Raw genomic sequence first — 115,343 nt, 5'->3', positions numbered from 1 at the left:
TAAAAAGTTGAAAAACTCATCCATCCGGCATAATAATCATTCAGGATAACCAGCCAAATTGGGCGGAATTCTGTATTATGGCTTTCAAACCAGCCTAACTTACTTTCAACCGAAACGGGTTCTGTATCTGCAGTAGCCATTCTGCCCGGAATAGATTCATTGTAAGTTTCAACTATGCGTTCTAAATCTTGTAATTCGGCATATTTAAATTCAACTTTCATTAATACAATAAATTATTATAGGGATATCGTTTAATGTGCATGGCTTTTACCGTTTCATATATTTTTTTCCGGAACTCTTCCAGGCCTTCTTTTTTAGCAGCGCTGATAAACATAACGGTATCCGACATGTTTTTCATCCATGTTTTTTTAATATCCTCCAGCGATAAATTTTCACGGGTTTCAGGAGTTAAATCATCGGCCTCTTTTGGAACGTAGGTGAATAAATCGGTTTTATTAAAAATCAAAATGCAAGGCTTGTCACCGGCTCCGATATCCAATAAAGTTTGTTTCACCACATGAATATGTTCTTCAAAATTTTTGTGTGAAATATCAACTACGTGAATAAGTAAATCTGCTTCTCTCACTTCATCTAAAGTAGATTTAAAACTTTCAACCAGTTGAGTAGGAAGCTTACGAATAAAGCCTACTGTATCACTCAATAAAAAAGGCAAATTTTCTATGGTCACTTTTCTAACCGTGGTATCTAAGGTGGCAAATAATTTATTTTCGGCAAAAACATTGCTTTTGCTTAATAAATTCATGATGGTGCTTTTACCCACGTTCGTGTAACCAACAAGGGCAACGCGAATAAGCTCGCCCCTATTCTTGCGTTGCGTGGCCATTTGCTTATCAATTTCACGAAGTTTTTCCTTTAATACCGAAATTTTATCGCGCACAATTCGTCTATCCGTTTCAATTTCCTTTTCGCCGGCTCCTCCCCGCGTTCCGGTGCCTCCACGTTGTCTTTCCAAGTGTGTCCACATGCCCGTTAAGCGCGGCAACAAATATTGATATTGTGCTAACTGAACTTGTGTTTTAGCATGTGCAGTTTGAGCCCGCTGTTCAAATATTTCTAATATTAGCGTGGTACGATCAAGTATTTTTTTGCCTAAAACTTTTTCTAAATTTCTTTGTTGCGAGGGAGATAACTCGTCATCAAAAATAACCACATCGGTATTATTGGTTTTTACAAAATCAGTTACTTCCGCTAACTTTCCTTTACCAATAAAAGTGGCCTTATCCGGCTTTTCCAGTTTTTGTGTAAATATTTTTTTGGTAATCAAACCATAAGTTTGCGCCAGAAATTCCAATTCCTCCAGGTATTCACGTGAAGCCGTTTCATCCTGAAATTTTGAAATCATTCCTATTAGTACACAGCTGTGCTGAGGAATTGAAGTGGAAATCGATTTATCTTTCATTCATCCAACAAAGAACTTATCCAAACCTAATGGCCTTTTATTTCGGTTTCAACGTAAGCAGCAATAGCATTGGCTTGCTCTATACTCACCGGAACAGGATTCATGGATTTTTCTCCTTTTAGAATCACATTTACAATCTGTTGCTCATTCATAGTGCTCAAACTAATATCTTTGGCCCCCATTACCCCTAATTTCCCGTTATCACCATGGCACATGCTGCAGTTATTTACATATAATGCTTTGCCATCTGAACTACTGATGCCTTCATTATCTGCTTTCATTTTTTTCTTCGCAGCTACTTCGGCTAATCCAAAACTGGCGGTAAGCAATAATAAGCTCACCGAAGCTAAAATTTTATTCGATTTTTTAAATCCTATAACTGCTAATGGTATTGAAAGCAATATCATGGCTATTTTTATCCACATAAGATAATGTATAGTGGCCAATTGAGTCATTAAATAAATTCCTGTTGCCAAAAACAAAGTGCTGATTATCATTTCCGGAACTTTTATCTTTTTAGAGAAAGATGTTAAAAGCTCTGATTTATTACTCAATAACAATACCGTTTTAATTACATAAATCAACAAAAATAAAACAACTACTAAATAATGTGTGTGTGCAATTCCTTTTACCATAATTTAAATTTACTCCAAAATTAACAATATGCATTAAAATAAAGTACTTTGAATGCTGTATAATCTTATTAAATTTACTGCTTTATGTTAAAAAGGATTTTTCTACTGATTTTTAGTGTTTTGACATGCAGTATTTCTGATGCTCAAGTAACTTTTCCAACAAACGGAGCGCCTTTTAAGGTTCACACCTTATACGCCTTTACCAACGCCAACATTTATACCGATCACGAAAATTTGATTAAAAACGCCACACTTTTATTTAAAGATGGAAAAATAATACAAGTTGGTACTAATATTTCCATTCCAACAGAAGCGGTCATAACAGATTTAAAAGGCAAATACATTTACCCCTCTTTCATTGATATTTACAGTGAATACGGCGTTCCGGATAATAAATATCCTCCTAAAACAGCACCTGGACCACAAATGCAAAGTAATATCAAAGGAGCTTACGGTTGGAATATGGCCATAAAAGCCGATTATGATGCATTCAAAACATTTAAGCATAATCCTAAACAAGCACAAGAATTAAAAACTAACGGATTTGGCGTAGTTTCTGCTTGTCCTAAAGACGGTATAGTAAGAGGTAGTGGTGTATTGGCAAATTTAAATGTATCCTCAAAAGAGAATAACAGTATAATTAAAGATAAGATTGCGGGTTATTATGGACTTTTCAAAGGCTCTTCTCCTCAGGATTATCCAAATTCTTTAACCGGGGGTATTGCTCTTTTGCGACAAACCTATTATGATGCGGATTGGTATAAAAATAGTGATAAGGAAGAATTTAATATTTCGTTGGAAGCATTTAATCAACTGAGGAGTTTACCGGCTATTATGGAAGCCAATGATAAATACAACGCTTTAAGAATTTCTAAAATCGGGAAAGAATTTGGAGTAAAGTTTATCGTAAAGGCTGGCGGCAACGAATATCAACGAATTAATGAGATTAAAGAAACCGGATTAAATTACATACTACCCTTAAATTTTCCGCTTGCCTTGGATGTAGAAGATCCTTATGAGGCGGAAAATATTCCTTTAGCAACTTTATTACATTGGGAAATGGCCGCCTGCAATCCCGCCGCATTTGAAAAAAATGATATTCCATTTTGTTTTACATTATCCGATCTTCAAAATAAAAAAGATTTTCTCCCTAATCTTCGTAAAGCAATTAAGTATGGCTTGAGCGAAAAAACAGCTTTAAAAGCTTTATTCACCAACCCGGCTCAATTTATTCAAATGTCGGGTAAAATTGGCGCTTTAAAGCCGGGTTATTACTCTAACTTTTTCATTGCTAACAAATCCATTTTTGAAGAAGATTGCAGTATTTTATTGCATGCCGTGAATGGAGAAATAGAACTTTATCACGAATTGGATCCGGCTGACATTCGCGGTGATTATCAGTTAAAATTATCAGACAAAACTTTCAATTTCCGATTTACCGGCGACCCTATAAAACCATCGGCAAGTTTTAAAGTAGATACAGCAAATAAAAAAATCAATTACCAATTCCTGAATAACATATTAACCTTCTCATTGCAAGAAGACAGCTCAAGTAATAAACGATTAAGCGGAACTTATAACGCTTCACTCAAAAAATTTACAGGAAGAGGCCAGGATGAAAAGGGCAATTGGTTCGACTTCGAACTTAGCTTTACAAGTAACGATACTTCCAAAGTAAAATCTAAAAATAAAGTCGAAAAAATAAATATAGGAAAAGTGTTATATCCGTTTAATGCATTTGGATTAACTGAAGAAGAAAGAAAAGAAAGTGTTCAAACAGTTCTTTTCAAATCGGCAACCGTTTGGACTAACGTGCATGATTCTGCTCTTCAAACAACCGATGTATTAGTTGATGGCGGAAAAATTGTTGAGATAGGTAAAAATTTAGATGTAAGTAAATACAAAAACATTAAAATTATTGACGCCAACGGAAAACATTTAACTCCCGGTATAATTGACGAACACAGTCATATCGCATTAAGTAACGGAGTAAATGAAGGTACCGAAGCTAGCAGCGCTGAAGTTAGAATGGGCAATGTAATTAATGCCGATGATATAAATATTTACCGTCAATTATCCGGAGGGGTAACTACCGCGCAATTGCTTCACGGCTCAGCAAATCCAATAGGCGGTCAAAGCGGAATTATAAAATTAAGATGGGGTGCTTCACCGGAAGAAATGAAATTTGAAGGGGCCGATGAATTTATAAAATTTGCTTTGGGCGAAAATGTAAAACAAAGCAATTGGGGTGATTTCAGTTCAGTTCGCTTTCCGCAAACCAGAATGGGTGTTGAGCAGGTTTATATGGATTTTTTCACCCGCGCCAAAGCCTACGATTTAGAATGGAAAAATTACACACCTAATACAAAAGGAAAAAATAATATTGTAGCACCGAGACGTGATTTAGAATTGGAAGCACTTGCCCAAATTATCAATAAGAAAAGATTCATTACCTGCCATAGTTATGTGCAAAGCGAAATAAACATGTTGATGCACGTAGCCGATTCCTTCGGATTTAAAGTCAATACGTTTACCCATATACTCGAAGGATATAAAGTAGCCGATAAAATGAAAGCGCACGGTGTGCATGCATCTACTTTCTCCGATTGGTGGGCCTATAAAAATGAGGTGATGGAAGCAATTCCCTACAACGCAGCTATTCTTACTAAAATGGGTGTTGTGACTGCAATAAATAGCGATGACGCTGAAATGGGAAGAAGATTAAACCAGGAAGCAGCTAAAGCCATTAAATACGGAGGATTAACTGAGGTTGAAGCATTAAAACTAGTTACTTTAAATCCTGCCATTATGTTACATCTCGATTCCAAAGTTGGAAGTATACAAATTGGAAAAACAGCTGACCTGGTATTATGGACCAACAACCCTTTAAGTATATACGCCAAGGTGGATAAAACATTAATTGACGGTAAAATTTATTTTGACCGAGAAACAGATTTAAAACAACAGGAAAAAGTAAAGCAGGAACGTGCCAGAATAATTTCTTTGTTATTGAAAGAAAAACAAGGCGGCGCTAAAACGGTTAAACCAAGAATGAGAAGACCTCGACTTTACCATTGCAATACCATTGAAGGAATTTCAGAAGAAGAAACCGGACACCGTTAAAATAAAAATATGAAATACCCATGCACCAAAGCGCACAAACACCAATGAAGATAACATGGGTATTCCATATTGCCATTAAAAAAACAATTATCTACATATGAAATTGAAAAATATATATTATCTCTTCCTTTTTGTTTTTATAGGAGGATATGCCCAAAATAAAAAATCTCATTTTCTGATATTCGGGTCCACTACGCATATCGGTAACGGACAAATTATTGAAAATTCAGTTGTAGCCGTAAATAACGGAACTATAGAAATGGTGGGTTCAGCCAAAGGTTTAAAAATTAACCCAAAAGCATACGATACCGTTTATTATTTTGAAGGAAAACACCTTTACCCTGCACTCCTTAACGCAAATAATATTTTAGGATTACATGATGCTGAAGCTGTACGCGCTACTAAAGATTTTGAAGAAATAGGTATTTTAAATCCGCACATCAGAGCTTTGATAGCCTATAATACCGACAACAAAATTATACCCACCGTAAAAACAAATGGCGTATTGTATACACAATGTACACCCAGAAATGGATTAATAAGCGGCTCTTCTTCCATCATGGCATTAGAAGGATGGAATTGGGAAGATGCGGTACTAAAAGCTGACGATGGTATTCACGTAAATTTTCCACAATTCAGAAGTGAATCAACCGAAAAAGAAGGAGAACAAGCCAAAGAACCTTCCAAATACACCGAAACATTACAGATGCTGGATAAGTTTTTTACCGACGCACATGCATACGTAAAAAATGGAAATATAACGGAAAAGAATATCCGCTTCGAGGCCATGCGTAATGTACTGAATGGAAAAAGTAATCTTTACTTACATGCCAATAAGGCAAAGGATATACTTACCGCTATTCATTTTGCACAAAAGCATCAAGTGAAAAAACCCGTAATAGTTGGCGGAAATGAAGCTTACAAAATTGTAAAAGAATTAAAAGAAAAAAATATTCCGGTTATGCTTAATCGTGTACATGATTTACCGGATAGAAGTGATGAAGCGGTTGACTTAATGTATACACTCCCGTTTCTATTACAAAAAGAATCCGTTCTATTTTGTTTACAATTAGCCGGTGATATGGAAGCCGCACAAAGCAGAAATCTTCCCTTTAATGCAGGAACGGCAGTTACCTATGGACTCAGCAAAGAAGAAGCCTTACAAAGTATTAGTTTAAACACGGCGAAAATTTTGGGTGTTGACGAATGGATTGGAAGTATAGAAGAAAAAAAATTAGCCAGTATCGTTATTAGTGATGGTGATATTTTGGATATGAAATCAAATCATATAACGCATGCTTGGATTGCAGGAAAAGAAGTTCGGTTAACCAATCAACAAACTGAACTTTATGAACGATACAAAACAAAATACGGAATTAAATAATACTTATGGAAGAGAAAATAATTGTTGGCATATCGCAAGGAGATGTAAACGGAATAGGATTAGAAGTTGTTTTAAAAACTTTAATGGAACCCGGAATTAATGAAATTTGTACCCCCGTTTTATTCAGTTCCCAAAAAACAGTTTCATACTATAGAAAAGTTTTAGGTTTGGAAGAATTTAATTTTCATCCGACTAAAGATTTATCGCAATTAAATACCAAGAAAGTGAATGTTTTTCCTTGTTACGATGAAGAAGTAAATATTGAAATGGGGAAGTCAACTCCCGTTGGTGGAAAATATGCATTTATTTCTCTTGACCATGCCGTAAATGCGCTGAGTGAAGGTAAAATCAATGTATTGGTAACTGCTCCAATTAACAAGAATAATATTCAAAGTCAGGAATTTGGCGCAATCGGTCATACCGAATTTTTAGCGAAAAAATTAAATGGTGACCCGTTAATGTTAATGTGTTCAGATAAAGGTTTACGTATTGCTGTTGTAAGCGGACATGTATCATTAAAGGATGTTGTTTCTAAAATTACAATTGATGCAGTATCTAATAAGATTACGCAACTACACGATTCGTTAATGAAAGATTTTGGAGTTCGTAAACCGAAAATTGCAGTTTTAGGTTTAAATCCACACGCCGGTGATAATGGCACCATTGGTTCTGAAGAACAAGAAATCATCATTCCCGCTATTCAAAAAACCAAAGTAAGCGGAATTGTTTACGGTCCTTACGGCGCCGATGGTTTTTTTGGAAATGGCAATTACAAAAATTTTGATGGCATACTGGCCATGTACCACGACCAAGGGTTAGTTCCCTTTAAAACATTAGAGTTTGAGGACGGAATTAATTACACGGCCGGATTAAGCGCTGTAAGAACCAGTCCTGATCACGGAACCGGATACGATATTGCCGGTAAAAATATAGCCAATGAACAGTCATTTAAAAAAGCACTTTATATGGGCATTGATATTTTTAAGAAAAGAAAGCTTTATCAGGAGTTAACCGAAAATCCATTGGCTTTTGGTACACTGAAAAAAGAGCGTTAATTTTTTTTGAAAACCAGCATGGCCCATTCGCCATCCGTTTCTTGCTTATGGAATTTAAATTTTTGTTGTTCCGCGGCCTGAATTAATTCCGGAATATCAGTTTTAAAAAAACCACTTATCAAAAGAAAACCATTAGCTTTTAAACAGGGCTGATATGTTTTGATTTGTCTTTTTAGAATGTTCTTATTGATATTGGCTAAAATCACATCAAACATTTGGTTTGTTGGAATAGATTGATCGTCTCCCTTAATAATTTTTATTTCCTCACATGCATTTACTTTGCAGTTTTCAATCGCATTTTCAACACTCCAATCATCAATATCAATACCTAATATGGATTGAGCCCCCAGTTGGCGAGCTAAAATAGCAAGTATTCCGGTGCCACACCCCATATCTAAAACGGATTTATCTTTAAAATCCATTCCTAACATCTCCGCACATACGAGCTTAGTAGTTTGATGATGACCGGTGCCAAAACTCATTTTCGGCATGATTATAATTTCACGCTTCACGGCATTATTTACAGCATGAAATGGTGCGCGAATGAGTAATTCATTTTCAATCAAAACCGGATTAAAATTTTTTTCCCAAACCTCATTCCAGTTTTCTTTTTCAATTTTTGATTTGGAGTAAGTAAATTTAAAATCATCAAATGCTATTTCAGAAAGTTGAAGCGATTCTGCCAATTCTTCGGGAATATATCCTACAAAACCATTTTCGTTATTTTCGAAACTTTCAAAACCTGCTTCAGCTAATACTGCAATTAAAATATCAGAGCCCGGATCAACAGGCTCTACTACAAATTGAAAAGCAAAATAGCTCATGAAAAAGATTGAATAATTTGACTGAAATCGTAGGCCTTTAAGCTCGCGCCTCCGATTAATCCCCCATCCACATCCGGACAAGCAAATAATTCGCGGGCATTCGTCGCATTGCAACTGCCACCATATAAAATAGAAATTTGTAAAGCCGCTTCTATACCAAACATTTCTTTAATAGTTCTCCGAATAAAAGCATGCATTTCTTGTGCTTGTAATGGACTTGCGGTTTCACCCGTACCAATAGCCCAAACCGGTTCGTATGCCAAAACAATTTTATTTAAATCAGTTGCGTCAAAATTTTGTAATACCTCATGCAATTGAATGCCTACGCTATCAAAATGTTTTTCGGATTTTCTATCCAATAAAGATTCGCCCACACAAAAAACAACATGCAAATTATTTTCAAGAGCCGATTTAATTTTTTGAGTTAATTGACCATTATTTTCGTTGAAAAACTGACGTCTTTCACTATGTCCAATAAGCACGTAAGTACATCCGCTTTCACTTACCATTTTGGCAGAAACCTCTCCGGTATATGCTCCTGAAACTTGTTCGTGACAATTTTGGGCACCCATAAAATAATCTGAATTATTTACCAAACCGGAAACAATAGGGATAGTGAGAAAAGGCGGGAAGAATATTTTGGTGACTTGATTTTTATTTTTGGGGTTGGCAATTATTTCCTGAATCAGGTTTTTGGCTTCAGGTAAAGAAAGGTTCATTTTCCAATTACCGGCAATTATTTTTTTTCTGTTGCTCATATTATCGTACGCGCACTCTTGGATCAAGAATTCCGTAAACAATATCCACGATGATATTTATAAAAACAAATATTGTAGCAAAAACTAGTGTTGCACCCATCACTACCGGCAAATCATTTTTACTTAATGCTTCCACCACTTCATAGCCTATACCTTTCCAACTGAAAATCTTCTCTACAAATACTGCACCTGCCATTAAACCGGCAAACCAGCCGGATATAGCCGTAACAACAGGATTTAATGCGTTTTTTAAAGCGTGTTTTACTATAATGGCTTTATAGCTTAATCCTTTTGCTTTTGCTGTTCTGATATAATCTTGCGAAAGCACATCAAGCAAAGAACTTCTTGTTAACTGAATTACAATACTGAGTGGACGCATACCTAAAGTAATAGCCGGTAAAATTAAATTTTTCAATTTTAATACTTCTCCTTGCCAAACGTCAATGTCATATAAACTACCGGAAGGATCCAAGCCCGTATAATCGGATAATACATATCCGAACAACCAGGCCATAATTAAGCCCACTAAAAAAGAAGGCGCACTCATACCAAAAACGGTAGCCATTACAAAAATTCCATGATCGAGATAAGAGTTTTTTCTGGTGGCTGTAATAATTCCCAAAAATATTCCTACAAAAGATGCAATGACAATTGAAGCAAATGCAAGCACTGCGGTTTCAGGCAAAGTATCGGCAATAATTTCAGAAACATTTCTATTGGTAATATAACTTCGCCTTAAGTAAGGCACTTTTAAAACCACAACCTTATCTTTTCCTATTTGAAATAAAGGTGTCCAATCGTACTTCTCGGGATTTAAAAATATTAAACTTTTGTTGTTTCTTTCATTGTGCAAAGAAATGGGCGATAAATCATTCAGGTAATGTGCATACTGAATGGGTATGGGCTTATCCGTTCCCAGATTTCTGTGAACAGCCTCAACCGCTTCTGCGCTTGCTCTTTGTCCTAACATAACAGTAGCCGGATCACCGGGTAATACGTTAAACAAAAAGAATATTGTAGTGATTACCCCAAAAAGAACCACTACACCATAAAAGACTTTTTTTAATACGAACTTTATCACAATTTCTTAGTGCAGCGCTAAGATAATTATTTATATTTATCTTGTGAAACCTCATTTTTATTTAAAAAAATCGTATTTGGCTTGCAATAGCATGGGAAATGCACTTTTCATCGTTTTTTAGAAGAAAATTAACCAAAGAGATTTAGATAAAATGTAATATTGTAGGTATTAATGCACCGAATTCTGAAACAAAAACGACTTTTTTATCTGCTTTTGTTGTTGCTTTTCAGCAATAAGTTGGTTTTTGCACAAAAAATAGGCCTTGTTCTCAGCGGAGGTGGAGCCAGTGGACTAAGCCACATTGGCGTTTTAAAAGCCTTGGAAGAGCATAATATACCCGTTGATTATATAAGCGGAACCTCTATTGGGGCTTTAATTGGGGCCTATTATTCCGTTGGTTTTACCTCCGAACAAATTGAACAAATTGTACGCGACAATTTCTTTTTGAGTGTTACTAAAGGCGACCTGCCGGTTAAATACAGCTATATGCTCAATCAACGCGAAGATTTTGCATCCTGGATTACATTTAAATTTAAACCCAATGATAATTACCTGAAAAATCTACCCACCAACGTAATAAATTCCGTGCCTATTGATTATTATTTAATGGAAGTTTTTTCGGGTGTTTCCAATCAGGTGAATCATAATTTCGATAGTTTGATGATTCCGTTTCGTTGTGTGGCGTCGGATGTTTCAGATAAAAAATCAGTGGTGTTTCGTTCAGGCGACCTTCCCCTGGCCATTCGAGCAAGTATGAGTTATCCATTTTACCTCCGCCCTATCGCTGTTGACCACAAATTATTATTTGATGGAGGACTCTATAATAATTTTCCGATTGATGTGATGAAAACTGAATTTGCACCCGATGTAATAATTGGTTCTAATGTAGCGGAAGAAAATGGCAATCCGGATGATGATGATCTTTATATGCAATTGCGCAATTTAATGATGAAACAATCAAAAATTGACTCCTTAGGAAAAAATAGTTATTTAATAGAGCCCTGGAGTAATGTGAATACATTTAATTTTAATAATGCAAAACGATTAATTGATAGTGGCTACGCGGCCACATTACGCATTATTCCTAAATTAAAAGAACAAGTTAAAAGCGAGTTGAATAAAGAAAAGCTAAAAGAAAGAAGACAGGCTTTTGCATCATATAGAAATCCGGATAAAATTGTAATAGACCGAATAGAAATTCATGGTTTTACCAAAAGTCAAGAACGATTCATTCGGAAAAATTTACAATTCGGAGACAATTCATTTAACTTGAAACAACTTAAGAAAAGATATTTTCGTTTAATGAGTGATCAGAAAATAAAAAACATTTTTCCAACAATTGAAAAAGATAGTTTAGGAAATAGTTATTCCTTAGTCCTTAACGGAAAAAAAGAAAAACCATTTTATATTGATGTAGGCGCCGTTTTGTCAAACCGCCCAATTAGTGAAGCTTTTTTAGGCTTACAATACAATCATTTAGGTCGTATTGGTTTTAGCATGTATGCCAACGGTTATATCGGTAAATTATATTCAGGAAGTTTTTCTAAAATGAGATTTGATTTTCCGGGTAAAGTTCCGTTTTATATCGAACCATCATTTACCTATTCACGTTGGGATTATTACAGCAGCAGTTCTTTATTTTTCATTTTTGAAAAACCCGCCTACTTAGTGCAGGAGGATAAGTTTGCTGAATTAAAATTTGGTGTTCCCATTGGCAATATTTCGCAATTTAATATTTCGGGCGGTTATACCGAATGGAGTAATTATTATTATCAAACAGATATTTTTAAACAAACGGATACTACTGATAGAACTTATTTTGATTACGGCTTTGCCCAAGCTAATTATAAATTAAATACGCAAAACCGAAAAATGTATGCTACCGAAGGTACTTTGTTGAATGCACGTGCCCGGGTGTTGGAAGGAAGAGAAAGTTATGTTCCGGGAAATACCAGCACTGATACTATTTCATACAAAAATCAATTACGTCCGGCCTGGTTGCAATTAAAAATATCAGTGGATAGTTATGTAAAAACATTTAAAGGATTTAATATTGGTTTTTTTGGAGAAGCAGTTTATTCAACGCAAAGTTTCTTCCATAACTACGAATCAACTATTCTTTCTGCACCGGCTTTTAATCCTATTCCCGAAAGTCAAACTTATTTTATTGATGCTTTTAGAGCGCATAATTATTTTGCCGGCGGCATGAAATTAATCACAACTCCGGTAAAAGGTTTTGATATTCGTTTGGAAGCTTATGTTTTTCAACCTGTACAATCTATTCTGCGGGATAAAAACGGAAAAGCTACTTACAGCACTCCCTTTTTATATCAACCTATTATAGGCATGGCTAGTTTGGTGTATAATACAGCTGTGGGGCCCTTGAGCATTGGATTAAATTATTATGATAAATTTGAAAATCCGGTAACCTTCTTCTTTCATTTTGGATATATTCTTTTTAATCGCAAGTCCATCGATTAACAATAATAAAAAACCCCGAAATTTTTCGGGGCTCTCCGCTTTGCGGATTAAAATTCGTCTTCATTAAAAAAGAAATCATCTTTGGTGGGATAGTCCGGCCAAATCTCTTCAATATTTTCATAACTCTCCCCTTCGTCTTCCATCTCCTGCAAATTTTCAATCACCTCCATCGGCGCCCCGCTTCTCATCGCGAAATCAATCAACTCATCCTTCGTTGCCGGCCAGGGAGCATCTTCTAACCAACTCGCCAATTCTAATGTCCAATACATAGTTTACTTCTAATTAATTTTCTGCAAATGAAAAAAAATTTTAGGGAATAAAAAAGAATAATTTAAAATATTCTGATAACTAAAATTTCTCTAAACACTTGTTATTCAGCACTATAACATAAACCTGAAATTTATTCTATTTATTTGACAAGTTTATAATAGTAGAACTGCCCATTCTGCTCTATTCGAATGAAATAAACACCTGAAGATAACTGACCTGTTTCTGCATAATAATTACCCGTATTTAAAACTCCGGCATTTTCTTTTTTACGGAATGTAATTGGTATTACTCTCCCTAAAGCGTCAGTTAAAACTAAACTTTGAAAAGCATTAACATCTTTTACGTTTATGATTTCATTAAATGGATTTGGATAAACTAAAATAGAGTTAGAAATTTTATTTTTTTCTTTTATTCCTATTACCGCTCCAACAGTATCTACTTTTATTCCATCGGAAGAGGTAATACTACTCCATAAATCAGCTCCATTTACAGCTCTTACATTAAAGTAATAGATGTTATTGTGCACTAAATTTAAATTTCCGGCTGTTACCGTATTGTTATTATTACTGCTGGTCCAATTTAATATATCCGTTAAACCGGGAGCGGTTCCTATACTATAAAAATAATCCGCAACATTTGAATGCTGATCTGTTGAAACCTGCCAGCTGGCACTTAAAGCATTGATTGTTTTTACGGAATCAATGTCAGCCAATAATCCATCATTTACAAAGGGAATGTTCGTCGGCGCAGTCCAATCTACGTTTACGTTTTCAAAACTTACGGAAGATAAATTCTGTGCTGAATCCTGACATATAGAGCTGATTTTTCCTGCAGGTGTAAATGAATTTGGATTTTGATAACGCATTTCATCTCCCGGATTTGTTCCAATCGGCACATTGACATTAGCATTTCTTGATCGGAATACTTTTATTTCATCAATACTGAATTTGCAATTCCCGCTTCTGAAAGAAATATAATTTCCATTGGCAATTGGAGAAGGATCGGTCCAACTCGCTACCGGACTATTGTTCCAATAAACAGTAATCTTACCCGTTATTCTATCGTATATTGTTCTGATATCATACCACTGACCTACGCTAAACGTTAGTGGTATATCAACCTTTGGCGCTCCAAATACATTATTCACCACTTTATAAATCTGTAATTTCTGGTCATCTAATCGAAACCAAACGAAATAAGAATTGTTTCGGTTGCTGCTATCGGGCTGATCCACAAAAAAATGAAAACCCGCTCGACGAGATACCCCGCTTCCTTCAAACTTGGCCAGAAATTGATATAAATACCTATTGCTTAAGGATTGGGTTAGTGGTGCGTAAATGTTTGTGTTGTTCGCAGCAGTACTCACCTCATCGGTTTGCACTAAAGCATTTGCACTTACATTCCATGTTCCGGTTTTAACTGTCCATTCGGGATGAATGGCATTATCAAAATGATCGGTAAAAAATCCTTTCGTATTATTCGCCCTCCACTCTACTCCATTAAAATCGCTGACTTGATAATATCCTTTTTGCACGCCACTTCCTCCCATATTGTCAACATCTGTAATGGTGGCAGTGAATGGTGCCGTTTTCCAATTACTCGGACTTGCAATATTGGTAAGCGGTGCAATATTATCGCTTGGTGTTGGCACAATGGTTCCATTCATCACATAAGTGGATGCCCATCCCGAGGCCGTTGTACCACAATCACTTCTGAACTCAACCAATAAACTATCATTTACGGAAGTAATGGGACCGGGATTTACGGTATTGGTGTAAACTCCAATTAATGGCGCGTTATTGGTTCCTCCATTGTAAATAAATAATTTATCGTAATTATTTTCTACATTAAAAGAAGTAAAGCTTAAGGTGATGTTATTAATATTGGGCGCGGAAAATCTCCAGAATTTACGTTCATCATTTGAATAATTTGCACCGGGTCCACCGGTATCATAAAAATTCCCATTCGCTGCGGTATAAGTTGCCGTAATGCTATAGGTATTATTTACAATCTTATAAAATTTTTCCCAATTCCAATTCGGACCCGGATCAGTGTGCGTTTGATTGGGAAACATTTGATGACCTTTAACTTTGGTACATGCACCCAGTAAACATTGAGAAGAACTTCCACTACAGCTCGGGCCATAATAAGTGCGCAGTTTATTAATGTTATTGCTATTGCAAATATCACGCGTTAAATCACCCGAAGAATTATACATAGCATTGGTAAACCAGGAAATATTATTGACATAACCTTCATGCTCTATACCCACCGTGTATGGATTTTCAGAACCCACATGCCAGGCCTTTAAACTTTCTAATACCATTTGCGTAACCTGACCATCACTGCTTCTAATTACATAATGAGCCGAGGCATTGGCATTGCAATTTTTAAACCAGGATATACATCCGGCATAAGAGCCTTGCACAAAGTGAATAGTAACTGCGCTGATGCCAACTCCATTTCTGCTGCTGTAATTGCACGAAGTTGGATCGTAAATGGCGGAAGGATAATCGGGTGACTGTAGCAATAAATTATTTTGCGATAATTTATAAGCTGTGCCGTTACCCATTACTTTGTTTTCCGATATGTTGATGTTTTTAGCTTGTAATACCTGAAGATTATCACCAAATATTTCTTTTAAATCAATTTCATAGTGTGGAAATTCATAAGATTCCTGAAATTGTGTATTATTTAAAAACCAACATAACTGATAAAGATGGGCGTTCATAGCAAAATCATTTTGCAAATCGTTACTTACCGGTAATTCACTTAAGGCGATCAGAATCGGTAAATAATCTTTGAGCTTGGTTGAGTTAATGTTATTTTCGCGCTGTAAAGCAGAAAAAGCAACGGCGTAAGCTAAAATAGACTTTTCGGGAGATTGTTTGATTTCCGTTTCACGTATACCGGAAAGTTGGGCCACTTTTATTAAATTGTTTCTGAAATAATTTTTACCGTTTTGTACCAGTCCCATTACTCCATAAGTAGTTGGGTAGCCAATACAAGACTCATTCACCTCGGGATTTAAATGTTCAAAGCGGGTTTGCGTATAGGCCACCGCTTCTAATATACCTTTTGGAATGGAAGGATTTAAAACGTAGGCATTTTTAAATATTTGTTGATACGGATTTTCGATAAGGATATCCTGTGCAAAAATAATTTTGCTGAACAAAACGAAAAGAATAAAAGCTAATTTTTTCATTGAATTTTACGGTATGTGAAATTATGAAAAAATGAATGATAAAATTTCACTATTCTTTTAAGAATTGATTAAACTTATGGTGCTAAAACGTTTTTAAACAAAAAAACCTCCCTTGCAGCAGAGAGGTTTTATTTCAATCAAATCAATCAACAACTAAAAGGGTACAATTCTGATTCCGGCTGTAAAGGGAAGTAATTTGGGTCCCTCGCCACTATCAAATAGCTCGGTTAAATTATATTCTCCAAAAACCGTGAAGCCTGAGTAACCAATGGAGGCATGTGCTTTTACACTGAGTGGCGACATATTATAAGTGTCTTTTCGCACCTTGGTATATTCATCTCCCTTAGTTTCTAAAATTTGTTTGGTTTTACTGTTCACCATAAACTGCCCGATGGCACCCACCGCAATGTGAAATGAACGATTAGCTTTTTTGCTGGTATTGAATTCGAGTAACAAAGGAACCTGCAACATGGTTGATTTAAATAAGTTTTTATTGTAAGAGAAATTATTGGTGCTATCAATTATGCCATACGTGAAAGATGAATCGGGATTTAAAGTGGTTTTATTATCTAACATATATCTCCTCCACTCTATTCCGAATCCGGTTACCAGATTCACATAATTTTTATACAAGTGAAAATTATGCTGAAAAAAATTCAATTGAATATTAATGCTTCTGGAATAATTCAAATCCATATATTTAAAAGCTTTGTCCATGGAGGTGCTTCCACCCGGAGTTAATAAACCATTTACACCCAATGAAAAACCTGCCCAATGATCCCAAGAACCATCCATTCCGATTTTCATCTTTTTCTTATCCTTATCGCCTTCAACAATAATCACTTTTTTTCCTTTCCAACGAATGGTAGTAGAATCTGAACCGGCTTTAGAATCTCCATTATTTACAATGCGTGTAATGCTTGCCGCTGAAGTTGATTCGGCACTGATGTCTTTTGCATCGCCTTTTATTTTTATGGTACTGGCTCCGCTTGCTTTTGCATTCAATGAATTATTTACAAATATTTTAGCCGTAGAAGCGCCTGATGCATCAATATTAACTTTATTACAAATAAAATCGTAAGCTCTAAGCGTAGAGGCCCCAGCAACAACTGCATCAAATAATTCTGCCTTACCTTCAATAGATGTGTTTCCAGCACCGCTCATATTGCAATTAACATAATTCGCATCTAAATTAATCTTAACATGTCCGGCTCCTGCGGCTTGTATATAAAAGGTATCTGCTTTAACAGCGCCTAATGATTTAAAATTGGCAGCACCGCTAAAAGAAACAGATTTTAAAACAGGTCCGCTTACGCGTACCATTACATTCTCATCTTGCTTTCCTTTTAAATCGATGATTAAAATTCCGTTCTCTACTTTAGTTTCTACATTCGTAGCATCTTTGTCTTCTCCGTTTATTTTCAGACTCAACGTGTCTGATTGGCGATAAGTAACTTTAACCGGACCCGAAGCTTCAATTTTTTCAAAAGAAGTTATCGATCTTTCCTTGCCATCTTGAGACCAACTTAAAAATGATCCGAAGCAAAGCGTGAGTATTAAAATTTTTGTTTTCATAATTTCTTGTTTTTAAGAATAAGACGCAGGGCGTGATTAAAAAGTTACAACTTATTCAAAAAATATTCTTTATTTTTTTTCTATGCTTAGGGAATTAAAGGATAATAAAAATCCATCACCTTCACTTTCTTTTCCATTCACCGCTTTCATTCCTAATTTATTTACATTGGAGGCCAAACGTGCAGCACTTTTCCAAAATCCTTTTTTCTCCGGGGCAATCGCTTCAATTTCCTCATCGTCCGTTTCATAAGCTAACAAAGTAGTTTTTACTTTTTTATCCGGTTCAATTTGATTCACCAGTGTTTCCTTCACTTTCAAAGTATCCTCAGCATCAGGTATAATGTTCTTATTTTCTTTTGTATAATTAATATCAGCGATTAACTTATTTTCTATTACTTCATTCTTATTATTTAAAGAATCTTTTTGTATAAATAAGTCTTTCTTTTTATGTTCACTTTTAATTTGTTTATTCTGCAGAATATGAGAAGCCTGTAATTTTTTTTGCGAATTCTTTGAATTGTTTATCTCATGGCCTGACTCGGTATAACTTTCAATTACTTTGTGTTTTTCAATTTCATTCACCTGATCGTTCACCTTACTTTTATTCAGACTTGAAAGTTCTGTATGTTGAACAGCCGGAGTAGTAAAATAAAAATTAAAAAGCCATACGAATCCAATAAGAAAAATAACAGCTGCTGCCACGGCGATTATTTTTTTGCGTGAATACAAAACAATTAATTGAGTTTCCTTCTTTATTTCCTTTTTGAAAGGGAAAACAATAGAATGATCAGCATGCAATTTGGTTTTGGCATAGGACTTAATTTCTGATTGAACTTCTGAATTAAATGAAGTAGGAATTAATATATTACTATTCAAAATATTTTCTTCCACAAAATTTAAAGCCGGATTAGCCAGTAATACCCTATCCGATTTTTCCAAAAGGGTTTCTTTGCCTTCAAAAACCTCACTAAAATCTTGTTTTAATATTGTGTTTGAATAGAGATTCAAAAGCGCTTGTAATTCAGGATTGTTATTCAATTCATTTTCAAACTGTAACTTTTCCTGTTTACTCATCAAGCCTTCTAAATAGGTCAGCACTTTTTCCTCCTGATATTGATTGACTGTTTTTAATAAATCCGTTTTTGACTCAATTTCATTTTCTTCTTTTTCCAACACCGGCAAATCCAAATTTGTGAGGTCAATATTTAATTCGGGATGCAATAAAATAAATGTTTTTAATTCGTGAATTGTATCTTCACTCAAATTACCTTCAAAATAATCCAACAAAAACGCCTCGTAATTATCTAAACTAATTCTGCTCATAACAACACCTCCATCTTTCCGATATAGTTTTTTAAAAATGTTCTTGCTCTGAAGATATATACCTTAACCTGACTTTCGTTTAGTCCGGTTATTTCACCGATTTCCGCATAATCATAACCCTCATAATCGCGTAACATTAAAACCGATTTCTGAATTTCAGGCAATAATTCCAAACCTTTATTTAAAATTTCTTTCAGGTCATTATATTGTTCGGTATGCGAATGCTCATTAAAATTCACTTCGCTAAAATCGCCGCTTTTCTTTTGCTTACGCGTAAAATCAATTAGGGTGTGATAAGCGGCAGTGAATAGGTAAGTTTTTGCTTTAGTTCCATCTATGGTATCAATCTTTCTCCACATTTTCTCAAAAGCATCTTGCACAATATCTTTGGCATGATCGCGATCTTTAATATGCTTTAAAATAAAACGGTAAACCCCATCCGAATGGAGTTCAACGCAAGTATTATATTCAGCAATATTCATCTTAGCTTAATAATAAGACGAAGTTAACCTGAAATAGTTACAGCAAAAGTTAATTTTTTTTAATTGGAAATCAAGTAGTTGCGATTCATTTTGATTTATTAAACTTAAAATTAACCACACTCTTGTAACAAGTGTTACAGTACAAAATAAACCAGGGTTGTAATTTTAGTTTATGAAAAAAATATTTTTTATACTATTAATAATTAGCAAAATTTCTTTTGCGCAAAATATTCCCTTTAATTATTCAGTAAAATTAAAACCAAAAAGTGTAAATGGACTTCAAGGCCTTCATTCTTTTGCATTTGCTCAATCGGGCGGCAAATGGTTAGTGATTGGAGGAAGAAAAGATGGTTTACACGCGCGTCAACCCTTCAACGCTTTTCCGGCATCCAACAATAACACAGACATATATGTTATTGATGTGAACACTAATCAATTTTGGAGTAGCTCTGTTAATGCTTTAAACACCGGCTTAAAAGAACAACTGCAATCAACTAACATGAATTTTTATCAGGATGCAGATACACTTTATATTATTGGAGGATATGGATACAGTAATACTGCCCTTGATCACATAACCTTTCCAAACTTAACTTCTGTTTCAGTTAGTGGATTAATTAATGCTATTACCAATTCAATTTCTATTTCTTCCTATTTTAAACAAATTAGCAATCAGAATTTTGCCGTGAACGGAGGACAATTAGGCAAAATTGGGGCCTTGTATTATTTGGTGGGAGGTCACCGCTTTGATGGAAGATATAATCCGATGGGAAATCCTACCTATACACAAACTTATGTAGATGGAATAAAAAAATTCAATCTTAACAACTCAGGTGCTCAATTAAGTTATAGTAATTACACCGTTATAACAGATCAGGTTCATTTACATCGCAGGGATTATAATTTGGTTCCTCAAATTTTTCCAAACGGCGAAGAAGGATACACCATCTCATCCGGTGTTTTTCAAATTGCAGTAGATTTGCCTTTCCTTTATCCTGTAGATATTAAAGCATCGGGTTACACGCCACAGCCTTCATTTAATCAGTATTTAAGTAATTACCACTCAGCAAAAGTTGCTTTATATGATAGCGTTAATAATAACATGCACTCCCTTTTCTTTGGAGGAATGAGTCAATACGCATACGTAAACAATGTATTAACACAAGACAACAATGTTCCCTTTGTAAAAACCATTTCAAGAGTTTCCAGAAATTCCATTAGTACTTTGCAAGAATATGTTTTTAATGTAGAAATGCCGGCACTTATTGGCGCCAGTGCGGAATTTATTCCCAATCATAATATTGCTCATTATAAAAATGAAGTCTTAAAATTATCTACATTTACCAATGATTCAATACTCATTGGACATATTTATGGTGGAATTTACAGTCCACAAACAAATCCCTTCACTAATAATAACACTTCAGTAACCAATGCACATAATGTTATTTATGAAGTTTGGCTGTTTAAAGATCAAATCACCGGTTTACTTCCCGTTGATGGATCAAATCCTTTGCAGGCTAGTGTTTACCCGAACCCAAGTACATCAACAATTAATTTAAAGATATATATTCCCAATACAGGCTCTGTTGATTTATACATTACCGATCAAAATGGCAGGATTGTAAAGGACTTTTATTTTCATTCACTTTCTAAGGGAATTCACAATATTGATTTATCCAAAGAGTTAAATTTATCTGCTGGACTTTACTCCTTTAATTTTGTATTTGACGGGAAATATGCCAGAGCAGAAAAAGTGATGATACTGGAATAGAAACTAGTCATTTGATAAACCTATCCACCAACTTCACGGCCTCCACAAAGGGGAGAAACTTTTTAGCGGATAATTCTTTGATTTTTTTCTGCACACTTTTATCGTTGTTGAAAGCGCTAATTAAATATTCTTCCGCTGCAATCTTCAACAATTCATTGTTTTGTGTTTTTCTTTTGTGTTGAAAATACTGATTAGCCGATACGTGCGTTTTATAGGATTGAATTAAATCATATATTTTATCCATACCCTGATTCTCTAAAGCAGAACAAACCTCCACTCTTGCTGTAAAACCACTTTCGGGAGCAGGGAGTAAATGCATGGCGCGCGCATATTCTCCTCTTGCGATTTTAGCTTTTTCCTTATTATTTCCATCTGCTTTTGTGATAACAAGCGAATCTGCCATTTCCATTATTCCTCTTTTAATCCCCTGCAACTCATCACCTGCACCGGCCAACATCAATAAAAGAAAAAAATCAGTCATACGGCTTACGGCAATTTCACTTTGTCCAACGCCTACAGTTTCAATAATAATAAAATCAAAACCTGCAGCTTCACAAAGTAATATTGTTTCATACGTGGAACGAGCAACACCGCCTAAGGATTTTCCATTAGGTGAAGGACGAATAAAAACATTTTTGGATTTAGATAACTCTTCCATTCGGGTTTTATCACCTAAAATACTGCCTTTACTTTTTGTGCTGGAAGGATCTATAGCTAAAACAGCGAGTTTATGATTTTTTTCGATTAATTTTTTACCAAAACTTTCAATAAAGGTACTTTTGCCAACACCCGGAACACCGGTAATTCCTAAACGAAAAGAATTTGTTTTGATGTTATTTAAACCTTTGAGAATGTTAGCGGCTAATTTCCGATGTGCGGGATTAGCTGATTCAATAACAGTAATAGCTTTACTTAAAACATCAATTTCTCCATTTAAAATTCCTTTTATGAAGTAGGCCGAACTATTATTTTTTTTTGTTATAGCCAATTTTATTCGAAACGCAAATGTTTTACCGAAACGCCTTTATTTTGCAACTCCTTTAATGAATCAATTCCGATTTGTAAGTGATCGTCTACAAAATGCTGAGTTACCTTCACATCACTTTCCTCGGTTTTTACTCCTTCCGGTATCATAGGTTGATCAGTTACTAACAACAAAGCGCCTGTTGGAATTTCATTATGAAAACCAACGCTAAATATGGTAGCGGTTTCCATATCAATGGCCATGGCTCTCAATTCGCGTAAGTATTCTTTAAATACATCATCATGTTCCCAAACTCTGCGATTAGTAGTATAAACTGTTCCTGTCCAGTAATCACTATTTCTTAAGCGAATGGTATAAGATATCGCTTTTTGTAAATTAAATGCAGGTAAAGCTGGGACTTCCGGTGGAAAATAATCATTACTTGTTCCGTCGCCTCGAATTGCTGCAATAGGCAAAATTAAATCACCAATTTGATTTTTCTTTTTTAAACCTCCACATTTACCTAAAAACAAAACTGCAGCAGGTTTAATAGCGGTGAGCAAATCCATAATAGTAGCGGCCCCGGCACTACCCATTCCGAAATTAATGATGGTAATATTTTCAGCTGTAGCCGAAGGCATGGGCTTATCTTTACCTTTAATTTCAACCTTGTATTTTTCGGCAAACATATTCACGTAATTGTTGAAATTGACCAGAATAATGTATTGACCAAAATCTTCAAGTGGTACACCCGTATATCGAGGAAGCCAGTTGTTAACTATTTCTTCTTTGCTTTTCATGTTTTTATGAGTTTAATCTCAATTAATGTAAATATATTTAAAAAAATTTAATTGCGTTTGAATCTGAAACTTAAATATCCACCAATTGATGCTCGAATGAAGAACGAAAAAGGGCAGGTGCTTATTTTTGATCCGAACAGAAAAAAATGGCTGGTACTTACACCGGAAGAATGGGTAAGACAGCACATTATGCATTATTTGATAAAGTTGAAAGGTTATCCGGCCGGACAAATTGCCCTTGAAAAGGAAATAGAATTGAACGGCACACGAAAAAGATTTGATATTTTGGTTTTTGATTCCAATAAACTTCCGTTAATATTAATTGAATGTAAAGCCCCCTATATTGAATTGAATAAGGAGGTGTTGGAACAAGTTTTGCGCTATAACCTCATTCTAAATTCAAAATTTATTATGATTAGCAATGGAGTGAGTGATTTTATATTAGAAAATGAGATGCAGATACAAGAATTACCCGATTACCAAAACTAAAAATCGTAACAAAAATTTTACTTTCCTTTTTGCAAACTTCCCCAAACACCCAGGGGTAATTTTATACCGCTTTTAGCCGGTAAATATAATTCGCCAATTTCTAAAGAACTTTTATTTCTTTCGGCAAAGCCTTGTAATAAATTTTGCGGAACTAAAGCCGAGAATCCTAATGAATAGGCATTCAGAATTAACAAATGATCATTCTTATCAAGCAATTGTAAAACAGAATCCATCATTTCGGAAATATTTTCTTCCAATTTCCATTTTTCTCCGGTTGGCCCATGACCAAAAGCCGGGGGATCTAATATTATGCCCTGATAAATATTTCCTCTTCTGATTTCTTTTTTTACAAATTTTAAGGCATCGTCAACCAACCAGCGTATATTATCCAAACCGCTTTTTTGCATATTTTCATTAGCCCAGGTCACCACTTGTTTAATACTATCTACATGCGTAACATCTGCGCCGGCAGCTTTAGCGGCAATACTTGCTCCGCCGGTATAGGCAAAAAGATTTAAAAATTTGGGTTTTTGCAATGCCGAGCAAAAAGTAAAAATCTTATCCCAATTCACTGCTTGCTCCGGAAAAATTCCTACATGTTTAAATGAAGTGAGTCCTAATCGAAAAACCAAATCATATTCCTTTTTAGATTTTTGACTCTTAACTTTATATTTAATTTCCCATTGATCGGGCATTGGTTTGAGTTTTTTCCATTCACCGCTGCTGCTGTTTTTTGGAATAAATTTTACATGAGCTATTTTTTCCCAATCTGAATTTGATTTTATTTTTGGCCAAACGGCTTGCGGTTCCGGACGAATCGTAATGTATTTCCCAAACCTTTCCAGTTTTTCAAAATTTCCACAATCAATAAGTTCGTAATCAGAAAAATTATGAGGGCTAATCAACTGCATAAATACTTTTTGCTAAATTAAGTTTAATTCAGACACATCCATTAGACCATAAACAAATGATACTGAAAATAGAATGTTAAAAACTTAAAGTCAATCCGTTAATTACCTTATTTAAATGCTATAATTTCGGTTAAAATATAACTATGCAAAAGGGTAATTCTTCTTTTCTCATTCTAATTTCTGTTTTTTTCTTTTGGGGTTTTGTAGCCGCCAGTAACGATATACTCATTCCGGTATTCAAAGAAAAACTCAATTTAGAACAATGGCAAAGTCAAATGATTTCATTTGCATTTTATGTTGCCTATACTGTTGGCTCAGTGCTATACGTTTTGATTTCTAAATTCACAGGAGGCGATATGCTGAACAAGTTGGGTTACAAAAACGGCATAGCACTTGGTCTTTTCATTTCCGCCATTGGCACTTTACTATTTTATCCTGCGGCTCAAAATGTTTCTTTTCCCTTAATGATAAGCGGACTATTTATAGTTGGATTAGGCTTTTCGTTGCAACAAACTGCAGCCAATCCACTCACCATTACAATTGGCGACCCCAATAAAGGATCACAGCGATTAAGTTTAGCAGGCGGCATAAATAACGTGGGTACAACTATTGGTCCATTATTGGTGAGTTTTGCGATTTTCGGCAGTATTACTTCCGGTGCTAAATTAGAAAGTATTGAAGCAGTTAAAACACCTTACCTTATTTTGGGAATAGCATTTATAATTGTTGCTTTATTGTTTAAGTTTTCTTCTCTTCCCAATCAAATTACCTATAAAGAAGAGGAAACAAAAACGCAAAGCGGTAACAAAAAATCTGTGTTTGAATATCCGCAGTTGGTTTTGGGGATGATTGCAATCTTTCTATACGTAGGTGTTGAGGTATCTACTGCTTCCAACCTACCCGAATACATGAAACAATATCTAGGAACAAATACAGATGAAGTTGCACCCTTTGTTTCATTGTTTTGGGCAAGTTTAATGATAGGCAGATGGACAGGTGCTGTTCAAGCATTTGGTTTCTCTTTAAGCACACAAAAAATAATGCGCTTTGTTTTACCTTATCTTGCATTTGGTGTTTTTTTATTAGCCAATTTTATTGCCGGTAAAAATCTACAACCCTTTTATTTATACGCCGGTGTAATTACTGTTTTAATACTAGCTGATTTATTAAGTAAAGGAAGTCCTGCACGTCAACTATTTCTTTTTTCAGTAATGGGAATTTTAGCATTGGTAATTGGTATGCTCACAAGCGGAATGATAAGTGTGTACGCTTTAATCAGTGTAGGATTATTTTGTTCGACACTTTGGCCATGCATATTTACATTAGCTATCTCCGGATTAGGAAAATATACAAATCAAGGCTCTAGTTATCTAATCATGATGATTATGGGAGGTGGATTTATAAGTTTATTACAAGGCTGGCTGGCTTCAGATCATTTATTGGGAATAAATGCCAGTTACCTGGTTGGGGTTGGCTGCTTTCTTTATTTGGCCTATTATGGATGGAAAGCTAAATCTATATTAAATGCGCAAGGTATAACTTACGAAAAAGCCGAAAACTCACATTAATTTTATTTCTTGTATTTTTGTTTATATGAAATTATTATTTGAACCCTGGCCTTGGTATATTGCCGGCCCCTTAATCGGACTTATGATTCCGCTACTTTTAATTTTAGGAAATAAAAGTTTTGGTATTTCCTCTTCCTTTAGACATATATGCGCTGCCTGTATACCCGGTAACATTTCTTTTTTTAAGTATAACTGGAAATCGGAAATATGGAATTTGGTTTTTGTGGGTGGTGTAATTATCGGATCATTTATTGCCGGGTTTATTTTTTCTAATCCAAATCCGGTTGATATAAATCCGGATACAAAAACAAATCTTCTTAACCTAGGCATTCAAAATTTTGAAGGTTTATTACCTAAAGATTTATTTAGTTTTAACGCACTTTTCACCGTTAAAGGGTTTTTATTTATTGTCGTTGGCGGCTTTTTAGTAGGCTTCGGGACCCGTTATGCCAATGGCTGTACATCGGGACATACCATAATGGGCATTTCGAATCTTCAATTACCGTCGCTTATTGCAACCATTTGTTTTTTTATAGGTGGTTTAATCACTACTTGGATTTTTTTACCTTACCTCTTAAAACTATAAGCTTATGAAGATGATTAAATTTTTACTGCTTGGCGCTTTTTTTGGTGTGATTTTAGTTAAAGCGGAAGTGATTTCCTGGTTTAGGATACATGAAATGTTTTTGTTTCAATCTTTTCATATGTATGGTATCATTGGTTCTGCAATTCTTACCGGAATTATATCTATTCAACTCATTAAAAAATTGAAAATTAAAACAATCGAAGGTGAAGAAATAATAATAGGAACTAAAGAACTCAATAAAGGCACTGTGATTGGCGGACTATTATTTGGATTAGGTTGGGCACTTACCGGTGCTTGTCCCGGACCATTATATGCCTGTTTCGGAAGTGGCTATTGGGTATTTATAGTAGCTATTTTAAGTGCCGTGTTAGGTACTTACACTTATGGAAAATTAAAAAATAAGTTGCCTCATTAGTATTTTGAAAAAAATTAGAATTATAATTGGATTACTAGGTGTATTGAATTTGACAATCGCGCAAAACAACACCTATTTTGCGCCGATTGTGCCATTACCTAATGCAATTACCTACAATCAAGGCAGATTTATCTTATCCAATCAAACGAAAATTGTATTGAGTAGGGATAACTTAATTTCTGATGTGAATTGGTTTAATAAACGATTGGAAGAATATTTTGGTTTTAAATGTCCTATAGTTAGCACTAAACCAACCGAAGGAAATTATATTGAATTTGTAATTCCTGATTTTGAGGCGGGACTCTTGGAAAATTATCACTTGGATGTAACAGCTTCTAAAATTACGATAATGGCTGAAGGCTCCGGTGGGGGAAATTTTTATGCACTTGAAACCTTATTACAATTAATTCCAACACAAAATGTGCCCAATGTAAATGCTGCGGGACAAACCGTTTATACTATTCCATGTATGAATATTATTGATCACCCGAAATATTCCTGGAGAGGTATGCATTTGGATGTGAGCCGGCATTTTTATTCGGTTGAATTTATTAAAAAATATCTCGAGTTAATGGCCATGTATAAAATGAATTCCTTTCACTGGCATTTAACCGATGATCAGGGTTGGAGAATAGAAATTAAAAAGTATCCCCTATTAACACAGGTTGGAGCTTGGCGACAGAATACACAATCAGGTTCGGATGAGGAAGGTAATACGGAAACGGAAAATTATGGTGGTTTTTACACACAGGAGCAAATTCGTGAAGTGGTAAACTATGCAAAAACATTACACATTCAAGTAGTTCCCGAAATTGAAATGCCCGGTCATGCGCAAGCAGCATTAGCTTCTTATCCCTGGCTTTCCTGTACCGGAAAAAAATTACCGGTGGCAAACACCTGGGGAGTTTTTAATGATGTGTTTTGCAGTAAAGATTCTACTTTGGAATTTCTGGAAAATGTATTAAGTGAAGTAGTAGAACTTTTTCCGGATAAATATATACATGTTGGAGGAGATGAATGTCCTAAACAAAGGTGGAAAGAATGCAAGCATTGTAAAAATTTAATGCGTAAAGAAAAATTAAAAAACGAAGAAGAGTTGCAAAGTTTTTTCATGCGCAGAATTGGAAATTTTCTGAGATACAAGAAAAAAGAAATGATCGGTTGGGATGAAATTATGGAAGGAGGAACACCCGAAGGAGCCGTGGTGATGAGCTGGAGAGGAATGAAAGGTGGCAAGGAGGCTGCTCAATTAAAACATAAGGTAGTGATGTGTCCGGGTAATCCTTGTTATTTTGATCATTACCAATCCAAATTTCCCGGTGAACCACACGCCATAGGTGGTTATAATCCGGTAGATTCGGTTTATTTGTTTAATCCAACCCCGGAAGGATTAAAATATGATGAAGAAGAAATGATATTAGGTGCGCAAGGAAACGTATGGACAGAATATATTATCAACGAAAAACAAGTAGAATACATGGCTCTACCAAGAATGTGTGCTTTAGCTGAAGCTTTGTGGACTGAAAAGGACAATAAAGATTTGGAAGATTTTCGCAAAAGATTAAAAGTTAATTCTAAAAGATTAGATAAATTAAATATTAAGTATGCCCGCCATTTTTTAAATAAACGATAATATGGAAAGAAGAAAATTTATTAAAAAAACCGGTATAATTTCTGCTTTAGCCTTAACCGGCATTCCAAAATTTCAAAGTTCAAATCATTCGGCAACAAAAATAATTTCTTTCGCAAAACAAAAACCAATCGTATTATCCACATGGAAACACGGCCTAGAAGCCAATGAAGAGGCCTGGAAAATATTGAGCACAAAAGGAAAATCATTAGATGCGGTTGAAAAAGGCGTAATGGTAACGGAAGCTGACTTTACTAATTTAAGTGTTGGCTTAGGAGGATTACCCGATCGTGATGGAAAAGTGACCTTAGATGCGAGTATAATGGATTATTTAGGAAACTGCGGATCGGTTGCTTTTTTACAACAAATCAAACATCCGATTAGCGTTGCCCGAATGGTGATGGAAAAAACACCTCACGTTTTATTAGCCGGTGCCGGTGCTCAAAAATTTGCATTAGAAAATGGATTTAAATTGGAGTCATCTAAATTATCTGCTGAAGCGGAAAAAAGATATAAGGAATGGCTCTTAAAATCTGAATATAAACCAAAGGCAAATATTGAAAATCATGATACCATCGGAATGGTAGCCCTGGATGAGTTTGGAAACCTTGCCGGCGCCTGTACCACTAGCGGACTGGCCTATAAAATTCATGGGCGCGTTGGTGATTCTCCAATCATTGGTGCCGGAATGTATGTAGATAATGAAATTGGTGCCGCTTGTGCAACCGGGGTTGGGGAAACTGTTCTTAAAATTTGTGGTTCTTTTTTAGTTGTTGAACTCATGCGCCAAGGCCACTCGCCAAATGAAGCCTGCAAAAAAGCAATTGAACGTTTAATTACTAAAAGCCCTAATATTAAAGATGTTCAAGTTGGCTTTTTAGCCATTAACAAAAATGGTGAGCATGGTTCTTATGCCTTACAAAAAGGATTTAATTATGCCTTGGCCAATGAAAGTGGGAATAAATTATTTGATTCTGATTATCACTCACATTAATGCAATCTGAAAGGCGACTCGAATTAGCGTGTTTTAACATTGAATCGGCCATAATTGCTGAAAAAGCAGGTGCTCACCGAATAGAATTTGCCAAAAATTATTTAGTTGGGGGACTTTCTCCAACTCAACAAGAAATTGCTGAGGTACGCGATAAAATAAAAATTCCAATTCATGTTCTATTACGACCACATGCCAATCATTTTCAATACTCCGATTCGGAAAAAATACAAATGATTAAGGATATTCGTTTTTGCAAAAAAATAGGCATTAACGGAATTGTTTTCGGAGCCTTAACAAAAAATAATCTAATTGATGAAGATTTTTGTAAGAAACTTATAGCAGAATCTTCCGGACTTCATATCGTATTTCATCGGGCCATTGATAAAACAAGTGATATATTTAACGCGGTTCAATTATTGATTAATCTTGGTTTTCATTCTGTTTTAACCTCCGGAGCCCAATTCACCGCTATAAATGGTATTCCTGCTTTAGAAAAACTACATTTTCAATTCGGAACTCAAATAAATATTATTCCCGGTGGAGAAATTCGCGCTTCTCAATTTCCTGAATTATTAAAAACGAATTGTAAGGAATTTCACAGCGCAGCACTTTCTAAAGGTGAATCCATTTGTAATCAGAAAGAAATTGAGCAATTACTACAAAAAATACGTTCTTAAGAAGGTAAGTGACCGGAATTGTATCATTCTTTAACTACTAAAGATTTAGATATTAAATAATAAGTTTTATTTTTCACTACCAAGCAAGCATTTATTACCTTTAAAAAATTAATGCTTACGCGGATTTTAACTCTATATATTTTTTTTACGTGCTCAATTTCTGTTATAGCACAAAAAAATCTCACACCGTTTGTTAATCCCTTTATCGGAACCGGCGGTCACGGTCATACTTTTCCGGGTGCTGTTCTTCCTTTTGGCATGGTGCAGTTAAGTCCGGATACCCGCGTTGATGGAAGTTGGGATGGTTGCAGCGGTTATCATTATTCAGATTCTATTATTTATGGATTTTCACATACTCATTTAAGTGGAACCGGATGTAGTGATTGGGGAGATGTAATGCTGATGCCGGTAAGTTCAAATCCAATTATAGATCCGCACTTTTATTCATCTACCTTCAATCATAAGCAAGAAAAAGCAAGTGCCGGTTATTATCAGGTTTTTTTGAAAGAAGAAAAAGTAAATGTTGAACTGACTGCCACACTCAGAACCGGAATTCATAAATATAGCTTTCCCGATCGAAAAGCTTATGTGATTTTAGATTTATTGCATCGTGATAAATTATTAGATGGAAATATTCAACAAAAAGACAGTAATACTATAAGCGGATTCAGAAGCAGTGAGGCCTGGGCCAAAAATCAAAAATGTTTTTTTGCCCTTCAATTTTCAAAACCAATAAAGTCAATTACATATTCGAAAACTAATAATATCATAAATGGAGCTTCAATAGAATTTGAAATTCCCAATCAAAATTTGCTGGTTAAAGTGGGCATTTCGAATGTAAGTGAGGCAGGCGCTATGGCTAATTTGCTGCAAGAAGCCGATCATTGGGATTTTGAAAAATACAAACTAAAAGCCGAAAGTGTTTGGAACGAACAATTGAATAAAATTCAAATTCTCGAAAATAATTCCGACCGGCAAACTATATTCTACACGGCACTTTATCATTGTTTCATTCATCCCTCATTAGCCAGCGATGTGGATGGTTCATATAGAGATCGAGATGATAAAATTTACAAATCAGATAAACATCAGCAATATACCGTTTTTTCATTGTGGGATACGTACAGAGCTTTGCATCCTTTATTCACTATTATTGAGAGAGAAAGAACAAAAGATTTCCTAAATACTTTTTTAAATCAATATAAAACAGCAAATCGACTTCCTGTATGGGAATTATCGGCTAATGAAACAGAATGTATGATTGGCTATCATTCTGTTTCTGTAATTGCTGATGCTGTTTTAAAAGGGATTGACGGGATAGATAATGAAAAATTATTTGATGCCATGAAAGCAGCATCACAATACACTGGTTTCGGAATTCAGGATTATGGCAATAAAAACTTTCTGGATGTTGATGATATTTCAGAAAGCGTTTCACGCACACTCGAATATGCGTACGATGATTGGTGCATTGCTCAAATGGCCAAAAAACTAAATAAACAAACTGATTTTCTGATTTACATGAATAGAGCCCAGGCCTACAAAAACATGTTCGACCCAAAAACCGGATTTATGCGTCCACGAAAAAACGGAAACTGGTTGTTTCCGTTTGACGCTAAGGAAGTGAATAATCATTTTACCGAAGGAAACAGTTGGCAATATTCATTTTATGTTCCACAAGATATTGAGGGATTAATTGCAATGCATGGAGGAAAGAAAAAATTTGAAACCAAATTAGATTCCCTTTTTCAAACCTCATCCAAAACCAGCGGCAGAACGCAAGCAGATATTACCGGATTAATTGGTCAGTATGCGCACGGGAATGAACCTAGCCATCACATGGCTTACCTCTATAACTATATTGGCAAACCTGAAAAAACTCAAAAATTAATTGCACAAATTAGAAACGATTTTTATAAAAATACACCCGACGGTTTAATTGGCAATGAAGATTGTGGACAAATGAGTGCCTGGTATGTTTTCAGTGCATTAGGTTTCTATCCGGTTTGTCCGGGCTCAACTGAATATATTATAGGAAGCCCGCTTTTTGATTTAGCCGAAATACGATTAGAAAATAATATCATTTTTGCCATAAATAAATACGCTTATAACGGCGAGTCCGGCGTTGTTCAATCCGTAAAATACAATGACGGACTCAGTTTTAATTCTTGGATAAGTCATAACCGTATTCTGAATGGGGGAAGTATGACATTTTCTTTTGAGCCTACATTAAGCGCTGAAAATAAATTTGGCAGAGCCGACGCCACCATACCAAACAGTAAAATTGAAACTCCTTTTTTGATTCCCACACCTATCATACAAGCACCTGGGAAATCTTTTATAGGAAAAACTACTGTTAAATTGCAGGGTCATTCTTGTATAAATCAAAAGATAGTGTATACGCTTGACGGAACTGAACCGGATTCCAACTCATCAGTTTATTTGAAACCTTTAGTAATCGAAAAATCAGGTGTAGTTAAGTGCAAAACATTTTGTAATGACCTTAGCAGTGCAACAAATAAGGCGGAATTTGTGAAAAGACCAAATAACTATTCTATACGATTAAAAACCGCATATAACAAGCAATATACTGCCGGTGGAGCAGATGGAGTAATTGATGGCATTTACGGATCGGAAAACTGGCGAAAAGGAGAGTGGCAAGGCTATCAATACAAAGATTTTGATTGCGTAATTGATTTAAAGAAAACAATACCAGTTCATCACGTTTCGGCCAACTTTTTACAAGATTCCCGATCATGGATTTTATTCCCCAAACAATTGGAAATAAGCATATCATCTGATGGTAAGACTTTTAAGAAGCTTGAATCCTTAAGTAGTGATGTAGACCCAAAAAAAGAAGAAATAATCATTAAAAAACTAAAGAAATCATTTGAGAAATCTATTCAAACTCGTTACATTCGTATCAAAGCAATTAACTTTGGCGAATTACCTGAGTGGCATTTAGGTCACGGCGATGGAGCCTTTATTTTTGTTGATGAAATTGAAATCAATTGATTAGAACCTTAATTATATTTCTGCTCATTTATTCGCTGAGCTCTTGCACATTGTTTAAAAAAGGCATTGCTAAACCGGTGAGTATTTACCTGAATACGCAATCCATTAAACCCTCATATATTTCCAATGATTTTAATGTGAAGTATGTGGGTTTGGTAAGTGACGAAGAAATCTCGAACGGATTTATTAGTAGTTTGAAAAATGAAGGCGGAATTACGCACAACGTAACAATGGTAGATGACGAAACCAAAGCAGATTATACCCTCAATGTTGTTTTACTTCAAATAACTGAAGGCAGTAAAACTGAAATTATCGATGATCCTAAATCACCCTATAACGGTCAGCATGTTATACTAAACACAGTTGACTGTTCTGCTACCATAAAAGTAGTTGATAATAAAAACAAAAGTGTTAATCTGCAGGAATGCAGAAATACAAAATCTAAAAGTGAAGATTTAAAAAACAACAGAAACGCAGGTGATTTGCTATTTGGTACCAATAAAGATCGTACCGAGTACAGAACTAAACTTTTGTCCGAAAAAATATGTCTAAATTTGGCCGAAGATGTTGGAAGAAGAGTTTGGGTACCTATCACAAAAAGAATTGCCAAAAACATTAAAAAGTGAAATTCAATTCCAAATACTGCAATTCATTAACCGCTTATTCTAGATTTCAAACTCGCGAAGTTACCATAGGCGATTTGAAATTGGGTGCTACTAATCCTATTCGGGTACAAAGCATGACCACCACAGACACCATGGACACAAAGGCCACGGTTGAACAAAGTATTAGAATGATTAAAGCGGGTTGCGAATTGGTAAGGATAACCGCGCCAAGTTTAAATGAAGCCAAGAATTTAGAAGTTATAAAAAAGGAGTTAGTTCAGCGAGGTTATAACACACCCATTTGTGCCGACATTCATTTTACCCCTAATGCAGCCGAGTTTGCAGCGAGAGTAATTGAAAAAGTGAGAGTGAATCCGGGAAATTATGCCGATAAAAAAAAGTTTGAAACATTTGATTATACAGATATTGCTTACGAAGCTGAATTAGAAAGAATCAGAAACAGATTCACTCCGCTAGTAAAAATTTGTAAAGAATATGGCACTGCCATGCGAATTGGAACTAATCACGGCTCTTTAAGCGATAGAATTTTAAGTCGATATGGCGATACACCTTTAGGAATGGTGGAAAGCGCTTTTGAGTTTTTAAGAATTTGCGAGGACAATAATTACCACAATATTGTTATTTCCATGAAAGCCAGTAATACCCAAGTAATGGTGCAGGCTTATCGTTTATTAGTTTCCAAAATGATAGAAAGTGGAAGAAATTATCCTTTGCACTTAGGTGTGACTGAAGCCGGCGATGGTGAAGACGGAAGAATTAAATCTGCAGTTGGGATCGGAACATTATTAGAAGATGGATTGGGAGATACAATACGCGTTTCATTAACCGAAGAGCCTGAATATGAAATTCCAGTGGCTAAAACACTTGCCGAAAGATATTCTAAAAGAACAGATCACTCGGATATTCGAAAACTTGAAAATGATTTGCCCTATAATCCATTTGAATATGAAAGAAACAAAACGATTGAGGTTGTAAATATTGGCGGACATCATGTACCACGAGTAATTGCTGATTTCAGTATGAAAACAGAGGTCACACCGGCAAGTTTATTTGGTGTTGGTTATCAATATTCAGTTCCTATGGATAAATGGAACTTAACGGATATGGCCGTTGACTACTTATTTTTAGGAGACAATAATATTGATTTTGAAATTCCGGGAACACTTGGACTCATATATAATAGTGAAAATTGGCAAAAGAACAAAAATAAAGAAAGAGCCTATCCGATTTATTTAGGCGAAGAGTATTTTAAAACTACAGAGCACTCCCCCATTTTAAATTTTGTGGCTGTTGATATTCATGTACTTTCAGAAACATTTATAAATAAAATTAAATCCGAAAAAAACATTTGTTTAGTATTTGATTCTTTTAATAAACACACCCTGCCTGAATTACGCAGGATGGCTATTGAATTGAAATTAAATGAATGTAAAATTCCATTTATTATTAAATGTAATTACAATCAATTAAGTGAGTCGGAATTTCAGTTATTCAGCAGCACCGATATTGGGGGAATGTTGTTGGATGGATTTGGGGATGGCATTTGGATTAAGCAAAAAGAATCGGTAAGTACGCAAGTATGCAATTCCACTGCTTTTGGAATTTTGCAAGCTACCCGAACACGAATCTCCAAAACCGAATACATTTCTTGTCCAAGTTGTGGAAGAACATTATTTGATTTACAAGAAACCACACAAAAAATTCGCGAAAAAACCGATCATTTAAAAGGAATAAAAATTGGCATTATGGGTTGTATTGTAAACGGCCCCGGCGAAATGGCGGATGCCGATTATGGTTACGTAGGTACGGGACCCGGAAAAATTAGTTTATATAAGGGAAAGGAAGTGGTGAAAAAAAATGTGACCAGCGAAACAGCAGTTGATGAACTAATTAATCTTATAAAAGAACATGGTGATTGGATTGAGAAAGTTTTAACTTAAAGCATCCCCAACCACAAAGGTACTTCCTCCTACTAAAATTAAATCCTCCTTCTTTACTTTAGATTTTGCGTGATTTAATCCCTCTTTTACCGACGCAAAAGAATCACCTTTTAATTTTTTTTGATGCGCCAATTTTTTAAGTTCTACTTCATCCAGCGCACGCGGAATATTTGCTTTCACAAAATAATACTCGGCATCTTTTGGTAATAAACTTAAAATTTTATCTATGTCTTTATCATTTACAGCACCAAATACAAAATGCAATTTTTTATGTTTAATTTGTTTGAGATTTTCCAACACTTGTTTGATTCCATCTTCATTATGACCGGTATCAACAATTATGGTCGGTTTTTCTGAAATTTTTTGCCATCTGCCAATCAACCCGGTTAATTTTTCAACCTTGCTTAATCCATTTAGCACACTTTCCTCTTCAATTAAAAAACCTTGTTCTTTTATTTTTTCAATAACTGCAAGTACTCCCAGAATATTTTTGGTTTGATATTGCCCCTTTAAATCGCTCTTATATTCATGAATTGTATTTGTTTTTTTATTTAAAACTTTAATTATTAAAAAATTATTTTCAATTTTTGTATCCAGCAATTTATAAATCTTATCCGCAAAATCAATGGTACATTTTAATTCGCGAGCTTTAGTCATAAATACCGGGCCGGATTCACTTTGATATTGGCTTACCACTACCGGAACCTTTGCTTTTATAATTCCTGCTTTTTCTGCCGCTATTTTGGGCAAAGTATCACCCAACAAATTCACGTGATCGTAACTTATATTTGTAATTAACGAAACTAAAGGTTTAACCACGTTAGTAGAATCTAATCTTCCGCCCAAACCCACTTCAATAACGGCTACATCAACCTCTTCGTTCCTGAAATAGTCAAACGCGAGTCCAACAGTCCATTCAAAAAAACTAGGTTCAATTTTTTCAAATTCCGATTTATACTTTTCTACAAAATCAACCACATAATTTTTACTGATTACTTTACCATTAATTTTTATTCTTTCTCTAAAGTCAATTAAATGCGGTGAAGTATATAAACCTGTTTTATAACCTGCATCTTGAAGAATTGCAGCAAGCATATGACATGAGCTACCCTTTCCATTCGTGCCGGCAACATGAATCACTTTTAATTTCTGCTGTGGTCTATTCAACAACTCCATTATTTTATGCGTGTTGTCGAGGTTCGCTTTATATGCGGCCGGGCCAATCCTATGAAACATAGGTAACTTTTCAAACAAATAATTTACGGTTTGCTGATAAGTCATTTAGGCTTTATTGTTTTATTGGATCAGACTTATCTAATTAAATGAAAATACAATGGTAATGGTACCACGCTGTTCTTCAAACTTTCCATCCACATTAAATTTTGTTGCAAAAGCGGCTTGTTTAGCTTTTGCTTTTAAGGTAGCACTACTTGTGGTTGTTCCTCTCCCGTTCGGATTAGCTTCAATAACATGCCCTTCACTATCTACAGTTATTTCAACAACCACTTTACCTTCTTCTTTGGTATCACTTGGTAATTTAGGTGGCTTTACTATTGCTCTTCCTTTTAAATCCACTCCAATTTTTCCTCCACCAAAGCCGGGACCATTGCCCGGACCTTTACCGGGGCCTTTATCATTGCCTTCACCTCCGCCATCGCCATTCCCGGTTCCGCCATTCCCTTCTTTAGTTGGGTCACCATTAGGTGCACCATTTTGACCGGCCTCCTCATTATTTCCGTGTCCACCCCCGTCTTTCCCGGTATTCTTTTTAAATTTTTCTGCTAATTTTTCTGCTTCTGATTTTTCTTTAACAATAACTTTTTCCGTTTTAGGCTTAACCGGAACAATAACATGCGTGTTTTCTTTAACAACTTTTTTTTCTGTATTTTTTAATTCCACATTTTCACCACCCGGGTCGGTTACCAATTGTTCTTCAGCAGAAGAAGTTTCATTTACCACAACATTGGTAGCTTTACCCATATTTCCAAAATCAATATCATCATTACCCACTGTCATCATTCCCAAAGCCAATTCCTGTCCTCCGCCACCGCCGCTGGGTGGAAATGGAGGATTAGGGCGAATTAGATTAAAGAAAATTAAAAACAATAATAACAAAGTAAAAGCTCCCAGGCTGATAGTGCCTGAAAGCAATTTGTGTTTTCTTTCTTCTTCTTTAGATAGATACATTTTATTTTTGTGTTGCAGCCGTTGCTAATACTGTTTTACATTTTAACCGATAACAAATGGTCATAATATCAATCTGATCCTGTATTGTTAACTCTTTATCCAAATGCATTAATACTGTAGGTTCTGTTTGCTGTGCTGCAAATTTTGCAATCTCAGCCTCCATGTTTTCAAGTGTAATCTCTACACTATTCACATAATATTTTCTGTCTTTAGAAACTGCTACATGAATTGGTTTCTTATTATTATCCACCGTAACATTCGGGTCGGATTTAGGTAAGTTAATTTTTATGGAATTAGGACTCACCATAGTGGAAAGAATCAGAAAAAAGAGTAGTAAGAAAAACATGATGTCATTTAATGAATCAGTACTTACTTCAGATTCTCTATGTTTTTTTCGTAATGCCATTTTTTTAAATTATTTATTTTGCCGGCTCGTTTAAAGAATCTAATAATTCAATTTGTGAATCTTCCATTCGTTGTGCGAGTTTGTCTATTCTGGTATTTAACCAATGGTAACACACAAATGCAAATACGCCAACTACTAATCCGCCGGCCGATGTAATCATTTTCTGATACAATCCTTTTGAGATAATTTCAATTTCAACCGTTTTAGCTAATGAGATATCATAAAAAATAGTAATAACACCAATAATTGTCCCAATAAACCCAAACATAGGTGCAATACGCCCAATAATATTTAAAATATTCATCCCTTTTTCCAGTTTAGCAATTTCATTGGACCCACTTTTATTCATGGCCTCTCTGATTTCAGAAAAGGATTGCCCAATACGTGCAACTCCTTGCTCTATCATCAATGATTCTGGTGTATTACTGCTTTTACACATAGTTCGGGCATTCGCAATATTGCCACTATGAATCATTTCCTTCATAGTTCCTATTAAATTCGGAACTTTCTTTGAAGCTTTAGTGATAACGATTAATCGTTCAACAAAAATATAAATGCTTACTAAAAGCAATAATGCAATGGGAATCATAATTGGCCCCCCCTTGCTTACCATTTCCATCAACGATATTTTCGTTTCTGTTACTTCAGGCATAGTTTGAATTCCGGCAACGGCTGGAGAATTAGCTAGTGAATCGTTCACCGCAGCCACAGCCACGTTTGTTTGTAAAATAAAATGTAACATTGAAACAGTTTTTAATTACGAAATTAGTTTTAAAAGAGACAGGTAATTTTACTGCATAGGCTGATTTTAAACAAAGCTTTGTTTATTATAATTAGCCAATTAGAAATAGTTACAAGCTAATTCACTATTGTTGAGCTCTATTTGTTAAAGAAGCAGAAATTCCATTCGTAATTTCCTGAAAAAGCAAAGGAATATGTCCGGTTTTAATACCAAACAACTTTAGTTTGCAAGTTTCACCGTCGTTGTAATTTAACACGATGGCCTTTTTGGCGTTTATGCCGGCCTTATTAAAATCAATAAAATACCAAACTCCGCTTCCAAAAAAAGACCATTTAATCTCAAATCGGTCTTCATAAATTAACGCAAACGGATTTAACAAAAACCATAAGGTTTGAAAGGCTAAAATTGCAGTAGGAACGCAAAGAAAAAATGCCAATGGATTAATATCCATTACATCTTTAGCAAATAAATTTTTATAGGTTAAATATCCTAATCCAAGGGTTAAAATTAAGGATGAAATCAATACAATTGGATTTCTTTCAATATTGATAAGTGGAGGTTCTTCTAAGTCGGCTTTTTTCACAAGGTAAAGTTAAAACTTAATACAGCTTTATTCGTCTAAAATCTCTTTTTTTTCGAACTTACAGCTTCTTATTTTTATAATATATTCCTTAAATTGTAACGTTTTTAGCAAAAGTTCGTATATAAAATATAGATAAATTGAAAAAAAGTCGCAACATATTCTTCATCCTTGTACTTTTCAATCTGCAGGTTGTTTTTGGGCAAGAAACAGTTTCCTTAGCTGAAGTAGCTCAAAACGACGATCCGATTGCAACTATGTTGGATAGTTTGCAAAAATTAAAATTATTTGAATCGGGTTTTCAAAAATCTATTTTCCCCAAAAACAATAAATATAAATTTAAAGAAGACAGTATTCCCTATTATGATGATTATACTTATCAAACGAGAATTGCCAAATTAGATGCCGTATCCCCTTTTGACTTGGTGTATAACGAACACGTAAAAGGTTTTATTAATTTATACTGTTATCGTAAAAGAAACAGTGTTAGCAGAATGATGGGTATGGCTCAATTGTATTATCCCATGTTCGAAGAAGTTTTAGACCGCTACAATATTCCGCTTGAATTAAAGCATTTGGCTGTAATTGAAAGTGCTCTTATTCCGTATGCTCGATCTCACGCAGGAGCAATGGGACTATGGCAATTTATGTATCCTACAGGAAAAATGTATGGATTAAATGTAAATTCATATTTAGATGAAAGATGCAATCCATATAAAGCGACAGTAGCCGCAGCCGAATACTTAAAGAGTTTATACGATATGTTTGGCGATTGGCAAATGGTATTGGCAGCTTACAATGCCGGGCCCGGAAGTATTTCTAAGGCTATCCGAAGAAGCGGCGGCAAAAAAACGTATTGGGAAATAAGACCTTATTTACCTAAAGAAACACAGGGTTATGTGCCTGCCTTTATTGCCGCAAATTATGTAATGAATTACGCCGCGGAACATAATATTTATCCATCGGTTCCAATCAAAACCTATTTTGAAGTGGATACTGTAATTGTGAAAGAACAAATGACTTTTGATCAAATAGCAACCGCTTTAGATATTGATCAAGAGCAAATTTTATATTTTAATCCGCAATACCGAAAAAATATTATTCCTGCGGGTGGACACAGTATGTGTTTACCAAAAAAGAAAATTGGGATTTTCCTGACCAACGAGCAGGATATATATGCAGCCTTAAAAGCTCAAAATGAAAATGGAGAATTAGTTGAAAATATTGAAGAAATTAAAAAAATACACACGGTTAAATCCGGCGAAAAATTAAGCACAATTGCACGTAAATACGGTGTTACCGTAATGGATTTAAAAAACTGGAATTTCATTGGAAAAAAAGGTGTACGGGCCGGAAAAAAATTAACCGTTTATGTTCGCGCTCAAAAACCGGCAGAAAAAAACAACGCTCCTGAAAAATTAGAAGCAAAAAAGGAAAAACTTACAAATAAATTACTAGCCGAAAATAAATCAACCAAAAAGTCACATACAGTTAGAAAGGGTGAATCACTATCAGTGATTGCCAATAGGTACAAAGTTACTGTTAATTCCATTCGCAATTTAAATGGTTTAAAAAGTGATGACCTTCAGATAGGTGAAGTCTTAAAAATCCGAGACTAAATTTAATAACCTGTCGGTATCCTAATAATCTTAAAATTGCTTGCATTTTACGGTTTATCCCTTTTACATTCACTTCATCTGCGTTTTTTGCATAAATTTTTTTACAAACTGCATAATGTGACATAGATAAGCCTATCTTGTGTGTTACTTTTGATTAAAACTTAATCCATGAAAAAAATCATTTTCTTTCTTGTTTGTGCTTTGCCCGCTTTATTATCAGCTCAAATCACACAAACCGTAAAAGGTAAAATAAGCGATAAAGATATTGGAATTGGTTTACCGGGTGTAGTTGTACAAGTTACCACTAAGGGTATAGTTGCCAATACGGTAAGCGACAACAATGGTTTTTTTAAATTGGAAAATATTCCGGTTGGAAGACAATCTTTTTTGTTCACCTATACCGGATACAAAACCACTCCACTTCGTGATATTATTGTAACCTCAGGAAAAGAAGTAATATTAAATGTAGAATTGGAAGAAAACACGTTTGAGATTGGAGAAATTGAAGTGAAAGCAAGTAAAGATACGGATGTGGTAAGCAATATGCGCATGGCCAACATGAAAGAGTTCAGCATAGAAGAAACAGAAAGATATGCCGGCTCAAGAAACGATCCGGCGAGGATGGCCGCTAACTTTGCAGGCGTACAAGGAACTAATGATTCGCGTAATGATATTGTGATAAGAGGAAATAGTCCAACCGGTTTATTATGGAGATTAGAAGAAATTGATATTCCCAATCCCAATCACTTTGCTATTGCGGGTTCGGCCGGCGGACCTCAGGGAATAATCAATAATAAATACTTAGCTAACAGCGAATTTTTTACCGGAGCATTTCCTGCCAATTACGGTAACGCAATTGGCGGTGTATTTGATTTAAAAATGCGAAACGGGAATAATGAAAAACACGAAAAAACATTTCAGTTTGGATTTTTAGGAACGGAGATTACAGCCGAAGGCCCATTAAGTAAAAAAACCGGAGCCACTTATATTTTTTCCTATCGCTACTCTACCCTAGCCCTTTTCAGTAAAGCCAATATTAATATAGGAACCAGTGCGGTGCCCGGTTATCAGGACGTAGGATTCCGTCTTAATTTTCCAACCAAAAAAGCAGGTGTATTTAGTTTTAATGGCATTGGAGGATTAAGTAAAATTGCCATTGTATTAAGTAATACCAAAGAAAGGCCCAAGGAATTATACGGAGATTTAAACCGCGATCAGTATTTTGCAACCAACATGGGCGCCGGTATTTTTAATCATACCTATAGTTTTGGCACCAAAACAATTATGAAAACCAGTTTGGCCTATGGCGCTTCTTCTATAAAAAGTGAGCATTTTTTAGTATTACGAAACAAAAATTTCATTCCAAAAGATACGCTTCCGCAAATTCTGGGATATAATTTTTATGAAGGAAAAACAACTTTAGCCTGGTTTATTAAATCTAAATTCAATTCAAGAAACAGTATCAAAACCGGATTTTTTGTAAATAGGATAAATGTGAATTTTAAAGACAGTATCAAAATCAATTCGGTTTTTGACACTACGGCTTCAGCGATTCTAAATAAACCATTTAAAGGAAGAATTAATTCGGTAACCGATTTTTATTTGATACAACCTTATATTACTTACGTTCATAAATTCAATAATCGCTTGAGTTTTAATGGCGGAGTTTATGCCCACTATTTAACATTGAACGGGAAATCGAGTGTAGAACCTAGAGCTAGTTTTAGGTATCAAATCAATTCAAATCAAGTTTTGAGTGTTGCCTATGGTTTACACAGTCAAATGCAGCAAACCTATTTATATTTTACAGCTCCGGATAGTATAGTGGAAAAAAATACTTTAATTCCAAATACCGAAAAGAAACTAACCAATAAAGATTTAGATTTTACTAAAAGCAATCACTTTGTAATTGGTCATGATATAAGCCTGGGAAAATACTTTTCAGTAAAAACCGAATTGTTTTGTCAATTACTTTGGAATGTGCCCGTGTATCAGGTTAAATCCGGAGTATCCGCCTTAAATAGGGGCGCTACTTTTACTCGATTCTTTCCGCTTTACACCATGGAAAATAACGGAACCGGCACAAACTACGGTATTGAATTAACCATTCAAAAATCTTTTCACAATCATTTCTTTTTCATGTTTAGCGGCAGCCTGTTTGAAAGTAAATATACCGGTAGTAACGGAAAAACTTATGATACTGATTTTAACGGAAATTACATGATGAATCTGTTAGGAGGATTGGAATACAACGTAGGAAAAAACAAAAAAGATTTATTAAGCTTCAGTACTAAATTTACTTATGGAGGTGGAAAAAGATATTCGCCGGTGAATATTGCGGCCAGCAATGCAATCATGGATGTAGTTCCTGTAGATGATTCCATCAACACCCTTCAGTTCAATCCATACAATAGAATTGACTTCAGAGTAGCCTATAAAATTAATTTAAAGAAAACCAGCCTTGAACTCGCTTTGGATTTAATTAATCTTTTATCCACTAAAAATGTTTTAGCATTAAGTTATTCACCCGACCCGGCTGACCTCAATAAATCGCCTTTGATTGAAAATTATCAATTAGGGTTTTTGCCGCTTTTTTATGTAAGGTTTGATTTTTAATAAAACAACTATCGCGTATCAAACTATATAAACTTCAAATTTTGATATATAGGGTTTAAATTCAAGACTTATTAAAACGATCTACTCTTAAAACTAATTCCCTTTCGTTGTAATTAGCTTAAGTTTAAAAGCGTTAAAGGGAAAAAAAGTTGGACACCTATATTCTTTATAAGTATGTTAAACTCTTGTTATTTTTTTATATATTTACTTATTAAATGAAAAGGTTTTTAGCACCTCTGTTACTAGTTGGATTTCTAATTCAAAATGGAAGTCAAGTTAGCATATTAATTAAATTTTACCTCAACCAAGAATATATTGCAAATAATTTATGTGAGAATCGAGAAAAGCCTGAATTAGGTTGTGAAGGAAAATGCTGTCTTGCTGAAGAACTTGAAGAAGATGTCACATCCAAAGAAGAACAAAAAGCTCCTAATCTCAAAGAAGAAGGAATTCAATTATTAAATCACGAATCAAATTATATAGTTTTTAAAAACATAAGCTTGCCTTGCCTCGAATACTTGGATATGGCTAGTAGCAAGACGCTTATAGGCTTTTCTACTTCAATTTTTCTTCCTCCCGAAAAGGTATAAGTATCAGGCCAAACACATTTTCTTTGCCGCTTAAATTAAAATTATTTTAGTACAGGCACAAGGCTTTGCTTTGGTGTGATTTTTTTTTGTGAAACATATTTCACACAATAAGTTATTATCAATATTTATTTAAATTACTATGAAAATCATAAATACAATTTTTAAACAAGCGCTATGCGCAATATTTTTATTTACTATTCTTACTTCTTCCGCACACTATGGTCCACGTGGCCTTGTAGGTGGAAACGTTACTTGTGGTACACATGTATGTAGTCAAAGTAAAGTGAACTTTTCACAAGAGAGTGTTTTAAGTTTAATTTAAAGTTAAGTTAGTTTTTTGATGTTTCATAATTTTTCTCATTTTTTCATATTCCTCCCTTCTTTTTTTTAATGAATTTTGTTTGATTTTTTCTCTTTCTTTTAAAATTAGTTCTCCTCGTCCAAAATAAACATCAGCAGGCGTTAGATTTTTTAAAGACTCATGATAACGAGCATTGTTGTAATTTTCCACGAACTTTTCAATGGCCGCAATTAATTCTTCCGGTGAATAATAATTATCAAGCTTCACAACGTTTTTCATTGTTCGGTGATAACGTTCAATCTTGCCTTGCGTTTGCGGATGCATGGGTCTGCCGTGTACCTGATCCATTCCATGATTGTCTTTCAAATATGTTTTGAGTTCGCCTGCAATGTAACATGAACCATTGTCGGATAATAATCTGGGCCGTTGTTTAGTTACAATTCTTGCTTTTATAATTGCTCTGTCAACGGTTCTTTTACGTCCTGCACTTTCATTCCTGCACAAAGCTCCCAGTGTACAATATAACGGCTGTAATCATCTAAAACGGTACTCAAGTAATACCAACCCCATCCAATTATTTTAAAGTAAGTAAAATCAGTTTGCCACATTTGATGAACGAATCCTGTTTTGTTTGTAAACTCATCTTTAGCTGCTAAAAAAATATGCTCGGGTGTTGTTATCAGTCCTCTTGCTTTTAAAATCCGGTAAACACTCGATTCAGAAATAAAAATTTGTTGTTCATCGGTTAATTTGTGCGCGAGCTCTCTTGACGATAATTCAGGACACTCTAAAGCAAGCTCTACAACTAAGTTTTTTTGTTCCCGGGGTATTGTGTTCCACTGCCTGTTAGAAGTGCGCTTACAAGGCTCTAAACCATCAATACCATTGTCGGAATAGGATTTGTACCAATTGTAAAACGTGCTTTTGTTTAAACCGATTTCGCGAAGCGTTTTATTAACGCCGATTTCGGAACGGACAACAATTTTGATTATCTCTTGTTTTTCGGAAGCTGTAAATCTCATATACTTTTTGAATTTTACAGATTCTCCAATATGTTCAAGCTTTTTTTTTACGATATCATAGCGCAATACTAAATCAGCTACGGTTTCCTTTAGCTTTTGATTTTCTTTTCTGAGCTCCGCTACTTCATCACTGGTTGCTTCCCTGGTTGTATCCCCTGATAATCTCTTCTTTCCCGCTTCTAAAAACTCTTTGTTCCATTTATAGAATTGAGATGGGTTAATGGAATACTTCCTGCATAATTCAGCTACTGGCATCTCAGCTCGTATAGCTTCCATTACAATATTTATTTTTTGTTCTGAACTAAATATTCTTTTTGATTTACGACGTATCTCTTTTATAAAGTTCTCCGCTGTTTGTTTTTTCTTTGTTTCCATAGTATTATAAATTTATTGTTTTTCTGGAAACACTCTCTTAGTTTTAGTTAAATTTAGTCCACTTTATGCTGACGATTTACATCTTAAGTAGTGAGTAACAGCCATCACATAGAAAGTGGGACTATCATGGGAACTGTTTCGGGAACAGCCTTGACCGTATTGGCGAACATAGGTTCATCAGATATTTTAAAAACAGCAATCCTTGCGGCTATTGGAGCTGTTGTTAGTTTTTCTGTTTCTGTTGGATGTAAATGGCTAGTTAAAAAACTGAAGCGTTAGATTGTTTGTAAATGCAAATTTAAACCGCCCCCCTTCGATAAACTCAGGGACTGGGTGGTTTTTTTATTATATTTATGCTTACAAACGAAAACAAATAATTAAAAATGGGTGAGTAGCGCTTATCCGCAAGTTACCAGCAAGCCGCCGGGACAAATCCCGGTAGACAAAAAACATTCAGACAATGACAAGTCATAAGCCATTAAAAAGTGTATCGCACAACTTCGGACATTCGTTCATTAGTCTTATGAACTACATTAATGACGACTATTTTCTCGGACATTTACTAAAGCAATCTCGGCTGACCAACTTAAGCAAACTTTACGTGCACATTCTCGCAGACACCGCGACACCTGACGGACTGCTGACAAAACCAATTCGTGACTCAATTCATCATTGGTGCAAATGGTTTCCAGACCTGGTTAAAAATAGCGGCTCGACAATGGACTATGTTTCTAAAGCTACAATGACAATTGAATTTGATCTCAACAAAACATTACCAAAACAAAGCGGACACGTAGAAGGCCCTTTACCTGTGAAATAAAAATTATCGACGACAGAGGACGAGAATATAAACATGTTCATTCGGGCTGGTGGTATCCCGAGACCTAAATAAAACTGTGTGCGTCGGCCAGCTGGTAACACAGGTCTTGCTCCATTTTTTGCGTGTTAACGCTCAAATGCATAACTTGGACAAGCAAAAAACGGCGCAAGCCCCGAAAACGTTAGCTGTAACCTAAACAAACCAAGAACCAATGGGAAAACATATGCAATTGATATTACCAAAGTATTTTACACTTGTAGGCTTAATATTTACTTTGTCTTCTTGTAATGGACAGGTTAAGCAAGACAAAACTGAAGATAATATAACGACAGGAAAAATAGAAAACCCAAATGGGAATGCTTATTGCGGCTTTTTAGATAAAGACGACAACCTTTGGTTTGGAACTACCAACGATGGTGTTTATAAATTTGATGGTTCAAATTATGTCCATTTTACAGAAAAAGATGGGCTTTCTAACAATAAAATATCTTGTATTTATCAAGTTGATAATGGCGATTTATGGTTTGGAACAGCAAACGGAATTTCCGTTTTTAATGGAACAAAATTTACACATTTAAAAATTCCAGAATATAAAATCTCAACCGATTGGCTTAAAAAATCATATCCGATGGTCAATCCAAATGAAGTACAATCTATCGTTCAAGATAAAATGGGAATTTACTGGATAGGAACAAATGGAGCTGGAGCATATCGTTACGATGGCAAATTATTCACGAACCACTTATCGGAAATTGGCGATACTATGCCTGATGGACTTTATCACAACGTTATTCAAAGCATTACAGAAGATAATAATGGAAACTTATGGTTCGCCTCAATGTCTCACGGTGGAGTTCACAAATTTGACGGAAATACCTTTACTCAATATATGCCGAAAGATGGAATAAGTGACGACCAAGTAAGAACAAGCATAATTGATAGAAAGGGTAATATTTGGATTGGATTTAATGGAAATAGAGAAAGTGGCTTGACTACTTTTAATGGAAACTCATTTAATACTTTTTCAGCGAAAGACGGACTATGCACCAAAAATATTAGAGCAATTTACGAAGACACAAAGGGAAATTTATGGATTGGTGGACAGCAAGGTCTTTGTACCTATAACGGAAAAGAATTTAATGGATTTGTTGATAGTAAAGGCAAAAAATACGAAGGAATAGTTTTTATAATTGGAGACAAAAAAGACAATATTTGGTTTGGCGGAACATATGGATTTTGGAAATATGACGGAAAAGTGGTAACTGATTTGACAAGAAGGAATTAATAAAAGGCTACAGCTAACAGCAGTTTGGCAAAATGGCGGGTTCAGTGCTAAATTGAGCATTAGGAGTTCTAATAAACTTTAGTGCTAAATTGAAAGTAAGTACTTCAAAATCCGCCACTTCGCAAAGCCGAGAAACGTCAGGTTGTGAAAAAATTCAGTTTATTTTTTGGATAGCAAATTTTTGATTGTAAAATTTATTGAGGCTTACATAATTTGTATATAGGGATAGCAAAATTTTAGGCTGCCATTTTTACTTCAAAAAATAATGTTCTTATAACAGCTTCTTTTTTGTTAGTTTTTTGTGCATAAAGCCATCCCTTGTTATACTTTGGCTTCCAGGCATGGAGTTTTTTGCATCAGTTCTTCAAAACCAAGTATGTTTATTGTTCGTTTTATGTTATAAACTGTCATAATTAATGCCCATTCCCCATTTACTTTTTTTTAATCCTTTAAGGTTAGTGTAATTATAGCCCCAAACTCTTTTTATCGTGCCAAAAATATGCTCATTAATTTCTTGTCGTTTGCGATAGAGCCCGTATTGTTCTTTGTAATTTTTATTATTTATTTCTATTGCCTCTGCATATTCGCTTCGTTCTATTTCCCTTCTACCATCAGCCTTTGCTGTGCATAGTTTTAAAGCAGCACAGGTTTTACATGCTGTGGTTCGGTATTTTTTAAATTTATGAGAACCATTGTCGCGTTTCTTTGTGTGCCAGGTACCGGTTGTTGTTAGTGTTTGCTTTTGCGGGCAGGTGTATGTGTCATTCTCTTTATTATACGTGAATTTAGTTACTAAATAATCTTTAGTGGTGCCTTTATCGTTACTGTTAACTATCTCTTGTTGCGCTACAATGGTGCTTAATCCGTGTTGTTGACACGTTTGTATTTCCTTTGCATTGTTATATCCTTTATCTGCTAACACGGTAAAGGTCTCTGCTTGTATATTTTCTTTAGTCTCTAATGCTATGTTGCTTAATGCATTTCTATCGTTACGATTAATTGTGTGGGTTGCTACTACTAATTTATGCTTGTCATCTACTGCCGCTTGTGTATTGTAACTTACCTCTACTACTTGACCTTGTATTAATAAGGCTCTTGCATCTGCATCCGTTGTGCTTATTTGCGGTTCGTTACTTTTAGTTAAGTAATCCTGAAGTTGATCATACTTTATCTTTTGCGTTTTAAGTCTTCCTAATTTCTCTTCTATGTTTTTTACTTTTTCGTTTTGTTCGTTTTTATCGCAGGCATCTAATTCTTTGAGATATTGATTGGCTTTTTCTTCAATGTATGCAAAATGTCTATCTATCTTTTTTTGGTTATAGTTGTTTTTCTTACTATTGTGTGCCCTTACTTTGGTGCCATCTATGGCTATAACTTCTCCTGCTACTAAATCAGCATCTTTTAAAAACAATACAAATAATTTAAACGTGTTGCGCAAGGCTTGGGGATTAACTTTTCTGAAATCCGCTATGGAATGATAGTTTGGTGTTAAGCCATTACACAACCATTGCATTTCAATATTACGGCTACTTTCTTTTGACAATTTACGTGATGAACGGATTCCATTCATATACCCGTAAATGTAAATTTTTAAAAATAACTGATTAGTAAAACTCGGACGGCCTTCTGATTTTACAGATTTATTTACAAAAAATAGTTTTTCTAATTCCAACTTCTCTACAAAGGCATCTATAAATCTAACTGTATTTTCTTTTTCTATACAATCTTCAAGGCTTTTAAACTCAATCTGACTGCGGTTTTTAGAGATTACATTTGGCATAATCAAAGATAATTCATATTCGTTTTTTTTATTTATCTTTATTTCAGTAATAACAAACAGTTGCTGTTAATAACAATGTGTTTTTTCACAGGCTGACGTTAGTGGCAACTCTATGACGATCGTATAAGCCTTGAACAGACCGACAATAAAAATAAAAACGCTCTTATTATTTAGCAACGGTATTCTGTGGTTAGGAACAGATAATAGCGGAGTTTACAAACAATATGGAGAAAAGTTTAAACTAATAAAATGAAAGCAGCAGCTAACAAACATTTGAATCATAAAAATGTAATAATAGAAGTGATTTTTGTGCTTTTACTTGGATTCGGATTATTCATTTATTCATCTACACAAACTGCCTTTTTTACGAATTCTAAAGTTACCACAACTCAATCCTATAATAGCTTTGACTTCATTTTTATTGTTATATACGAACTTATTGCATTAGTTATAATAGCTTATTTTTTAAAATATAGACGATGGACGTATAAAGACTTTAATCTTGACTTCACGCCAATAATGCTTGGCATTGCTCTATTATTAGCTTTTATCCGAATATCTTCAGCAATAGTATTAAATAATTTAATAGAATCACTAAACTTGTTTAATCAAATTACCATTAATGTTTCCGCTATTTCCTTGTAATCAAACGTTTTTAGCATTGCACTCATTGTAATTGTAAATTCATTCTTTGAAGAATTACTTCTGATTGGATATCTTTTTAAACGATTTGAAAAACTTCACCCAGCTTTAATTATTCTAATAAGTTCAATCATAAGAGCATCATTTCATACTTATTTAGGTTGGCAAAATTTACCAAGTGTATTTATTTTGGCATTAATATTTGGACTTTATTACACAAGACAGAAAAAACTTTGGCCAATTATTATAGCTCATGCAATCGGTAATATATTTTATTTTTTTAATGAAAATTATAATTGGATAGAAGTTTAAGAATTAGCATTGTCATAAATTTTAAAATACTAAACCAAATAAAAAAAAGAAATTAATGAAAAACAAATTAAAAACATGCTTATTTTCTAGCATTCTGACCATTTTGACATCTTGCAATGGGCAGACAACAACGCAATCTGAAAATTCAGCCAATTCAGCTTCAATCGGAGACACGGTAAATACGCTTGGAAAAGACATAGCATTTGTTTATCAAGACAAGAAGAACAATTATTGGTTCGCAAGCAAAGACGATGGAGTGTATGAATATGATGAAAACACAATCATTCATTTTACAACCAAAGACGGCTTGACAAGTAATCGCATTGGAGAAATAAAGGAAGATAAATCGGGAAACATTTATTTTATAACTGATAATGGCATATGCCAATTTAACGGAAAGACTTTTAAAGCGTTAAAAGAAAAACCTGGGGTTAATAACGATTGGAAATTAAATCCAAATGACATTTGGTTTAAAAGCCAAGAATATGACGGTTTCGTTTACAGATATGATGGCGAAAGTCTTTTGAAATTAAAAGTTCCAAAAATCAAACTAGGCGAAGATTATATTTCAAAACATCCAAACTATGCAAACCCTTATGCTGTTTTTTGTATTTACACAGACAGCCAAGATAATATTTGGTTTGGTACAGCAACCTTAGGTGCTTTTCGCTACAATGGAAAATCATTTGATTGGATTATTGAAGATGACTTAACAGAACTACACGATGGACCAGCCAATGGTGTTCGTTCAATTATAGAAGATAAAAATGGGGATTTTTGGTTTAATTCAGCATATCGTTATACCATATATGACGCCAACTCTAAGCCAAAAAATCAACAGGACAAATCAACATTTTATAAGAGAATAAAAAGTATAGGTAGTTTAGATGGAAGCAAAAACAACGATTTTGCTGAATACTTATCCATCGCAAAAGTGTAAATCGTCAGCATAAAGTGGACTAAATTTAACTAAAACTAAGAGAGTGTTTCCAGAAAAACAATAAATTTATAATACTATGGAAACAAAGAAAAAACAAACAGCGGAGAACTTTATAAAAGAGATACGTCGTAAATCAAAAAAGAATATTTAGTTCAGAACAAAAAATAAATATTGTAATGGAAGCTATACGAGCTGAGATGCCAGTAGCTGAATTATGCAGGAAGTATTCCATTAACCCATCTCAATTCTATAAATGGAACAAAGAGTTTTTAGAAGCGGGAAAGAAGAGATTATCAGGGGATACAACCAGGGAAGCAACCAGTGATGAAGTAGCGGAGCTCAGAAAAGAAAATCAAAAGCTAAAGGAAACCGTAGCTGATTTAGTATTGCGCTATGATATCGTAAAAAAAGCTTGAACATATTGGAGAATCTGTAAAATTCAAAAAGTATATGAGATTTACAGCTTCCGAAAAACAAGAGATAATCAAAATTGTTGTCCGTTCCGAAATCGGCGTTAATAAAACGCTTCGCGAAATCGGTTTAAACAAAAGCACGTTTTACAATTGGTACAAATCCTATTCCGACAATGGTATTGATGGTTTAGAGCCTTGTAAGCGCACTTCTAACAGGCAGTGGAACACAATACCCCGGGAACAAAAAAACTTAGTTGTAGAGCTTGCTTTAGAGTGTCCTGAATTATCGTCAAGAGAGCTGTGCACAAATTAACCGATGAACAACAAATTTTTATTTCTGAATCGAGTGTTTACCGGATTTTAAAAGCAAGAGGACTGATAACAACACCCGAGCATATTTTTTAGCAGCTAAAGATGAGTTTACAAACAAAACAGGATTCGTTCATCAAATGTGGCAAACTGATTTTACTTACTTTAAAATAATTGGATGGGGTTGGTATTACTTGAGTACCGTTTTAGATGATTACAGCCGTTATATTGTACACTGGGAGCTTTGTGCAGGAATGAAAGTGCAGGACGTAAAAAGAACCGTTGACAGAGCAATTATAAAAGCAAGAATTGTAACTAAACAACGGCCCAGATTATTATCCGACAATGGTTCATGTTACATTGCAGGCGAACTCAAAACATATTTGAAAGACAATCATGGAATGGATCAGGTACACGGCAGACCCATGCATCCGCAAACGCAAGGCAAGATTGAACGTTATCACCGAACAATGAAAAACGTTGTGAAGCTTGATAATTATTATTCACCGGAAGAATTAATTGCGGCCATTGAAAAGTTCGTGGAAAATTACAACAATGCTCGTTATCATGAGTCTTTAAAAAATCTAACGCCTGCTGATGTTTATTTTGGACGAGGAGAACTAATTTTAAAAGAAAGAGAAAAAATCAAACAAAATTCATTAAAAAAAAGAAGGGAGGAATATGAAAAAATGAGAAAAATTATGAAACATCAAAAAACTAACTTAACTTTAAATTAAACTTAAAACACTCTCTTGTGAAAAGTTCACTTTACTTTGACTACATACATCGCCTTGCATAATAAGGATTTTGCCATTAAAATTACTAAGCTCATCAAGTGGTGAGGTTTTTAGAAATGAACTCCACCTCAGATGAGTTAAACCCCAGAATTTCTTTTGCGTAGATAAAGGGTCTGCCAGAATACGTTGCCAAACTTTTTCTAATGAATCAATACGTTGCTCTTTATTTTTGTTAGGAGAGTTAAAGAATACGCCGGAATCAGCAAACTGGTATAAACTATACAACTGACTTGGGCCTTCTCCAGCTAATATAGCAGAATGTGTAATCCTTTTGTCTAGTAACCTTGCAACTCTTGCAGCAACAATACCACCTTCTGAATGACCTACAATTAAAATTTTTGTAGTGTCGATGAGTTCGGTTTTTAAAACATTTTTAATTGCATTAACGATTCTATCTGACCAACTTTCTAAAGAGAATTTTTTGTCGAAATCAAGATTTACGGAAGTATTCTCTAAATAATACACGCCGGGTTTTTCAATAATGAGAACCTTGGCATTTTTTTCGCAAGCGTAAGCAAAAGAAACATGACCATGCTTTGGAATTATTTTACCGGATGTGTCAGAATCGAAAAGTGATGAATAACCTGAGCCTTGAATATAAACTACGAGAGGAAGTGCTTTTTGCTTATTGAATTCAGATAAGTAATATGTTATTGTATCGTTATTAGTTTTATCGGAAAGATCATATTTATAATACGGTTGCCTTTTAACCTTTACCGTTGAAATAATATTCTGAGCTAGTGTAATACTACAAATGAATTGAAAAGCAAATGCGAGTTTCAAGAGATTCATACTGCCAATTTTAATTAACTATTTCGAAAGCGGTCACAGGATGAACCTCCCAACAGGTGCCACGCCAATTTTTTTTGCCGATTTTGTTTTTGGGATCGGAGACATAAGCTTCATCTTCATGAGAACCATCGAAAAATAACCAGCCAGTAAATGTTACCATTTTACCTACTATAAGACTTTTTACTTCAGATGTTGACCAGTCTTCCCCATCTTCGAACATCAATTTTCGAATGCGCGGAGTGATCTCGAGAATTAATGTATTCTTAACCCCCTTTAGTTTTTTAGTTGGGGTTATTTCAATATGTGCATCGGTGAATGCCACTTTTGACGCATGGCAATTGCATGTTTCTTTTGAGCCACCTTTTACAACACGAACATAGCCGGTTACTTTAACGGCCATGTTTTGAGAAAGCTTGGGATCATCTCCTTTAGCATTTAAAAGATAGTTTATTGTTATGGATTCATCAATATCTTTTTTCTTAGGAAAGTTGTATCTGTTTTTAAAAGGGTTTTGCTTTATTTCCTGCTCTCTTTCTGCATCACCTTCCATAGGGCAGTCTTTACCCTGGATTTTCATTACGGATTGAGAATAGCTTATACAGGTTTGAAAAAGGAATAATAGTAAGAGAAGTTTTTTCATAGTAAGTAAAGATAGTAATTAATGGAGAAAGGTAAAATTTTGTCTTATAGTGATATGTATTGTAACTATTTTGGAATTAAATCCAAGGGTGCAATTTGGCCAATTATTGATTTAGCATTATTAGATTTTACAGCTTCAATTACACCTGAGGAAATTTCATTATTGGTTAGCCATCTTGATGAGTTGTTTTCAATTTTGAATCCTAAAAATATTTCGCGGTAGATAAGTTTGTTATTTAGGGTTATAGGATTAAAAGAACTGTTTTTTGCTGCATCATAAAATATAGAGCCCTTAATATGATAAAGAACCGTTCGATCATTATACTTCTTAGCCAAATCAATAAATTGTAGCAGTGAATTAGAGCCCTCTGAATGAACCCAGCTAATTATAATATCGAAAGCGCCATGATTTTTTATCTTTTCACCAATTACTTTTATAAAATCGGCTGTTATTGTTTAATCGATTGAAAGGATATCAAGTGCTTTCTTATCAGGAAACTTCGATGTGAAGTAATTTAATTTTTTAATATCGCGACCAACAATTGTTACATGAAAATTATTTGTGATGAAGAATTCTGTTGCATCTCGCAACATACCTGTACCTCCTATGATCAAAACTCGTTTCATTAGACATTAAATTTACGCAGATGCAATTTAATAAAAAACAGGTAAAAACCAGCTTACGCAATCCGCCAGGGGACAACCTTACCTTTGCTGACCTTTTTATTTTTAAACGTAGATATTTCTACTTTGAAAATGGAAATTTCACCTCCACCAAATCCTTTTGTTCAATAGGAAATGGATTTTGAAATTGACTGGAAGTAATAATTAAGGAATTTGAAGTGGATTAATAACATTCTGCTCAAAAGACCTAAGTAATTCACGACGACCCTGAATTTGATACGGAACTTTATCGAATTCGCCCCACGCTGCTAGGAATGCTGACTTGTATTCTGGTGTAGGATCCATAAGACCTGGTTGAATATAACTATCTACCATAAAACTATTGCAACGATTTTGGTCTCTTTTATAGTAGGATTTAAAGTATAGGCCAATTGAAATTTCTGTAATATATGATTTAAACTTTTGAGTCAATTTCTCGCTTTCACAGACGGCTTTTACGCAACCACCAAGACACTTGGATGCCTCATATGAGTGAACATCATTGTTGTTTTCATTACAATATTTGATCCAATCCCTTGTGTTTGAAATGACTTCGTAAATAATATAGTGAGCGTTTGTTGGGAATTCAGCTTCTTGATCAATTTCATTTATTTCATTAATATCAATTAGTTCAATCAGTAAGTCTACAAAATACCTGTAATAATGCAGCCAAAAATGGGATTCCTTTTGTTCAACAATAGCTTTTCGAACCATAATGTCAAAAAACCAAATTGAATTAAATGTAACGGTCGACCATAAAATATCTTTTTCGTCGTATGCCTTATTAAAAAGTGAGAGAAAACCATTTTGTTTTTCAAACTTTAATTCTTCGATGGCACACTCGCCGAATGGTTTCCAAACAAGATTATTCTCTATAACATCTAAATCAGTTAGTAAAGAATTTAAGATCTTATTTTCTGATGGTAGTCTGTATTGGAAACCACCTTCACCATAATTTTGATTGTTTTTTATTTCTCTAAAAAGAAATTGATTTTTATTCCGTAGTAAGGTCTTAAGATAGGTTGAAATTACCTCCTCATTTGTAAAACTTCGCTCTTTGAATAATTCAACGATATCATTAAAAAAATAGGGTCTCAGGCTTGCGGTTTTTTCAATGAAATCATCACGAGAGATGATTTCAAAATAGATATTATTTGCATAAATAATGTTGTTGCTCCGCACATTATTATCAGATAGGTGCTTTAGTAAATCTGCTTTATGATATTTCTCGTAAAGAGTGATAATATTCAAATGTTCTTCGTTAAAAAGTAAGCTATTATAATATGCGATAACTTTTGATTTATTTTCGGCTGGAAATAGAGCGAAGAATACTTTATAAATAAGAAACAAAACAACTAATAACGTGACAACATATGCCCAGTCTTTTGGAAGAAGACCACTTTCCGACATGAAAGAATCGAAATAAATACCGATTTGCCAGAAATACTCAAAGAAAACCAGATAATTTATGAGGCAAAAAGCAGACCCTAATAGCGCGTAGTCGCTATTAGTGAACTTCAAAAGAAAGAAATCTCTATTGCGTTCACTAATTAAAGTAATAATCGCTATTACTAAACCTATAAGAGTTATTAAGTCTGAAACACCCATTTGCATAAAGATAAGTATTTCAGGTAAAACTGCCTTGAGCTGGAGGTGGGAGAAACGGAAGGCCTGCATAACTATGAGAATTGTGCGGTTGGGTTATGCAGGACGGCCGTTTGTGAGTGCGAGCCTTCTTGCGAGTGGAGCGAGGGTGGGAAGGCCTGGACTGCGAAGAGGAACGATGAGCAGGGGGCCGACCTATTTTGCAAGCGTGGCAATAGATCAAAGGCCTTTAGGTTTTGGTGTTAAGCCACGCGATAGCAAAACGAGGCTAAAGGAGGCGCAAACGAAAAAATAAATTAATGCCGCAAAGAGGTTTGCGACCCTTTAGCCGAAGCCCGAGCGACCAGCAGGCGAGCCTATAAAAAAGGCAGCCGGTGGACTGACAAGCGACTGAAATGAATGGAATGAGGATTGACCAGGGGAACGAAGCATGAGTGAACCGGGCAACCGGAATGCAATGAATGAAGTGGCTTGGAAGTACAAGGAGGCTGCCGTGACGACTGACGCAGACCTTGCAAAAGACGTGACAATACTTTTAACCCGCTGAGTAGCGGAATGCAATGAGCAACGGAAGCGGGCAAAATAGCTTTTGCAATGCCGTTAAATAATACTTATTGCAAATGCTATTTTGGTTTGGCGCGAACTTTTGCGGACAAGGAAGGAGGAACGCCGCTTTACCTGTTACGGAATCTTTTCACAACTAATCATCGTTTGTAATAGTGTAATTCTGCATTATCTCATTAATTTGTTTTAATGAAATCCCCTTTAAAATCGGTTCTCCTTTAGAATTACTAACTACAACAGGCGCAAGAACACTAAATTCTAATGACTTTGTTTCTTCTTCTAAAATTTGAGTGCTCTCAATCGATAGATCATTCCAAAACCAAAATTGTGCTGATTTCTTAGATTGCTTAGCCACTTTAAGTTTTCTATCGAGCTTTTTAATCATCTCCTTCATGTTGTAATTTTGAGGAGTTAATTTACATTCTATCAAGATTATCTCATTGGCATTTGAAATAACTACATCTTTTTCTCCCTCTGTACTATTCTTATCTGCATTTAATTCGATACTGTAACTCTTACTTTCGTACTGCTTGCTTCTATAATACTTGCTGCACAAATGATAAACGAAGAGTTCGAAAAGATAAGATCGAGATTTCTGAATTAGTATGGGAATGCGTTTATTTTGGTCGAGAATACTTAACTGCTTATGATCCAAAATATATTTATTGGTGAACTCTTTAAAATTCTCCAAAGGGATAGTTAGTTCCCTCAAAGTTATTTTACCTTCTCTTTTATACTTCTTTATTAAAGCTTCGCATTTTTTATGCTGACTACCTGAGAATCCAGACCAATCTCCACATGCATCCTGGTATATAATCCATCCGCTCGAATAATGATCAGCCGTAGACTTAGTATCAACCAATATCCCATAAGTGAAATTATTTCCTTTCTTATTCTTATCGATTTTGACAGGATGAGTAAATCTAGCTACAACAACTTTAGCAAATTCGCTTTGCTTAGGTTTATGAATAGCCACAGTACCAGCCAACATAGTGATGAAAGCAGAAATACCATGGTGCATTTGAGAATTCCGAGAATCTACAAGCTCAAAAGTGTACCAATACAATGTGGTTTTAATTTGATCCTCCCAACTCAATTTTTCTGTTGATTTTTTCAAAGTTTGCTCTTTTAAAAAGTTGGTAAATATTTTTTTGTCGTAGTTTTTCTTCGAAAAACGGAAATAATCATTAATTCTATGTGGTTCTACTTTATATTTATCTGATAGTGGGTGAGTAATTTCATTCTGTATATGATAAAAGTAACTGTCGAAACAAGTTTGTTCTTTTAGTTCAAACTCCTCATTCATCATATCAATCATTGGATCACCGGTTTTTTCCTTTTCTAAATATTTGTAGTCCCTCCAAGAATCAGTCAAATGCATCTGCTGAATAGCGGTTTTATTGTAGAATTCTTCTCCCATTAACTGAAACAGAAGAAATTGAATGGCAAATTTGTATCCTTCTAAATAAAGGATCTTTCTTTCTTCTTTTGTCCAACTGGGAGATATTGGGTTGTGGAAATTTGCTGTTGGCCCGTTGTTATTTATTTGCACCATGTATGTGTGTGCGAAATCGATGAGCAACATGTGTTCGGCAATTTCCCGATTAACGCCTGCTTTTTTAAGTATAGTTACATTTTTTTCAAACAACAGGTCAAACTTAGAAAGAATTTGTTCATCAAATAATTTGACATTAGTTTTCAATTCTCTATAGTCTTTGGACTTTAAAATTGCTTTTACTAAAGGTTTAAGATGTTTCAGAAAAATAGTTTTTTCACAAGTGTTTTCTAATTGATGTAATGGAATCAGTTCAGAAATAGCACAGTTCAATAAAAAATCATTTTTTATACCCAACGATTGATCGATAGAAATGCCATGTAAAAAGGAATTTAAACAGCATTCCAATGAAAATTTGTACCCCTCAAATATTGAGTTGCTATTGGTTATTGATGGATGCTTTCCCTTAAACCACTTTTCAAACTCCTCAATTTCACCGAGCACTTTAAATGTTCGTGAGGAGGCGAATATTTGCGAGATTATAAATGACATTTTTATTTATTTTCCTTCAGCTCCTCTTTTTCCTTAGGTAAATTAAAACCATGTCTTTGAAATGGCCACTCAGCGGTTTTAAAAGAATTCACATCACTATGCAATTGATCCCAAAGCTGATACTTACACTCTTTTTTATGGATGTTTTTTAAAGAAAGATTCACTAAATACTTTGAAAAATTTTGTTTCGTGAGCTGATTTTCGCTTTGATCCCACATATAACTGTCCCTTTCGGCTTCTAAAACATACGGATACAATAAAATTTCGGAGAATTTTGAAACTAGGTCTTTATAGCTAGAAAAAATGCCCGGATTTAAGCCGGAAACATTCTCAATAGCAAAAAAGGTCAAGAAAATAAACTCGGTAAAATTAACTGCCATTGCCTTCGCTTCGTATCCTCCAAAATACAACGGCTTAAAATCATAGAACAGATCTGTCAATTGCTTATTCTCATCAGCCTTCAAATGCAAAAGGGAGACTGATAGAAGTGTAATCCCGGCGCGATACTTTGGTTCATCAAGGTAGTAAAGATTGAAACGATCTGTATAATTCCTGTTTGCCAAATCTTCCGGAATACCCAGCTTAACTTTATTTATTGAAGCAACAAATTTTTTTGCTATCGTTTCAAAATGGGTCGGTTCAATCGAATGTAAATCGATTTTTAACGATTCTAAAAAGGAAAGAAAACTTAAAAATTCCACGGGAAAGTTTAATGCATTTATCAGATCATTTAACGATTCATCTTTTTTCGTAACAATAGCTCGCAATTTTGCTTTCATCAAATCTCTGAATCTTTCATAAATCGGTGTATTTCGTTTACTTTCATACCTGATAAATCCAAATAAATAGTAAATGGTATGCTGTGCAATTGAGTTTTTGTTCTTGAATATATAGTCGATGAGTTCCTTATTCAGCCAGGACGGAAGCTCTCCGGAACCATCGGTTTTCTCTAACATACTTGCAACAAGGAAACTTACCTCATTAGAATCCGAACCAATCAAATCTTTTAGTTCTTCGGGAGTCAATTCGAAATCGTGATACATTGTAGCACGTAATAAAGGGGATAGTTGTTTTACATAATCATAGCGTAACGGTTTGCCATCTTCTTTAACCAAAGTATAACAATACTGACTTAAATCACTAAACCCGTGCAAATATTGAGCTTGATTAAATAAATCGAGCCATTCGGATACGGTGCTCGGATTTTTTTTCGAGATGTGTGTGTGCGAATAGTAATTTTTAGCTATTTCCTTTACCATAATACTATAAATTTTTTCTCTTTTCTCCAAAGGAAGGGCTTTAACAAACTGGTCAACGAATTGCTCCTGACCTTCACCTGAGAAATCCATCCTTGTTGTTAATATGAACAAATTACAAAGTGCTACCTCATTAGATTCAAACTCCTTCAATAATTGAGCTAACGTTTCTGTTACTTTCACCATCATATCCGGCAGGTTTTTTCCTTCCAAAGAAATATAACCCAAATTGAAATTAAAAGGTTCTCTATTATTTTCTTCTTTAAAGGCGCGAGAAAAATGAAGACCCTCAATTTCAATTTGAGATTGAGAAAGAAGCAGCACAATCTCCAAATTTGGCACAGAATTTTCTTTCAAAATTCTCGATATCTCGGTCTTAAATTTTTCCATTTATTGACAAAGATTTAGTAGCGTGGGATAAAATACTTGAATATTTCGAAAAAATAATTTCTTTTTGTGCTTTATCGGTAATCTCGATAAAATCGATTTCCTTTAAATCGCCAAAACTGTTGGTGACGACGATTACTTTTTCCAGTATAGGTCTGCCATCAACCTCTTTGAATCCCAACCAATACCTATTATGAAATTCAGATATACTGCTGTAAAATTCAATATTTAGAATGTTTTCGCTCAGCATTTTTCCCAATACCTTTTCATAAATCTTAAATCTTTGCTCAGTTTTTGTACCTGCTAATTCTTCATTGGATTCGAAATGCTCGTTTGCCCGCCCATTGTAGCCAAGAATAACCAACTTCGTTAACACTTCATCAAAAAAAGAATGACAAATTGCATTTAAAAGAGGCATCTGGAACTTCTTAACTATAATTTGACCGGATTCGATACTATAATCTCCTAGGAAGTACGGATCAGTTATTATTACATTTGGTCCTAAATAGTTAAGAGTTGTTTTAATTGATTCAGAAAGTTTGACAAAATTTGTTTCTTCTCCCGTTAAAAGATCAACATGCCAAGTAAATGGTTCAAATTTATCTACTTTTTTCGGACTCTTACTTTTATTGTGCTTGCTTCCATACGCATCCTTAAATGTATGATCGACCATTTCAACATTAAAACCAACATCCATTATAAAATGAAACGTGGTATCTTGAGCGATCTCTTCATCAACTTTAATTTCTATTTGACCGGACGGTACAGCCTCATTAGAATCCAACACAAAGCTTCCATTTTGTTTGTCAATCTCAGAAGAAGAAAGCAATGCTCCTTCTGTGGACTTTAGTACAGCGGTATATTTTTTAGACTCTTCAAATTTCTCCTGAAGAAATCCAGCAATTCTCTTAGGACCTTCTTTTATTCCATTTCTTACGGCATGGAAACGTAATAAGGGAAAGCGATGTTCTTTTACAGCAATTATGCATTTCTCAATATTTCTGTAGATAAAATCTTTTCCAAAAAAACCGTTCGGAAAAAGAGTGCGAGTTTCAGTACTCGCGGGCTTATATCCGCTTAGAATATCAAGGTTATCCTTCTGACGAAATTTTATTGGAAGTTCGCCAATATTTTTAACAGTATAAATGTCCTGTCTTATCTCTTCGTACGAATCGTTTTCGAATTTTGGGTTTTCATGTTCTGGGAATAAAAACAATATTTGCTTTTCTCCAATAGAGGTCGATTTTCTTTCTACTATACTATTAAATAGAGTATTGAGAATTTCGTCTTTGCCAGTGGCAACCCATTGTTTAATCCCTTCCTTCTGCCATATGTAGGTTGCTTCACCCAATGCGCCTTTATCTTTGTACCAGTAAATTTTGTCATTGGTTACTTTATCCGGCACAGGCTTAAGAAACATAAAAAGTACCTTTTCTCCATCAGGCTCGCTTTTGGAAATAATACTTAAAATACTCTTGTTTGGCTTAAATTCCATTAGTTTTTTCAGGTACAAAGATTATACATAGTGATAGCTGTTGAGTTCCTTTATTTATTTCAAGATTAATATATGCGCCCGGCAATACCCAAATCCTCCCCTCCCAAACACCTTTGTTTATAGCTTTACTTTCAAGTTCCATATCGAATTGATCTTTATTCTCAGAATCATTTCCAAATGAGGCATGTATTTTATTAGTTATAAGTTTTATTTCCTCATAGAATAAATAAGAAAGCTGCATGTATTTATTGGGACGAAGGATAATCCCTTTGCCTGTATCAACATCGTCGATAAACTCAATCAAATCGAAGTAGTCAAAATAAGAGGTAACAGGGCTGTAGAGAGAAGTTAGTCTATTGAACTTAGTAGATTGAGTAGTTTCGATTAATCGGTCAGGAGCAATGTCGATCTTTACCCTATTAATGAAATCCATTATAGATAGTTGCGTATGCGTTACCATATTGCCTGTATAAGCAAAAAATTCCTCCGCAGAAAATACTATAGTTTTCAGTGCAAAATTTTCATACATAACTTTAGCCTTAGTACGGAGACCTTCGTCCTCTGTTATCAGAAAGTCGCTGTAGGTAGCGTAAAATGCGTGCTGAGCATCGTTGGACAGACTGATATAATTTGCTTTCTTGTTTTTCTCCTGGTCAAGCCCGAATAAATTGAGAATCATAAAACCACTTATAAATTTTTGATTAAGAGAGACAGGCTTTCCATTATTGTGCTCATTAATCATTTCATCGAGAGTCTTTCCGCAAGGCGACGCTTTAAGGGTATCATTTATGGTTTGCAAACTAGTATCCTTTAAGGAACTAAATGCAGGTAGGTTCTCCAAACTGTATCTTCTCAAATCTTTAAAATTCTTCTGATCGCTAAGCTGCTCATTGAACTTTTGCATATGATTGAACATATCGGATAATGAAAAAGAAGTATTTAATCCCGGAAATATTTTAGATATCATTTCCAAATCCTGAGGCCTTAAATTTTCAGTGTCAACAGGAATATTATGAATTGGAAGTTCGAATAGTTGTTTTAATTGAGAACTAATCACCTTCATAAGAGGATCTTCATCGTTATTTAATTCCTTCACCAGTTTAGTGTATGTAGTCAAAGTAAAGTGAACTTTTCACAAGAGAGTGTTTTAAGTTTAATTTAAAGTTAAGTTAGTTTTTTGATGTTTCATAATTTTTCTCATTTTTCATATTCCTCCCTTCTTTTTTTAATGAATTTTGTTTGATTTTTTCTCTTTCTTTTAAAATTAGTTCTCCTCGTCCAAAATAAACATCAGCAGGCGTTAGATTTTTTAAAGACTCATGATAACGAGCATTGTTGTAATTTTCCACGAACTTTTCAATGGCCGCAATTAATTCTTCCGGTGAATAATAATTATCAAGCTTCACAACGTTTTTCATTGTTCGGTGATAACGTTCAATCTTGCCTTGCGTTTGCGGATGCATGGGTCTGCCGTGTACCTGATCCATTCCATGATTGTCTTTCAAATATGTTTTGAGTTCGCCTGCAATGTAACATGAACCATTGTCGGATAATAATCTGGGCCGTTGTTTAGTTACAATTCTTGCTTTTATAATTGCTCTGTCAACGGTTCTTTTTACGTCCTGCACTTTCATTCCTGCACAAAGCTCCCAGTGTACAATTTAACGGCTGTAATCATCTAAAACGGTACTCAAGTAATACCAACCCCATCCAATTATTTTAAAGTAAGTAAAATCAGTTTGCCACATTTGATGAACGAATCCTGTTTTGTTTGTAAACTCATCTTTAGCTGCTAAAAAATATGCTCGGGTGTTGTTATCAGTCCTCTTGCTTTTAAAATCCGGTAAACACTCGATTCAGAAATAAAAATTTGTTGTTCATCGGTTAATTTGTGCGCGAGCTCTCTTGACGATAATTCAGGACACTCTAAAGCAAGCTCTACAACTAAGTTTTTTTGTTCCCGGGGTATTGTGTTCCACTGCCTGTTAGAAGTGCGCTTACAAGGCTCTAAACCATCAATACCATTGTCGGAATAGGATTTGTACCAATTGTAAAACGTGCTTTTGTTTAAACCGATTTCGCGAAGCGTTTTATTAACGCCGATTTCGGAACGGACAACAATTTTGATTATCTCTTGTTTTTCGGAAGCTGTAAATCTCATATACTTTTTGAATTTTACAGATTCTCCAATATGTTCAAGCTTTTTTTACGATATCATAGCGCAATACTAAATCAGCTACGGTTTCCTTTAGCTTTTGATTTTCTTTTCTGAGCTCCGCTACTTCATCACTGGTTGCTTCCCTGGTTGTATCCCCTGATAATCTCTTCTTTCCCGCTTCTAAAAACTCTTTGTTCCATTTATAGAATTGAGATGGGTTAATGGAATACTTCCTGCATAATTCAGCTACTGGCATCTCAGCTCGTATAGCTTCCATTACAATATTTATTTTTTGTTCTGAACTAAATATTCTTTTTGATTTACGACGTATCTCTTTTATAAAGTTCTCCGCTGTTTGTTTTTTCTTTGTTTCCATAGTATTATAAATTTATTGTTTTTCTGGAAACACTCTCTTAGTTTTAGTTAAATTTAGTCCACTTTATGCTGACGATTTACAGGGCTCGTCAAACTCTTTCTTTGCAGATAATGTGTCTTGAAGGATTGAAAAATGATTTCCAAAAGGGTCGTAGATCTTTAAGGAATAGCCAATACCCTCTGTTCGAATTTCATCCTTTTCAAAGCGAACACCCAAACTCTTAAATTTTTTATAAGAAGCTTTTATATCTTTTACTTGAAAAGTAACACTTACATTTCCAATACCAGGCTTATCGAATGAATTTGCATTTTTGGAGGATGACAGAATAAGACTAAAACTATTTGTTGAAATTATAGCTTCTGTTTTTGACTGTGTTGTGATACTAAAACCAAAAACTTCTTTGTAGAAAGTGATTGCTTTTTGCAAATCAGGAACTATAATTCGAACAGCGGTAATTTTCAGGTTAAAAGAATCACTAGTCGATTTAAGATCAACAGCATTAGCAAGTAAGGACAAGACTAAAAATAAAGTAGTAATGACTCTTTTTCTCATAGAAAATCGTTTATCAATTTAACTATATGAATTTTTACGCCCTTCATTCAAATTGAATCCTTTTATTTATAGCTATTTAAAATGTAACCTGGGATAGTATCTTTCCGAAGAATCAAGCCATTTAATTTGCCTTTTAATTGTGAATTAGCCGGACTATTGCCTAAAAATATCGATTCCCTGTCGGTGCCATAAAATGAAAGTCCAGCCTCACCATTTTCATATACACTTAGTGAAGCGGCTTCGGATCCTTGGGTACCATCTAATCCTAAAACTACACGGTCTCCTCCCGGAACTTTTAAAATACCATAACCAGTTCTTTCAAAGCCTTTATCGTTATTTATGACAATACCAGTTGATGGACCAATTCGTTTACCAATATTTGGATCTGGAACAGGGTCGCCCATTATAATACGATCAAAACCATTATCATCAACAATAGCAATGCCGTTTGCTGTATTGTTGAATTCTTTATACCAGTTCATGTAATTTGTCCCTTTAAAACCTACATCACCCCAATGTTTCTTAACTTTTGAAAGATTCGTTCTGACTCTATTTTGAGTGTATGGAATTGGAGCTCCGATGAGAATTCTTTCTCTACCCAAAGAATCAACTATTATCAAGCCTCTTGTTTTGATTATATCTTTGCTAGAAGTTTCACGAGATTTAAAAGAAAGGAATCCAAAAATCAAAAGCGCGGATGTTAAGCAGCATAAAAAGACATTTTGCATTCTAACTTGCCTCTCTAGATATTTAATTCGGTTATGCATATCACTAGTCATTGGTAAAAGACAAACTATTTTTCTATAACTATTTTATGAGAAACATACTCTTCGTTAAGTTTAAACCTCATGAGATATGTACCGGGCTTAAGTTTTGAAGCGTCAATTTGACCATTGTGATTTTCTAGGTCCATCACTTTTTTTCCATCAAGCGAGTATATTTCGATTCGTTCTGAAATAGCCTTTGTTTTGGACTCTACAAATAGAATATTTCCTGTTGGATTTGGATATATGGTTAAATCTTGAATAGTATGATCTTGATTTTTTATTGAGGTAATTATGCTTAAGGAACCACCTTCGATTATAGTATAAAACTGGTTAGGGTTAATGTTTGTAATGGTTTGAGTATTGCCAGAAGGCCACTTTATATACATCGTATCAACGGCTGTTGCATTACCTAAACCAAAATGTACTCTTAAATCATTTTGACCTTGAAACGAATTTTGAGCATTAATTTCTCTCAATTGGTATGTTTTGAATGTATTAATGGTTGCAACAGTTTTAATTACAGTACCTATTGCCGATTTATTAGAAGGATTACCAATGAATTTAATATTTACCCATTTTCTGTTACCGGCAAGAGTATCATTTCGAAATAAAGTCCTAGCTGCATTTGAGCCATGAACAAACAAATCTAGATCCCCATCATTATCGTAATCACCATTCACAACACCCGCACTTCCTGCAGGAAGATTTAATGCTCCTGAAATAAAAGAGAAAGTACCATTACCGTTATTTTGATAATACCTTGTAGAAAAATTATCACTTGAAGCAACCATGTCTAAATCACCATCGTTATCATAATCGCCCCAACAATTTGCAAGGAAAGGTAAAGTGGAGCTCCAAGGAGTGCTGACAATTGTGTAAGTGCCGCTATCATTACGATACAATTTAGAAACAGCACCAGCATAGTTTGTTAAACAAAGATCGAAATCTTCATCATTGTCATAATCAATAAAATTATAGCATTGACCGTCTTGCTTTTGCTGTGTAAAAAGACTGTTAGTCATTCTTTGAAGCGAATCTAAGCCCAATTCAATTTTAAGATTTCTATAGCAATAATCATATCCGGGAGTTCCTCCTGGACCAGACGCAACGAATAAATCCATATCGCCGTCGAGATCAAAATCACTCCAGTAAGGAACAGTGTATGGCCTTAGAGAATCAGTAATAGCATAATTTATTTTATTTGTAGGTGTAATTGAAGAAGAAGTGTTAAGGTAAAGTCTGCCGGTAGTATTCAAATTAGAGTGAAAACCAGAAGCGTGTGCGAAATAGAAATCAAGAAATTTATCTTTGTTCCAATCGCCAATAGCACAACCCCAAGAAGGAATTGCGTTTAAATTTGGTATTTGAGAAGATACATCAGCAAAAGTATTGTTGCCATTATTTTTAAATACACGTGAAGGTTCAGAAGCTATAACGCAATCAGGTAAACCATCATCGTTTAGATCAGCCCAACTACTTCCCCCGACAAAGTCTACCCCATTATTTTTTATTGGTGTAAAATTAAGAGTATCAATTGCAGTAAATGTACCATTACCATTATTGAGAAAAAGTTTATTTGGTGCTGCGAACAAATCGATTCTATCATCGCCGTTTATATCCACCCACGACGCACCTAAATACTTACCGGGAATATTTTGATTAAGAATAGGTATGACAGATGATGTTAAGGCTGTCCAGCCATTTTGTGAAATAGAACAAATTGAAAGAAGCGATAGTGAAATAATCAATAGTTTTTTCATAAAATAATTTATTACGAAACTAGTGGTTCATAATAAAATTATAGAAAAACCTTATAAAGATTGCCCGATTACTGTCGAATTTCTTTTAACTCAGCCCTATATGCGGAGGGGCTTTTTCCTAAGAATTTCTTAAAGGAATTATTAAATGTAGTTTTGTTATTGTAGCCCACAGTGTATGCGATTTCACTAATTTGAAATTTATTTGCCTTATCATTCAGCATTATGAAAACAGCCTCGTTAACACGTAAGTGATTTATATAGTCGAAGAAATGCATGTTATACTTTTCATTGATAACTTGAGATAAGTTATGACGTGTGGTGTTTAGTTTATTTGATAGTTCCTCCAGGGAAACATTGCTCTCTTTAAAATATTTGCTTTTAGACATGAATGCCTCTAGCATTAATTTTAATTCTTCAGCAGCAGACTCTGTTAGTCCTGAATTTTTATATTTGCCGAAAGCTTCAGGTTTATTGTTTCGTGCGCTAGGAACACTTGTTTCAGAAATTGGTTGAATAGGTTGATCATGAATAGCGGATGATTTTACAACAAAGGATTTTGAATTTTGTAAGGCTGGGGACTCCTTGTTAAATGAATTAGAAGAAAAAATGTAATTAGTATTTACTTGGTAAGATTTAACTGATTCCTTAATTTCATTTAGTAGTAACCCATTAAAAACACTTGGTGACATAATACCTGTAAATCGTCAGCATAAAGTGGACTAAATTTAACTAAAACTAAGAGAGTGTTTCCAGAAAAACAATAAATTTATAATACTATGGAAACAAAGAAAAAACAAACAGCGGAGAACTTTATAAAAGAGATACGTCGTAAATCAAAAAGAAATATTTAGTTCAGAACAAAAAATAAATATTGTAATGGAAGCTATACGAGCTGAGATGCCAGTAGCTGAATTATGCAGGAAGTATTCCATTAACCCATCTCAATTCTATAAATGGAACAAAGAGTTTTTAGAAGCGGGAAAGAAGAGATTATCAGGGGATACAACCAGGGAAGCAACCAGTGATGAAGTAGCGGAGCTCAGAAAAGAAAATCAAAAGCTAAAGGAAACCGTAGCTGATTTAGTATTGCGCTATGATATCGTAAAAAAAAGCTTGAACATATTGGAGAATCTGTAAAATTCAAAAAGTATATGAGATTTACAGCTTCCGAAAAACAAGAGATAATCAAAATTGTTGTCCGTTCCGAAATCGGCGTTAATAAAACGCTTCATAAATCGGTTTAAACAAAAGCACGTTTTACAATTGGTACAAATCCTATTCCGACAATGGTATTGATGGTTTAGAGCCTTGTAAGCGCACTTCTAACAGGCAGTGGAACACAATACCCCGGGAACAAAAAAACTTAGTTGTAGAGCTTGCTTTAGAGTGTCCTGAATTATCGTCAAGAGAGCTCGCGCACAAATTAACCGATGAACAACAAATTTTTATTTCTGAATCGAGTGTTTACCGGATTTTAAAAGCAAGAGGACTGATAACAACACCCGAGCATATTTTTTAGCAGCTAAAGATGAGTTTACAAACAAAACAGGATTCGTTCATCAAATGTGGCAAACTGATTTTACTTACTTTAAAATAATTGGATGGGGTTGGTATTACTTGAGTACCGTTTTAGATGATTACAGCCGTTATATTGTACACTGGGAGCTTTGTGCAGGAATGAAAGTGCAGGACGTAAAAGAACCGTTGACAGAGCAATTATAAAAGCAAGAATTGTAACTAAACAACGGCCCAGATTATTATCCGACAATGGTTCATGTTACATTGCAGGCGAACTCAAAACATATTTGAAAGACAATCATGGAATGGATCAGGTACACGGCAGACCCATGCATCCGCAAACGCAAGGCAAGATTGAACGTTATCACCGAACAATGAAAAACGTTGTGAAGCTTGATAATTATTATTCACCGGAAGAATTAATTGCGGCCATTGAAAAGTTCGTGGAAAATTACAACAATGCTCGTTATCATGAGTCTTTAAAAAATCTAACGCCTGCTGATGTTTATTTTGGACGAGGAGAACTAATTTTAAAAGAAAGAGAAAAAAATCAAACAAAATTCATTAAAAAAAGAAGGGAGGAATATGAAAAAATGAGAAAAATTATGAAACATCAAAAAACTAACTTAACTTTAAATTAAACTTAAAACACTCTCTTGTGAAAAGTTCACTTTACTTTGACTACATACAAATTGTATTTGATGGAGAGTTTGATTCTAAGGTATTTTCTATAGTAGCACGAACGTATATGGTAGAATTGTAATTATTTGTTAGTGGCTTGATTGATTTAGAATTACTCTTATACGTTTCGAGAAAATCATATTTGAAGTCATAAGACTCTGTATAAGACTGCCTTGATATAAGCGCATCTTTTATACTCAAACCGTTAAAGACAGCGGGGGAAATAAGCCCAAACCATCCTGAGAGTAGAACTACGGCGGAAAGTAAAATAGTAGCATTATGCTCTATAAAAGGATTATTATATGACGTAAAGAATATAATTACGTAATAAACGGTGTTGCTAATAAAAATGAGTGAAAACAGAGATAAATGGATGTTACTTAATTTTTTTACACTTCCAATGTTGCTCTGTGATTTTATAGTTTTGTATGTTATTATCAAGTAAACAAGCATTTGTAGAGTGATTAATAGAGGCATTGAAGTGAAAAAGTATTTGGAAATACTGGTTGCTTCAGTGAAATAAAGTCTTTTTGATTCGCCATCTAATAAAAAATAAGGTAGATTTAGGCCGGTAATAATTACAAATGGTAAGAAATGAAGTAAGGATCCTTTCTTCATAACACGAAAGTCGAAAAGAGTTTTATAAAATAGATATAATATAGGCGTGGCAATTAGATCTAAGAAGCCTGAAATATTTACTAGATAAGGGAAAACGAAAATTAGCCTGGACCAAAAAAGTGCCGATTCAAACACTTGATAAGAAAGAATAAGTGTATAAATAGCAAGTAAGATATATGGCCATCGATTGTCAACTTTTTTGAAAATCAAAAAAAATGAAATGATCAGTCCTATTATGGAAACACTAAAAGAGCAAATCGTCCAAGCATCTATTCTAAACTCATTATAAGGAACTTCCATTTACTTGGTGGTATTTGTCTTATAAAGGTTTGTGAAAACGGAATCAACAGGTTCCCATAATTCGATTTTGTTACTATCACAGTCAAGTATATGTAAAAATTTACCATACTCGAATACTTCAATTGAATCTAATACAATTACACCATTTGCTTTAAAATTTTCATATAGTTTCTGCAAATTATCGACGCGATAATTAACCATAAAGTTGTTACTGGAGGGCAGAAAGTATTTTGTTTGATACGAAAAAGGACTCCATTGTGTATATCCTACGGAATTACTGACAGTACTTTTCCATTCAAATAGAGATCCATAGTCATTCGGAATAAGCCCCAGGTTTTTATAATACCAGTTGTTAATAGTTTTGACATCTTTTGACTTAAAAAAAATCCCACCTATCCCGGTTATTTTTCCAGTGGATATAATACTAGAATTACTTTGTTTTTTATTTGAGTCATAAAAAATATTTAGTTCGTTAACTGAAATGTCAAATATTTTATTTAATACTGAGCTATCAGAATTTAAAATTGATTTGGCAGAGCTTAAATCATTTGCAGAAATAAAAATTATACCTTTATCTGCGTACCTTGCTCCGAAGGTAATTAAGCCTTTTGTCATTAAACTTTGAAGGTGCTTTGAATGATGGGTAGCGAACTTCTGATTTGGAAAATCAACATTGTCTTTCCAATTCTTACCTTTTACATATTCAACAATGAAAATCTTTTGATTATTTTGCAATGGTCTTTGAAAGGTAAAAGAACAGACAGCGATAATACTACCTAGTAGTAATATAGCAATATTCAGGCGACTAATTTTTAGCATTGTTTGAAGTATATACAAAAAGTAAACCACGACCTGAAGAAATGGACAAATCCGATAAAGGTTTACCTGTATTTTTACAAACACTTGATTAACACATAATTAAAAAACAAGCCATACTACATTATGAACTAGCTGCTTTAGACTCCCTGACGATTTTAAATGCTGACGCAGACAGTTTCTCGCTTAGTAATTTCATATCGTTACTAATTTTCTTATCGACAATCTTCCCATAATGTTGTGTTGTTTTTATGTCCTTATGACCCAGCATTTTTTGCAGACTTTCCATTGGCACATCGTTGGTTAAAGTTACAGTAGTTGCAAATGTATGCCGGGCAACGTGATAAGTTAACTCTTTGTCAATGCCGCAGAGTGCACCAATTTCCTTCACATAGTCATTCATTGTTTGATTGCTCATTACAGGTAAAAGTTTGCCTGTGTTTTTGCATTGAGGGTCGTTTGCATATCTATCTAAAATTTCTTGTGCTATTGGAAGAATCGGAATACGTGAAGTTGTTTCTGTTTTTTGACGGTTCTTAATTATCCAATTAATACCATCAATGCCTTTTACAACTTCTGTTTTATTTAATTTTTTAATATCGCTATACGCTAAGCCGGTGAAGCAAGAAAACACAAATAAATCACGCATTCGATTTAAGCGCTGAGATTGGAAAACTTTATTCGTAACAGATTCAAGTTCTTCGGTTGTTAAGTGAACGCGATCAACATCTTCGGCCTTGCCATCGTAATTGCTGAAAGGATCCTTATCGATCCATTGATTTTTTAAACAGATGCGAATTATTTTCCCGAAATTTTTAATGTATTTGAATGCAGTATTGTTGCAACATTTTTTCACACTACGAAGGTAAAATTCATATTCGGTGATAAAAGCGTGATCAATCCTTCTGATATCGATATCTGAAACCTTGAATTTCCATTTAAGGAATTCAACAGTATGGCTTAAAGAAGTTTTATATCTCTCGTGCGTACCTTCTGCAAATTTATTACCTATAAGCGCTTTCATTTTATCGTTATGGTCTTGGAATATATCTATCAAAGAGAACTTGCCTAATTCGGTTCCTAATAGCTTATTTCTCATGTTTTCAGCAGTGACAAGTAAACCAGCTTGGATAAGTTCGGTTTGATAATCATACGTTTGCTTCTTAAGCATATCTAGATAATGGTTTACGGATTTAGAATCTCCTGAACCTTGCCTTACTTTTCCAGCATTGGCAGCCCATGCAGAGGGTTCGATAAATCTTTTAGCACTTATTTCAATTCTGCTACCACCTACAGTTACTCGCATGTATATCGGGACAAGCCCGCTGGCATTGGGTTTGCTGCGTTTTATAAAAAACAGTATTGAGATTTTTGTTTGCATTTTAAGACACCTCTTATATGGTTAAAATTAGGTTCATTCACGTTGCGAAACAAGATGTTCATTTTCTGAACTACTTGACGGTAAAGAGATTCCAAGTAATTCGGTGTCTCTAAACAGAGTGGAATTCGGGACACCGAATTGACCACCTACGCACTACGATTTGATGAATGAATTGAGAGGTTGTAAAAATTAAAAAGCCCGTAAACACTACGATTTACAGGCTTTTGATTTTACTTGTTTTGTGACTGGCGGAGAAAGAGGGATTCGAACCCCCGGACCTGTTACAGTCAACAGTTTTCAAGACTGCCGCATTAGACCACTCTGCCATTTCTCCGGGGCAAAGATAACAAAGAAAATTAATTGTATCCTATAATTTTATTTTTCTTAAGCCAATTATATCCATCAATTGTTTTAAAAAAAATCTCCCTTTTATACGCTTCACTTCTTGTTGCAAATTCTTCCTGATAATGAACCGCTAAGGGTCGGCGAGATTTTGTTGAACGAACTCTTCCTGAATTATGATTCTTCAAACGTGCTTCTAAATTCTGACAAGAACCATAATAATACTTGCCATCCCTTAAACTCTTTAAAATATACGTGATGAATTTCTCCACTTTACTTCCACTACTAATCGGTCAACAGTTTTTCCCATAGGGACTCCTTCGGAGAAAGACTGCCGCATAAGACCACTTCCCGTAGGGACAAGCTGCCATTTCTCTCCCGCAGGGACTCCTTCGGAGCGGGCGAAATTAGCAATTTTTTGGATTTACTGAGGAATTTTTCTTAAAATATTGGTTAATTTTAAGTGTTGCATCGTATTCATAATATAGTTATTTCCTTTTTGCTTTTAGGAGCACTTTTTTATTCATACAACATTCAATCACAAGCCATTGCTTATTTTAATCTGGGCGCATTTGATGTGCCCGGCAAACAACCTTTTGTAGAAACTTATTTCACCTTTGTAGGAAACTCTTTTACAAAAAAATTAATAAATGGCCAATATCAGAATTCAGTACATATTGAAACCTTAATAAAATTAGACTCCACTATAATTAAGGCAAATAAATACAACTTAAACGGACCATTATTTACCGATACTTTAAACATTCCTTCCTTTATAGATAATCAACGTTATTCCCTTCCAAATGGAAACTATATCATCGAGATTTCGGTACAGGATAATTTCAATCCTCACACTAAAAAATTAGCGTTTGTTCAAAAATTCAATCTTACTTTTAAATCAAATACACTTAACGGCTCATCTATTCAGGCATTAGAGTCATATAAAAAAGCAGACAAACCCAGTGAAATCTCCAAAAGCGGATTTGACCTAGTTCCCTTTAACGTAAATTACTATCCGGAAACACAAAATGAAATGCTTTTCTATTTTGAAGCTTATCATGCCGACACCGCATTGGGCACAGGAAAAAGTTTCGTGTTTTCGTATTATATCGAAACCAGCGATAAATTCATGAAATTAGAATCGCATGGTGCATTTAAAAAACAACAAGCTGCAAAAGTTAATCCTTTACTTGGAAAAATTGACATTGCTAAATTAGGAACCGGGAATTATAATTTGGTAATTGAAATAAAAGATGAAAAAAATATGGTTCAATTACAAAGCAAATATTTTTTTCAACGCCTAAACAGAGCAGTTGATTTAGCTGACAAATTTGAATATGAACAGAAAAAAACGGTAGCAGAGTATTTTGGCAATTGCAATAATAAGGATACATTAAAAATGTTTGTAGAATGTCTTTGGCCAATTGCCAATGGAACCGATAAAGAAAGAATTATTAATCAAGCCGTAAAAAAAGACCCGGATCTCATGAAAAAGTTTGTGATTGATTTTTGGCAACGTAGAGCCGGCGATACGGCCAATCCGCTTAAATTATGGGCCTCATATTATAAGGAAGTGCAACAAGTGATGGTTTTATTTAAATGCGGTAAACAGCCCGGATATTATACAGACCGAGGAAGAGTGTATTTGCAATATGGCCCACCAAATCAACGCTCACAACAAAACAACGATTTAAATACCTGGCCCTATGAAATATGGCAGTATTACAGATTAACGGATAATGTGAACGGACAGTTTTTTACAAATCGTAAATTTGTATTTGTGAATAAAAATATTGCAGACGATTGTCATAGCTTGGTGCATAGTGATTTAAGAGGTGAAATTTACAACGACCGCTGGCCCTATGAAGTTTCTAAAAGAAATACCAAAGGCATAGGTAATCCGGATCAGAATACACCGGATGGCACTCAATTCAATCAATTTCAGGAAATTTATAATAATCCCCGTTAAACTGTATGAATGCATCTCCTATTGCGGTTGTAATCCTCAATTATAACGGTAAAAAACTATTAGAACAATTCCTTCCCGGTGTTGTTCAACATTCCAATCCACACCAGATTTATATTGCGGATAATTGCAGCACAGATGATTCCTTAGCTTTTATTAAAAATCATTTTCCAACTGTAAAAATTATACAAAACAAGTCCAATTTGGGTTATGCTGGTGGTTATAACGAAGCATTAAAAGATTTATCTGAAAAATATTTCATGCTTTTAAATAACGATGTGGAGGTTACCGAAAATTGGCTTACTCCCCTGCTCGAACTTTTAGAGAAAAATATAAAAATTGCAGCCTGCCAACCTAAAATGCTTGCCTTTAACAAAAAAAATGAATTTGAATATGCAGGCGCCTCGGGCGGGTTCATTGATAAGTATGGATACCCTTTTTGTAGAGGACGATTGTTTTATGAATTAGAAAAAGACAATGGCCAGTACAATTCGGTAGAAGAAGTTTTTTGGGCCAGCGGAGCCTGCTTGTTTGTAAGAGCTGATTTATTTAATAAAAACAATGGATTTGATTCGGACTTATTTGCGCATATGGAAGAAATAGATTTATGTTGGCGATTTAAAAATCTGGGCTATTCCATTTTTGTGCAACCGCAATCAATTATTTATCACGTGGGTGGCGGAACATTAAATAAGATATCTCCAAATAAAACATTTTTAAATTTCAGAAATAATTTAATCATGTTTACCAAAAATCATCCTCCCGGATTGCTCTTTTTTAAAATTATCTGGAGATTAAAATTAGACGGTGTAGCGGCAATAAAATTTTTATTGAGCGGAGAGGGAATGCATTTTATTGCAGTAATCAGAGCACACTTCGCATTTTACGCTCAACTCAGCAACACTTTGTCTAAAAGAAAAAAACAAAAAGAATTTGAAAATTTTAAATTCAATTTTTCAAATGTTTATATGAAAAATATTGTTTTTGAATTTTATCTTAATCGCAAAAAGAAGTTTTCGGAATTAAACACTCGGCTTTTTAGTAAAAGCTAATAAACACAACCCGGTAATTATTGCGTTTATCAATATCAATTCATTGCCTATTTGATAGCCAGTTGTATTTGAAGCAGTAAACTGCTTAATTGCATAACAAATTAACGGGCCGGCAATACAAGCAATCGGAATCATCTTGTCTTTAAAATCTAATTTGGTGAATAATCCCAAACCGAATAAAGCCAATAAGGGTCCGTATGTATAACCGGCAATCATCAGTACCGTATCAATAATCGCCTTTTGATTTAAGGCATCAAATAATATTATAATAATCCACAATAAAAGTGTAAATCCAATATGAATTAATATTCGTTTTTGTTGTTTGGTTTTATCCGACATTTTTGTGTCTTTGTCCCACTCCAATATATCAATGTATGCAGATGTTGTGAGGGTAGTTAATACACTATCGGCACTGCTAAAAGTTGCGGCAGTTAATCCCACAATAAATACCAAACCTGCCCAAGCTCCCATATGATTTAACGCTAAATTCGGAAAAACGCGATCAGTTATAACTTTTCCGGTATCAGCATTTATCGGTAAATCAATGCCGGCGTGAGCATAATACTGATAAATTAAAACACCCAGTGAAAGAAAAAACACATTCACAATTACCATTACTACGCTAAACCAAAATATATTTTTTTTAGCCTCCTTCAGCGATCGGCAACTTAAATTTTTCTGCATCATATTTTGATCCAAGCCCGTCATCGCAACTGCTATAAATGCCCCACCAATAAATTCTTTTAAAATGAAATTAGACTTTTGAAAATCAAAAAAGAAAGTTTTAGAATAATCCGAATCAAAAACACCTTTTGTCGCCTCCCATAACCCAATGTCCATTTTACTCACAATTACAGCTATCGATAAAACAACACCCAAAACTAAAAATAAGGATTGAAAGGTATCAGTATAAACCAGCGTTTTAATTCCTCCCTTATAGGTGTACAACAACATTAAAATTAAAATGATAAACACACTTAAAGAAAATGGAATTTTAATATCAGTAAATTGATCAAAAACAAAAGTTTGAATTACACTGGCTGCCAAATATAATCGACCGGCCGCACCTAGTAAACGGGAAATAATAAAAAAAATACTTCCGGTTTTTTGGGTAGTTCTTCCAAATCTTCCATTTAGGTATTCATAAATAGAAACTAATTGCAGTTTATAATAAATCGGAAGTAAAACATGACTGATGATAAAATAACCTGCAAAATAACCAAATACAAGTTGCAGATACGAAAAATGATTGTACCCAATGGCACCCGGAACGGAAATATAGGTAACTCCACTTAAAGAATCACCAATCATACCAAATGCTACTAAATACCAGGCAGACTGACGATTCCCAATAAAGTACGAACCGGCGTTGCCTTTTCTAGAGGTAAGCCATCCTATACCCAATAAAAATAAAAAGTATAACAGAATGAAGGATATAACCAGGTACGGAGGAATCATTTATTACAAAAATTGATTTTAATGACTCTGTTTTGTCGTGTTTAAAAAATAGTTCTAAACAATTACGAGGTGAATAAAAAAAGCAAGAGGCATAATACTTAAATTTACGATGTGGAATTCAGTTCTAAAATAATTGAACAAGCCGTTGAAGCATTTGCTCAATTGCCTGGCGTAGGCAAAAAAACAGCCTTGCGCTATGTTTTACATTTGGTAAAACAAGATGTGAAGAATACACAAGCCTTAAGCGCTATTATACAAAGCTTAAAACAAGATTTAAAGTACTGCACCAATTGCCACAATATTTCAGAAAATAATTTGTGTTTAATATGTGCGAATACATCTCGTGATTCCTCTATCATTTGTGTAGTTCAAGATTATCGCGATGTTATTGCCATTGAAAACACCTCTTTATTTAAAGGACAATACCATGTATTAGGCGGATTGATTTCACCTATAGACGGGATTGGACCATCTAACTTAAATATCGAAACCTTAGTAGAAAAATTAGCATCCGGAAATGTTAAGGAAATAATTCTTGCACTCAATGCAAACATGGAAGGAGAAACCACCTCTTTTTATATTTTCAAAAAAATCGCACCCTATCCGGTTCGGTTAAGCACAATTGCACGAGGAATATCAGTTGGAGATGAATTAGAATACGCCGACGAGGTTACACTAGGTCGATCTATTCAAAACAGAATTCCATTTGACTCTTTATTGAAAAAGTAATTGAATAAACTGATTAAGAAATATTTTTTATTCTTTTCGGCGATATTATTTGTCCAATCCATTTTATTCAGTCAAAATTTAGATTCATTGCGTAAATCAATTTATGCAATGAAAAACGACACAGTTAAGATGAAGAAATTAATTTTTTTAGCTGAAAAATACCAAAAACTAAATATTAGAGACTCTGCATTAAACGCTTATCATAAATCTTTCATTATTGCCGAAAAGAATAAACGATTAAAAGACATGGCATTAATTTACGCGATGAAAGGAAATTATTTAAGAAATTTAAGCGATTTTTTAGCTTCAAATCAAGCATACAGTGTAGCGTTAAAGTATTGTGAATTAGAAGGTGATAAAAGATCAACATCCTACGCATTAAATTATATCGCATCAAATTTTGATGATTTGGGTGAATTAAACTTAGCTTTAGAATATTTCATGAAATCCTTGAAAATTAAAGAAGAATTGAGTGATAAAAAAGGAATATCAACTACTTACAACGGACTTGGCAGTTTATTCATGAATAAAAAAAGTTATGATAAAGCAATATTCTATTACTCTGAATCATTAAAAATTAAAGAAGAGTTAAAAGACAAAAAAGGCATGGCCATATCATTAAATAATTTAGGCAATGCACATTCTGCGAAAAAAGAATTTGATAAAGCATTTGAATACTATTTAAAAGCGATGAAACTAAAAGAAGAAGCAGGCGACAAGCGAAACTTAACTTCTTCATACGCAAATCTAGGGGTTATTTATAAAGAACGGGGTGAATACGATAAAGCACTTGAATATTATCAAAAGGCTATAAATAACGACGTGGAACATCACATTACATCCGGTTTAGTTGGCGCTTATTCAAATATTGTTAATGTTTACCTGATTCAAAACAAAACCAAGGAAGCAAAAGAAACCATAGAAATTGCCGCAAAAATTGCTAATCAAAGCGGCACAAAAGCTGATAAAATTTTCTTAGAGGAAACCAGGATGAGGTTAGATACCACTTTAGGAAACTTTAAGGATGCATTTTTTCATCAATCAGAAGCTTATGCTTTGGAGAAAAGTGTTATAAAACAACAAAACTCTCAAAGTGTTGCTGAATTACTCACCAAATATGAAAGTCAGAAAAAGGAACAACAAATTGAATTATTGAATAAAGACAAAGCACTGCAAATTGCAGAACTCGATAAACAAAATGCAATTCTTCAAAAAAATCAACAAAACCTGCGTTTACTTGAACATGAAAATAAGATCAATGAAATGGATTTAATGCGCCAAAAAGAAGAGCTTGAAAAGAAAAATATACTGGCGGAAAATCAAGAGAAAAATATTGCATTACTAAATAAAGATAAGGCCTTAACCGAAGCGCTTAGTAAACAAAATGAAATTCAACTAAAACAACAACGTAATGTGCTTTATTTCGTAAGCGGCGGGGCCATACTTATCTTCATTTTACTCGGAGTTTCTTACAGAGGTTATATTCAGAAAAAGAAAAACAATCTGGTTTTAGCTGAACAAAAACGAGAAGTAGAGCAACAAAAAGCATTAGTCGAAGCTAAACAAAAAGAAATATTAGACAGCATTAAGTATGCCCGAAGAATTCAAACTTCTTTAATGCCCACTGAAAAGTTTATTTCCAAATATCTCGAAAATAAAACTTAAATCCATTTTTAAACTAATTCCCAACTGCTAAAAAGTCTGAAAACTTAAGCAGGTATAGACAAGAAGTCATTTAATTTGATTTTTACATGACGTTATTTCAGTATATTTTCATTGGAACGAAATATGCAATTGGCTTAGTATTAATAATAATCTTATGAATCTAAATAATTATACCATAAAATCGCAGGAAGCGATACAACAGGCGGTTCAAATTACCACAACAGAGGGTCAACAAGCTATTGAAACCGCTCATCTTTTAAAGGGAATATTGGAGGTAGATGAAAATGTAACGCCATATATTCTTAAAAAATTGAACGTTAACCTTTCTACCTTTAGTAAGATGGTAGATAGCATTATTAAATCTTATCCAAAAGTAAGTGGTGGGCAACCCCATTTGTCTAATGCATGCAATCAAGCCTTAGCTAAAGCTGCCGCCAGTTTAAAAGAATACAAAGATGAATATATTTCTATAGAGCATTTATTGATAGGTTTAATTAATGCGGGTGATAGTGTAGCCAATATGATGAAAGACGCAGGCCTAAAAGAAAAAGATGTAAAAGCAGCAATAACCGAATTGAGAAAAGGAGAAAGGGTAACGAGTCAATCTCAGGAAGAAACTTATAATTCTTTAAATAAATATGCAATTAATTTAAATGCACAGGCTAGTAACGGCAAACTGGACCCCGTTATAGGACGTGACGAAGAAATAAGAAGAGTTTTGCAAATATTATCAAGGCGAACAAAAAATAATCCGATTTTGGTGGGTGAACCCGGCGTTGGAAAAACTGCCATTGCCGAAGGTTTGGCTCATCGAATTATTAACGGAGATGTGCCTGAAAATTTAAAAAGCAAACAGGTTTTTTCGTTGGATATGGGTGCATTAATTGCAGGAGCAAAGTATAAAGGAGAATTTGAAGAAAGATTAAAATCTGTGGTGAAAGAAGTTATTTCCAGCGAAGGAGAAATTATTTTGTTTATTGATGAAATTCATACATTGGTTGGTGCAGGCGGAGGCGGTGAAGGAGCAATGGATGCAGCCAATATTTTAAAACCAGCACTTGCACGTGGAGAATTAAGAGCAATTGGAGCAACCACGTTAAATGAATATCAAAAGTATTTTGAAAAAGATAAGGCCTTAGAACGTAGATTTCAGAAAGTAATGGTGGAAGAGCCGGATACGGAAGATTCAATTTCTATTCTTCGTGGTATTAAAGAAAAATATGAAACACATCACAAAGTTAGAATTAAAGATGAAGCTATTATTGCCGCCGTTGAACTAAGTCAGCGTTATATAAGTGATCGATTTTTACCGGATAAAGCAATCGATCTTATGGATGAAGCCGCTTCCAAACTTCGCATGCAAATAAACTCTATGCCTATTGAATTAGATGAAGTAGAAAGAAAAATAATGCAATTAGAAATTGAAAGAGAAGCCATGAAGCGTGAGAACGAATCGAAAAAAGTGGATGAACTAAATCGCGAAATTGCCAATTTACAGGAAGAAAGAAATGCATTAAAGGCAAAATGGAATGCCGAAAAAGAAGTAATTGAAGGCGTGCAGAAAATAAAAATGGAAATTGAAGATCTTAAATTACAAGCTAACAACTTTGAAAAACAAGGAGATTATGGTAAAGTTGCTGAAATTCGTTATGGTAAAATAAAAGATTCAGAAGCCAAGCTGACTGAATTCGAAAACAAATTAAGTGAAGCTAAAAAAAGTGGCTCTCAATTGGTAAAAGAAGAAGTAGATAGTGAAGACATTGCCGCTGTAATCAGCGCATGGACCGGAATTCCTCTTCACCGTATGTTACAAAGTGAAAAAGAAAAACTTTTGTTGCTGGAAGATGAATTGCATCATAGAGTAGTAGGGCAACAAGAAGCCATTGAAAGTATTGCCGACGCAGTAAGAAGAAGTCGCGCCGGATTACAAGACAATAAAAAACCGATTGGATCATTTATTTTTTTAGGAACTACCGGAGTTGGAAAAACCGAATTGGCAAAAGCCCTCGCAGAATTTTTATTCAACAATGAAAATGCAATGACCCGAATTGATATGAGTGAATACCAAGAGCGACATGCGGTGAGCAGATTAATAGGTGCACCTCCGGGTTATGTTGGATTTGATGAAGGCGGCCAACTGACTGAAGCCGTGAGAAGGAGACCTTATAGTGTTATTTTACTAGATGAAATTGAAAAAGCACACCCGGATGTTTTCAATATACTTTTGCAAGTATTAGATGATGGTCGATTAACCGATAACAAAGGTAGAGTTGTGAATTTCAAAAACACCATCATTATCATGACCAGTAATATGGGCGCCGGAATAATACAGGAAAACTTTGAAAAATTAACAGAGAAAAATAAGGAAACAATATTGGCAAAGACTAAATCGGAAGTGTTTGATGTTTTAAAAAAATCAATTCGTCCGGAGTTTTTAAATAGAATAGATGAAATTATTATGTTTGAACCTTTATCTCGTGAACATGTAACGGACATTGTGAAAATTCAATTTGAAAACATCAAAAAAAGATTGAAAGAACAAAACATAAGTCTTCAAATTACACCCCAGGCGGTTGAATGGTTAGCTCAGTTAGGTTATGACCCACAATTTGGAGCGCGTCCCGTGAAAAGAGTAATTCAAAAACAAATTTTAAACGAGCTTTCTAAACAAATACTTGCCGGTAAGGTAAACCGGGATAAAGATATTACCATTGATATGGAGCGCAACAGCTTTATTTTCAGGAATTAATGTCTTTAAGCTCAATTAAGTGCATTTTTTAACTTTTAGTTAAAAATTTGGGGGTTTTTCCAACGAATTAGTGCTTTTATACGTCTAAGTATTAATAATAGACTATTAACAAAATTCATAGTCTTTTTTTAGTAAATTTGTTCGTTTAAATGCCAATGAAGAATAATTTAATTTTTGTTTTTGTACTCTTTTCAAGTTTTCTAATCAAGGCGCAATCACCTCAAATGATTAATTACCAAGGTGTGAGTAGAAATGGAAACGGAGAGCCGGTGGCTGGAACTTTTACATTAACGGTTGAAATTTTAAACTCAGGACTTGTTTATACAGAAAATCATATTGTAACCTCCAATTCTTTAGGATTGTTTTCTATTAAAATTGGAGGGGGAAATCAAACAAGTGCACAGCCTTTTTCAGCTATTAATTGGGCTAATGGACCATATTACCTCCGAACTTCATTAAATACCGGAAGCGGGAATGTAAACTTAGGCACACAGCAATTGGTTTCAGTACCGTATGCGTTATACGCAGAAACATCCGGTTCTGCTATTTCACCTAGCTTACAAATAAACGGAAATAATTTAAGCATCACAGGAGGAAACACGGTTACATTGCCGAGTGCTACTGTGGCGTCTTCTCCGCAAACATCACTTACCGGCTCTGGAATTGCCAGCGTAACGCCTGTTGGCACAAACTCATTTAATATCTTCGTTCCTTTCACTAATATTTCTGGTACCGGAGCCACAACAGTAACCGGAACTTTTCCGAATTATACGATTTCATCATTAAATAATTCCAGTCCAACAATGGTAGGTACTGGAATCTCTACCGTAATAACATTAGGAAATAATTATACTGTGGCCACTTCTCCTGTTGGCATGAATTATAATCCGGTAACAGGAATATTATCCTATTCGCCTTCGCCGGGCATTTCTACATTAAATGTAAATCCAACTTTAAATTTTACAAATAATATTTTAAGTGTTGGCGCCAACAGTGTAACTATTCCGGGAACAGGCTTATGGTCTAAGCCAAATGCTACGGTAACCTCATTGACTAATGGAACAGATTGGCTAGGTATTGGAAATACCAATCCACTTACTAAAGTAGATGTAAGCAGCAACGGAAATAACTTTATTGGTTCAAGATCATTGGGATTTGGTTATGCCGGATTTCTTATTGATAGAGCAAGTAGCGCAGAGGCAGGTTATTTGATTTATAGAGATAATGGTAACGATTTTTGGACAGTAGGAACACATACCAATAGCAGCAATTACATGATTTTCAATTGGGCAAACACAAGGCCTGATTTATCCATCAATTTCACAAACGGTTTTGCCGGATTTGGAACAACTTCACCAACCGAAAATCTACAAATAGAAAATTCAGGCGCTACACCGGTGCGTCTTTCTATTATTTCCACAAACACCAGCGCCATTTGGTTTGGAAATCCTGCACTTCACTCAAAAGGATTAATTTTATATGATAACGTAACCAATGAAATGAATTTTGGAACAAACAATTTTACCAGCAGATTAAGACTATATGGTAATGGCGACGCTTCGTTTTCCGGAGCTGTGGGAATTGGCACAAACACGCCGGCTTCCGAACTTGATGTGAACGGTACTATCCTTATTAGCGGCGTCAATACAAATGAATTAAACCGTACGCAAACCGGAAATGCAAACTTGGTTCCCATTGCATATGGAACATCTAATAGCTCCGGGATTTTATATGCCGCATCTACTACTACCAACGTGTCATTAGTTTCCCATACACCAGGTTCAGGTGTTTACACATTCGCAATAACAGGTGAAAGTATAAATTTCTCTACCTACAACATACAAGTTTCTTTGGTTGGAGGAAGTGGAGAAATTTCGTTCAATAGTTTAGGCGGAAATCTTATTGTTAATACTTATAACAGCGATGGAACTGTTTCTGATAAACAATTTTCATTTTTAGTTTTTAAAAAATAACAGATGTATATGCGTTTTATATTCTTTTTAAGTCTTCTTCTAATTAATAGCATTCTTTTTTCGCAGGCTCCGCAAAAGATAAACTACCAAGGTTTGGTACGCGATGCAAACGGTATTCCTGTTACCACATTGAGCACAATAGGAATTCAATTTAAAATTTCAGACAACTCAAATTCTGTTGTTCATGATGAAATTCAAACTTCAGTGCCTGTAAATTCACTAGGTTTATTTAGCACCAAAATTGGCGCCACATCTGCCATATCAAACACCATCACCTGGGAGAATGGTCCTTATACTTTAACAGTTAACATCAACACAGGGTCGGGCTTTAATTTTCTTGGCGCTCAGGAATTAGTATCGGTTCCATTTGCTTTGTATGCAAAATCAGCTGGTTCGCAAAACAGCTCAACCATCAGCATTAACAATCCACACACTTCAAGCGGCGCAGGTACCTCATCCGTGTCATTAACAATCGCGAACCCAACTTTAAACACCGAAGGCATTGCCACTTCAAGTTCAAACGTTGGCTATAATTTACACGTTAGTGTGCCCGATCCGAGTTTGAATTTTAATAATGTCACCAATCAATTATCTATCAATCAAGGCACGGCAATTTCAACTGTTACTTTGAATCCTTCCGGGGCGAGCTCCATTTCAATAACCGGTAGCGGAAATGCATTCGTAACCCCTACGCTTGGTACTAATTTTGTTGTTAATGTCCCCAATCAAATATTATCCATTTCAAATGGCTCAACTTTAGTTTCAAATCTTGGCGGTACCGTAAATTTACCTCTCACTCAAATACAGTCCGGCAATACAAACATTACAGTAAATGGCAGTGCTCCAAGTTACACCATATCTTCAAGCCCTTCACTTTCCATTATCGGTAATAGTATATCAGTGAGCAATGGAAATACCATCCAATTACCTCCTCCAACTTCAATTAACATAACTGGAGGTGGGATAACTAACGTTCTTGGAACATCACCCAATTTTACGGTTAATACCTCCACTCCAACTATTACAGGTGCCGGCTCAACAACCGTATCAGGATCTTATCCTAACTACACAATCTCAACACCCACTGTTCAGCCCGGATGGTCCATCTTTGGTAACGCTGCAACTAATCCAACACTTCATTTTTTAGGCACAACGGATAACGTACCTTTGTCATTCAGAGTTAACAATCAATCTGCTGGATTTTTAGAAAGTGGTAACGGCTTAGCATACTTTGGTTACCAGGCAGGAACAGGTAATTCTGGAGTTAATTCAACGGCCCTTGGTTCTGGCGCACTTTCTAACTCTTCTACAGGAAATCAGAATACCGCGGTGGGTTATCGAGCTCTACAAAGTAATTCTACAGGATTTAGGAATACAGCCGTTGGTTCAACTGCATTGAATGCAAACACTACGGGTTCTGTAAACTCAGCCTTTGGATATAATGCTCTCAACGCAAATACAACCGGTAGCGCAAACAGCGGATTTGGTGCTAGCGCATTAAGGGATAATTTCAGTGGCGAAGCGAATTCGGCATTCGGACAAGGCGCATTGATTTCATCTGCAACTGGTGGAAGCAACTCAGCGTTTGGAACACAAGCTTTGAATAGCGTTGTTAACGGAAGTTTTAATACCGCTGTCGGCGCGTATGCCGGATATAGTGCCACTGGAAGCAACAATGTATTTATTGGTTATCAGGCCGGTTATAATGAAACGGGTTCTAATAAACTTTACATTGCAAATCAAAGCACTAATCCGCCACTGATCTATGGTGATTTCAGCAACGGTCGTTTAGGATTAGGAACCATTCTACCGGCAGAAAAGCTTCATTTGGTTGGACTAAATAATGGAAATGAAAGAATAAAAATTGAATCGCCGGGTACCTCGGGTTTATCGGAGTTTATACTTCAAACCGACGGTAATAGTTTAAATGCATTGCAATTTTCAAAATGGGGTTCTACTGCCGGTGGTTCTACTGCCGGAGTTAATTTGGCGAATCTCTCTCATATCTATTCTGCGGCAAGTGGCGGACCCATGTTAGTGCAAGTAATGACTAATAACACCATGCACTTTGCAACCTTCAATACTGTTCGTATGCGTATTTTCGGAGATGGAAACATTGCTTTTGGGAACCATACAACAAATCCGGTCAGCTCACATTACGCTTTTATTAAACCCGGCGCAAACAATACTAAAGTTTTAATAGCAGGCGGAGATAACAGCAATACATACGGGGGTATGATTACATTGGGTGAAAATAGTATTGCATCTGTAGGGATGAGCATTAAGTTAAATGCACCATTCAATAGGATTCAAATCACAAACGATGTAAATGGCTTAAATCCGGTTATGTCAATTGGCGGATATTTAGGCGCTACTAATGGCGTTGCTATTGGCACAAATTATGCTAACGGAACAAATCCACCAGCAGATGGATTAATTGTTGAAGGAAATGTAGGTATTGGAGGTACAAACCCAAACACCAACTCAAGATTAATGGTTAGTAACGGCCATATACAAACCAAACAAACCACAGCACCTACAATTGCTTTCAGCGGTGGACACGCCGGAGCAATCACCTTAACACCAGGCTCAACTGATGTTGCAGGCAGAATCAATTTAAACTTTACCAATGTTCCTTGTGCCGGCTGCGCTATGATGTCCCTCACTTTCAACACTACATATGCTAATACGCCTGTGGTAGTAATCACTCCGGTTAGTCTTTATGGAGCTATTGAATTTTCTACTAAAGCCTACTATGTTAATCCTACTACAACCGGATTCACCATACACTCAAATGGTTTCTCTGTATTAGGACAAAACATAACCTTTACTTATTTTGTAATTGAAGCTAATTAAAAACGAATATGACAAATTTCAAACATCTTAAAATGGTTATTTACAAAAGATTTCATTTTATTCTTTTGATTCTGCTATGGGGATTTGATTTAAATGCCCAAGCGCCTCAAAAAATCAATTATCAGGGCATGGTGAGAGATTTAAATGGAATTCCGATTACTACCTTAAATACAATTGGTTTACATTTTCGAATTTCAGATAATTCAAATGCAGTGGTACATGATGAAATTCAAACAGCAGTTGCCGTGAATACGCTTGGCTTATTCAACACTCAAATAGGAGCAACCTCTGCCATATCAAACACAATTACCTGGGAAAATGGCCCTTATACACTTACCGTAAACATCAATACGGGATCAGGTTTTAATTTTTTAGGCGCTCAAGAATTAGTTTCAGTACCATTTGCTCTATATGCAAAATCATCCGGTAATGGCTCGCTACCTTCCGGAACAAAAAACGGACAAACCCTTCGTTGGGATGGATTAACCTGGAATGTGGATTCCAATTTGACGAATGATGGAAGCCATGTTGGCATTGGTTTATACCCGGCCGGGTTACGAAGCAGATTACACGTAACCACAAACTCTTTACTAGATACAACCGTAGTATTTGCATATCATCCGAATATGGTAGGTAAAGGCGCCGGCTTTAGGTCTATCATTGCAGGTAACACACCAACTGTCATTGGCTCTTCCTTTTCTTCAGCCATTTATGGTGGAAATTTTACTGGAATAAATAACGGAAATGGGCTGAGTGTTGGAACCCATGGTATGGGAATTGGTAACGGTCTCGGGGTTGGCTTATTAGGCATTGGATATGGATCAAGTTCTACTTCAACAGCCACCGGCTTATATGCCACAGCTATTGGAAGTCCGGGCACTAATAAATTGGCAGCTGTATTTGATCAAGGAAAAGTTATATTTAATGATTCATTATTTATTATTGGAACAAACACAGTTGGAGCATCCGTGGGTGATGTATTAACATACATGCCGAACGGTCAAGCAAAATGGCAGGCAACCGGTGTGGTTCCGGCAGGTTTATGGGTTCAAAAACCCGGATACTTACATTTATTTAACAGCAGTGATCGCGTGGGAATCGGAACCGGCACTGTTACACCTTTAAGTAAAACAGAAATTACGAATGAAGCAGGAAATGCCGTTGATGCAGTTCGGATCAACGACAATGGTACTAACGTTGGTTTACATGTTTTTAAAACTTCAACAACCGGACAGGGAGTAAACATTTATATGGGCAATGGAAATACCGGCACCGGATTAAGCTTATCTCATTTAGGAAGCGGAACAGGAATTATAAGCTCAGTTGGTGCTAATACTGCTTTGCAAGGTCAGAGTAGCGGAACACAAGCCACCATTTTTGGTGGAAACGGAAATGCCGGTCCCGGAATTTATGGATCCTCAACAAGTGGATTCGGAGTTCTTGGTGTTGTAAGTTCAGGTACAGCAGCTATAGCGGGAATAAACAATTTTACGCTTAGTGATAATTCTAATGCGCATGGTGTTTATGCATTAACTAATAATGGTGATCAATTTGCAGCCGGATTAAAAGGTGAAAATAAAGGGCAAGGCGCCGGAGTTTACGGCGTTAACACAAACTCAGTTAATGGAACTACAGGTGTTTATGGAACAGTAACTAATCTTACCAATTCCATTACAGCAGGCGTTAGGGGTGAAAATAATGGAATGGGAGCCGGAGTTAAAGGATTTAACAACGGTGTTGGTCCGGCCATAAAAGCTTCTTCCGGAATTGGAATCACATCAGCACTTGCCTTATGGGTAGAAAACGGACATATTAAAGCAACAGGCCAAAATATTACAACTCCATCGGTAAATGTACAAGGAGGTTTTGTACTCACGGGAAATTCTTGTTCTAATTGCAACGATGTTAGAGGAACCTTAAATATTAATGTAGGATCTTCAACCATGATTGCAGGGGCCAACTTTATTGAAATTCCGATTGTATTTAACAAGCCATACAGTAGTATTCCGATTATAAACTTAACACCTTCCAGTGACATGCAGGGCTTGGATTTAATGGTAGTTAGCCCAGGCTTAACAGGCTTTTCCATTCGGGTATACAGACCTACGGGAGGCGGATTCCCGGTAACCGTAAGTCCGGGAACATTTAATATTAACTATCAAATTATCGAATAATGAGATATTTATTTTACATATTAACTCTTTCTACGCTGCTTGTTAATTCACAAACAGTGACTCCACAAGTAATAAATTCGGCCGGTAAACATTACACCACTGCTGTAAACGGAATTTATATAACAGATAATATAGGAGAACCTTTTACACAAACACAAGGGCCAAATAATAATATTCTTTTAACCGAAGGATTTTTACAACCTTTTTATTTTTCTCCATTAATTGCCGGAAATATTATTAAAAATAATTTATCCTGTTCTGACAAAAATGATGGTAAAATTAAAATTGAACTGAACACAAGTCTTACTAACTATTCAGTTAAATACATTTGGACACCTAATTCCGTATGTCCGGATAGTACTTGTGCTGAAGTGGATAGCTTAAAGGCCGGAAATTATAATATTAAAATTCAAATCAAATACGCTTATAATGGCATAGCAAAAACTGATACACTCAATCAATTTAACGAAACTATTGAAGATTTAAACGGACCTTGTAAAATTAAAATTTATACCGGTGTATCCTTAAACGCCGATGGCATAAACGATCAGTGGGTAATTGACAACATTGAAGAATTTCCAAATAATAAAATTCAGATTTACACACGTTGGGGTAAACAAGTATTTAATACCGAAAATTATAAAAATGGCGTAAATGCGTGGCCCGAAAAAGATAATTCCAAATCATACACTTCAGGAACTTACTTTTATGTTATCGATTTGGGTGATGGAAGCGCAGTGTTAAAAGGTTGGCTTGAATTAATCAATAATTAATTGTTAATTTTGAAAATCAGTTGAATGAAAAATATATTAATCATACTATTACTTGGCTCGGGATTATTCCTTAATTCGCAAGTCTTTCTTCCCTATTCATCTAAAAATGTTTGCTTAGATAAGGTGGTTAATATATCAGGGGGCCCGGTAAAACCAACAAAAAATTTGGTTGTTCGTGATTTGAACGGTGACGGCTTTGATGATGTTGTGCTTGCAGATACGCTTGGAGAGAGAATTCTTGTTTATGCCAATAACACAACAGGTGGATTTAACCAAGTGACAGTAGCAGGAATACAAACCAGTAATTATAATTCTTTAGATGCCGGAGATTTTGATGGGGATGGGGATTTGGATCTGGCCGTAAGTGTAGGTGACAGTGTTCGTATTTATTTTAACCAATCTGCATTTGTTTTTACCCAGTTTGGAGGTTTTCATTACGATTCACCGAGTATTTATAAAGATCATCCCAATTATATTAAAGCCGGGAAATTTAATAATGATAATTTGGATGATATTGTTATACTTACTTCACAAGTTACAGGAACACTTGGTCACATAGCCCTTGTATACAGAAATATTTCTAGTGGTCTAAACAATGCCAGTTTTAGCTTAGATTATACCACTCCACCACTAAATGCCAATCTTAATTTCAATAAAATTAATAGAAAAGATACGATTAATATTTCCATCGGGAATCTTGATAACGACGGAAATAACACCAATGAAATAGTGTTAGCCAACAAGGCCGACACAAATAATGTTTGTGTTTTACAAAATGTCACTTCCGGACCAGGAGCCTTACAATTCGTAGTTAAAAATGTAAATACCGCCAACTTAATACCTTTTGTGAGTGCAAAAATCAGTGTTTCAAAAGTTGAAATTATCGATGTAAATAATGATGGCGTTAACGATTTGATAGCACTTGCTAGAGCAAAAACTGCAGGCAATACGGTATTAGGCTTTGCTTTTTATAATGGGGCAACTTCTGCTTTTAATACCTATTCCCTACCTTCTGTTCCTAATACTTTTCAATTACCTATAGTCTCCTCTACTCCAAGCAATAATATTTTAATGCCTACTGATTTTAAGTGTGGTGATATTAACGGAGATGGTTACCTAGACATTATTGGTATTAATAACAACTTCCTGGTTGTTTTAATGCATGGCGGACCGTTTACTAATTCATTAATTCCTTTTGATGCAAATTCTCTTGTTGTTGTTGGTACCGGAAGTTTATCATTACATTCAGAAGAAGTTAACATTGGAAGATTTGATAATAATTTAAGAACCGATATATTTATAAAACCTTGGAAAAATCCTTCCGGCGGAATTGTTGGTGTAATTCCAAATTTCTCCACAAAGCTTGGCGTTACTCCAATTAGCACAACCGTTTGTCCGGGATCTCCTGTTGCTTTAACAGCATTACCTTCACCTTCTCTTCTACCCAATCATACTGTGGATTGGTATGAAACACCCGGAAATTTATTAGGTTCTGGCAATCCATATACTGTTACCACAACCGGAAAATTTTATCCGGTTTTACATTTTAATTTCCCTTCCGGTGTAGGAACTTGTTCAATCAACGCACGAACTATGTTGGACACTGTAGTTATCACCAATAAATCAACTCCTGTTTTTAGCATTTCAAATCCTAAACCGGAAGTTTGTCCGGATGAAAAAGCCAGTGTTGAAGCCAGTGGAAATGGATCCACCTATCAATACAGTTGGTACGATGGCATTAATCCAATAGGCTCAGGTTCCTTATTTATTTCTCCTCCAATTAACGGCTCAAGTGTTGTAACCGTTGTTGCATTCGATCCTATTAGCACCTGTACGGCCGCCAATCAGTTTACCATAACTAACTTCTCTATTTCCACTGAACCTTTGCTGGTTTCTAAAAATCCTTTATGTCCCGGCGACTCGTCTATCATTTCCTTTTTAGGCGCACAAAATTATACATGGTCTACCGCCAGTGGTTCAATAATTGCTACCGATGTGGAAGGCATTTCTGTAAAACCGGTTACTGCAGAAAATTATAGTGTAAATATTATTGATGAAAATGGCTGTGCTCTTAAACGTTTTGTGAGTATTCAAATTGATACGGATTGTAAAATAAAAATATACAACACTGTTACCTTAAACGGAGATAATAACAATGATAAATTTATAATTGATAACATTGGACAATTTAAACGCAATAACGTTACCATTTTTAATCGATGGGGAAAGGTATTATTTAACGAATCAGGATACGATAATGAAACGGTTTATTGGCCAAAAAATAAAAATCTTTCCGGAGGAACTTATTTCTACTTGATTGATTTAGGAAACGGAACCCCAATTAAAGGATGGATTGAATTAATAAAATAAAAGGGAAATGAAAAAATTAAGTATTTTAATTGTAATATTTTTTTATGGTGTGTCGTTCTTTGCGCAACAAGACCCACAATATAATTTATATCAATTTAACCAAATGATAATTAATCCCGCTTATGCGGGGGCTCGTGACGGCGTTTCCATTATCGGGGCTGTTAGACAACAGTGGGCCGGCATTGATGGTGCGCCTAGGACAATTTGCCTTAGTGGACACACGCCTATTCTAAATAAAAAATTAGGCGTTGGTGTTACTCTATTCAATGATCGTTTGGGTCCAAGAGATTTAACTGCCATTTATGGCAACATAGCTTACATTTTAAAACTGAGTCAAAAATATAAATTGTCCTTTGGATTAAACGCCGGGTACAATAGTTACCGTTTTAATTTTCAGGAGCTAACCTTTAAAACACCTGAAACAAATTCATCAACTTTACAAAATCAAAAAGCAGGTGAATTGGATTTAAGCGGAGGAACCTATTTGCGCTCTAACAAATTTTTCTTTGGCTTTAGTTTTAGTCACGTGGCCAGCAGCAATGTTTATCAAATTACAACCGCTACCGGTCAATTGGCTTATCATCCCAAAACCCATTTGTTCTTAACAGCAGGACGATCGTTTCAATTAAATGAAAACTGTATTTTTGCTCCTACAATAATGTTAAGAAGAGTGACAGAAGCTGATATTGGAAATATGGATTTAAACTTAAATTTCTTTTTATTAAAAAAATTGTGGCTGGGATTCTTTGTAAGAAGTGATTACGGACCCGGATTTTTAATTCAATATTACGTTAGCAACAGATTCCGCGTTGGTTATAGTTACGACAGCGGCGCCGGAATCAGAAGATCGCTTGGTTCATCACATGAAATTATGTTGGGATTTGATATTCCTGAAGTTAAATCTAAAGTTATTTCACCGCGTTTCCTTTAAAATTATGCAAATCAAAATACTCATTCTACTTTTCGCACTGCCGGTTTTTGCATTTACTCAAATCAGTAAAGGAGATGCTTATTATTCCAAATCACAGTACTTTAAGGCTATTCCAAAATATAAAAAAGCCTTAAAGGGAAATTCATCTCAAAATCAAGAGGCTCATTTAAAATTAGCCGACTGTTATAAAAATCTGAATGATTATGCCAATGCCGAAGAATCCTATAAAAAAGCTTTGGCCATCAGTCATCAAGTTCCGGCAGAAGTATTCTTCAATTACGGACAGGTTTTAAAAACCAATAACAAATACCCCGAGGCTGTTGAGCAATACGGAAAATACCTGAAACTGAATCCCAAAGATGCAAATGCATCTAAAGCCGTTAAATTCTGTAAAGAAATAAAATACTACATGTCTAAACCCATCGAATATGAAGTGAAAAATATTGAAAAAATTAATACAGAGAAATCAGAATTTTCGCCTCTGGTATTTAATAACAAACTGGCTTTTGTTGCGGAAAAGGAATCTTTTAATTTTGTTGATTATTCGGTAAACGACTATAATGGCGAGCCTTACTTAAATATGTACGTTACCGATATTCATGGAACAGAAGCAAAAAAATCTAAAACACTTTCTAAAAGAATAAATGCCGAATACCATGATGGCCCGGGAAGTATAAGCGCCGACGGAAAAACTTTTTACTTCACCAGGGTTAATTATAAAAAGAAAAAGAATTTTATAAATACCGCGCAAATTTTTGTGGCCAAAGGGGAAGAAAGAAAATGGAAAGATATCACACCGTTTAAATACAATAGCGATAATTATTCTGTAGCCCATCCAAGTATCAGTTACGATAACAACTTTATCTTTTTTACCAGCGATATGCCCGGTGGTTACGGCGGAAAAGATATTTGGTTCTGTAAATGGAATGGATCAGATTGGGACAAACCGGTAAATTTAGGTCCGGATATTAATACCAGTGCAGATGAGATGTTCCCAACAATCCGAAAAGACGGCACCTTATATTTTTCATCTACAGGCCTGCCCGGGTTTGGAGGATTAGATATTTATTCGGCAAAATTATTTGAAGGAAAATGGATTTTGATTCGGAATGAAGGGTTGAATATCAATAGCAGTTTTGATGATTTCGGAATTACTTTTTTAAATGATAGTATAGGCTATTTTTCATCCAATCGTACCGGCGGTAAAGGAAAAGACGATATCTATTGGTATAAATACACCGATAAAGCTTTAATTATTTCTGGAACAGTTTACCTGACCGAAAACGGTAATGATCCGGCCAAAGGAATTAAAGTTATTTTAGCAGAAACCAACGGAAAAAGAATAGACAGTGTAAAAACAACCACCAAAGGATTTTTTGAATTCAAAAATTTTGACGCGGATAAAAAATACATGGCCATTATTGATACGGATGACCCGCAATTTACCGGTAAGGCTCGGTATTTCTTAGCAGACAAGAACAATGTGGTTCAACGTATCACCAACAAACAAGGAAATAACAAATTTGTATTTAAAAATTTACCTTTTGATCCCAACAGTTTACCTGATTTACAAACCGATGATGACTTAACACTTGCTGGTAATTTATTATATGGCGAGAGCCCAAGTAAACCCATTAAGAATACTAAATTAAAATTAACGAACGATGCCGGCGACGTTTTAGAGGAAATAACCACTAATGAATTTGGAGCTTTTGCATTCAGAAACATTCCTTCAGATCAGAATTATTTAATTTCCATAGAAGAAACAGATATTAATTTGCCAAACAATACTAAAGTTATTTTAACCAACAAAAGTGGTAAAGAACTCAAAACATTTTATACAGGCTCCGGTAAATTTAAATTTAAAGTGTTGAGTGCCGACAAAGGTTTGATGAAGGAAATGGACGTGGAAGATGTTAACCTGAGCATGGATGTTTTCGGTTACATGTACGATCAAAATAAAAAACCAATAGCCTCAGCTAAATTTAAAATTAAAGAAGAAGGCTCTAAAGCAGAACTTCAGGAAGTAATTACTGCCGAAAACGGAAAATTTAATTTTAAAAACTTAAAAGGTGATAAAAATTATTTATTTGAAACCGATGAGAAAGACCCGGTATTAAGCGGAGTAAAAAGAATTTATATCGCCGATAATAAAGGAAGAATTTATAAAGTGATAGATAAAGATGGCTATGGTAGATTTACCTTTAAAATGCTGGATGCCGATAAAACAGCATTGGGCGAATTTGTAGTTGACGACCCTTGGATGGAAGTAATGATGCTGAAAAACAAACAAAACGATAAAAACAAAAAGAAAGAACTTACTATCATTGAAAATATTTATTACGCTTCCGGCGATTACAAATTTGATAATGCAGCACAAAAAGTATTAGACAAAGTAATAACCGTTTTAAATTCAAATTCAAAACTTTTAATAGAATTGAGTTCGCACACCGATTCTAAAGCGAGTGATGATTTTAATTTAAGACTATCACAAAAAAGAGCGCAACACGCTGTAAATTATTTAATCTCAAAAGGAATCGATAAAAAAAGATTAAAGGCAGTTGGTTATGGCGAAACTAAATTATTGAATCGTTGTGTAAATGGCGTTGATTGTTATGATGAAGAGCATGCCAAAAACCGACGTACCGAATTTAAAATAACCGAGTCTCCGCAAAGCTAATTTATGAAACTACACTTGCTCTTTATTTTACCCGCAGTTGTTTTGCTCCAATCTTGCAAAAACGAATTGAAATTAAACGCTCCTTATAAAGAATTACCATCTATTCACGCTGTTCTAAATCCTGAAGAAAGCGTTCACATGATTCGGATAAACAAAGTTTTTTTGGGTGAAGGTGATGCTAATCAAATGGCATTAGTTTCTGATTCTATAAATTACCCTGCGGGCGAAATTACCGTTACAATGGAAAGATTTGTGAATGGGGCAAAAGTTGCCGCTACCCCTACAGGAAATAAAAGCGAAATAACTTTTAGGGATTCTGTAGTTACCGCCGAGCCCGGTGCGTTTTCAAGAACCCAACGTGTTTATGTGACTTACGATGTATTATACGGTGAAGGTGAATATAGATTAAAAGTAAAAAATAACAGAAGCGGAAATGAATTCACAGCAAAAGCAACTTCCTTGTCTAATAACATCCCTTCGTCTTATACAGTTTGGTATCCATTCCATCATTACTATGGCGACCCTGACAATGTAAATAATCTAACTGACCAAAATATTTTTATTAATTACGATAAAGAATTAGCAAACAATCAACCTTTTTCAATAAAAATAGAACCAAAAGCTAATGCAATACTTTATCAATTGGAAATTCGCCTGCATTACTATGACTCTCTGAATTCGGGCATTAATGAATATCATTATATCAAACATTCTTTTCCTCGTCTTCTTACAAAAGATGCAGTGGCTCAAAATAACCAGGGTCCATTCTTAACTTATAATTTTAGAAGATTAGATTTATTAAATAATGTGGAAATTGAAATGAATAATTCATCTAAACCTATTAATGAAATCGTAGGTAGAAAAATGTACAAAATTGAATTTCGGGTGTATAAAACTACTGAAGAATACTTAGATTACCTCGAATATACTTCACCATCATTAAGTATTGCTCAAGAAAAACCGCTTTACTCTAATTTTGATGATAAAAAGGCACTGGGTATTTTCACCTTCAGATCTACCTACTCCATCGAAAGAGAAATGGCCATTCCTTTTAAAGATATGTTTGCTTATAGCTCAATCACTTGCAAATTTAAATTCCTGACAACCGGCAATACGCTACCTCTTTGTAATTAAGAATTACTGTCATTTTATAGGGTTTACGGATTAGATTCAGTCATTATTTCTCGGTTTTTTAAGAATTCTGACAGCTTGTCACCCATTTCTTTGTTCTTTTCCTTTGGCATATTTATTGAAGTCCTATAAGCAAAATATAAAACAATGGGAAAAATAATAGGAATAGACTTAGGAACCACCAACTCTTGCGTTGCAGTAATGGAAGGGAATGAACCGGTGGTTATTGCAAATAATGAAGGAAAGCGTACCACACCTTCTGTTGTAGCCTTTGTAGAAGGCGGCGAAAGAAAAGTGGGCGACCCTGCAAAACGTCAGGCTATCACCAACCCTACAAAAACCGTTTATTCAATTAAACGATTTATGGGACACACTTTTGATGAAGTAAGCACAGAAGTGTCGCGAGTGCCATACAGCGTTGTAAAAGGAGATAACAGTACACCTCGCGTGCAAATTGACGATAGAAAATATACGGCTCAGGAAATCTCTGCCATCATTCTTCAAAAAATGAAAAAAACAGCCGAAGATTATTTGGGTACCGAAGTAACCGAAGCTGTTATTACAGTGCCGGCTTATTTTAACGATGCGCAACGTCAGGCAACCAAAGAAGCCGGAGAAATTGCAGGTTTAAAAGTAAAACGTATCATCAACGAACCTACTGCTGCCGCCCTTGCTTACGGCATGGATAAAAAAGGACAAGACATGAAAATTGTGGTGTTCGATTGCGGAGGTGGAACACATGACGTTTCTGTACTTGAATTAGGTGATGGTGTATTTGAAGTAAAATCTACAGATGGCGATACTCACTTAGGTGGTGATGATTTTGACCAGGTAATTATTGATTGGTTAGCCGAAGAATTTTTAAAAGATGAAGCCATAGATCTTCGTAAAGACCCAATGGCCTTACAACGTTTAAAAGAAGCAGCTGAAAAAGCAAAAATCGAATTATCAAGCGCAACTACTACAGAAATTAACTTACCATACATTATGCCGGTGAACGGTATACCTAAACACTTAGTAAAATCTTTAAGCCGCGCAAAATTTGAATCCTTGGCTGATAAATTAATTCAACGAACTATTGAGCCTTGCCGTTCTGCTTTAAAAAATGCAGGTTTAAGTACAGGCGATATCAATGAAATTATTTTAGTGGGTGGTTCAACTCGTATACCGGCAATTCAAACTGCAGTAGAAAAGTTTTTTGGTAAAGCACCAAGCAAAGGTGTAAATCCGGATGAAGTGGTTGCTATTGGAGCAGCTATACAAGGTGGCGTATTAACCGGCGAAGTAAAAGATGTATTGTTGTTAGATGTTACTCCTTTATCTCTTGGAATTGAAACCATGGGCGGTGTATTCACTAAATTAATTGAAAGTAATACCACTATACCTACTAAAAAATCGCAAGACTTTAGTACGGCGGCCGACAATCAGCCTTCAGTACAAATAGTAGTGTATCAAGGTGAGCGTCCAATGGCGCGTGATAACCGTAAGTTGGGTGAATTTAATTTAGATGGAATTCCACCTTCACCGCGCGGTGTTCCGCAAATTGAAGTAACTTTTGATATTGATGCCAACGGTATATTAAATGTAAGTGCAAAAGACAAAGCCACCGGAAAATCACACAACATTCGTATTGAAGCGAAGAGTGGATTAAGCCAGGAAGAAATCGACAGAATGAAACGCGAAGCGGAAGCCAATGCCGATGCCGATAAAAAAGCGAGGGAAGAAGTAGATAAATTGAATGAAGCGGATGCCATGATTTTCCAAACGGAAAAACAGTTGAAAGAATATGGCGATAAAATTCCTGCCGATAAAAAGAGTGCCATTGAAAGTGCCGCTACAGAATTAAAAGCAGCGCACGCATCAAAAGACATAGCAAAAATTGAAGCCGCATTAAAAACAATGAATGATGCTTGGAGTGCCGCCAGTCAGGATATGTACAAAGCACAACAAGATCAGCAAAATGCCGGCGCACAAAATGATGCAGGTCCTCAAAACGATAGCAAACAAGGCAACGGTGAAAACGTAACCGATGTTGACTTTGAAGAAGTAAAATAAATTTTGTTTTAGGTTAAAGAAAAAAACCCGAAGTGAATGCTTCGGGTTTTTTTTATTACTAATATACGAATAACTCATTCCATTTAAATCCATCGACATTGCTTGTCTGATTATCTTCACTATTTCTCAAACTCATAGATTCTGATAATATCATTGTTATTTTTATAAGTATGAAACTAAATATAGTGCAACAGTTGTTTAATTTTTTAACCATAAATTTTATACATGAATTTTTGTCTTTTGAATTTTTTTTACTTAAAACTTATCTTGCATTAAAAGACAAAAGTTTTTTAATACACAATTAAGTGGCCTAGATTAACTCAAAAAGAAATGTTCATTTAAATTTGTTTTATAAAAAATTTGTTATATATTCGTTATACCAATCCATTTTCATGAAAACAATTTTTACCCCCTCAAGCTAAAAACTGCTCAGGCAGGCTATAATGCAATTTTAACTCTAATGTTTTTGCTACTTGCAAACACAATACACGCTCAAGTACCACCAACTTTTACCTGCAATAGTATTCAGGTAAATAATACGCTTACAACTATGGGTTCTATGGAAACGCAATCCATGATGGTGAATTCAACGCTTACAGTAATGGACGATGTTTCAGCACAGCAGGATTTAAAAGTAGAAGGCTCATTATATGCAAATGGTCCTGCTGTATTTGCCAACTCCGTTCAAATGGCCACTTTATCGGGTGGAGGTATTTCACAAATTTTGAGTGACAATAATGGTAATTTATTTAAGGGGCCGGCTTTACCACCAACATGGGCTTGTAATCCTGCCGGATTAAATTGGAATTTAGCGGGAAATAATATTTCCGTATTAAACAACACCCCCAATCAAGGACTTTCTGATATTGGCACCTGTGATCAATTCGATTTTATTTTAAAAGCCAATGATGTAAAAAGGCAGTGGATAAAGCCCGATGGTAAAATTGGTTTTGGCATTCAAAATCCCGGAAGCACTAATGGACCCGAATATCAATTTCATCAGGGCGTGGCTCGTTTAAGTGGAATGAACAGCTTTGGTGGTCCTCAAATTATTTTTGATGGGGGTACACCCAGTATTAACGGCGATTGGGGCATAGAATATTTACCTGTTAGTAATACATCCGTCCCCGGTTTAAATTTTTGGAAACCATCAGGCAGTGTAAATAGTTTCAATTATCTATTTTTTCTGGATGATACAGGGCCAATATCCGTAGGTATGCCAACGCCCCTCAACCCGGCTCGCTTTAATGTAGATGGATGGAATGGAAATGGCATAAAATCCATGTGTTTTTCAGCCCAAAAAGCCTTGATTGCATTCAATAAAAATTCCAATGCCGAAACATTTGCGGTTTATGGCAATGGTAATACCAGTATGGGCATTAATAATCAAATTGGTTTTCCAAGCACACAAATACTCAATAATGCACATTCCTTATTAATTAATAATCAAACTATAAATGGAGTTAAGTTCTTAAGCACTGATGCAAATGTTCGTATAATTTCTGCGCAATTAAATGATAACGGCGCTTCCTTATTTACAGTGTTTGGCGATGGCCGAACAAAAATTGGTGGTGAGTTTAATACCAGTAGTAATTATATGCTTACCGTAAACGGAAAAATTGGGGCTCGTGAAATAAAAGTAAGCATACAAAACCCTTGGCCCGATTATGTTTTTAAGCAAAACTATGTTTTAGCGCCGCTTGATAAAGTAGAAAATTATATTGTAAAACATGAGCATTTGCCCGGAATCCCCTCTGCTCAGGAATTACAGAAAGAAGAGTTAGGGCTTGATTTAGCGCAAATGCAAGCTTTGCAGTTGGAAAAAATAGAAAACATTTACCTCTATTTAATTGAAATGAAAAAGGAGATAAATGCCTTGAAAAAAGAAAACGCTTTACTACAGCAAAAACTAAAAAATTAAAACCCCCGAATGAAAAAAATCATCTTATATATTATACTCCTTTTGACAAGTTTCACTTTACTCACCTGCAAAAAGTACGATGAGGGAGGCTGGATTAGAAGAACCTGCAAAAATTTATTTGGTGGTAATAAGGTAGGAGACAGCAAAACATGGAAGTTGAAAAAATACGAAGTAAATGGAATTGATTCTACTTATTTAATAAATACTGGGGGGATACCGGATTTTTATGAGAAGTATATTACGTTTACTTATGCGAAAGAAGCAGACCCTTCTGTTACATACTCTGCGAAAACATTTTTGTATAACTATAAGGGGAAAATAGGTTTAGCATATAAACATTTAACGCTGGACTATGATCATACAATTAACACAGAAGATTCTGCCCAATGTAAAATGATAAATAATATAAATTATTGCTCAAGAAGTTTACTTTTCCCGGAAGTGAAAAATATTGATAATAAAGATTGGAATATTACTAAGCTTACTAAAAAGGAATTGATTTTACAAAGTAATTATAGGTTAGAAAATTCATACAAAATCATTTTTACTCAATGAAAAAAGCACTTTTCACATATTTGCTGCTAATATTTATTTCCCAACTTAAAAGCCAATCATTAAGTTTTCAAGAAAATCAAAGGGCGCACCGATTATATTGGTATTACAAAACTAGATTTTTGAACGATTTTATTAAATTAGGTGGGACACAAGGAGATTGTATTTGTTTTGCGGAAAGAAACTACGAGTATGACGGTTATGATTTATTCACCGCTAAAGTAGGTCCAGATCAAATAGATATAGTAAACCAATATTTAAGCACACTTGCATTAGAATATAAATTATTAAGTCGTGCAAATCAAAGTACAAATGGTACACTTCGCGAAATTTATTACATACTTGAAACTTACAACAGATTAGATGAAGAAGCAGATCAGTTTTGGTCACAATCACCTCCCGGCAGCGATATTATTTCTCGGTTTCCTTTACAAAGAAATGGTTTTTTGTTACGAGAAGATATGCCATTGAATTATTTTGATAGCTTAACCTCTTCACAAAACTTTTTACATTTTAATTATGCTTATAAAGAATATAATAATTCTAAACCGAAAGATTCAATCAGCTTTACTGGCTTGCATAGCATTAATAAATTATCTGATGATAATAAATTCTGTAATTTCTCAGGATTTATTGGAGCACCTGGGGATCAACCAATAGAAGATTTATCAATTAATCATGATAAGTATTATTCCATGTTCAATGCTTTTTTATTATTAATTAAATATTTACCTAACAATTCGATTTATTATGAAAATGGTCAGGCCAAACAATTTTCAGATGGGGTAATTGATATTAAAACCGAAATAAGAAATATTGCCACACGCTGTTATAATTATTTTACTGGGGGGCAATTTGGCAACAATAATTTAGATTGGTTGTTAGAATATCCTGATGGAGTAACCTTAACTGCAGGCGCACATATGTGGCCTTATTCTTATCCAATGGCTAAAATGTATTGCTATATTCAAAATGAATATCCATGGCCTTGGCCTTGTAATAGTAATCAAAATGCAATGTCTTTAACAACAGGCTTTACTGCTTATAATGGTCTATACATAAATATTATTCCACCAACTACCCCAATAATTGGTTCTGAAGATGCTTCAGTTTTTTTGGGAAATGTTCAGGCAGGAAGTAACGCACCTGTTTTTATTCCAGGACCTTTACCAGGAGGTTATTTACCTGTACCGATTCCAATTTCAACTGCGATGTTGGCACATACAACTGTTAATAATGTTCAATGGGCTCGATTATTAAGGAAAGTATTGCATCAAAATCAGCCAATACAAAGTTCTGAATCTCTTTTTTCAAGCCCAATTTCTCAAGCACCTTGTAAAGGACCATATAATTTTGGAAACTGTAATCATGGTGGTTATGAATGGTCTTCACAAGATAAATTAGAACACCCTAAGGCTAGGGGAAAAGATTGTGAAACTCAAGGCGGGGCATTTATTGGTAATTATCCTGGAGTAGATTATATGCTTTTGCATAATTTGTATTATGAGTACTTAAATCAAAAAGATGATAAACCCGGTGTTGTTGAAAGCGGTGCTTATAAAAACGCCTATAATTTAATGGATAATTACGATGAACAAACCTGGCCCTTACAATACATACCTTTAAATGGTCCTTTTGGTCAAAATGCTGGTGTTGCTTATTTAATTGGAGTGAATCAGGAGGTGATTACCTATACTAATTTTCCCGGTCCCGGTGGCCCTGTCACATATATAATTGCACCGGCACGTGTTAAGTTATTCCAAAATTTAGAATCCAGAGCGCAAATTTATGCTGCTTCATCTCCTGCTGCTCCAAACAATACCGATAGTTCAAAAGTAGAGTATAGAGCAGGCAAAGAAATTACCTTATTGCCCGAGAGTGGCAATAAACCAGGGTTTGAAGTTAAATTAGGAAGTGATTTTTCAGCTTACATTAAAAGATATATTTGTTCGGGAAACAATGATCCGTTAGCATTAAAACAAAGTTCAAAAAATGAAGATTACCGAAGTAATGATTTTGAAACCGATTTAATGAACACGGAAATTCCTATTCATTATGTAGAGCATCCCAAATCTAATTCAGATTTATTTCCCGAAAGTAGCGAGGTTGATCAGTATTCAAGTAATGAAATAAATGAAATTCAAAATATTTTACTTAATGAATACCAAATCAAAAATCCGGAGCAAATTAATAATATACAAAATGAATTACTTGCGCAACGGTTTGTAGCCTTACCAAATCCATGCAACGGCGTTTTTAAATTGTATGCCGCCAAACTTGCCGATGATGAAATATTTTCTTATTCTATAAAAGACATGAAAGGGCAGGAAATCATGCATGAGGAAAATATAAAAACCAATATTCAAAAAGAAATAAACTTGAACAATTACGCCGATGGTATTTATTTAATTCAACTTCAAACTAACAAAGGTTATCAATTCCACAAAAAAATTACGGTTATTAAATAATTACTTGCTATAACACCTAGATCATTCGTGTTATTTTTATGACCTCTTTCGTTGCGAAATTGCTTTGCACGAGATGAAATAATTATTTTCCTGTAGGGGGGGAAACGCCTAATCATTATAAATCATACTTCCCAACCACCCCATGCAATTCAATCAAAGGCTTCAAAAACTCTTCCAAATCATATACACATAATTGCGAAGCGGCATCGCATAAAGCTTTTTCAGGCTCCGGATGCGTTTCAATAAAAACACCATCAACTCCACTGGCTACGCCTGCCCTACTTAATACCGGTAAAAATTCGCGCATGCCGCCTTTGGCATCAGAGCTCGGAATTCCGTATTTACGAACACAATGCGTAATATCAAATACAACCGGGTATCCTAAATTATTTAAATGATAAAAACTCCGGGGATCAACAATCAAATCATTATATCCAAACACATATCCGCGTTCCGTTAGTATTACCTGATCATTTCCGGCATCAATACATTTATTTAAGGGATGCTTCATGTTATCCGGCGCTAAAAATTGTCCGTGTTTAATATTCACCACCTTTCCCGTTTTCGCTGCGGCCACCAATAAAGAACTTTGCATGCATAAGTAAGCCGGAATTTGCAATACATCGCAAACCTCAGCAGCCGGCGCAGCCTGTTCGTGTGAATGGATATCGGTTAATACCGGAAAACCAAATTGCTCTTTTATTTTACCAAGCAACTTTACTCCTTTATCTAAACCCGGACCATCGTAATATTTTAAACTGCTGCGATTATCCTTACAAAAACTCGACTTGTAAATTATTTTTATTTTAAGTCTTTCTGATACCTCCTTAAGCTTCTCTGCGGTTTTCATCATAATCAATTCTTCTTCAATCACGCAGGGCCCGCTGATTAAAAACAAATCTTTTGATCCGCAATCAATATCTCCAACTTTAACTAGCTTTTTCTTCATATTATTTTATCTTATAATTCTCAAGTAATTAGGCTAAATTAATTAAAGTATCTTAATTCATAAACCTTAATTGCTTAACATTTATTTAACAATGAACTAATGTTATGTTCATTTGGTAACGTTTAGTTTGCATAAAAATTACAATGAAAGTATTTCCTCTAACTTTAATCTCTTACATCCTTTTACTATGTAACAGTTTGTTTGCGCAAAACGATTCTATTCATTCTTCCCAAAAACCTGATACCGTACTAAAAGCCAGCCCACCAGCTTTGGTACTTGCACCCAAAAAAGATTCTGTAACTACATTAGTAAGCAAGGCTAAAGGCTGGTTTGAAAATTTTTCAATAAGAGGATATGTTCAGGCAAGATACAATCGTTTGTTGGAAACCAATCCTGATTTGAAATGTGAGCAATGTGATAAGTCATGGGGTAAAGATGGTGGATTTTTCTTAAGGCGTATTCGTATCATATTTTACGGACAAATTAATAAACGCGTTTACTTTTATATACAGCCTGATTTTGCAAGTTCAGCAAGTAGTACTGGCTTGCATTTTGCGCAAATACGCGATGCGTATTTTGATATTGGTTTAGATGATAACAATGAATTCAGATTTAGAATAGGGCAAAGTAAAGTGCCTTATGGCTTTGAGAACATGCAGTCCAGCCAAAATCGTTTACCCTTAGATCGGAACGATGCTTTAAATAGCGCACTATCTAATGAGCGTGACTTAGGTGTTTTCTTTTATTGGGCTCCGAAAAAAATCCGCAAGCGATTCAGCATGTTAGTGAAAGAAGGCTATAAAGGAACGGGTGATTATGGTGTGTTTGCCATTGGTGCTTATAATGGTCAAACAGCTAATAAACCGGAGTTAAATAATGAACAACATGTAGTTTCCCGATTATCTTATCCTTTTCAAATCGGTAGTCAAATAATAGAACCGGGCGTGCAAGCTTACACCGGTAATTATGTTATTCCTACAGAAAATTTAACTAAAGGAGTTAAAACCAATAAAGACTTAAACTACTTAGACCAAAGAATGGCAGGCACATTGGTTTGGTATCCAAAGCCCATTGGATTACAAGCTGAATACAATGTAGGAAGAGGTCCGCAATTCAATAAGCTTACAGATTCTATTGAAGTGATGGATTTGTATGGTGGTTACGCCACACTTAATGCAAAAATTGCGATTAAAAAACAATTATTGTATCCTTTCATTAGAGCACAAATGTATAAAGGAGGGAAAAAGCACGAAAAAGACGCCCGCAGTTATGAAGTGAAAGAAATCGAATTTGGATTGGAATGGGAACCGAGTAAAAATTTTGAAATTGTAGCCATGTACACCATGTCTGAAAGAAGATTTGAAGACTTTGCCAAGAAGGATAACTTTCAGGCCGGCAATCTATTAAGGCTCCAGGCGCAGATTAATTTTTGATAATTTTTAAAGAATGTCAGAACTTAACATTGGCTTAACAATGAATGTTTAAAATACCAATATCATTACAACAAAAAAACTATGTTAGGATTAACCACAGGATTGGCCATATTTTTAGTTTTATGCCTTTTATTAGCTTGTTTCTTTGAATTTATTAATGGATTTCACGATACAGCAAATGCAGTTGCAACGGTAATTTATACCAACTCCATGAAACCCACTTTTGCAGTAGTATATAGTGGAATTTTAAATTTTATAGGAGTTTTATTGGGAGGAATAACTGTTGCTATGGGCATTGTGAATTTATTACCCATGGATGCTTTGATTGATTCAAATCCCTATCACGGCATTGCCATGGTTTTAGCTTTACTCATTAGTGCAATTATATGGAATTTTGGCACTTGGTATTATGGAATTCCTTCTTCCAGCTCTCATACTTTAATTGGTGCTATTTTAGGCATAGGTTTAGCTTATTATTTTCTTCCGGGCAATATTGGTGGTTCAGCTGTAAATTGGGATAAAGCTAAAAACACGGGCCTAGCATTATTGTTTTCACCATTAATCGGATTTTCCATGGCTATTTTAGTGATGTTTTTATTTAAACGTTTTATAAAACACGACGTCATCTATAAAGAGCCTATTCCGGGTAAAAAACCCCCGTTGTGGATCAGGATGTTGCTTTGGGGCACTTGTGGTATGGTTAGTTTTTTTCACGGACAAAATGACGGGCAAAAAGGTGTAGGATTAATTATGTTGATTTTAATTGCAATTTTACCGGCTCAGTTTTCGATGGATAGTAAGGTAAATCTGCAAAGTGTAAACGCCAATGTAAATGCCATTGAAGCAATAGTTGCTGCAACAGATACAACTCAGTTTGGCAAAGATGAATTCAAACATTACTATAATATTAAAAATCACGGGGTTCATTATCATGAGGCCATAGCCAACAAATTTTATTCAACCGATATTGATTTGAAAAATAGATTTGATGTGCGAACAGACATCATGAAGATAACCAAGGGAGGAGAGAAATTATTAAAAAGTCCTAACTTTTCTATTTCCGCAAAAGAATCGGCTCGTTTAAAATCTGAAATTAAAAAAGCCAAAAAACTGGTAGAATATGCTCCGTCTTGGGTAATTATTATGATTTCATTATCGCTTGGATTAGGAACTATGGTTGGCTGGAAAAGAATTGTAAAAACAGTTGGAGAAAAAATTGGTAAACAACACATGAGTTATGCGCAGGGCGCCAGTGCAGAAATAGTTGCGTCGGCCGGTATCGGAATGGCTTCTGCTTATGGTTTGCCTGTTTCTACTACACACATGTTATCATCGGGTATTGCCGGATCCATGGTGGCTAAAAAAGGTCTTAAAAATTTACAAAAGGGTACTATTAAAACAATTGCTTTAGCTTGGATATTAACGCTACCGGTAACTATTATTCTTTCCGGAGGATTGTTTTTATTGTTTAGAGCAATTCTTTAAATTAATAGCGCTCCCGGCTTACTTTATCACGATGTACCCAAGGGTATTTTGGTTTAATAAACGGCCATTTCTTTTTCTTATCCAAAAATAATTTCACAACAATTCCAATGGAATGTTGCAAATAATTTGAGCCGGTTTTAAAAATAGGAGCCTTCATGCCAAATTTAGCTAAGCTTTGTACGTTTATCCCAATCCACTCTTCATATATCCAAAAATTGGCACCAACACCCATATTCAACATCACCGTGTGCCTATGCGGCGCAGCAAATCTCAGCGTATATCCTGTACCAAAAGGTAAATACGGATCGGCCCACTTCGGCAAAGGAATAACCTCCTTCAAATGATATTTAGCTAAAAAATCCAGTGAAAAAAATAATCCGCTTCCTCCACCAATTGTCCCGTTAATTAGTTTACTTGGCTTGTACACATTAAAATTAAATACCCCACCTAACGAAAATCCATTTTTAGAAGAACGGTCGGCAATTAATTGAGTTGGATAAGGCCTGATTAACCAAGATTTTCTGATATCGAAAAGTTTGTTGAATGGGTGCGAGTTATCATCCACTACGTTCCACCCAAGTCCAAACACCCAATGTGGTTTCTCCTCTTTTTTGTTTTTATTGTAAACGATTGGCTTTTTCTTTTTACCAACATTACTCCTCTTCCCTTGCGCGCTTGCTCCCAATGCAGCAAAAATCAATAGAATACTTAATATCTTATTTATTTTCAAAACAAGGCAAGATAGTCAAAAGCTTTTAAACGGCAATCCTTTTCGAAGCATTTTGTACAATTCTTAACCTTCAGATATTAAATTTACTTTGTTAAGAATTCAAGAAGCTTTAAATATTCAAAATCAGATTTATAAACTACTTTCAGGTTTTTAGGTATGAAAAAAGTTCATCTGATTGCAATTGGTGGAAGCGCCATGCACAACATGGCGCTGGCCTTACATGAAATGGCTTATCAAATTACAGGCAGCGATGATGAAATTAACGAGCCCAGCAAATCACGTTTACAAAAAAAAGGGCTTTTACCAGAAAAAATTGGTTGGTTTCCCGAAAAAATTACCAATGATTTGGATGAAATAATAGTTGGTATGCATGCCCGAGCTGATAATCCTGAATTAATTAAAGCCAAAGAATTGGGATTAAAAATTTTCTCTTATCCAGAATACATTTACGAAGCCACAAAAGATAAAATTCGCATTGTAATTGGCGGCAGTCATGGTAAAACGACCATCACCTCCATGATTTTACATGTAATGAAAGAAGCCGGAATAGAAACCGATTTTATGGTGGGCGCACAACTGGAAGGCTTTGATACCATGGTTCGGTTTTCGAAAACCGCTAAATTTGCAGTAATTGAAGGGGATGAATATTTGGCTTCTCCGATTGACAGGAGACCTAAATTTCATTTGTATCATCCTAACATTGCCATACTAAGTGGAATAGCCTGGGATCACATTAATGTTTTTCCAACTTTCGAAAATTACATTGATCAATTCAGAAAATTTATTGAACTCATTGAACCAAACGGTCATTTAATATATTGCAGCGAAGACCAAATATTGAATCAACTGTGTGCTGAAAATTTTCAGAATGCTATATCCAAGCATCCTTACGGAATTCCTGCCAATCAGATAGAAAATGGCATTACCTATCTTCAAACGAAAAACGCTAATATTCCTTTGGAAATTTTTGGTAATCATAACTTAATGAATTTAAACGGTGCCAAAATCGTATGCGAAAAAATTGGCATTAACCATGAAAAGTTTTTTGAGGCCATGCGAACATTTAAGGGTGCATCCAAACGACTTGAGTTGGTTTTTAAAAACGAAAATTTTAATTTTTATAAAGATTTTGCGCACTCGCCTTCTAAATTAAAAGCCACTACTTCTGCCGTGAAAGATCAATTCAAAAATCGGAAATTAATTGCTTGCATGGAACTGCACACTTTTAGTAGTTTAACCGAAGAATTTTTAAAGGAGTACAATGGTGCCATGAATGCGGCTGATGTGGCTCTTGTTTATTTTAACCCGCACACCATTGCCCATAAAAAACTAAAAGCAATAAATCCCGAACAAGTACAAAATGCATTCAAGAGAAAGGATTTAATGGTTTTTACCGAAAGTAACGCGGTTACTACTTTTCTAAAATCTCAAAATTGGAAAGATAAAGTACTATTAATGATGAGCAGCGGTAACTTTGACGGGGTTGATTTTAATGCATTGGCCACTGAATTGAAGTGTAATTGATTCAAATTACGAATTTGCAATCTCCCTCATTCGGATGCCGAGTATGCAAACATCATCCACCTGTTCTCGGCTTCCTTTCCACTCTTTGAATTCACTTAAAAGTTTATTTTTAATTTCTTTCATAGGAAGTTCTTTACTCTGCCTAATTAGCTCCTGTAGTCGCTTATACTTCATTTTTTTTCCTTTCTCCCCACCAAATTGATCTGCAAATCCATCACTGAAAACAAAAAGCAAGTCACCTTTTTCCAACTGAACCTCTTGTTCTGTAAAAGGCTTAACATAATCTTCTAAAAATGAACCCACCGGTTGCTTGTTTGCCGGCAATGAAAGAAGTTCACCATGCTTTACCAAGTAAACCGGATTGTTGGCACCGGCGTACAGTAATTTTCCGTTTCTTCTATTCAAAACACATAAACCAATATCCATTCCATCTCTAATCGTACTATCTTGCCGCTGTTGCCTGAGTGTATCATTAATCATTGCACTTATCTCATCTAATATTAAAGCTGGAGAAAATATCTTTTTTTCATTTACTGCCCTACTTAATGCGTTACTGCAAACTACACTCATCAATGCGCCCGGAACTCCATGACCGGTACAATCGGCAACAGCAAATAAACTCAAATCACCGTGTTTTTGTACCCAATAAAAATCACCACTCACAATATCTTTAGGCTCATATAATATAAAATGTTCCGGCAGAGCTGCATCCACCAATTCATCAGCAGGCAGAATGGCCTCTTGAATTCGTTTAGCATAACGTATAGAATCTGTAATGTCTTTATTCTTTTCTTCAATAATGTGTTTCTGACTTAGAATTTCTTCCTTCTGAGATTCAAGTAACAAATTCGCTTTTCTTTTACGATTCATTCCAACTAATAAAAGAATTCCTATTACTAATAAAGTAGATGCGCCAATCGCAAGTATCATTTTCTGTAAATTTTGAGATTTGATCTCCGATCGTTGATTAGATAGCTGACTATCTTTCAATTCCAATTCTTTTTCTTTTTGATCACTATTAAACTTGGCCTCCATTTCTTCCACCGCTTTTTGATTATTCTCAAGATATAAAGTGTCTTTTAATGCCACAAGCTTTGTGCCGTATTCAAAAGAAAGATCATGTTTACCCAAAGCATGGTATAATTTCCTTAATCCGTTATATACATTTTCAAGCGAAGGTTTTGCATCCAATTTCTCATGTATTTCTTTCGACTTTAAATAATACTCCTCTGATAGATTATATTTTTTCATATCAAAGTAAAGTTCTCCCAAATTTGTGAAAACAGCCGCTAATGACGACATATTATTTACAGCTTCATACATGGCCTTAGTTTCAAAATAATATTTTTCTGCCTGTGGCAGCCTGTTTCTTAAATGATTGATCACGGCCAGATGAGACCAAACTAAAGGACGTCCCCGATGTTCAGGTAAATCTTTTAATAAATGATAAGCTTTCATAAAATAAAATTCTGCTGAATCGAGATTGTTAACCGATAAAAATGCAGTTCCCAAATTATCAATTCCTATAATAGCCTCGTTAGATTTTCCAACTTTATAACATAACTCTACTACTTTACGTTGAGCATTGATTTTTTTATCGAATTGCTTGCGCTCTCCATAAAGCGTACACATATCATTCATCACTACTACTAAACCCCATTCATGTCTACATAGCTCAAATAACTGCTTTGCCTTCAAAAACATTTCCATAGCTTGATCTAACTTACCATTATCCATCGCCATTCGAGCTAGGTGTATATAAGCATCAGCCATATTAATGGTATCTCCTATTTCAGCATATTCTTGAACGCATGCACTAAAGGTTTTACGCGCCAAATGATAATCACCAGCTGCTTCTTCCACATCTCCTCTAAATCCATGCATGGCAACCACCCTGGGACGGTTTCCTAATTCCTCCCAAGTTTGAGCAGCCAAAGAATTATAATAAATTGCAGAATCAAATTTCCCACTATTCATAAGGATATTGCATATAATTGAATAAGAATCTCCCAATCCTCTTTTGTATTTCGCCTTTGAAGAAATTTTAATTGCCGGATTTACATATTGCCTGGCTAACAACAAATCGCGCTTCGCGTAATAAGAAGCTAATGAGTTGTGCGCCTTGGCTCGCGTTGAATCAATGGGGTCATTTAATAAGCTCTTTAAACTATCTAGCTTTCGGTTTTGAGCATGAAAAGATGCGATAGTAAAAAACACCAATCCTATTTTAAGGATGCTGGTTGATTTTTTAATTTTTACAGCCAAATCTTTAATCATAAACGCATGAATGCAATTAGCATATTAAAGATAAGTAATGAAAATGAGTAATCAAAGTTAAAATCATAAGCACAATCTTTTAGTTAATTAAGCGAAGAAAGACCTAAAAATTGTAATTTTGTGTGGCTTGAAAAATCTGTTTTGTATATTTATATTATTGAGTGTTTTTAATTGTCATGCGCAAAATTTTTCTATCAGTGGAACGATAAAAGATGCAAGCAACGGTGAAACCCTTATTGGCGCAACGGTTCTTTTGAAAGAAACGAACAAGGCGGTTTTCACCAATGCTTACGGATTTTTTTCACTGAATGCCATAAAGGGGATATACACCTTACAAGTAAGCTATATCGGTTATAAAAATATTGAGCAGATAATTGAGCTCGATAAAAATATTAAATTGAATATCGCTTGCTCACCCGCCCAAAATCAACTCGACGAAATTGAAATAACTACAAAAGGCGGAAATGAAAATGTGAGTAACACACAAATGGGCAGTGTGAATTTAGACATGGCCGAAATAAAAAAAATTCCGGCTTTTATGGGAGAAGTTGATATTCTTAAAACCATACAATTATTGCCCGGCGTAAAAAATGCCGGTGATGGTAATACCGGCTTTTATGTTAGAGGTGGTGGTCCTGATCAAAATTTAATTTTATTAGATGAAGCACCCATTTACAACGCATCGCATTTAATGGGCTTCTTTTCGGTTTTTAATGGTGATGCCATAAAAAATGTGAATCTCACCAAAGGAGGCATGCCTGCGCAATATGGAGGTAGATTATCTTCTGTACTCGATATTACCATGAAAGATGGAAATAATCAGGAATTTGAAGTAAACGGCGGAATCGGATTAATATCATCACGTTTAACGATTCAAGGACCAATTGTAAAAAACAAAAGTTCTTTTTTAATCAGCGGCAGAAGAACGTATATTGATATTTTAGCTAAACCCTGGCTGGATAAATCGGATTTTAAAGGCACTTC

85 protein-coding genes, 1 tRNA gene and 4 pseudogenes (2 of these 90 cut by a window edge) are annotated in these 115,343 nt (G+C 35.0%); 48 read left to right on the top strand and 42 right to left on the bottom strand.

Annotated features, from left to right (window positions below):
* The 3 genes in view from IPM51_08875 to IPM51_08865 are tightly spaced (at most 26 nt apart) and all read right to left on the bottom strand, a layout consistent with a single transcriptional unit that may run on beyond the window.
* On the bottom strand, positions 1-221 hold the 5' portion of the coding sequence (locus IPM51_08875) for an N-acetyltransferase (protein MBK9284421.1). The gene continues 280 nt to the left of window position 1, outside the view; the window shows 221 of its 501 coding nt (coding positions 1-221); it begins with the start codon at positions 219-221; the stop codon falls past the left edge of the window.
* The gene (hflX, locus tag IPM51_08870) at positions 221-1,420 is read right to left on the bottom strand and encodes a GTPase HflX (GenBank protein ID MBK9284420.1); all 1,200 of its coding nucleotides are present in this window, start codon (positions 1,418-1,420) and stop codon (positions 221-223) included. Before hflX ends, IPM51_08875 begins: the two co-directional genes overlap by 1 nt.
* Positions 1,421-1,446: 26 nt before the next feature.
* Positions 1,447-2,055, bottom strand: coding sequence for a cytochrome c (locus tag IPM51_08865; GenBank protein MBK9284419.1), 609 nt, complete (start codon positions 2,053-2,055; stop codon positions 1,447-1,449).
* Between the two features lie 84 nt (positions 2,056-2,139).
* On the opposite strand from IPM51_08865, the gene IPM51_08860 reads away from it, so the two are divergent.
* The 3 genes from IPM51_08860 (at position 2,140) to pdxA (ending at position 7,617) form a co-directional block, all read left to right on the top strand.
* A complete protein-coding gene (locus IPM51_08860; GenBank protein ID MBK9284418.1) occupies positions 2,140-5,178 on the top strand; it encodes an amidohydrolase family protein in 3,039 nt (1,012 codons plus the stop codon).
* A 103-nt stretch (positions 5,179-5,281) separates the two neighbouring features.
* Positions 5,282-6,562, top strand: a complete 1,281-nt coding sequence (locus IPM51_08855; protein MBK9284417.1) for an amidohydrolase family protein — start codon at positions 5,282-5,284, stop codon at positions 6,560-6,562.
* Positions 6,563-6,567: 5 nt separating this feature from the next.
* Positions 6,568-7,617, top strand: a complete 1,050-nt coding sequence (gene pdxA / locus IPM51_08850; GenBank protein ID MBK9284416.1) for a 4-hydroxythreonine-4-phosphate dehydrogenase PdxA — start codon at positions 6,568-6,570, stop codon at positions 7,615-7,617.
* Here the strand turns inward: pdxA and prmA are convergent.
* Genes prmA through IPM51_08835 form a run of 3 tightly spaced genes read right to left on the bottom strand, consistent with a single transcriptional unit; the run spans position 7,614 to position 10,280 of the window.
* Positions 7,614-8,441 (bottom strand): 50S ribosomal protein L11 methyltransferase, encoded by an 828-nt coding sequence (gene prmA / locus IPM51_08845; protein MBK9284415.1) that lies wholly within the window; start codon positions 8,439-8,441, stop codon positions 7,614-7,616. The two genes, pdxA and prmA, sit on opposite strands and share 4 nt — an antisense overlap.
* Entirely contained in the window at positions 8,438-9,199 is a 762-nt protein-coding gene (locus tag IPM51_08840) for a triose-phosphate isomerase (GenBank protein MBK9284414.1), read from the bottom strand. The genes prmA and IPM51_08840 overlap by 4 nt, the downstream gene beginning before the upstream one ends.
* Before the next feature lies 1 nt (position 9,200).
* Positions 9,201-10,280, bottom strand: coding sequence for an ABC transporter permease (locus tag IPM51_08835; protein ID MBK9284413.1), 1,080 nt, complete (start codon positions 10,278-10,280; stop codon positions 9,201-9,203).
* Positions 10,281-10,451: 171 nt separating this feature from the next.
* Between IPM51_08835 and IPM51_08830 the strand changes: the two genes are divergently transcribed.
* Entirely contained in the window at positions 10,452-12,761 is a 2,310-nt protein-coding gene (locus IPM51_08830; GenBank protein ID MBK9284412.1) for a patatin-like phospholipase family protein, read from the top strand.
* Between the two features lie 47 nt (positions 12,762-12,808).
* Here IPM51_08830 and IPM51_08825 read toward each other — a convergent pair whose 3' ends face one another.
* The 5 genes from IPM51_08825 to IPM51_08805 form a co-directional block, all read right to left on the bottom strand.
* Positions 12,809-13,030, bottom strand: a complete 222-nt coding sequence (locus IPM51_08825; protein MBK9284411.1) for a DUF2795 domain-containing protein — start codon at positions 13,028-13,030, stop codon at positions 12,809-12,811.
* A gap of 140 nt (positions 13,031-13,170) precedes the next feature.
* Complete coding sequence (locus IPM51_08820; protein MBK9284410.1) at positions 13,171-16,236, bottom strand: N-acetylmuramoyl-L-alanine amidase; 3,066 nt, start codon at positions 16,234-16,236, stop codon at positions 13,171-13,173.
* 153 nt (positions 16,237-16,389) lie between these two features.
* Positions 16,390-17,811, bottom strand: coding sequence for a DUF2807 domain-containing protein (locus IPM51_08815; GenBank protein MBK9284409.1), 1,422 nt, complete (start codon positions 17,809-17,811; stop codon positions 16,390-16,392).
* Between the two features lie 69 nt (positions 17,812-17,880).
* Positions 17,881-19,134 carry a hypothetical protein gene (locus tag IPM51_08810; protein MBK9284408.1) on the bottom strand — a complete coding sequence of 418 codons (1,254 nt, stop codon included), beginning with the start codon at positions 19,132-19,134 and terminating at the stop codon, positions 17,881-17,883.
* Positions 19,131-19,616, bottom strand: a complete 486-nt coding sequence (locus tag IPM51_08805) for an RNA polymerase sigma factor (protein MBK9284407.1) — start codon at positions 19,614-19,616, stop codon at positions 19,131-19,133. Before IPM51_08805 ends, IPM51_08810 begins: the two co-directional genes overlap by 4 nt.
* Positions 19,617-19,788: 172 nt before the next feature.
* Here IPM51_08805 and IPM51_08800 point away from each other — a divergent pair, with 172 nt between their 5' ends.
* Positions 19,789-21,390, top strand: coding sequence for a T9SS type A sorting domain-containing protein (locus tag IPM51_08800; GenBank protein ID MBK9284406.1), 1,602 nt, complete (start codon positions 19,789-19,791; stop codon positions 21,388-21,390).
* A gap of 7 nt (positions 21,391-21,397) precedes the next feature.
* On the opposite strand, the gene meaB is transcribed toward IPM51_08800, so the two are convergent.
* Positions 21,398-22,378, bottom strand: a complete 981-nt coding sequence (meaB, locus tag IPM51_08795) for a methylmalonyl Co-A mutase-associated GTPase MeaB (protein MBK9284405.1) — start codon at positions 22,376-22,378, stop codon at positions 21,398-21,400.
* Between the two features lie 2 nt (positions 22,379-22,380).
* The gene (locus IPM51_08790; protein MBK9284404.1) at positions 22,381-23,154 is read right to left on the bottom strand and encodes an AMP nucleosidase; all 774 of its coding nucleotides are present in this window, start codon (positions 23,152-23,154) and stop codon (positions 22,381-22,383) included.
* Between the two features lie 57 nt (positions 23,155-23,211).
* On the opposite strand from IPM51_08790, the gene IPM51_08785 reads away from it, so the two are divergent.
* Positions 23,212-23,643 (top strand): type I restriction enzyme HsdR N-terminal domain-containing protein, encoded by a 432-nt coding sequence (locus tag IPM51_08785; GenBank protein MBK9284403.1) that lies wholly within the window; start codon positions 23,212-23,214, stop codon positions 23,641-23,643.
* A gap of 17 nt (positions 23,644-23,660) precedes the next feature.
* Here IPM51_08785 and IPM51_08780 read toward each other — a convergent pair whose 3' ends face one another.
* Positions 23,661-24,554 carry a class I SAM-dependent methyltransferase gene (locus IPM51_08780; GenBank protein MBK9284402.1) on the bottom strand — a complete coding sequence of 298 codons (894 nt, stop codon included), beginning with the start codon at positions 24,552-24,554 and terminating at the stop codon, positions 23,661-23,663.
* 143 nt (positions 24,555-24,697) lie between these two features.
* Here IPM51_08780 and IPM51_08775 point away from each other — a divergent pair, with 143 nt between their 5' ends.
* The 9 genes from IPM51_08775 to ispG all read left to right on the top strand — a co-directional run bounded on the left by IPM51_08775 (position 24,698) and on the right by ispG (position 36,005).
* Positions 24,698-26,122, top strand: a complete 1,425-nt coding sequence (locus IPM51_08775; protein ID MBK9284401.1) for an MFS transporter — start codon at positions 24,698-24,700, stop codon at positions 26,120-26,122.
* A 25-nt stretch (positions 26,123-26,147) separates the two neighbouring features.
* Positions 26,148-26,708, top strand: a complete 561-nt coding sequence (locus IPM51_08770; GenBank protein MBK9284400.1) for a YeeE/YedE family protein — start codon at positions 26,148-26,150, stop codon at positions 26,706-26,708.
* 4 nt (positions 26,709-26,712) lie between these two features.
* A complete protein-coding gene (locus tag IPM51_08765) occupies positions 26,713-27,123 on the top strand; it encodes a YeeE/YedE family protein (GenBank protein ID MBK9284399.1) in 411 nt (136 codons plus the stop codon).
* 4 nt (positions 27,124-27,127) lie between these two features.
* Complete coding sequence (locus IPM51_08760; GenBank protein MBK9284398.1) at positions 27,128-28,756, top strand: beta-N-acetylhexosaminidase; 1,629 nt, start codon at positions 27,128-27,130, stop codon at positions 28,754-28,756.
* A 1-nt stretch (position 28,757) separates the two neighbouring features.
* Complete coding sequence (locus IPM51_08755) at positions 28,758-29,747, top strand: N(4)-(beta-N-acetylglucosaminyl)-L-asparaginase (protein ID MBK9284397.1); 990 nt, start codon at positions 28,758-28,760, stop codon at positions 29,745-29,747.
* Positions 29,747-30,424 (top strand): hypothetical protein, encoded by a 678-nt coding sequence (locus tag IPM51_08750; GenBank protein ID MBK9284396.1) that lies wholly within the window; start codon positions 29,747-29,749, stop codon positions 30,422-30,424. Before IPM51_08755 ends, IPM51_08750 begins: the two co-directional genes overlap by 1 nt.
* Positions 30,425-30,535: 111 nt before the next feature.
* Positions 30,536-33,439, top strand: coding sequence for a GH92 family glycosyl hydrolase (locus IPM51_08745; protein ID MBK9284395.1), 2,904 nt, complete (start codon positions 30,536-30,538; stop codon positions 33,437-33,439).
* Entirely contained in the window at positions 33,436-34,065 is a 630-nt protein-coding gene (locus tag IPM51_08740; protein MBK9284394.1) for a hypothetical protein, read from the top strand. Before IPM51_08745 ends, IPM51_08740 begins: the two co-directional genes overlap by 4 nt.
* On the top strand, positions 34,062-36,005 hold the full coding sequence (ispG, locus tag IPM51_08735) for a (E)-4-hydroxy-3-methylbut-2-enyl-diphosphate synthase (GenBank protein ID MBK9284393.1): 1,944 nt from the start codon (positions 34,062-34,064) through the stop codon (positions 36,003-36,005). The genes IPM51_08740 and ispG overlap by 4 nt, the downstream gene beginning before the upstream one ends.
* On the opposite strand, the gene IPM51_08730 is transcribed toward ispG, so the two are convergent.
* From IPM51_08730 to IPM51_08710, 5 genes are all read right to left on the bottom strand, one after another.
* Positions 35,997-37,286 (bottom strand): bifunctional folylpolyglutamate synthase/dihydrofolate synthase, encoded by a 1,290-nt coding sequence (locus IPM51_08730; protein ID MBK9284392.1) that lies wholly within the window; start codon positions 37,284-37,286, stop codon positions 35,997-35,999. The genes ispG and IPM51_08730 overlap by 9 nt on opposite strands.
* A gap of 33 nt (positions 37,287-37,319) precedes the next feature.
* Positions 37,320-38,192: a hypothetical protein gene (locus IPM51_08725; protein MBK9284391.1), complete on the bottom strand. Its 873-nt coding sequence runs from the start codon at positions 38,190-38,192 to the stop codon at positions 37,320-37,322.
* A gap of 1 nt (position 38,193) precedes the next feature.
* Positions 38,194-38,598 carry a biopolymer transporter ExbD gene (locus IPM51_08720; GenBank protein ID MBK9284390.1) on the bottom strand — a complete coding sequence of 135 codons (405 nt, stop codon included), beginning with the start codon at positions 38,596-38,598 and terminating at the stop codon, positions 38,194-38,196.
* Positions 38,599-38,611: 13 nt separating this feature from the next.
* On the bottom strand, positions 38,612-39,340 hold the full coding sequence (locus IPM51_08715) for a MotA/TolQ/ExbB proton channel family protein (GenBank protein MBK9284389.1): 729 nt from the start codon (positions 39,338-39,340) through the stop codon (positions 38,612-38,614).
* A gap of 124 nt (positions 39,341-39,464) precedes the next feature.
* Positions 39,465-39,923 carry a hypothetical protein gene (locus tag IPM51_08710; GenBank protein MBK9284388.1) on the bottom strand — a complete coding sequence of 153 codons (459 nt, stop codon included), beginning with the start codon at positions 39,921-39,923 and terminating at the stop codon, positions 39,465-39,467.
* A 137-nt stretch (positions 39,924-40,060) separates the two neighbouring features.
* Between IPM51_08710 and IPM51_08705 the strand changes: the two genes are divergently transcribed.
* The 3 genes from IPM51_08705 to IPM51_08695 all read left to right on the top strand — a co-directional run bounded on the left by IPM51_08705 (position 40,061) and on the right by IPM51_08695 (position 44,745).
* The gene (locus tag IPM51_08705) at positions 40,061-41,539 is read left to right on the top strand and encodes a LysM peptidoglycan-binding domain-containing protein (GenBank protein MBK9284387.1); all 1,479 of its coding nucleotides are present in this window, start codon (positions 40,061-40,063) and stop codon (positions 41,537-41,539) included.
* Between the two features lie 168 nt (positions 41,540-41,707).
* Positions 41,708-44,155 carry a TonB-dependent receptor gene (locus IPM51_08700; GenBank protein MBK9284386.1) on the top strand — a complete coding sequence of 816 codons (2,448 nt, stop codon included), beginning with the start codon at positions 41,708-41,710 and terminating at the stop codon, positions 44,153-44,155.
* 215 nt (positions 44,156-44,370) lie between these two features.
* A complete protein-coding gene (locus tag IPM51_08695) occupies positions 44,371-44,745 on the top strand; it encodes a hypothetical protein (protein ID MBK9284385.1) in 375 nt (124 codons plus the stop codon).
* A gap of 313 nt (positions 44,746-45,058) precedes the next feature.
* Here the strand turns inward: IPM51_08695 and IPM51_08690 are convergent.
* A protein-coding gene (locus IPM51_08690; GenBank protein MBK9284384.1) for an IS3 family transposase occupies positions 45,059-46,443 on the bottom strand; the annotation gives its coding sequence in 2 pieces (ribosomal slippage) (positions 45,059-45,522 and positions 45,522-46,443; 1,386 coding nt in all).
* Between the two features lie 126 nt (positions 46,444-46,569).
* Between IPM51_08690 and IPM51_08685 the strand changes: the two genes are divergently transcribed.
* The 3 genes from IPM51_08685 (at position 46,570) to IPM51_08675 (ending at position 48,548) form a co-directional block, all read left to right on the top strand.
* On the top strand, positions 46,570-46,722 hold the full coding sequence (locus IPM51_08685; GenBank protein ID MBK9284383.1) for a hypothetical protein: 153 nt from the start codon (positions 46,570-46,572) through the stop codon (positions 46,720-46,722).
* 244 nt (positions 46,723-46,966) lie between these two features.
* Positions 46,967-47,263, top strand: a complete 297-nt coding sequence (locus IPM51_08680) for a hypothetical protein (protein MBK9284382.1) — start codon at positions 46,967-46,969, stop codon at positions 47,261-47,263.
* A gap of 223 nt (positions 47,264-47,486) precedes the next feature.
* Positions 47,487-48,548, top strand: coding sequence for a hypothetical protein (locus tag IPM51_08675; GenBank protein MBK9284381.1), 1,062 nt, complete (start codon positions 47,487-47,489; stop codon positions 48,546-48,548).
* A 321-nt stretch (positions 48,549-48,869) separates the two neighbouring features.
* Here IPM51_08675 and IPM51_08670 read toward each other — a convergent pair.
* A pseudogene (locus IPM51_08670) lies at positions 48,870-50,328 on the bottom strand (IS1182 family transposase).
* Between the two features lie 249 nt (positions 50,329-50,577).
* On the opposite strand from IPM51_08670, the gene IPM51_08665 reads away from it, so the two are divergent.
* The 4 genes and pseudogenes from IPM51_08665 to IPM51_08650 all read left to right on the top strand — a co-directional run bounded on the left by IPM51_08665 (position 50,578) and on the right by IPM51_08650 (position 53,681).
* The gene (locus IPM51_08665; GenBank protein MBK9284380.1) at positions 50,578-50,973 is read left to right on the top strand and encodes a hypothetical protein; all 396 of its coding nucleotides are present in this window, start codon (positions 50,578-50,580) and stop codon (positions 50,971-50,973) included.
* Positions 50,974-50,988: 15 nt separating this feature from the next.
* Complete coding sequence (locus IPM51_08660) at positions 50,989-51,282, top strand: CPBP family intramembrane metalloprotease (protein ID MBK9284379.1); 294 nt, start codon at positions 50,989-50,991, stop codon at positions 51,280-51,282.
* Positions 51,283-51,337: 55 nt separating this feature from the next.
* The gene (locus IPM51_08655) at positions 51,338-52,222 is read left to right on the top strand and encodes a hypothetical protein (protein ID MBK9284378.1); all 885 of its coding nucleotides are present in this window, start codon (positions 51,338-51,340) and stop codon (positions 52,220-52,222) included.
* Between the two features lie 76 nt (positions 52,223-52,298).
* Positions 52,299-53,681, top strand: a pseudogene (locus tag IPM51_08650) (IS3 family transposase).
* On the opposite strand, the gene IPM51_08645 reads toward IPM51_08650, so the two are convergent.
* Positions 53,673-54,533, bottom strand: coding sequence for a hypothetical protein (locus IPM51_08645; GenBank protein MBK9284377.1), 861 nt, complete (start codon positions 54,531-54,533; stop codon positions 53,673-53,675). The pseudogene IPM51_08650 and the gene IPM51_08645 sit on opposite strands and share 9 nt — an antisense overlap.
* A gap of 10 nt (positions 54,534-54,543) precedes the next feature.
* Complete coding sequence (locus IPM51_08640; protein ID MBK9284376.1) at positions 54,544-55,173, bottom strand: hypothetical protein; 630 nt, start codon at positions 55,171-55,173, stop codon at positions 54,544-54,546.
* Between the two features lie 21 nt (positions 55,174-55,194).
* On the opposite strand from IPM51_08640, the gene IPM51_08635 reads away from it, so the two are divergent.
* Positions 55,195-55,395: a hypothetical protein gene (locus tag IPM51_08635; GenBank protein ID MBK9284375.1), complete on the top strand. Its 201-nt coding sequence runs from the start codon at positions 55,195-55,197 to the stop codon at positions 55,393-55,395.
* A 605-nt stretch (positions 55,396-56,000) separates the two neighbouring features.
* Here IPM51_08635 and IPM51_08630 read toward each other — a convergent pair.
* From IPM51_08630 to IPM51_08585, 10 genes and pseudogenes are all read right to left on the bottom strand, one after another.
* On the bottom strand, positions 56,001-57,443 hold the full coding sequence (locus tag IPM51_08630) for a hypothetical protein (protein MBK9284374.1): 1,443 nt from the start codon (positions 57,441-57,443) through the stop codon (positions 56,001-56,003).
* Positions 57,444-58,140: 697 nt separating this feature from the next.
* Positions 58,141-60,051 carry a hypothetical protein gene (locus tag IPM51_08625; protein MBK9284373.1) on the bottom strand — a complete coding sequence of 637 codons (1,911 nt, stop codon included), beginning with the start codon at positions 60,049-60,051 and terminating at the stop codon, positions 58,141-58,143.
* A gap of 2 nt (positions 60,052-60,053) precedes the next feature.
* Positions 60,054-61,664: a hypothetical protein gene (locus IPM51_08620; protein MBK9284372.1), complete on the bottom strand. Its 1,611-nt coding sequence runs from the start codon at positions 61,662-61,664 to the stop codon at positions 60,054-60,056.
* A gap of 19 nt (positions 61,665-61,683) precedes the next feature.
* A complete protein-coding gene (locus tag IPM51_08615; protein MBK9284371.1) occupies positions 61,684-63,189 on the bottom strand; it encodes a hypothetical protein in 1,506 nt (501 codons plus the stop codon).
* On the bottom strand, positions 63,179-64,306 hold the full coding sequence (locus tag IPM51_08610; protein ID MBK9284370.1) for a hypothetical protein: 1,128 nt from the start codon (positions 64,304-64,306) through the stop codon (positions 63,179-63,181). The genes IPM51_08615 and IPM51_08610 overlap by 11 nt, the downstream gene beginning before the upstream one ends.
* A 52-nt stretch (positions 64,307-64,358) precedes the next feature.
* A pseudogene (locus IPM51_08605) lies at positions 64,359-65,723 on the bottom strand (IS3 family transposase).
* A 63-nt stretch (positions 65,724-65,786) separates the two neighbouring features.
* Positions 65,787-66,275 carry a VOC family protein gene (locus tag IPM51_08600; protein MBK9284369.1) on the bottom strand — a complete coding sequence of 163 codons (489 nt, stop codon included), beginning with the start codon at positions 66,273-66,275 and terminating at the stop codon, positions 65,787-65,789.
* 62 nt (positions 66,276-66,337) lie between these two features.
* Complete coding sequence (locus tag IPM51_08595; GenBank protein ID MBK9284368.1) at positions 66,338-66,964, bottom strand: hypothetical protein; 627 nt, start codon at positions 66,962-66,964, stop codon at positions 66,338-66,340.
* Between the two features lie 104 nt (positions 66,965-67,068).
* The gene (locus IPM51_08590; protein ID MBK9284367.1) at positions 67,069-68,802 is read right to left on the bottom strand and encodes a VCBS repeat-containing protein; all 1,734 of its coding nucleotides are present in this window, start codon (positions 68,800-68,802) and stop codon (positions 67,069-67,071) included.
* Between the two features lie 68 nt (positions 68,803-68,870).
* Positions 68,871-69,491 (bottom strand): helix-turn-helix transcriptional regulator, encoded by a 621-nt coding sequence (locus IPM51_08585; GenBank protein ID MBK9284366.1) that lies wholly within the window; start codon positions 69,489-69,491, stop codon positions 68,871-68,873.
* Between the two features lie 87 nt (positions 69,492-69,578).
* On the opposite strand from IPM51_08585, the pseudogene IPM51_08580 reads away from it, so the two are divergent.
* Positions 69,579-70,961: pseudogene (locus IPM51_08580) on the top strand (IS3 family transposase).
* Between the two features lie 40 nt (positions 70,962-71,001).
* Here the strand turns inward: IPM51_08580 and IPM51_08575 are convergent.
* The 5 genes from IPM51_08575 to IPM51_08555 form a co-directional block, all read right to left on the bottom strand.
* Entirely contained in the window at positions 71,002-71,919 is a 918-nt protein-coding gene (locus tag IPM51_08575) for a hypothetical protein (GenBank protein ID MBK9284365.1), read from the bottom strand.
* Entirely contained in the window at positions 71,920-72,339 is a 420-nt protein-coding gene (locus tag IPM51_08570; protein ID MBK9284364.1) for a VOC family protein, read from the bottom strand.
* A 520-nt stretch (positions 72,340-72,859) separates the two neighbouring features.
* Complete coding sequence (locus IPM51_08565; GenBank protein MBK9284363.1) at positions 72,860-74,116, bottom strand: site-specific integrase; 1,257 nt, start codon at positions 74,114-74,116, stop codon at positions 72,860-72,862.
* Positions 74,117-74,362: 246 nt separating this feature from the next.
* Positions 74,363-74,450 (bottom strand) — tRNA-Ser (locus IPM51_08560).
* A gap of 22 nt (positions 74,451-74,472) precedes the next feature.
* Positions 74,473-74,730: a GIY-YIG nuclease family protein gene (locus IPM51_08555; GenBank protein MBK9284362.1), complete on the bottom strand. Its 258-nt coding sequence runs from the start codon at positions 74,728-74,730 to the stop codon at positions 74,473-74,475.
* 191 nt (positions 74,731-74,921) lie between these two features.
* Between IPM51_08555 and IPM51_08550 the strand changes: the two genes are divergently transcribed.
* Together IPM51_08550 and IPM51_08545 are read left to right on the top strand one after the other, a co-directional pair.
* A complete protein-coding gene (locus IPM51_08550; GenBank protein MBK9284361.1) occupies positions 74,922-76,427 on the top strand; it encodes a GWxTD domain-containing protein in 1,506 nt (501 codons plus the stop codon).
* Between the two features lie 5 nt (positions 76,428-76,432).
* Complete coding sequence (locus tag IPM51_08545) at positions 76,433-77,476, top strand: glycosyltransferase family 2 protein (GenBank protein MBK9284360.1); 1,044 nt, start codon at positions 76,433-76,435, stop codon at positions 77,474-77,476.
* On the opposite strand, the gene IPM51_08540 is transcribed toward IPM51_08545, so the two are convergent.
* Complete coding sequence (locus IPM51_08540; protein ID MBK9284359.1) at positions 77,447-78,931, bottom strand: sodium:solute symporter; 1,485 nt, start codon at positions 78,929-78,931, stop codon at positions 77,447-77,449. The two genes, IPM51_08545 and IPM51_08540, sit on opposite strands and share 30 nt — an antisense overlap.
* Before the next feature lie 114 nt (positions 78,932-79,045).
* Here IPM51_08540 and recR point away from each other — a divergent pair, with 114 nt between their 5' ends.
* The 15 genes from recR to IPM51_08465 all read left to right on the top strand — a co-directional run bounded on the left by recR (position 79,046) and on the right by IPM51_08465 (position 105,961).
* Complete coding sequence (recR, locus tag IPM51_08535) at positions 79,046-79,663, top strand: recombination protein RecR (protein ID MBK9284358.1); 618 nt, start codon at positions 79,046-79,048, stop codon at positions 79,661-79,663.
* A 129-nt stretch (positions 79,664-79,792) separates the two neighbouring features.
* Entirely contained in the window at positions 79,793-81,328 is a 1,536-nt protein-coding gene (locus tag IPM51_08530) for a tetratricopeptide repeat protein (GenBank protein MBK9284357.1), read from the top strand.
* 154 nt (positions 81,329-81,482) lie between these two features.
* Entirely contained in the window at positions 81,483-84,077 is a 2,595-nt protein-coding gene (clpB, locus tag IPM51_08525; GenBank protein MBK9284356.1) for an ATP-dependent chaperone ClpB, read from the top strand.
* A gap of 224 nt (positions 84,078-84,301) precedes the next feature.
* Positions 84,302-86,050 carry a hypothetical protein gene (locus IPM51_08520; GenBank protein ID MBK9284355.1) on the top strand — a complete coding sequence of 583 codons (1,749 nt, stop codon included), beginning with the start codon at positions 84,302-84,304 and terminating at the stop codon, positions 86,048-86,050.
* 9 nt (positions 86,051-86,059) lie between these two features.
* Positions 86,060-88,906, top strand: a complete 2,847-nt coding sequence (locus IPM51_08515) for a hypothetical protein (protein ID MBK9284354.1) — start codon at positions 86,060-86,062, stop codon at positions 88,904-88,906.
* A gap of 8 nt (positions 88,907-88,914) precedes the next feature.
* Positions 88,915-91,080: a hypothetical protein gene (locus IPM51_08510; protein ID MBK9284353.1), complete on the top strand. Its 2,166-nt coding sequence runs from the start codon at positions 88,915-88,917 to the stop codon at positions 91,078-91,080.
* A complete protein-coding gene (locus tag IPM51_08505) occupies positions 91,080-91,853 on the top strand; it encodes a gliding motility-associated C-terminal domain-containing protein (GenBank protein MBK9284352.1) in 774 nt (257 codons plus the stop codon). The genes IPM51_08510 and IPM51_08505 overlap by 1 nt, the downstream gene beginning before the upstream one ends.
* A 24-nt stretch (positions 91,854-91,877) precedes the next feature.
* Positions 91,878-94,223, top strand: coding sequence for a gliding motility-associated C-terminal domain-containing protein (locus IPM51_08500; protein MBK9284351.1), 2,346 nt, complete (start codon positions 91,878-91,880; stop codon positions 94,221-94,223).
* A gap of 7 nt (positions 94,224-94,230) precedes the next feature.
* Positions 94,231-95,154, top strand: a complete 924-nt coding sequence (locus tag IPM51_08495; protein MBK9284350.1) for a type IX secretion system membrane protein PorP/SprF — start codon at positions 94,231-94,233, stop codon at positions 95,152-95,154.
* 4 nt (positions 95,155-95,158) lie between these two features.
* Positions 95,159-97,834 (top strand): OmpA family protein, encoded by a 2,676-nt coding sequence (locus IPM51_08490; GenBank protein ID MBK9284349.1) that lies wholly within the window; start codon positions 95,159-95,161, stop codon positions 97,832-97,834.
* Positions 97,835-97,837: 3 nt separating this feature from the next.
* Positions 97,838-98,968 carry a hypothetical protein gene (locus IPM51_08485; GenBank protein ID MBK9284348.1) on the top strand — a complete coding sequence of 377 codons (1,131 nt, stop codon included), beginning with the start codon at positions 97,838-97,840 and terminating at the stop codon, positions 98,966-98,968.
* A 144-nt stretch (positions 98,969-99,112) separates the two neighbouring features.
* On the top strand, positions 99,113-101,020 hold the full coding sequence (dnaK, locus tag IPM51_08480; GenBank protein MBK9284347.1) for a molecular chaperone DnaK: 1,908 nt from the start codon (positions 99,113-99,115) through the stop codon (positions 101,018-101,020).
* A gap of 460 nt (positions 101,021-101,480) precedes the next feature.
* Positions 101,481-102,941, top strand: a complete 1,461-nt coding sequence (locus IPM51_08475; GenBank protein ID MBK9284346.1) for a hypothetical protein — start codon at positions 101,481-101,483, stop codon at positions 102,939-102,941.
* 9 nt (positions 102,942-102,950) lie between these two features.
* Positions 102,951-103,496, top strand: coding sequence for a hypothetical protein (locus IPM51_08470; GenBank protein ID MBK9284345.1), 546 nt, complete (start codon positions 102,951-102,953; stop codon positions 103,494-103,496).
* A 119-nt stretch (positions 103,497-103,615) separates the two neighbouring features.
* Positions 103,616-105,961 (top strand): T9SS type A sorting domain-containing protein, encoded by a 2,346-nt coding sequence (locus IPM51_08465; GenBank protein MBK9284344.1) that lies wholly within the window; start codon positions 103,616-103,618, stop codon positions 105,959-105,961.
* A gap of 115 nt (positions 105,962-106,076) precedes the next feature.
* Here the strand turns inward: IPM51_08465 and kdsA are convergent, their stop codons facing one another.
* A complete protein-coding gene (gene kdsA / locus IPM51_08460) occupies positions 106,077-106,910 on the bottom strand; it encodes a 3-deoxy-8-phosphooctulonate synthase (protein ID MBK9284343.1) in 834 nt (277 codons plus the stop codon).
* Between the two features lie 143 nt (positions 106,911-107,053).
* On the opposite strand from kdsA, the gene IPM51_08455 reads away from it, so the two are divergent.
* On the top strand, positions 107,054-108,343 hold the full coding sequence (locus tag IPM51_08455) for a porin (protein MBK9284342.1): 1,290 nt from the start codon (positions 107,054-107,056) through the stop codon (positions 108,341-108,343).
* A gap of 81 nt (positions 108,344-108,424) precedes the next feature.
* Positions 108,425-109,828 (top strand): inorganic phosphate transporter, encoded by a 1,404-nt coding sequence (locus IPM51_08450; GenBank protein MBK9284341.1) that lies wholly within the window; start codon positions 108,425-108,427, stop codon positions 109,826-109,828.
* Position 109,829: 1 nt separating this feature from the next.
* Here the strand turns inward: IPM51_08450 and IPM51_08445 are convergent, their stop codons facing one another.
* Positions 109,830-110,558: a hypothetical protein gene (locus IPM51_08445; GenBank protein MBK9284340.1), complete on the bottom strand. Its 729-nt coding sequence runs from the start codon at positions 110,556-110,558 to the stop codon at positions 109,830-109,832.
* A gap of 156 nt (positions 110,559-110,714) precedes the next feature.
* Here IPM51_08445 and IPM51_08440 point away from each other — a divergent pair, with 156 nt between their 5' ends.
* Positions 110,715-112,082 (top strand): peptidoglycan synthetase, encoded by a 1,368-nt coding sequence (locus IPM51_08440; GenBank protein ID MBK9284339.1) that lies wholly within the window; start codon positions 110,715-110,717, stop codon positions 112,080-112,082.
* A gap of 6 nt (positions 112,083-112,088) precedes the next feature.
* Here IPM51_08440 and IPM51_08435 read toward each other — a convergent pair whose 3' ends face one another.
* Complete coding sequence (locus IPM51_08435) at positions 112,089-114,359, bottom strand: SpoIIE family protein phosphatase (protein MBK9284338.1); 2,271 nt, start codon at positions 114,357-114,359, stop codon at positions 112,089-112,091.
* Between the two features lie 127 nt (positions 114,360-114,486).
* On the opposite strand from IPM51_08435, the gene IPM51_08430 reads away from it, so the two are divergent.
* On the top strand, positions 114,487-115,343 hold the 5' end (the start) of the coding sequence (locus IPM51_08430) for a TonB-dependent receptor (protein ID MBK9284337.1). The gene runs 1,585 nt beyond the window's last position; 857 of the gene's 2,442 nt are visible here — the first part of the coding sequence; its start codon is at positions 114,487-114,489; its stop codon lies beyond the right edge, outside the window.

The sequence above is a fragment of the Sphingobacteriaceae bacterium genome (genome assembly GCA_016715905.1).
Taxonomy (GTDB): domain Bacteria; phylum Bacteroidota; class Bacteroidia; order B-17B0; family Aurantibacillaceae; genus Aurantibacillus.
The sequence above is the reverse complement of the archived record's forward strand: the minus strand, read 5'-3'. Positions and strand labels throughout refer to the sequence as shown.

What these genes read in the sequence shown, in the direction of transcription:
- IPM51_08545 (MBK9284360.1), top strand. Translation starts at nt 76,433, where the DNA reads ATGAATGCATCTCCTATTGCGGTTGTAATCCTCAATTATAACGGTAAA.
- pdxA (MBK9284416.1), top strand. Translation starts at nt 6,568, where the DNA reads ATGGAAGAGAAAATAATTGTTGGCATATCGCAAGGAGATGTAAACGGA.
- IPM51_08520 (MBK9284355.1), top strand. Translation starts at nt 84,302, where the DNA reads ATGATTAATTACCAAGGTGTGAGTAGAAATGGAAACGGAGAGCCGGTG.
- IPM51_08510 (MBK9284353.1), top strand. Translation starts at nt 88,915, where the DNA reads ATGACAAATTTCAAACATCTTAAAATGGTTATTTACAAAAGATTTCAT.
- IPM51_08685 (MBK9284383.1), top strand. Translation starts at nt 46,570, where the DNA reads ATGGGAACTGTTTCGGGAACAGCCTTGACCGTATTGGCGAACATAGGT.
- IPM51_08770 (MBK9284400.1), top strand. Translation starts at nt 26,148, where the DNA reads ATGAAATTATTATTTGAACCCTGGCCTTGGTATATTGCCGGCCCCTTA.
- IPM51_08675 (MBK9284381.1), top strand. Translation starts at nt 47,487, where the DNA reads ATGCAATTGATATTACCAAAGTATTTTACACTTGTAGGCTTAATATTT.
- IPM51_08725 (MBK9284391.1), bottom strand. Translation starts at nt 38,192, where the DNA reads ATGTATCTATCTAAAGAAGAAGAAAGAAAACACAAATTGCTTTCAGGC.
- IPM51_08695 (MBK9284385.1), top strand. Translation starts at nt 44,371, where the DNA reads ATGAAAAGGTTTTTAGCACCTCTGTTACTAGTTGGATTTCTAATTCAA.
- dnaK (MBK9284347.1), top strand. Translation starts at nt 99,113, where the DNA reads ATGGGAAAAATAATAGGAATAGACTTAGGAACCACCAACTCTTGCGTT.
- IPM51_08830 (MBK9284412.1), top strand. Translation starts at nt 10,452, where the DNA reads ATGCACCGAATTCTGAAACAAAAACGACTTTTTTATCTGCTTTTGTTG.
- IPM51_08455 (MBK9284342.1), top strand. Translation starts at nt 107,054, where the DNA reads ATGAAAGTATTTCCTCTAACTTTAATCTCTTACATCCTTTTACTATGT.
- IPM51_08800 (MBK9284406.1), top strand. Translation starts at nt 19,789, where the DNA reads ATGAAAAAAATATTTTTTATACTATTAATAATTAGCAAAATTTCTTTT.
- IPM51_08860 (MBK9284418.1), top strand. Translation starts at nt 2,140, where the DNA reads ATGTTAAAAAGGATTTTTCTACTGATTTTTAGTGTTTTGACATGCAGT.
- IPM51_08485 (MBK9284348.1), top strand. Translation starts at nt 97,838, where the DNA reads ATGAAACTACACTTGCTCTTTATTTTACCCGCAGTTGTTTTGCTCCAA.
- IPM51_08635 (MBK9284375.1), top strand. Translation starts at nt 55,195, where the DNA reads ATGGAGAAAGGTAAAATTTTGTCTTATAGTGATATGTATTGTAACTAT.
- IPM51_08790 (MBK9284404.1), bottom strand. Translation starts at nt 23,154, where the DNA reads ATGAAAAGCAAAGAAGAAATAGTTAACAACTGGCTTCCTCGATATACG.
- IPM51_08820 (MBK9284410.1), bottom strand. Translation starts at nt 16,236, where the DNA reads ATGAAAAAATTAGCTTTTATTCTTTTCGTTTTGTTCAGCAAAATTATT.
- IPM51_08720 (MBK9284390.1), bottom strand. Translation starts at nt 38,598, where the DNA reads ATGGCATTACGAAAAAAACATAGAGAATCTGAAGTAAGTACTGATTCA.
- IPM51_08630 (MBK9284374.1), bottom strand. Translation starts at nt 57,443, where the DNA reads ATGGGTGTTTCAGACTTAATAACTCTTATAGGTTTAGTAATAGCGATT.
- IPM51_08440 (MBK9284339.1), top strand. Translation starts at nt 110,715, where the DNA reads ATGAAAAAAGTTCATCTGATTGCAATTGGTGGAAGCGCCATGCACAAC.
- IPM51_08585 (MBK9284366.1), bottom strand. Translation starts at nt 69,491, where the DNA reads ATGTCACCAAGTGTTTTTAATGGGTTACTACTAAATGAAATTAAGGAA.
- prmA (MBK9284415.1), bottom strand. Translation starts at nt 8,441, where the DNA reads ATGAGCTATTTTGCTTTTCAATTTGTAGTAGAGCCTGTTGATCCGGGC.
- IPM51_08490 (MBK9284349.1), top strand. Translation starts at nt 95,159, where the DNA reads ATGCAAATCAAAATACTCATTCTACTTTTCGCACTGCCGGTTTTTGCA.
- IPM51_08575 (MBK9284365.1), bottom strand. Translation starts at nt 71,919, where the DNA reads ATGGAAGTTCCTTATAATGAGTTTAGAATAGATGCTTGGACGATTTGC.
- hflX (MBK9284420.1), bottom strand. Translation starts at nt 1,420, where the DNA reads ATGAAAGATAAATCGATTTCCACTTCAATTCCTCAGCACAGCTGTGTA.
- IPM51_08765 (MBK9284399.1), top strand. Translation starts at nt 26,713, where the DNA reads ATGAAGATGATTAAATTTTTACTGCTTGGCGCTTTTTTTGGTGTGATT.
- IPM51_08645 (MBK9284377.1), bottom strand. Translation starts at nt 54,533, where the DNA reads ATGAATCTCTTGAAACTCGCATTTGCTTTTCAATTCATTTGTAGTATT.
- IPM51_08505 (MBK9284352.1), top strand. Translation starts at nt 91,080, where the DNA reads ATGAGATATTTATTTTACATATTAACTCTTTCTACGCTGCTTGTTAAT.
- IPM51_08775 (MBK9284401.1), top strand. Translation starts at nt 24,698, where the DNA reads ATGCAAAAGGGTAATTCTTCTTTTCTCATTCTAATTTCTGTTTTTTTC.
- IPM51_08715 (MBK9284389.1), bottom strand. Translation starts at nt 39,340, where the DNA reads ATGTTACATTTTATTTTACAAACAAACGTGGCTGTGGCTGCGGTGAAC.
- IPM51_08530 (MBK9284357.1), top strand. Translation starts at nt 79,793, where the DNA reads ATGAAGAAATTAATTTTTTTAGCTGAAAAATACCAAAAACTAAATATT.
- IPM51_08600 (MBK9284369.1), bottom strand. Translation starts at nt 66,275, where the DNA reads ATGAGAAAAAGAGTCATTACTACTTTATTTTTAGTCTTGTCCTTACTT.
- IPM51_08475 (MBK9284346.1), top strand. Translation starts at nt 101,481, where the DNA reads ATGTTTTTGCTACTTGCAAACACAATACACGCTCAAGTACCACCAACT.
- IPM51_08665 (MBK9284380.1), top strand. Translation starts at nt 50,578, where the DNA reads ATGAAAGCAGCAGCTAACAAACATTTGAATCATAAAAATGTAATAATA.
- IPM51_08840 (MBK9284414.1), bottom strand. Translation starts at nt 9,199, where the DNA reads ATGAGCAACAGAAAAAAAATAATTGCCGGTAATTGGAAAATGAACCTT.
- IPM51_08805 (MBK9284407.1), bottom strand. Translation starts at nt 19,616, where the DNA reads ATGAATATTGCTGAATATAATACTTGCGTTGAACTCCATTCGGATGGG.
- IPM51_08700 (MBK9284386.1), top strand. Translation starts at nt 41,708, where the DNA reads ATGAAAAAAATCATTTTCTTTCTTGTTTGTGCTTTGCCCGCTTTATTA.
- IPM51_08780 (MBK9284402.1), bottom strand. Translation starts at nt 24,554, where the DNA reads ATGCAGTTGATTAGCCCTCATAATTTTTCTGATTACGAACTTATTGAT.
- IPM51_08615 (MBK9284371.1), bottom strand. Translation starts at nt 63,189, where the DNA reads ATGGAATTTAAGCCAAACAAGAGTATTTTAAGTATTATTTCCAAAAGC.
- IPM51_08470 (MBK9284345.1), top strand. Translation starts at nt 102,951, where the DNA reads ATGAAAAAAATCATCTTATATATTATACTCCTTTTGACAAGTTTCACT.
- IPM51_08745 (MBK9284395.1), top strand. Translation starts at nt 30,536, where the DNA reads ATGCTTACGCGGATTTTAACTCTATATATTTTTTTTACGTGCTCAATT.
- IPM51_08815 (MBK9284409.1), bottom strand. Translation starts at nt 17,811, where the DNA reads ATGAAAACAAAAATTTTAATACTCACGCTTTGCTTCGGATCATTTTTA.
- IPM51_08590 (MBK9284367.1), bottom strand. Translation starts at nt 68,802, where the DNA reads ATGAAAAAACTATTGATTATTTCACTATCGCTTCTTTCAATTTGTTCT.
- IPM51_08495 (MBK9284350.1), top strand. Translation starts at nt 94,231, where the DNA reads ATGAAAAAATTAAGTATTTTAATTGTAATATTTTTTTATGGTGTGTCG.
- clpB (MBK9284356.1), top strand. Translation starts at nt 81,483, where the DNA reads ATGAATCTAAATAATTATACCATAAAATCGCAGGAAGCGATACAACAG.
- IPM51_08435 (MBK9284338.1), bottom strand. Translation starts at nt 114,359, where the DNA reads ATGATTAAAGATTTGGCTGTAAAAATTAAAAAATCAACCAGCATCCTT.
- IPM51_08680 (MBK9284382.1), top strand. Translation starts at nt 46,967, where the DNA reads ATGAACTACATTAATGACGACTATTTTCTCGGACATTTACTAAAGCAA.
- IPM51_08625 (MBK9284373.1), bottom strand. Translation starts at nt 60,051, where the DNA reads ATGTCATTTATAATCTCGCAAATATTCGCCTCCTCACGAACATTTAAA.
- IPM51_08640 (MBK9284376.1), bottom strand. Translation starts at nt 55,173, where the DNA reads ATGAAAAAACTTCTCTTACTATTATTCCTTTTTCAAACCTGTATAAGC.
- IPM51_08565 (MBK9284363.1), bottom strand. Translation starts at nt 74,116, where the DNA reads ATGCAAACAAAAATCTCAATACTGTTTTTTATAAAACGCAGCAAACCC.
- kdsA (MBK9284343.1), bottom strand. Translation starts at nt 106,910, where the DNA reads ATGAAGAAAAAGCTAGTTAAAGTTGGAGATATTGATTGCGGATCAAAA.
- IPM51_08500 (MBK9284351.1), top strand. Translation starts at nt 91,878, where the DNA reads ATGAAAAATATATTAATCATACTATTACTTGGCTCGGGATTATTCCTT.
- IPM51_08450 (MBK9284341.1), top strand. Translation starts at nt 108,425, where the DNA reads ATGTTAGGATTAACCACAGGATTGGCCATATTTTTAGTTTTATGCCTT.
- IPM51_08750 (MBK9284396.1), top strand. Translation starts at nt 29,747, where the DNA reads ATGCAATCTGAAAGGCGACTCGAATTAGCGTGTTTTAACATTGAATCG.
- IPM51_08655 (MBK9284378.1), top strand. Translation starts at nt 51,338, where the DNA reads ATGAAAAACAAATTAAAAACATGCTTATTTTCTAGCATTCTGACCATT.
- IPM51_08755 (MBK9284397.1), top strand. Translation starts at nt 28,758, where the DNA reads ATGGAAAGAAGAAAATTTATTAAAAAAACCGGTATAATTTCTGCTTTA.
- IPM51_08825 (MBK9284411.1), bottom strand. Translation starts at nt 13,030, where the DNA reads ATGTATTGGACATTAGAATTGGCGAGTTGGTTAGAAGATGCTCCCTGG.
- IPM51_08810 (MBK9284408.1), bottom strand. Translation starts at nt 19,134, where the DNA reads ATGAGCAGAATTAGTTTAGATAATTACGAGGCGTTTTTGTTGGATTAT.
- IPM51_08865 (MBK9284419.1), bottom strand. Translation starts at nt 2,055, where the DNA reads ATGGTAAAAGGAATTGCACACACACATTATTTAGTAGTTGTTTTATTT.
- IPM51_08515 (MBK9284354.1), top strand. Translation starts at nt 86,060, where the DNA reads ATGCGTTTTATATTCTTTTTAAGTCTTCTTCTAATTAATAGCATTCTT.
- IPM51_08730 (MBK9284392.1), bottom strand. Translation starts at nt 37,286, where the DNA reads ATGACTTATCAGCAAACCGTAAATTATTTGTTTGAAAAGTTACCTATG.